The organism is Cytobacillus stercorigallinarum, assembly GCF_014836495.1.
In the GTDB taxonomy this organism is placed as follows: Bacteria; Bacillota; Bacilli; order Bacillales; family Cytobacillaceae; genus Cytobacillus; species Cytobacillus stercorigallinarum.
In genome coordinates this window covers 1-115,343 of record NZ_JACSQT010000001.1, presented here as the reverse complement: position 1 = coordinate 115,343, position 115,343 = coordinate 1, and the positions used below count along the sequence as shown (strand labels likewise).

The following is a 115,343-nucleotide window of genomic DNA, read 5'->3' as shown; positions in this document are numbered from 1 at the left end:
GCTTAATTTTGCACAATCAAGTGTAACCGCTCAAATAAAAGCATTAGAAGCAGAACTGCAACACCCACTTTTTGAAAGGTTGGGAAAAAAACTTGTCTTGACCGCTACCGGTAAAGAATACAAGAAGTATGTTGACCAAATGTTAAGGTTAAATGATGAGGCACTACAAAAAATAAGTGACAAACAGTTTAGAACAGCCTCCTTAACAATTGGCGCACAAGAAAGTCAATGTACTTACCGACTTCCACGAGTTTTACAATTATTTAAATCACAGTTTCCTCATGTAAAATTGACGTTTAAACCTGCCCATTCTGATGATTCAGCAAGAGCACTTTTAGATGATGGTACACTCGACCTTGCTTTTATCATGGATGTGAGAAAAACCCCTGAGACCTTACTGACAGAGACATTAATAATTGAAGAGTTAAAAATGGTGGCAGCGCCAGAGTATGCAATTAAATCAAGCGTTACCCTAAAAGATTTACAAAATGAATCATTTCTCTTAACCGAAATCGGATGTGCCTATCGCACTTTATTGGAGCAGACTTTAGCGGGGGAAAATGTCTTTTTGCATAACAGTATTGAGTTTGTGAGTATAGAGGCCCTTAAACAATGTGTAATAGCTGGACTAGGTGTGGCTTTTCTTCCCGCCATGGTCGTCAATAAAGAGCTTCACAACGGTCAATTAAAAGAAATTATTTGGCCAAACGAACACATTCAACTCTATACTCAAATAGCTTGGCATAAAAACAAACAAATGACACCACCACTACAAGCATTTATTGATTTAACTAGAAACGTATTTAAAGAGGAGAGAAAAAAAGCTATTGGTTCTTATTAATAAGAGTTAATCCTATTATCGATAGCTTGGCAGTTACTATTTAATGATCGTCTCCACTATGATGAAATAATGTCGTGACAAGTTGTAACGCAAACAATCTAAATTTGCGCATGGAAACAAAATTTACTAATGAAAAGGCTAACACCACCATCGCTCGTCTTTCACTTCTGCTTTTTCCACTCTTGTCCATCATTCCCTTATATGAAAAAACCCAATCCGATTTGATCAGATTGGGTTTTACTATCGTCTATTACTCTCATAAAAATATTTGATTGAGCGCTCAATCATCAATCATTTTCATTTATAAGAATGCCACTGTTGTTTCAACACTACATGGTTTTTTTGCATATATTGTAGACTTGCAACAAGCGCAAATCCTATCATAAGAAAAATGACAACCATGCCGATGACTCCATGCCATTCGTAGCGCGACCAGAAGAATCCAGCAACTGTACCACCGACACTAGAGCCGAAATAATAAAGAAATAAATAGAGCGAAGAGGCTTGTGCTTTGTCATGTGTTGCTCGTTGGCCAACCCAACTTGAAGCAATGGCGTGTGCCCCGAAAAAGCCAAATATAAAGATAGATAAACCTAAAAGAATGCCGATGATATGAGGTATAGCCGTACAAACTGTACCTACTATGGCCAAGGTGAAATAACTGACTAACATTTTCTCTTTACCGTAAGAACGAACAAGTTTTGCGTTAATTGTAGAACTAACTACACCGATTAAATAAATAAGAAATAACCAGCCAATCGTTGCATGACTATATGAAAATGGCTCGCTCATTAATAAATAACCAACATAGTTAAACAATGCCACATTGCTACCTAATAGTAAAAAACCGATAAAAAACAAAGCTAACAACATTGGATCTTTAAGATGGTCAATTAAAGAATGGGATAATGAACGAAGGTTTAATAATCTCGGTTTAAAGAATTTTGAATCAGGTAAACTTCGTTGAAAATACATTGTGGCAATAAAGCCAATCAGTCCCACGCCAAGGATAGCAATTTGCCAGCTGAAGTAATCTGTAATAACACCCGTAAACACACGCCCAAAGACAGCGCCTGTGGCATTCCCACTAATATAAAGGCCCATTGCCTTTCCTAAACTTTTCGGATCCATTTCCTCAGATAAATAAGCCATTGCAATAGAAGGCAAGCCTGCAAGTGTCACACCAATGAGCACACGATAAATAAGTAATATCTCAAAAGAAGGACTAAATGCCGTCAAAATACACAGAAATGAGGAAATGAACATGGAATAAACCATAATCGGTTTTCTTCCCCACACCTCTGATATAGAACCAAAAAATAACATACTAATCGCTAAAACTACTGTTGTCAGGGAGAGGGAGAGACTTGCTTCTGCTGGGGTAATAGAAAAAATCTTCGAAAACTCCGGCAGTAATGGTTGCATGCAATAGAGTATGGCAAAAGTATTAAATCCCGCAGCAAAAAATGCGATATTCACTTTTTTAAAAAGGTTGGTACCTTGCTGTATGCCGTTCATCAATTCATGTTCTCTTCTTTCTTTTAGAATAGTTCTTCTAACATATTCTTTAATATTAAACATCGTACCACCTTTGAATCGATATGTATAATGCATTATAATAATAAAAATAATGCATTTTTGTAATGGAAAGAGTGAGTCTATGGATATTCAACAATTGCTTTATTTTCGAACACTTGCCGAAACGGAACATATGACACAATCAGCAGAGAAACTATTGATTTCTCAGTCTGCATTAAGTCGTTCCATTGCAAGGTTAGAGGATGAATTAGGCGTACCATTATTTGAAAGACAGGGGCGTGCTATTCACCTTAATGGATATGGGGTTATTTTTTTGCGAAGAGTAGAGAAAATAATTCAAGAATATGTAGAAGCCAAACAAGAAATTCAAGACCTTATTCAACCGCATACTGGAACGATTTCTCTTGGCTTTCTCCATACATTAAGTACCAATATTATCCCTGATATGATTTCACAATTCCGTGATTCTTACCCTGAAACACATTTCCAACTTAGTCAGGGAGCTTCACATGTCATGTTAGAACAACTTTATAATGGACAAATTGATTTATGTTTTATTGCACCTAATGATAAAGATGATGAGGTAGGGTGGATGAAGTTATGGGAAGAAGAACTTTTTGCCGTCGTACCTAAAAACCATCACCTAGCAAAGAAAAACTCTATTACACTCGAAGAACTAAAATATGAACCCATCATCCATTTAAAGAAAGGTTATTCTTTAAGAGAAACCGTTGAGGGGCTCTTTTTAGATGCAGGGATCACACCAAAAATTACGTTTGAAGGCGATGAGGCAGACACAGTGGCAGGGTTAGTTGCCGCAGAGCTTGGGGTTTCAGTTTTACCAGATTTGAAAGGTATCAACAAAAGTAAGATTATACAAATTCCAATTAGTCGACCACATTGTTTTCGTATGATTGGTATTGCTTGGTTAGAAAGCCGTTATATGTCACCTATCACAAAAACATTTAAAAAATTTGTGTTAGACCAATATATTTCACTGGATGGTGAAAAATAGGCCATCCAGTAAAATATATTTAAAACCGATGTTGATGAAGATTCCCGTCCTGTTCAAACCAAGTTAATGCCTTTTGTTCAACTTTTTTCACATAAGCATTTTTTCCTTCTATATAGGCATGAATATCTGCAGAGTGTTTAATGGCCAATGCTTCTTTTAATGCACCATATTTTTTTGCTTCTAATGGATGAGTCCGTAAATAATCACGAAAGGCAAGATGTCTAATAATCTCTTCATTGTCTCTTGCAAAAAAATGAAGATGATGAGTACGATTATCATGTCCTTTTTGAAAATATCTTCTGCCTCTAATACCATTCTCTCCTCTTGCCTCATACCCTAATGCATTCATTTCAGTGATGTAATCATCAACCTCTGTAATATCTTTGACAACCGGTAATATATCAATAATCGGCTTGGATTTAAGACCTGGCACTGAGGTACTACCGATATGAAATATGGCTATCATTTGCTCTTTGAAGACTCGCTTTAACTTCTGTGCCTCTACTTCAAAAGCCGTAGACCATTGTCGATCATAATCAAGTACTTCTACTTTCCTCATGATTACCTCCATTATCTATGATTGAATAATCCCTCTATCTGTTCGAATAACGATTGGTGCCTCTTTAGCATATTTATTAGAGAAAATCCACCTTCTACCAACAGGAGCAACAATAATATAAACTCCATCTTCATATTCTCCGAAAAAATTTAAATATTTCTCGTGTTTAATAGATTCGTTGTTTCTCACTGGTATTCCTTTATCTTGTAATTGCTGAGCAAGCTCTAGTACATGGTTTGTAGCGATACCCACCTCACTTATATTTAAGAAATGAGCCCTATGAAAATGCGATTCATCAGCTACAGCAGACGTTTTTCTTGCAATGAATTCAACGATATTACCGGATGGATCCTCGAAATAGATCGTTTTTGCTTTTGCTTCCTTAAAGTCTGCCTCATCTTCACCCTCTTCCCTTGCCAATGTCACTCTATTACTTAACCAAACTTTCGCTGATTGAAATAAGTTAGGTGGAATATTAATAGCGAAATGATAAAAAGAGGCCTGTTCATACGCCTCTTGAATGGTTAACAGACTTGTACCGACCTGAAATGTAATCTGTTGTTTAGATTCTTTATATACATGTAACCCCATCACTTCTTCATAAAATTTTTTCGTTTCATTGTAATTACCTACATATATTGTTAGCTCTTTTATTTGCATCATTTCTCCTCCTTACTGTTACTTTCATTATACAAAATGACTGCTTTTTAAAAGTCAGTCTAGAGGTTGAAAAAAGTTACTCTTGCTTGTGTAAAATAGATAATGGTAATGCGTATACCCAGCTTTTTCTTAGACTAAATAAAGTGAAAAAAGCTATAGAATCAATGAGATGATTCCATAGCTTCATTATGATTATATTCAGGATCAAGAATAATCACTTCTACTCTGCGATTTTTCTCCCAATTTTCCGAGCTATTGTTAGCGACAATCGGCCTTGTTTCACCGTATCCTACTGCAGTAAAACGAGACGGTTCTATTTCATTATTCTCCACCAAATAACGAATAACACTACTTGCCCGAGCAGAAGATAATTCCCAATTCGATGGGTAACGATAAGTCTCGATTGGACGATTATCTGTATGACCCTCAACTCGGATAAGATTAGGCATTTCTTTGAGCATAATCCCTAACTTTTCGAGAAAACCAAATGAATCTTCAATAAGATCGGCTTGGCCCGTTTCAAACAATACTTGTTCTTGAAGAACGAGCACAACACCTCTTTCGTTTCGATTGGCTGTAATCACATTTTCCATTCCATTAGATTTTAGATAGCTCTCGACTTCCTGAACAAGTGAATCAAGTGAATGGGGTGTTCCTGTCTCTGTTTCATCTGACACAGATTCACGTCCATCCTCAGGTAATATTGATGAGCTAGATTGGAATATCCCTACTTTATTAAATGAATCTGAGACAGCTTTAAACTTCGTCATGTCCACTTGTGACATCGAAAACAGGAGGATGAAAAAGACGAGAACGAGCGTAACAAGGTCCGAATAGGTCACCATCCAAAGGGGAGCACCCTTTTTATTGTTCCTATTTCTTTTAGATCGGCGATTATTGCGCCTCATGTTCAAAGCCCTCCGTTAGCTCTAGTCGCTCCTCGATCGCTTTTTTCTCGGTTTCGGACAAATAAACACTTAATTTCTCTCGTAAAATCGTTGGATTCTGTCCCGTTTGAACCCCAATTACCCCTTCAATCACAACCTGTTTATAAAAAATTTCATCATCCGTTTGAGATTCAAGTTTCGCAGCTAAAGGATTGAAAAAAAGATTTGCTAGTAAAGTGCCATATAAAGTCGTTAATAGAGCAATTGCCATTCCGGAACCAAGTTCTGAGGGGTCATCCATATTTTTCAACATAAGGACAAGACCAATTAATGTACCAATCATACCCCAAGCAGGTGCATAATCCCCCGCTTTTTCAAAAATATTCCTTCCTTTTCGATGGCGCTCTTCCATTGCATCAATATCTGCATTAAGGATATCTCTAATCATTTCTGGTTCAATTCCATCAACCGCCAACAACACACCTTTACGGATGAATGGATTTGGTTCATTTACGACTTCTAACTCTAAAGATAATATGCCTTCTCTTCTTGCACGGTCTGCTAACTTAACAAAAGTCTCAATCAGACTCTCTATCGACCTCTCTTCTTTAGAAAAGCCTTTTTTCATTACTATAAAAGTTTTTCGTAAATCCTTCATTTGGAAGGATATAAAAAGACCTGCAACTACACCACCAATGACAATAAAGATGGATGAGAAATCAAAGAAAGACTTGATCCCTGTCCACCCACCGGAAGCAACAATTCCAAAGATAATCATGATTACACCGACCATTAAACCAACTGGTGTTAACTTGTCTAGCTTTCTCATTCTCTCTCTCCCAAATTACGAAATTAGAAAACTCGCCTATTGGCGAGTCTGCAAGAGGTGAAGACAAGTTGTGCCTTATTAGCCGTAAAGACACTTATCTTCTCACTTGACCATTTTTTCTTACCTTAACATGTAAAAAGTGAGAATTACCTTGTAAATACGGTAAACTCACTTTTATATGTCTTTTCTCTTTTTCTCATATCGGTCGGATGATTATTTTGTTGAGTTCCGCTGTTCAATTCGGTGCGGAAGTACTACTGTGTGATCTGTGACTTCTTCCTTATTCATATACTTCGTCAATAACCTCATTGCTACTGCACCAATGTCATATAACGGTTGAACAACGGATGTAAGTTGTGGTCTCACCATTAAAGCTAATCTTGTGCTATCAGAACTAATCACTTCCACATCCTGAGGTACGTGATATCCTTTATCTTGTGCACCATGAACGATTCCTAATGCCATTTCGTCTGACCCAGCAAATATAGCAGTTGGCTTGTTATCTAACTCTAACAACCGTTCAAATGCCTCTAAACCTGAGTCATATGTGTAGTCGCCTTCAATTACCCATTCCTCATGATAAGGAATATTCGCATCTTGAAGAGCTTTCTTATAGCCTTTTAATTTTTTTTCTGCATTGATTGGTTCTCTTAACGGACCAATAAGAAAGGCAATTTTTTCGTGACCTTTTTGAATAAAGGCTTCCGTCGCATCATAAGCTGCTTGTTCATAATCGATGTTTACAGAAGGAATGGTTTGCGACTTTTCAATCGAACCAGCAAGTACAATAGGTACAGGGGATTTCTCAAATTCCGCCACATGTGCTTCCTCTATATTACCGCCCATAAAAACAATCCCGTCCACTTGTTTTCCTAACATCGTGTTCAATAGATGTAACTCCTTGTCCATATTTTGATCTGAGTTACTTAAAATAATATTATACTTATACATTGTTGCGATATCTTCAATTCCTCTAGCTAACTCCGCGACTAAGGTGCTCGATACGTCGGGTAATATCACACCTACTGTTGTCGTTTTTTTACTAGCCAGACCCCTTGCGACAGCATTTGGACGGTAACCTAAACGTTCAATTACTTCTAATACTTTTTTCCTTGTTGTTGGTTTGACATTAGGATTCCCATTGACAACCCTTGAAACAGTAGCCATTGAAACATTTGCTTCGCGTGCTACATCATAAATCGTAATATTCATGTCACACACTCCTTTTACTTTTTTCTATATTAATAAAATGTATTTATGTATGTCATTCTTCTACAAACCTTATTTGTTCAGCAAGAATTGTCATTATGTATAATCATACGATACTTTTCTCATCCCTCGCAACTTCATGCTGCAATATTTATGAAAAAGTCAAAAAATAGTTAAAATCTAGCCCAGATCACGAATATCAAATGTTCTTCCCTATTGTTCAACTCCTCACATAATCTTAAAAAAATGATTAGAAAATCACAACCATCCTCACTACAAATGATTTTATAAAGATATAAAAAAAGCCGACTCAAAAGGGACCATTACCATTCCCCTTAAGTCAGCTTTATTATATCATTACACTTGAATTTGTGAAGGAAGTTTTAGTTCATTCATGAATTGATCGAATTGATTTAAATCCATTTGCTGTGCGGAATCAGATAACGCCACTGCAGGATCAGGATGGACTTCTGCCATTACTCCATCAGCACCAATAGCAAGTGCTGCTTTTGCAGCTGGAAGTAATAAATCTTTTCTTCCAGTTGAATGAGTGACATCAACCATAACTGGTAAATGTGTTTCTTGTTTTAAAATTGGAACAGCCGTAATATCTAACGTATTTCTTGTTGCTTTTTCATATGTTCTTATCCCACGTTCACAAAGAATGATTTGGCCATTCCCTTGTGCCATGATGTATTCAGCAGCATTAATGAACTCTTCAATCGTTGCAGACATACCACGCTTTAAGAGCACGGGCTTATTGATTTGTCCTGCTGCTTTTAGCAATTCAAAATTCTGCATATTTCTAGCGCCAATTTGAATAACATCTAAGTACTGCACTGCTGTTTCCATATCATTTGGGCTGACGATTTCTGAAATAACAGCTAAACCGTATTCATCTGCTACACGTTTTAAGATCTTTAAGCCTTCAACACCTAATCCTTGGAAATCATATGGAGAAGTTCTAGGCTTAAATGCGCCGCCACGTAACAACTTCAAGCCTTTAGCCTTCACAGCTTCCGCAACTGATGCCACTTGCTCATATGATTCTACCGCACATGGTCCGAAGACAAGATGCGGCTGTCCGTTACCGATCTGCTCTCCATTTATATCAACAATTGTATTTTCAGATTTTTTCTTACGGGATACTAATAATGCTTTGCGATGGTCATCTTTTTGTAATTCTAAACCAGCTTTAAAAATTTCCTTGAACATATGCTCAATTGTTGAGTTCTCAAATGGTCCATTATTATTCTCTTTAATTAGATCCAACATCGCTCTTTCGCGGACAGGATCATAACGATAGACGCCTTGTGTTTCCTTTACCCTTCCGATTTCTTGGACAAGTTCTGCTCTCTCATTTATTAAAGAAAGCAACTGAAGGTTAATTTCATCCACTCGGTTACGCAATTGCTCTAGTTCTTTACCCATAATAGTCCCATCCTCTCAATTGTTATTACATTAAAGCTCCATCCTAAAAAGCGAAGATGAGTAAGATAACTTTCTTGCTTTATTCAGATATCACTTAATTGTTTTGGTGATAATTATAATACATTTTTTATAATTGTTGTTATTATATATGAAATATATACTTCTGTCACTAATTTTTTCTTTATTAATTAGACGCTTTTAAGTAATAAAGTAAAATGATTCAAAAGGATGTGATTCTTTTGGGTGAGAAGCAACAATTTTTTTCCTTTGATATAGGAACAAGGTCAGTCATGGAACTGATGATGTGAAAGAGCAATGATAGATGGTTCACATTGTATTGTAAAGGTTTATATTATGAATGCTACCATTGTTAATGGCTCTGTTTATTGATCTCTAAACAATCTAAGACTAGTTAAGGATATCGATTTCTCTTGGCAGATTCTTTTTTTTGGATAAATTTTTACTATAGTCAGTATTACGATGAGTTAAGAAAATTACCCTTTATAAACAGCTTTTGCAAATCATCTTAGAAAAAGTGATATTAGTTGAGGAATGGAATAATGGAAGGGGAAGAAGCACAATATTTATTTTTATGGTTTCCTTATCATGGAACTTCAATATACGTTATTTTTAGAGAAGTCCTCTATTGGAGTAAATTCAACAGGGGGGCAATTTAGAATTTCACTGATCAGCTAGAAATTACACACTATAGAGTAAATGGCATGAACAGAAAAAAACATGACTCCTTTACCCCATTGAAATAATGACCCGAACGACCCACGTCCATATTAGACTTAAATCGTTCGGATAAGATATCACCTTAAGCTTGTACAGCCTCATTTAGGCTATCATATGTAATTTTACGATGGGATGTATGCCAAGCCACTTCTTTATTAACGAAAAGAAAAGCTTGGGGAGATTCGTGTTTTACTTCAAATATTTCTGCGATTTCATTTGACAAAGGACGATCTTCTTGCACAACTAAATAATAAGCTTTTACATCATTATTTTCAGTTGTGAATTGTTCATATTGCTCGTACGCATCTGCGCTGATTGGGCAAGTGTTACTGTGCTTAAGTAATAACATCTTCTCATTCGCTTGCAATGCTTGGTCAAATGCTTCTTTTGTATTTAATCTTTCCATTTAAATTACCTCTCTTATTATAATTATGGTATTCCTCACATTATTTTACTAAAAAAGGGTTACCTATGACAAATCGATTTCATAATAAAGCGGTAAAGAATCGAGGGCTCTTTACCGCTTAGTTGAAAGTTATTGATTTACTTTTTCCTCTGTTTGATCAAAGGCTACTTTCGTTTCTTCTAATCTTTTTTGTGCTTCTGCTTCCGATGTTGGCGCACTTTCTTGAGGCACTCCGTCATCTTTCGCAGTCATTTGCTTAATTTTATCTTTCATATCTGCAGACTGCTTTGAGACTGTTTGTTGTAGGTCACTAGATTTTTCTTTTGCTGATTGGACGATTTCATTGCTTTTTTCTTTAGCCACTTGAACCCATTCAGTACCTTTAACTTTAGCAGTATCAGCGAGATGGCTAGATTTTTCCTTTAAATGAGAAGCTTGTGTATTAATATCACTGATTAATTCCTTACCAGATTTAGGTGCAAGTAATAATGCTGTACCAGCACCTACAATACCGCCAATTAGTGCTCCGATGACGAAATCCTTAGTATTAATGCTATCTTCATTTTTGGCCACTTGTTTTGATTCATTTTCTTGACGATCTTGGTTACTCATTATTATCATCCTCCAAATTGAATTTATGACCTTGCTCTTTCTCTTTTCTTGCTAGGGACAGGGATAGGATCCTCAGCTGTATACGTTTGCGATGAGGCTTGCTTACGTTGTTTATATTTCTCTCTTAGTTCTAAGATGACATTCCCCCAGCTAATAGCTTGTGCAACTTTTTCCTTATTCGACTCTAGCTGCTGACTGACTGAAGATGATATATTTTGAATAGAACCATTAAAGGTTCTTACTGAGTCCCCTACTTCTTTTACGGCACCAACAACATGATTCAAGCTTTCAGATTTCTTTTGAATATCTTCTGCTAATGCATTCGTTTTATGTAAGAGTACTGTCGTTTCCTTAGTCACTCCATCTAGCTGTTTTTCTAACCCATCTAATGTCTTAGATACACTTGTTAACGTTACTTGTAACGATGAGAGTGTTTTAGAAAGATAGATGACTAAAACTAAAAAAGCAATGGCAATAATAGCTACACTCAAATACAAGATAATTTCCATTAGGTACACCTCCGTATTTTCAAAATAAAAATGATTCAAAGAAAAGAGCAAAGTATTTAATTTATTATTGCTTTTCCCCATTTATTAGAGAATAAACGCTCTTTCCAAATAATCCTTTTTATTTTATCTGTAAATATTATCATAATATAAACAATTACTTAAATGAAGCGATTAGACCTAAAGGGAAGCTTACATATCTATACTTATCTTAATAAAATCATTTATTCTGTCTTTTTCTCTATTTATTTTCGAACAAACATCCCACTTTAGGTTACAATAAGAAGGTAGTAATCAATTTTTTATTCGGAGGGATATGTAATGAAAGATCCTCGTATTGAACAATTAGCTAAGAACTTAATTAATTATTCAATTGGTTTACAAAAAGGAGAAAAGGTTCTCATTGAGAACTTCGGTTTACAAAAAGAACTTGTAACTGCTCTTGTAAAAGAAGCCTACGCCGCTGGTGGTCATCCTTTTGTCACAATAAAAGATAATACAGTTGATCGCGCGCTCTTATTCGGCGCAAATGAAGAACAATATAATATGATGGCTTCATTTGAAGCAAATGTCATGAGCCAAATGGATGCTTATATTGGCTTACGTTCTGGAAATAATATTAACGAACAAGCAGATGTACCAGATGAGAAAATGCGTATTCATGGATCAACAATCGGGCAGAAGGTACATAGAGAAATTCGCGTTCCAAAAACAAAATGGGTCGTACTCCGCTATCCAAACGCTTCAATGGCTCAATTAGCAAAAATGAGCGTGGAAGCATTCGAAGACTTTTACTTTGATGTATGTAACTTAGACTACAGTAAAATGGATGCAGCGATGGACAATCTCGTTTCATTAATGAATCAAACAGATAAAGTTCGCTTCACAGGACCAGGGACTGATTTAAGTTTTTCAATTAAAGATATTCCCGCTATTAAATGTTCTGGACAAATGAATATACCGGATGGTGAAGTTTATACCGCTCCAGTTCGTGATTCCGTGAATGGAGTTATTTCTTATAACACGCCATCTCCATATAACGGTTTTACGTTCGAAAATGTAAAACTAACTTTCGAGAATGGTAAAATCATTGAAGCCACTGCTAATGATACTGAGCGTATTAATAAAATATTCGATACAGATGAGGGCGCTCGCTTTGTTGGAGAATTTGCTATTGGTGTTAACCCTTATATTCTACACCCAATGCAAGATATCCTTTTTGATGAAAAAATTGACGGTAGCTTCCACTTCACACCAGGACAATGCTATGATGAAGCATATAATGGTAACAAATCAAATATCCATTGGGACTTAGTCAATATCCAACGTCCTGATTATGGTGGTGGAGAAATCTACTTCGATGATCGACTAATCCGCAAAGACGGAAAATTTGTAATTGCAGAATTAGAAGCACTCAATCCAGAAAATTTAAAATAAGCGTCTACCACGAACAAATTTTTGTTCGTGGTTATTTATGTATTCATTTACGAGTTAATGTTGATTCATTTTCCTGTTCCGTTTTGTAACCAAAAGGAACAGTGTGTTAAGTAAAATGAGTCTTCCACTCGACAAAAGATGAACGCTTAATTGATCTGATTATCTTTCTGGAATAACTGGGCAATTTCCTTAACAACAGGCACACCTTGCCTTGTCATCGTATTAAACATCACAAAAGTTTTTTTACATGTTGTCAGTAACTCTGCATCCTCATTATAAATTTCTTGGTATATATAAAAACTTTTATTACCTACGTTAAGCAATTCCGTAAAAATAGTTAGTTCTTCATTCACACGTGCCTCTTTTTTATAAGTAACATCAAAGTTAACCATTACTGTTCCTAAATTTTTTTGATCTAATTGTTCTCTTCCAATGCCAATTTCTTTATACCAGTAAGATACAGCCTTCTCTAAATAGACAAGGTATTTCATATAGTTCATGTGACCTAAATGGTCAATATCATCTTGTTGAACACTTACCTTTAATGTACTTTTTCGCATACTCATCCCCCGTCATTCATTTATTATTATTTTTTATATTATATTTTATCAAAATAGTAAGAAAATGAATACCATCAACTTTCATCATTCAATTGAAGAAATCGTATTTATATTGATGGGTCTTCTTAAAAAAATTCAAAAAATACGAAGATAGTTGTGTCGTTTTTGATAGCCTATGTAAGTGCAACACAATAATTACTCCGCTATCTTTGCCGGTTTCACTTCAGTTGGACGCACAAACTCACTTTGCTCTGCTTTCTTTGTCGATTCGAACTATAATTGTGCGCGCAACAAACCCTTTTCGCTCTGCTACCATTGCCATTTCTACTTCTGATCTACACACCCATTCCCCATTGCTCTAATAGATTTGAACGAAAAATGAATTTATAAAACAAAAAATTAGTCCCTCATTCTTATGAGGAACTAATTTGTTTATAGTTGCATTTCGTATGCTTTCTGGAATTTTTGAATGTCGCCTGCACCCATAAAGATTAAGACACCATCGTGATGATCTTTTAAGATATTGGTATCCTCTTCGTTTAGAATAACAGCTCCATCCACTTTTGCTTGTAAATCTTCAATAGAGAGCTTTCCGTGAATTTCTCTAGCGGATCCAAAGATTTCACATAAATACACTTGGTCAGCCAAGTTTAAACTTGAAGCAAAATCATCTAAGAATGTTTGTGTTCTCGTAAAGGTATGCGGTTGAAAAACACCTATGATTTCTTTATCAGGGTATTTTTGACGCGCTGCTTCAATTGTTGCTTTTATTTCAGTCGGATGGTGAGCGTAATCATCTATAATGACTTGATCACCAATTTGTTTTTCTGTAAATCGTCTCTTTACTCCTCCAAAGGTTAGGAGCTGTTCTTGCACAATCGACGCATCAATATCTTCGTAATGACACACGGCAATAACGCTTAAAGCATTTAAGACGTTATGATCTCCATATGCTTTGATCGTGAACGTATTATAAAAGGTATTCCTTACAAATACATCAAAGGTTGTACCGCTTGTTGACTTGATGACATTTCTTGCTTGAAAGTCATTTTCTTCACCAAAACCATAAAAAACAACAGGTACTTTTGCTTGCACTTTTTGTAATTGCTCATCATCACCACAAGCGAAAATTCCTTTTTTCACTTGTAATGACATTTCTTGAAACGCAGAAAAAACATCATCAAGACTTGCAAAATAATCTGGATGATCAAAATCAATATTAGTCATGATGCAATAATCCGGATGGTATGACAAGAAATGACGACGATATTCACATGCTTCAAAAGCAAAGTATTCAGCCAGTTTATTTCCTCTCCCCGTACCATCACCAATTAGATAAGCAGTAGGATTCGCACCTGTAAGTACATGTGCAAGTAACCCTGTCGTAGAAGTTTTACCATGCGCTCCTGTAACAGCGATACTTGTAAAATTCTTCATGAAATCACCGAGGAACTTGTGATAGCGAATGATTGGTAAACCAAGTCTTGTCGCTTCTTCTATTTCCTCATGTGTATCAGGGAATGCATTACCAGCAATAATTGTTAAGCCGGGTTGTATATTATCTTTATTAAATGGCAAAATTTTTATTCCAGCTTCCTCAAGTGCCACTTGTGTGAAGAAGTGCTTTTCAACGTCTGATCCTTGAACATTATAATTCATATCATGTAGAATTTGTGCAAGTGCACTCATTCCTGACCCTTTAATACCGACGAAATGGTAAATAGTCATATAAAGAAACCTCCAACCATCGTATATCTGTAAAACAGTATATGACATATATCTATTTTTGCTCATAATCGTTTATTTCAAGTTTCCATAATTCTTTTTTATTCACATTTAAACATTATATCATTATTCCCTTTGAAAAACTATGTATCACTCGTCCCGATCATCATAATTTTTTACAACTTATAAAGTATGGGATTTTACCTTACCAACGGCACAGTATAATAGCTTTTTCAGCATTAAAAGGATGTTTGTTTTTAGGTAATAAGAACGATGTCTATTGACTCACTACTTCCCAATATTGTCTTTCTGGTAAAATGTCCAGTGCTCTGTGCTTTAAGAAAGACCTCAAAGTATCATTTTTGCCCATTCTTTGATAGTTTGTACGTAATTCAATAAAAAAATGAACATGTGGACATAGCAGGAAAGGGGTAAAAGCAAAATCATTCTTTATACCAGGAATTCTCCTTAAAAAAACAACCATTCCTTTTTCGATAGTTAAAGAAGAATGCTCCACATTATTTAATGATACAACTTGTTCTTCCTCATTTAAGTCATATCCAATAATAGTCTTTCCATCATAGTCAGTAATTAGCAATGGTTCCATCACGGAAGCCATACATAGGGCAGCTTGAATCATTTCATATTCACGCATCTGATTTCTTTGTCTCTGTAAAAAAAGTTGAAACACACTAACCCCATGAATGGTTTGGTAATCAAAAATTAACCAATCAGTAAATAGCTGGTACAAACTTGATGGAATTTCATCTTCTTCCTTTAATTGGAGATGTAATTTGAAAATATGTTTTGCACGGACCATCTCACGGATATTTAAGTGGCGTGCACTGTACCTTTTAACCTTATCAATTAACTGAAAACTAGCTTCCTCACCTTGCAGTTGCTTTTTTTCACGAAACTTGTGCAAATGAACGATGGGTGTATTATTTTCAACCATCATGTCCCTTCCTTACCTTTCTTCTAACATCATTCACTATTTTGTTGAATTTCATTTAGTTCCATTTCATTAATGAGGACATCTCTTGGCTTACTGCCTCGATTTTCAGATACGAAGCCTTGTTCCTCCATCATATCTATTAAGCGTGCTGCTCTGTTATAACCAATTTTAAACCTTCTTTGTAACATAGAAGCTGATGCCGCCTGATGATCAATCACAAAATAACATGCTTCAAAAAATAATTCATCTGTTTCTTCAGTTACTTTCGCTTTCTTTAATAACTCATCTTGTTCAAATAAATATTGCGGTTTCTGCTCTTTCCTCACATGTGCTACGACATCATCAATTTCTTGATCAGAAACAAAAGTTCCCTGCAAGCGAACTGGTTTTGATGAACCGTTTTCTAAAAAGAGCATATCTCCTCTACCCAACAGCTTTTCAGCACCACTAATATCTATTATTGTCCGTGAATCGACTTGTGAAGAGACAGAAAAGGCAATTCTCGTTGGTACATTTGCCTTAATGAGACCTGTGATAACATCAACTGACGGACGTTGAGTCGCTATAATTAAGTGAATCCCGCAGGCCCTTGCCTTTTGAGCGATACGACAGATGGCTTCCTCAACATCAGCTGGGGCCATCATCATTAAATCGGCTAATTCATCTATGACAATGACAATATACGGCAATTTTTGATTGTATTGCTTATTTATTTCTGCATATTCATTATAACGATTAATATCTCGTACGCCCGAATGAGCAAATAGTTCGTATCTTCTTTCCATCTCTTCTACTGCCCACTTCAGTGAGGCTGTCGCCGCTTTTACATCGGTTATGACCGGACTAACAAGATGTGGTATTTGATTGTATGGTGCTAATTCTACCATTTTAGGATCAATGAGCAAAAGCTTTAACTCATCAGGGTCCGCTTTATATAAAAGACTGATCAGAATAGAATTAATACAAACACTTTTACCAGATCCTGTTGCTCCTGCAATTAAACCATGAGGCATTTTGCGTAAATCTGTGACAATTGGATCACCAGCAATATCTAACCCTAATACAGCAGTTAATGGTGACTCCGATTGCATAAACTCTTCACTATGTATGATTTCGCTAATTTGTACAGGTCTACTTTTTTGGTTAGGCACTTCTATGCCTATCGCATGTTTTCCTGGGATAGGTGCTTCTATTCTAATATCTCTTGCAGCAAGACTGAGTTTTATATCATCAGCTAAATTTGTAATTTTATTTACTTTCACTCCTGGCTCTGGTTGCACTTCAAAACGGGTAACAGCAGGACCTTTCGTTACTTGCATCACATGAGCTCGGACATTGAAGTGATGTAGAGTAGCATTTAATAATTCCTCTTGTTCTAATAACCATTCTTCATCTGTGTCCATATTAACCGGAGGATCTAACAGCCTCATAGAAGGAAAAACATAATTAGGCAGATGTTCTTCTACTTCCTCTTGTCTATAAAAGTCATTTTTTTTTACTTGTGACGATTGATCAAATTCTACCGTCTCATTGACATTTAACCTTTTCTTATCCGATTGCAACATCATTACATTAAAAGGCAGGTGACTCCGCTTCTGTGATTGAAGAGGCGACTTTTCAGTTTCTATCTCTTCTTCCACATTGACTTGAACTTCTTCCATACTATCTATGCTTGTTTGTCCTTCATTCTGCACAACCTCTTCATACATCCGTTTCTCTTCAACTTCTTCAAACTGGTTGGAAATAGGAGCGGTTTTTTCAAGTGCGACAGCAGATTGCTCTTGTGAAACGATTACCTCATCTTCTTCCTGAAATGGTACTATTACTTGTTCAGGCTCATTGTTAGTAACGACTAGCGTTTCTTCTTCCATCCTCACATCCACTTTTTCCGGCTCATCGTATTGAGACAATTGATTGTATTGTTCCTCAAGTGGAGTTGATTCTTTTTTGCCACGAGCAATACCAAGGTCATATTCAATAGGCTCTATACTTTCATATTGCTCAAGTTTCGTTTCCTCTTTTATTTGACTCTTTCTTTGACCAAAACCATATATAGGAGAAGGTATTTCTGATGGTTTAAATGGCCCAGTATTCAGCTTAATCTCCGTTTTTTTTATTTGTTTCTTTTCTAATGGACGATGACTTTCTTGCTGATTTTCAATATTTTCTTTTGTTGCATGACTTCTTCTTTGTCTTGTTTGAAGATTTTTGCTTTCTATTGGCTTTTCGTCTGCTAATTTATTTACACGTTCCCTTGGCTTTCTTCTTTCCCGTGTCTCATCTGGAATGAGAGGAAAACGAAATTCACCTTTTGGATATTGATAAATAACTTTTGCTTCTATCTCTCTATGCGTATCATATGATTCTTTAGCTTGAATTTTTTTATTCGTGTTATTTGTAGGTTTCTCTTCTTGAGTTGTATTCGCTGGATTATATTCCTTGAACTCATCGGCATCATAGCCATTAAAGTAGGCTTTTATTCTTTTAAACCAATTCATTCTATCAACTTCCTTTTCTGTTCTAACTTATATTCTATCAGTAAACCTACTAAGAATGATAGCAATTATATAATCTGAGTTATCTTTGATAAGTTTTTGATATCATTGAAAAAGATGACATACAAATGAAAAATGGACCGCCTATAGCGACCCATTTCCATGGTTATTGTTTCTTTTTATTCTTACCTAAAATAAATATCGGCTCTAACTCGCCGTCTTCATATAAGAATGACAGTGCTGTAATCGGGACATGGCCACTTGCAAAAAAGCTCATCGTCATTTGCGCCAAGATATCGTATCCTGTTTCATTCATGATATCAGCAATAATTAAGACATCTTGATGAGGAACAGCTACAGCCATATTTCCTTTGACCTTTGACGCCATACTTTTTAGAAAAGGCTCGTTTAAAATACGACTAGCGTCATACCCATCTTTTTTATTGAGGAAATAAAAATCGTTGCCAGCAACTTGATCTATTTTCATTTCTGTTGAAAGCGATCGAACATTAAACTGAGCAATTTCTTTTATTCGCTCTTTTTCCCAGCCTTCTTTTTTAAGCATTTTTTCATCAATTAAGCGGTAAGTGCTCCCTAAATCAAGCGCATAAAAAATACGCGTTTCTGCCGTATGCTCATCATATACGAAGGGAACCTCATCACCAGTTTCAAGCGGAAAGGAGGTGGAGCGAATAACGGGATAGATGTTTTTTTCTTTACCAGAAAAATGCTGTTCCCCTGTCATGGCTTCTAAGCCTTCTTCTACATAATAAACAACCTCATCAATCGCTTTTTCCTTTTGCTCTTGATATCTCGCAACAATGCCAGGCAATTCTATCGTAATCCCTTTGCCAGTATGCTTATTTTCTATACGTAATTGATCTTTTTCTCTATCGAAAGTCATTAGTCGATCATCTTTATGAAGACGCTTTTCTAATTCCTCTTTCATACGTTTACTTGTCATTTTATTCTTCATTCTTATCCCTCCTTACAGGGAAGATTTCGGTACTTAGTTTACACTAAAATGAGCAGAAACAAAAGTGTCCCGCTTCCATAACGGTTGATATGGCTATTATCGAGGTAAAACACATACCTCCATCTATCCTATATAAAACAACAGACAATTACGTGTCAATTAAAAGATGTAGCATTGAGAAATAGATCAACTATATGAAATGCAAGGTAAATTCATATGCCATTTAAACAAAAATAATTGATAAAACGTGGTGTGACCAAGAAATAATTGCGATTTTCACCCATGTACAAACTTGGATTGTTAAAATAAAAAAACGGCCCCCTGTAAGGAGCCGTGCAATCTTTAAAGCGCTGAAATAAATTGCTCAATTTCATCCTGTGTTTTACGATCCTTACTGACAAAACGACCAAGCTCTTTACCATTTTCGATCGCTACAAAGCTCGGAATGCCGAAAATATCAAGTTCCACACAAAGATCGATGAACTCATCGCGATCCACATAAATAAATGTAAACTCACTATACTTATCAGCTACTTCAGGCATAAACGGTTCAATAAACCGGCAATCTCCACACCACTGTGCTGAAAACATTAAAATATATTTTCCGTTTTCCTTTAATTGTTCGTATTCTTCGATTGACGCTAATTTTCTCATTATTTTTCATCTCCCATATCAAGCTTCATATCGCCGAATTTAATCCAGCCTTTTTTCCTCATATATTCTGATATTATCAAGCTAATGATTGCAGGTCCAATAAAATGAATTAAAATCACTTTTAATAGTACGGTAAGACTAAATCCCATTGTAGTAAAAGTCATTATTTGGCCAACTAAGCCACTCGTACCCATTCCCGCACCAGCTGCCACATTTTCCATTTTAAATACGACAGTTGATATCGGCCCTAAAATAACTCCAGCGATTGTTGGTGGCAGAAGTATAAGTGGATTTTTCAATATATTAGGCATCTGTAATTTCGATGTACCAATACCTAATGCAACGAGTCCAGCAAATTTATTTTCACGATAGCTACTTGAAGCAAATCCTACCATTTGAGCTGCACAACCAATAGTAGCTGCCCCTGCTGCCAATCCATTTAAGTCTAGCATCATAGCTATTGCAGCAGAGGAAACTGGTCCAGAAATAGCAAAACCCATTAACAACGCTACAATAATCCCCATTAACAAAGGCTGTTGCTCAGTTCCCCACATGATGAGTTGACCGATACCCTTCATTAAAGAGTCAATAAGAGGACCAATAAAAGCAGCTACCGTGTACCCTGAAAAGACGACAACCAGTGGTGTTACAATAATATCTAAACTTGTCTCTTTACTAACTAATTTGCCAATTTCAGTGGATATTAATGCAGCAATAATGGCTCCTGCTGGTCCGCCTAGTTCCGCTCCTGCTAATCCACTAACGGTTGCAGCAAACAAAACTAGCTGAGGAGCTTTTAAGCCATAGGCAACAGCACCACCAATAGCTGGTCCCATCATTCCCATCGCAAGTACACCCATCTCTATGAGAAAAGTAGAAAACGCACCAGCATTTATTTGTTCACCAATTGTTTTAATAATGACACCGACAATAAGTGAAGCAAATAATCCGAGCGCCATATTACTTAACGCATCTATAAAATACACTTTAAAAGATAAGGATACACCTTTTTTCTTTAGAAACTCTCTCATCTCTTTTCCTCCGAACACTTAATTCTAACACTAATAAATCTTACCACATGTAAAGACAGATGTAATAGTATTATTTTTAGACGCTATTGTCGGCGTAGGGAAATAATTCAATCATATTCACATTGCATATTTTTATAAAATCGAATCAATACAAAGGATGTGGTCTTTTGTTACATACATAAGCAGTTCCACCCGGAAAAGAAATAAAAAGAAAGAAGCATCAGACGAATCCTTTCTGATATGAAAATAAGTGTTCAATTTAAGCAAATTGCCAAATCTCAAATCTACTTAGGACAAATGAAATCACCTGATAGAAAAAATTTTAATGCCATACTTTAGATTTAGAGACAGGTGTCATCCCTACAACAACCAATAATTAAATAAGCAAATATTTGGCACAATTAGTTTTAGTATTTTTATTGGCATTATACAATTTCTTCGCGGTTTTTTATTTATTAAGCAATATCTTCAATCCATGCACATTGAATCTATTTAAATTTAATTTTCTTTCTTATTCCAATTGATGATAGAATAAGTAAAAACATAGAGGAGGAAGACAATGGAACTGAATGTATATTTAGCTGGGGAAATTCATTCTAACTGGCGTGAAGAATTGAAGGATAAAGCAAAATCACTACAGCTACCGGTTCATTTTTTCGGGCCTATGGAGAATCATGACCGCAGTGACTTCATTGGAGAAGAGATCCTTGGTAAGCAGCCTAATGCTATTTTCAAAGACGAAGCAGCCTCAAATATCAATAATTTACGCACTGAACTTTTATTGAAAAAATCTGATTTAGTGATTGCCTTATTTGGCGAAAAGTATAAGCAATGGAATACTGCTATGGATGCAAGTGCAGCTATCAACCAAAATAAACCGCTTATCCTCATTCGACCAGAAGAACTTCACCACCCTCTGAAAGAATTATCAAGCAAAGCAAATGTTACAGTGGAAACGGTCAATCAAGCCATTAAGGTACTTTCTTATATTTTTGAGGAAAAATAGAAGATTACTCCCTACCCGCCATTCATGTGGTGGGTATATTTGATTAAGAATTATGCCCAAAACATACATTTGTAACCCATATAAAAAACCAGCCACAAGATAAAACGGGCTGGTTTTAACCATTTATCACCAAGGCTTTATTCACCTCTATTGCGATATTGCCATTGACCATACAATAGCTTCACAAGATGGGTAAACATTTCTTCGCGGTTGATTTCATTTGCTGTAAATACCCCTATTGCCCCTTCTTGGCTACGGATATTATTTTTATTCGTAAAATCATCCATGACTGGTCCCAGTTCCTCTCCTTCAATCAGACGCTGTGCTATAGAATCGGGTAAAAGAATTCTTGCTCCACCTGCAACAATTGGCGTATGTCCTTCTACTGCAAGCGCACCCCAATTACATAGGAATAGACCATAATCTGTCTGCTGCACACCACCTTCTAGGCCGATACCAATCACTCCATCGCCTTCATATAAGGCTCCCTTCGCCCTGTTAATTGCTCCTTGAATCGTTTCTTGATCAGTCATTGGTTGTTTAGCTACATTAGATGCAACATCAACAGCAATAACTTCACTATTCTCAATAAAAATGTTTTTAACTGCCTGTACTTTTGTAGGGTTTTTCGATCCAATATAGATCTTCATGATAGCCCCTCCTAGATATAGATATATTAAAAATCACCCTGTTATACTCATTTGCCATTGTAAAATTGAAAAAGGACCTCTTGTAAAGAAGTCCCATGTTACTTATTTGAAATTCTAACTGTTTTGACGAATGGTTTCAACTGTTGTGCGATCAAGGGATTTAATCAATGTGACAAGTAGTTCTTTCGCAGCAGCATAATCATCCACATGGATAATCGAACCGTGCGTATGAATATATCTTGAACAAATACCAACAACTGCACTTGGGACACCATTATTTGTTAAGTGAACACTGCCTGCATCCGTTCCTCCAGGAGAAACAAAGTATTGATATGGAATTTGATGGCTTTCAGCCGTATCAAGAATAAATTCTCTCATACCACGATGTGTCACCATTGAGCGATCAAGAATTCTCAACAATGTTCCTTCCCCTAGCTGTCCAAACTCATCCTTCTTACCAGTCATATCATTGGCAGGACTCGCATCAAGCGCAAAGAAAAGATCCGGGTTAATCATATTAGCCGCTGTTTTTGCACCTCTTAAGCCTACTTCTTCTTGTACAGTTGCACCAGACCATAAATTAATAGGCAGTTTCTCATCTTTTATCTCCTCAAGCAATTCGATGGCAAGACCACAACCATAGCGATTATCCCAAGCTTTCGCTAAAATTTTCTTCGGATTCGCCATTGGTGTAAATGGACAAATCGGAACAATTTGTTGTCCTGGTTTAATGCCGATTGCCCTCGCATCTTCTTTATTGTCAGCCCCGATATCGATCAACATATTTTTTATATCCATTGGCTTATTTTTTGCCGCATCATCTAAAAGATGAGGTGGAATGGAACCGATCACTCCAATTACTGGTCCATTGTCAGTCATAATCTGTACCCTTTGTGCTAATAATACCTGGCTCCACCAGCCACCTAATGTCTGAAATCTAATCATACCATTGTCTGTAATAGCTGTTACCATAAAACCAACTTCATCCATATGACCTGCAACCATTATCGTAGGATCTGTTTCTGCGCCTTTTCTCACGCCAAAAATACTTCCTAAATGATCCTGAACAATTTCATCTGAATATTTACTTAGCTCTTCTCTCATAAAATTCCTAACTAAGTGTTCGTTACCAGCTGCACCGGGAAGTTCTGTTAATGTTTTAAATAGTTCTAAGGTCTTCTCATTCATTATTTCCCACTCCTATTATTTTGAGCATATTGTATCCTATGTATATTACCATTCTACATAACTTTTATGACGCGTGCCACCTAGGAATGTTATTGGTTTTTAAATATTCAAATCTTTGCTAAGATAAAAGTGAAGCAATTAGCACTAGCAAAAAACATCTAAAAAATTATGTAGTTACTTTTTACTAATGGAGGTTTAATTATGAGCTGGAAATCATTTGTTTTGGGTGTAGGTGTCGGCATTGTTGGCGGATATATCACGCGCGAAGTAATGACAGAGAAAATAGCAGCGTCACCTGAGAAGGCATTACAAAATGCAAAAGATGCTTTCAAAGAAAATGGAGAAATAAGTGGTTCATGGATTCATATGGAAAAAGAACCTTATCAAAAAGAAGAATTAAGTTATGAAGTGTATAAAGGAGGCATCTCCAGATATACTGGCGAAGATGTGAAGCAATATGAATTTGTTGCCGATGCAAAAACAGGTGTCATTATTGATGCTTACCCTATTTAATTTGTTCTATAATGAGCGCCTAAGCCTCATCGACGCAGATGCGTTGATGGGCACAGGCATTCATTCTTTATTTTTCCCTTTTAATTTCTGAAATGATTTCTTTTCCTGCTTGATTCCATTTAACCGCTCGATAAAAGGCATCATGATAAAAACTAAACCAGGCTTCTTTTTCCAATCCAATCTTCATCCACTCTTGTTTGGCAGAGATAGAATCCATCGGATAATCATCAAACGCCAATACCCATAGCACATTTTGGTGCGCATGTGTTGGCATAATATCGGCCATATGTATAAGCAACTCTTCTTTCCCCTCAATGATAATGATGCTATGTCCATCGCTATGGCCGCCTGTATGAATCATTTGAAGCGGTCCCATACGCCATTCTTTATCAAATGTTACTACTTGTTGTTGTATACTTTGCCAATTTTCCTTCCAATACGTATTTCGTGAGCGAATATTCGGATTCCTCATTTCATTCCATTCGGTTTGCGAACAAATAATCTTCGCATTCGGAAATACAGAATGATAGGATTCTCCTTCTAATTTAGTCAAACCACAAGCATGATCAAAATGCATATGTGTCATGAGAACATAATCAATATCAGACGTTGTAAACCCTAGTTGGCGTAAGTCTTCTTCAATAAATGATTCTTCCCATGCACCGAAATTCCGCTTTTGTTTATCTGTAAACTTACCATTTCCTAAACCGCTTTCAATTAACAGTAATTGATTATTCCATTGTATGAGGATTGGATCTGTTCGTAACTCAATTTGATTATTTTCATTACTGGGGTACTTTTTTGACCATAACGGTTTCGGCACTACACCAAACATCGCTCCCCCATCTAGATGATTAACACCACCACGGAGCCAAGTTAATTTTATATCGTCTATTTGTAAAGTATCCATTCTTTCCCCTCCCTTTCACACCATTAGTCTACCATATATACGCAATATTAAGAAATTTAATTATATACAGTATTTCATTTTAAAAATAAGAAAAAACAAGTCCAATTAAGCCAATTGGTATAGTCACTAAAAAGCTGTGAAGCAAGGATGAGAATAGCTGATTCATCGCTACTTAGAAGCTCTCTTATCCGTTGACTTCCGTTAAAGGTTTGTATGCCAGAGACCTAACTTAAACCTTGGACCCAATTCATCCATTTTCACCTTTGCTTGTGTACGTATATTCTCAAAGAATCATGATTATAGAAGTGAAAAAGGTCTTTATCATCCATAAAACATGACGATAAAGACCTTTATCTATTTCTGAGTGGCATTCTTACATTAACGATATTGCACTTCGCATCGGAAAATACGGCTACCTTTATTAGAGAACTTTTCCTCGTACTCTGTCATTATATTTCCTTCATAATCACTTTGGTGAAGGTCTAAGCTGACATATTTCAATATCATACCGTATTGGGAGAAACTCATTAAAGAATATTCGAATAGACCTTGGTTATCTGTTTTAAAATGAATCTCTCCATGTGGAGGTAGAATATCTTCATAAAGAGATAAGAATGTTTGATAAGTTAATCTTCTTTTTGCATGCCGTTTTTTAGGCCACGGATCTGAGAAGTTTAAATAAATACGATCAACTTCACCTTTCTCAAATACCTCACGTAACTCTGCTGCATCGATATTCATCAATTTTACATTCGGTAGCTCTTCTTCAATAATATGATCAAGCGCACTTACGATGACGCTCTCAGCTAATTCAATCCCAATATAATTAATCTCAGGATTCTGTTTTGCCATTCCAGTAATAAAACGACCTTTTCCCGTGCCAATTTCGATATGAAGTGGACGATTATTTCCAAAGCACGCTTGCCACTGTCCTTTTTGTTCTTTTGGCTCTTGGATAATGTATTGTGGATAACTGGCAAGTTTTTCTCTCGCCCACGGTTTATTTCTTTGTCGCATAATTACACCTCTATATTCAATTCATCTTTCAAAAGATAACATGCAATGTAAAAGTGTGCAAGCTCCTTTAAAAGGAGTATCATACTATGCAGTCTTGAAAGGACACACATCACCTGATGAAAAGACTCACTTCAAACCTCCCCTGATAATTACACGTTTTTGTATGTATAAAAAACGAAAGGAATCACAATCTAGTTGTGATTCCATAAAAAGAAAAAGGGTGAGTAAAATGCCGATTAGTCAAAAAGACCAATTAACATTGCTGCAGGATCTATTAAGGAACCATCACACAGATGCCTGTGGCTCCAAATCAGAATGTGAACAAATTGCTAGGCTTGTACAATCCCTACAAAACCAAGAAAATGTCCATCAAGATTTACTTCCTTTATTAAACGATGTCGATCAATATAGTAAAAACGGTATTGAATCATCTAATCTAAACGAGCATATTTCTTCTAGCAAAGAGGATCTCTCACAATGGGTCGATACAATGAATCAACTTATATAATCTAAATGAAGCCTTCTTTCCAACCCTTGGATTAGATTATTCATTTCTTGAAAACGGAATTTACTTTTATGCCATTGAATACTATCCAAGGCTTGGAACAATGCATACCACTTCATTCGCAATCGCAAATCTTCCGTCAACACCATGCCATATAACTGAAGCCATTCATTCCATTGCTCATATGGAATATAGGCATATAATAATGTGCCAATATCTATGGCCGGGTCACCGATCATTGCTCCATCCCAATCTATTAAAAACAATTGATTATCCTCGGATAATAGCCAATTATTATGATTCACATCACAATGACACACAGTTGCTACATCCGTTTCAATCGCGTTCACTGTGTCTTTTAAAAATGTTAGTGACTCAGCTACTAATGGAATTTCCAATAAGTCTTGATCCAATTCCGTTAATAGTGATTGTAATACTGTTTCTGGATGAATGGCCGATTTTCCTAACCTAGTTAACATGGCAAGCAATGGTCTTGATGAGTGAATTTTCTTTAACAGCTTGGCTACGCGCTCGCTATTCATTTGCGATTGCCTAAGCTCACTCCCACTCATCCATTGCTGAGCAGTAAATACATCTCCATTCTCCATCCTTTTCGTCCAAACAAGCTTCGGGACAATTCCTTCAGCAGAAAGCACGGCTAGAAAAGGAGAAGAATTCCTTTTTAAAAATAATCGCTGTTCATCATGTTGTGCATAATAGGCTTCTCCAGTTGCACCACCAGCCGGGATAATCCGCCAGTCATCCCCGAAAAAATTTTCCAAAATAGTTCACCTGCAATTTACTACGCCATTTATGAATAGCTGTATTAAACAATTTCTCACTTAAAATTTCATCTGAAAATAAAAATAGCTATTGATACAAATTCAACAATAGCTATCTTTATAAATTTTATCTCTTTCAAGAGTTTTTAGCAAGTTACTTTTTCCTGAACAAAACAATAGCAGGAAAATGGAGGCAAAGTCATATTAGAATAGTTACCTAACGAATGAGGAGAAGCTTGATTTTGAGTGACATAAAGCTGCCACTCCCCATTTGGTAAGGTAATCTTATATTCCTTTTCAGTTGGATTAAAATAACATAATACGTCATCATTAAATTTATGATGTGAAAGTAAATACGCCAGCAGTGGCTTTTCGATATCTAGAAAACTTACAGCTTCATTAATCAGCTTCGTACTAGATAAGCGTAAAATCGCATATTTTTTTCTAAAAGCAATTAACCCTTTTACATATTCCACATTCTCTTTATATTTACTCCTAGCCATCCAATCCAATTGATTCACACAATCTGGTGAACGGTAACTATTCCCTTCCCCTTTTTTTGTTCGAAAGAACTCTTGACCACTATGCAAGAAAGGGATTCCTTGTGCCAGAAGAACCATCGCTGTTGCTAATCGGTGTCTTAGTCGTTTACTTTCATCTGTATCTTCAGGAAAACATATATGGATTTTATCCCATAAAGTATGATTATCATGTACTTCTACATAATTTACCGTCTGAAATGGCTCGTTAAATATCCCTTGTTGACCAACGCTCCCCTTTAATACCGTTTTAGCTGTTTGATAGTAATAGTGATTACCAAGCGCATATCCACAATCGTATAGATTAAATGTATTCCCTTTTATTCCATCTCTAAACTGATCATTGAATTGTGCAATGGCACCAAGCCTATCTTGATTATGAATATTCGCTTTCTCTTCTTTAGCGAGAGGAGTATTTAAGTCCCAACCTTCACCAATCATAAGGATTGTCGAATCAATACTATCTAACGTTTCCCTAATAAGTTTCATCGTCTTCACATCTAAAATACCCATTAAGTCAAATCGAAAACCATCAACCTTAAAAGTGTTGGTCCAATAAGTAATCGAATCAACAATAAACTTTCTTACCATCTGCCTATCAGATGCGATATCATTTCCGACACCTGTTCCATTTGATGGTGTCCCATTTAGATCATGTCTAAAATAATAGCCTGGAACAAATTTTTCAAAAGAGGAAGTTTCTCTTTCATACACATGATTATAAACAACATCTAAAATGACCCTCATCCCATTTTGATGAATGACATCAATGAGTTCGATTAATTCATTGATTCTTGTATAGGGAGCGGCAGGATTAGAGGCATAACTTCCTTGTGGCACATTAAAATGAAGAGGGTTATATCCCCAATTGTAACGATCATCTGGTCTTGTTTCGTCAACTCCCGCAAAATGATTCAATGGTAAAAATTCTATATGTGTTACACCTAATTCTTTCATATAATTGAGCGCTGTAGAATCTCCTTTTATGTTAGAAGTGTTCGCATCAGTTAAGCCTTTATATAAGCCTTTGTGGTGGACACCGCTATTTGGATGAATGGTCATATCACGAATATGCGTTTCGTAAATAATGGCATCTGTCATTATTGAGAAGGGTGGGCGGGCTGTTTTTGGATGTTTATATCGATTCTCATCAATAATGACACCTAAATGCCCATTCGGAGTAATTGCTTTTACATATGGGTCTACAGCTTCTCTCCAAACCCCGTTCACACATATGTGGTAGCAATAACGCCATTCATGCACATCCATTGAAACAGTAACCTGCCAAACGCCTTTTTGTTTCCTAATTAGATCAATCATTTCCGTTTCATCGCCATGCTGTAACTCTAATTGTAGGGCAGTTGCTGTTGGTGCCCATACTTTAAAAGTCGTAGCATGTGGCTGATATTCATATCCAAGAGATCCTTCGTATTTGAAGAGCTCATCAAATTCAGGTGTTCGTGTCACCGACCCAATATCAACCTCAATTACATCTCCATGCTCACTTTCTATATAACATATCACCCCAAATGGAAAAGGATGAGGAAAAGAACAATAGTATTTACGAAAATCATTAATTTCTTCTATTCCTTCTATCACAAGCTCGAATCTTTCATCACGATGGATATAAGTAAAACACTTTGACTGGCCTTGGTGATAATCATAAGGAAGTAATAAAGTGATTAAATCTACTCGATCTAAATACGCATAGAACGCTTTCTTACTATCATTCATATTACTCCCCCATCCCTTCATTTAATGGTTATGCTCTTTGCTAGTTCGGAAGTATCTTTTAGGTGTAGCTTCAAACGAGAAGCGCGAATGGAGATAGAAAGTCATGAAGTGTCGTCACTTCCTATACTCATGACGTTTGCGGAAATACATATGTAACGCCATCAAAAGTCTCAGGTTCGATTGTCGTTGGTTATAAACCGATTCACTTTATAGGTAACTTGGACAACAAATCATTAGCCCATATTATTTTTACAATCACAAATTGTGTGATTTAGTCCGCATACTTTTCTTGTATCAAACTCTCCTCCATTATCATCTATATTATTCAACAGTGATTTAAGTGCTTGTTTAGCCTAATAGACTTTCAAAATGTCACCCTTCTCCTATGTCACTCCATTCCGATCTTTCAAATGATATACTTTCCGCATAAGTCAATAAAGCTTGTGCTGCTAATAACTGCTGACTTTTTAGCGGTGCTTTTGTTTGTCTTTTATTTATGAACCAAGACTGATACGCTTTCCGATCAATTAAAGTAACATCAAATGGAACTGTAGGGTAATCAATATAGCCATCTCGGCAAAGAACGACCTTTTGAACAGGTAAAGTGACTACATGTTTGTCCAAAATTTTCTTGACTACTGCAGCTGTTCGGTTCAATGAGATCAATGGGTTTAAAATTTTCTGCTCATTTTCTTTTTTAGCTAACCAAAATCGACCACCACTTCCGGTATAAGCCGTTAATTCATCACCGTCTAAAAAATGAAGACAGATTACTTCTGTCGGTGTGAGAACTATTGTATCAAGAGAAACCGGTGCTTGACCTAGTTTTAGTATCGGCATAAAAAGGATAAGGAATGTATCAGGAAACCTTTGTAACAAGTATTTTAACTGTTCATTATAATAGTAACTTCTTGGTAAAGACGATTCAGAAAACAAGGTCGAGCTTGCCCACTTTAATTGTGTGCGAAATAATTGATCGAGGTACATTTGCTTAAGTTCTTTTGTTGAGGTAGGTCTCACATGATAGTCCGCGGTAAACGAAAAAGACTCTTCATTATGATTCGGTTCCTCTTCAGCCATCTCTTCTTCTATCATTGTCTCCTTGTTTCTTTTGACAATATTGAGCAACTTATCCTTCAAGCCTGGTTTATGATATTGAGATGGTTCTTCCTCTAAGAGTTGGGACTCTTTTCCTTCTTCTTCAAAACGAGTTAACAACAGTTCCCATTGTTGCTTTTTTAATTTTACAAATCTAGAGGGATATAAATAAATATTCTGCTCATATCGTGAAATACAATCGATAATTTTTATTAACTGCCCCACCCTACTACCCCCTTAACTTTTTAATGAGAATGTTGCTATTCTCTTATATTTTGGTTTTTCCTCTGTATTTACTTCATAAAGACCCACTTCAGTAGCTTCAAATGATAATGGTGTTTCCATAATAGATGGAAGATGTGTAAACTGATTTTCACCTTGCCACTTCTTAGCTAATGTAATATGTGGCGTAAAATTTCTTCTATCCCGTGGGAATCCATACTTTTCACAGACTTGAGTAACAATTGCTTGAATCTCATGTAATTGCTTTTCTTTATGTATATCACACCAGAGAATACGAGGGCGTTCCTTAAGCCCAAAAGTTTGCACACCTTCAAGATACAAGTTAAACGAGGAAATATTTTTTAGATCATTAACTAACAATCGGTTCATCTCGTCCAACACTTCTGAGGGAGCACTCCCTAAAAAAGCAAGAGTAATGTGATAATCACGTTCATGTACCCAATCTTTAAATGGGTAATTAGCCTCTATTTCTAGACATTTTTGCTTTATGATTAATTGTATATTTCTTGGTATACTAATCGCATAAAAGTAATGAGGACTTCTCTCTTTCTTCATCTCTATCCTCCCAATTCCTAATTGATCTATATCTATTTTATCAGAACAGATAAGAATTTCAGTATTTTTCCGTAGGTATGATGTCATGTTTGCCTTTAAGCAAATTCCTTTATAACGGATAGGTTAAATATGATATAACTATAATAAAGAGTAAAGCATTGAAGAAAGGATGCGACTTGAATGAAGGTTGTTGAAAACTTAGCGCAACTCATAGGCGACACCCCCCTATTGAAATTAAATAAAATTGGACCTGAAAATGGGGCTACTATTTATGGGAAACTAGAGTTTTTTAATCCTAGCAAAAGTGTAAAGGACCGAGCAGCATATAATATGATTCTACAAGCTGAACAAGCAGGGGTATTAAAACCAGGGGCTACCATTATTGAACCAACGAGCGGAAATACAGGCATAGGTCTAGCAATGAATGCGGCCGCTAAAGGATATAAAAGCATACTAGTAATGCCCGATACGATGACGAAAGAAAGAATCAATTTATTAAAGGCGTACGGTGCAGAAGTGGTTCTCACACCTGGTGATGAAAAAATGCCTGGGTCAATCAGAAAAGCAAAAGAATTAGCTAAACAAATTCCTAATAGCTTTATCCCTATGCAATTTGAAAATAATGCTAACCCTGATGCCCATAGGCATTCAACCGCTATTGAAATTATTGACGGGATGAAACAAATAGGTAAGAGTTTGTCTGCTTTCGTTGCTACTGCAGGGACAGGGGGAACCATTACAGGCACAGGGGAAGTATTGAAAGATTATTATGAGGGGCTCCAAATCCACGTTGTAGAGCCAAAAGGTTCGCCTGTGCTTTCCGGTGGAGAACCAGGTAAACATAAATTAGTAGGGACAAGTCCTGGCTTTATACCAGATATCTTAAATACAAATGTCTATGATGAAATACATCAAATCACAGACGAAGACGCGTATCAAACAACAAGAGAACTCGCACGAAAAGAGGGAATTCTTGTTGGCCCATCTTCAGGGGCAGCCTGTTTTGCAGCGATTCAAGTCGCAAAAAGGTTATCACCAGAAGATGTCGTTGTATTCATTGTTTGTGACACAGGTGAACGATATTTATCAAGTGATTTATTTAAAAATTAAGCTATGTTAAATGATAATTTTGATATTATAAAATATACAAGGGAACTCCATATTTATCTCGGAGTTCCCTTTAAGTTCAAGAAGATTAAATAAATAAGTAATCGACTTTCTAAGCAGAATGTAAATTATATTACTTTTACAGACTGATAATATTGTTAAGAAATGTATGTAAAGTTTTAGTATATAAATCTGGTTGTTCCCTATGTACCAAGTGACCAGAAAAAGGAATAACAGATATATTAATATTATCATTTAATTGCTTGTAGGTTATAGCGGCGGAAACTTCTATTTCTTGCTTTTCGCCAACAATACATAATGTTGGGATTTTGATATCAGATACATCACCTGTTTTATCAAAGGGGTAGAAATCTTCACCATTGAAGGATTGAAGTAACAATTTCCAATCATTTTCTCCGTGAATTTCGTTTAAGAATGATACGGCTTCTTCGTTATTAAACAATTGTTCATAGGATGCAGCTTCTTCTCTTGAAAGTTCTGTCCAATTATCAGGTTCTACTGGAAATATCCCAGAAAAGCTGAGAGACTTAACCTTATTAGGATATACTTTAGCAAAAAGCAAAGCAGCGACTCCACCTATTGAAACTCCTGCAATATGACATTGTTCAATATTCAGAAATTCCAAGGTGTCATTTAAATCTTTCACACAACGACTAAAGTAATTATCGATTTCTCCAACAGACTTTCCGTGTCCTCTTAAATCAGGTCTAATTACTTTAAAGTTCCTAGCTGAAAAGTATTCACTTTGTTCCTGATACTCGGTCAAGCCAGTCATTCCTCCAGAGTGAATGAGAACTAAGGGTTCGCCTTCACCTGTAATATTTGTATGTAAAATCATATAATCCCCCCACCTCTTTGTTTAATTAATATTTCCTATAACGAAATAAGCTTCGGTACTCATTTGGAAAATTCTGATATCCAAAGTTTATCATAGGTAGCATCCGTTGAAAACAGACAACCTTCAACAATCATCTTGCTAACCGTCGTGTCGTCATTTCGATGTTTAATTGGTCTAGAAATTGAAACCAACTCAAATAATGGTCAAGGTATTTCGTTGCCACGCCATTAAACCGATCTATCCAGCCCTTCGAACGACTGTGATAACTATTCACATTTTGGATATGATAAACGCCTCGGACACGTCTTTTCTTTTACGTAAGTCATACATGCCCGCCAAGCATCGGTAGATTTTGCAGGAGACAGTTTAGTGCCAATTGCCTCTTCCAGTCGGGATTTTACAATTCGACCCTGACCAACGACCTTCGAATACGTTTCCTTCTGACGGTCTCTTACAATCAATATACAAACTTGTTCTTTACTAATACCTCGTTTACGAGCCTTTCGACCATCAATTTTGCGTTTCCCTTTTTCCAAGTACAGAAAATAAGTCTCATCCATTTCCACGATACCTGCAAAATCTGTCAAAACCCATTTGTTTAATGGCTATTTACCTTTTAGCAATGTTCTATAGTCTTTCATTGAATACCTTGTTGTTTCCTTAGGAATTGAACACAATATTGTACCAACTTAGCCATGGTAGAAGTTCGATTAATATTGAATTTTATCCAAATCCAGTATTTAAAAAAGGCCACTCGATTTCGAATGGCCTTTCTCTTATACTTCTGCACTCACTGGTTTTGAATGTCTATTGTCTTCCTCTTCTTCTAACTTACGTACCGCTTCCTCACTTGTATCCACTCGTTTGATAAAAAATACGAGTATAAGTGCAACGATATTAATAACTAGTGATACATAGAAGGCATATTGGATACCTGCTAGTAACGCTTGTTGAGTAACTGCAGCAGTAGTTGCTTCAGTCATTGTTGTAGGGTCTACCCCTGTCATTAAGCTTTCTGCTTTTGATTGTGTGACGCTATTCATAATCGTTACTAATATAGCTGTACCAATTGAACCCGAAACTTGTTGAGCTGTGTTATTTATTGCTGTTCCATGTGGATTTAAGCGATTTGGAATTTGGTTCATACCATTTGTCATAATTGGCATCATAACCATTGACATACCAAACATTCTCAACGCATAGATAATGACAATATGACTATAGGATGTGTCAATTTGTAAATTAGCTAACATATAAGTTGAAATAGCTGTGACTATTAAACCAACAGCAGCTAATATACGTGGTCCAAATTTATCAAATAACTTACCAGTGATTGGTGACATAATTCCCATCACAATCGCTCCTGGAAGCATTAACAGTCCAGAATCAAGCGGCGATATGCCACGAACACTCTGAACATACGCAGGCGTTAAGATCATACCTGAAAACATTGCTACCGCATTGACAATTGCAATCACTGACCCTAGTGCAAACATCGGATATTTATATACACGTAAATCCAATAACGGTTTTTCCATTGTCAGTTGGCGAATAATAAAGAGAATCAATGAAATGCCACCAACAATTAAAGTCGTTAGTACCCATGTATCTGTCCAACCATCAGCACTAGCAGAACTAAACCCGTAAAGCAAGCCACCGAAACCTAAACAAGATAGCACGACTGATAAATAATCAAGTTGCACATTTTTATTTTGAGGCATAACGTTCTCTAACTTCCAAATAGAAAGTAATAAGCTGATGATTGCTAATGGTAAGATCATCTCAAAAAGAACACGCCAATCATAATATTGAACAATATATCCAGATAAAGTCGGACCAATGGCTGGTGCAGTAATCATAACTAACCCGAACACACCCATTGCAGTACCGCGTTTCTCACGAGGAAAACTAACTAGCATGACGTTCATTAATAAAGGCCCCATAACTGATGCACCTGCAGCCTGAACCATACGGCCTGCTAGTAACATAGCAAAGTTTGGTGCAAAAGCAGCCATCGCTGTACCAATTGTAAAGACAGACATACAGAAAATAAATAAGCTACGATTTTTAAAACGTGTCAGTAAGAATGCTGAAGCAGGAACAAGCACGCCACTAACTAGCATATACCCAGTTGCCAGCCACTGTACTGTAGAATAATCATCTACATTTAAGTCGACCATAATACTTGGCAATGCCACATTTAATAATGAATTATTTAAGAAAGACACAAACGCACCGACAAATAATACAGCAAGCATTAAATACGGGGGTTTTTGAGGTTGTAAACTTGAATCCATACTTTCTCATCCTTTTTATTTTTTTTATTTCGAGTACTGAACCATTTTAAACCCAAAGTATAAATTGGTCAACATATTTATACTTTGGGTTTAATTACGTTGTATTTCTCCTCTTAAGAATTTATAATGAAAGCCATAAGGGTGGGGGAATACACGATGAATAACAAGAAGAAGAAAGTGGCAGATGCAGCGTTGAAATTGTTTCAAGAAAAGGGGATTCAACAAACATCTGTACAAGACATTATTGATTCAGCAAATATTTCCAAAGGGACATTTTACAATTATTTCGCCACAAAAAATGATTGTATCGCTGAGATATTAGAGGATTTGCGCTATGAAGCAAGCCAAAGGAGAATTGCTCTACAAGTGGGGAAAGATGCACAAGATAGAGACGTTTTTATTGATCAAATCTCTCTTTTATACACATTTCAAGAAGCCAGTAATCTTCATCGATTATTTGAAGCGATATTGCATTCCAATGAAAAGGATTTAAAAAAACTCGTATTACAACATAGAGTGTACGATATGGAATGGTTAACTTCTAGAGTGATTGAGGTATTTGGAGAAGACACTAGAGATTATGCGTTTGAAGGAGTGGTCTTATTCACTGGAATGCTCCAACACCTTCTCTTTGTGAAAAGAATTACGAATAATGTCTATGACTTAAAACAACTGATTGATGTGACACTCTCTTATTTAGAGATGCTTTTACAAACGATGAAATCTAGTGGCGTTTCTCTTCTCAATTATTCAGCCATTGATCAGCTAAGAACCCATATAAATAAACGGATCATCAAAATTGAGGAAATTTTTGAGTTTGCTCAGCAATTGCAAGAACAGCACCAATTTGATGAAGATCAACAAGATTTATTTGATGCGATATTAACAGAATTAAGAGCTGACCGAATTCGCAAGCCTGTTCTGTTACCTTTACTCAAACCGTTCCAAACCTCACTAGACAAGACGGAAATCGAATTACAAGCTCATACATTTATAAATTTAATTTGGTACTATTTACAAACAAAATAAACATAGCTTGGACAGTTTTGCTTTTGTCTAAAATAACCACGAGCCAAATGAATTTTGGTCCGTGGTTATTCATTTGCCATTAGCTATTTGTTTTTGCTAACTTTGGCCAGAAGACAATCGGTACTAAAACGAATGAAATCAATCCACCCACTATACTTAAAGTAGCGTAACTAGAATGAGCAACAACCATGCCCGAAAGCAATCCACCTGTCGCACCTGATAGGGCAATAAATACATCTACTTTTCCTTGAATATGCGCTCTGTTGTCATTGGTTGTTCCATCAACAATTAAAGTCGTTCCGCTAATTAAACCGAAGTTCCAGCCTAACCCTAATAAAGCTAAAGCTAAGATTAATCCAAATAAAGAATCTTCAGGCAGACTAGCAGCGGTAATTCCGGATAACAACAATGTCACACCTGCGGCGATAGCCATAAAATATCTACCTAATCGATCAACTAGTACACCTGTAAATAGAGATGGTAAATACATCGCACCAATATGAACGCCAATCACCACTCCGATCGCTTGTAGTGTATGACCATGATGGAGCATATGAACAGGGGTCATCGTCATAATCGCTACCATAATTAACTGTGTTAGAATCATTACTGTTGCTCCAACAACAATATGATAGTTATTTACTCTATTGGTGGCAATAACAGCACTACTCTTTTGTTTTTCTTCTTCAGCTACCCATTGCTTCGCTAAAATAAAAGGGTCTGGGCGCAATAAAATAAACAACACTATCCCGGCCACTATGTATGCCAGAGCAGATAATAAAAACGGGCCAGCTAAAGGAGGAATCGTTAATCGACTTGCCACCTCTCCCATAGTGTTAACTAAATTGGGCCCTAATACTGCTCCAAATGTGGTCATCACCATGGTCAAACTAACTGCTTTTCCCCTTTGATTCTCATTAGCCAAATCACTGCCGGCATACCTCGCTTGTAAATTGGTTGCCGTACCTGCACCATAAAGAAATAAAAAAAAGAATAATAGATAAATATTCTGTAATATAGCTGCCAACACAACCCCTAATGCTCCTAATCCACCAACAATAAAACCTATAGTCAGTCCAATTCTTCTGCCGTAATGTTGAGATGTTTTCCCTACTATAAACGCAGTCACTGCTGATCCAATCGTAAATAAAGCTGTTGGCAAGCCTGCATATGAAGCCGTACCTAGAATATCCTCTGCTAATAACGCTCCTACCGTAATCCCTGCAGCCAAACCTGCTCCACCAAACAACTGAGAAATACTAACAACCGTTAATGTTCTTTTATATAATCTATCTCTCTCACTCTCATTATAACTCGATTGAATCGCTTCTCCCATTTCTTCCCCTCACTTTGTTGGACCTTATATTTCTTGATTTTGAAGTTTTCTTTGTACTGCATCCTTAATAAACTGTTGACAGCTTTCAGATAAAAGTGACTTATTCGGATGAATCATATCACCATATATGTTATTCCCTAGAACTCTTACTTCTCCTGCAAATGGTTGATCGGTTTGTGCATCGAACCCTTGTAGGACAATATAAATAGATTGTCCCCTCCTTGCAAAATCAATGATAGACATTTGATGTTCACTCAATTTTATTCCCATCCCCTCTTGTATTAATCATTAATGATTAGTTTACTCTATTTCTGACACATAGGATTAATTATTTGATTAATCATTCAGCTAGTAAATGCTTTACTCACATCTTATTTTAAGCATAAAAAGTTATACATCCGTTTATTTTAATAGAAGTATTTTCAAGTTACTATCTAGACTGTATCTAATAGATAAGAAAAGATATAAGAACAGAATAGAGTGGACACTATTTCAAAAACAACACCGTATTATAGCAAAGATGATGCCTATAGATAGATTTACTATTCATAGCTCACAAAAAAACAGAGACACCATTAAATGACATCTCTGTTTTCCTTCTTATCTCATTATACTTGCGAACGATTCCAAAATCTGTGAGCTGACAAAGCATCAACGATTTGTTTTGCAAAATCATTACCTGCTTGTTCCTCTAGTAAAATCCCTTCTTCACTAGGATAATCTAAATCTTTAATCCAATAGATAGCATCTCCAGTTGCAGCGATTGGTTTGAAGTGTTGGTAGGCTTCATCTATAAACAGCAAGGCATCATGCTTAAATGTTGCATCAACCTTATCACTACCAATGAGATACACACCATCAAATACGACTGAGCTGTCACTAGCAAATGTATGTTTTGCTTGTACCTCAACTCCCCCACTACCTCTAATAGTGCCAAGACGGTCACTTACAATACATGGGTTCACACCAGCTTCTTGCAAATCATTGAGGATTGACTTTACTTTTTCTCCATCAAACCCATCTGTTACAATGATAGCTAATTTACGTGTAGCGGCTGAAAAGATTGTGTTTTGTTGACTTAGTGCAGGCGAGGATTTCGTTGTCATTGTTTCATTATTTCCAACTGCATCTACACCCACTTTTTCAGCAATGCGATTAGCAAGATTACTATTTACGTGACTAAACATTTCAACTACTCGCTCTTTCACACCTTGACTTTCCACTTTACTCAATTCGAATTGGAAAGCACTTATCGTATGTTCTTTTTCAATATCACTCAAGCTATTCCAGTACAGTGTAGCTTGACTAAAGTGATCTTTAAAGCTGTCACTTCGTTCTCTAATTTTTCGACCTTCTACTTTTTCTTGATAGTGAGCATAACCGCCTTCAGATTCTTCAACCGTATTTGGTGAACCATTTGCTAGTCTATTATTATGATAAGCAACTTGTCCTGTATTAATCGTTTGGCGGCCATACCCGTCTCTTTGATTATTGTGGAAAGGGCAAACTGGTCTATTAATAGGTAGCTCATGAAAATTCGGACCACCTAAACGAATTAATTGGGTATCTGTATAGGAAAATAATCTTGCTTGTAATAAAGGATCATTCGTAAAGTCAATACCAGGTACAACATTTCCAACCTGGAAGGCAACTTGTTCTGTTTCAGCAAACACATTGTCTACATTGCGATTCAGTGTCATTTTACCAATTTTACGAACAGGAATCTCTTCCTCTGGCCAAATTTTCGTTGGATCCAGAATGTCGAAATCAAAAGAAAATTCATCCTTCTCTTCTAAAATTTGTACACCAAGTTCGTATTCAGCATAGTCGCCTGCTTCGATAGATTCCCATAAATCACGACGATTGAAATCAGGGTCTTTTCCTCCTAATTTTTGTGCTTCATCCCAAACGAGTGAATGTGTACCTAATACTGGTTTCCAGTGAAACTTAACAAAGTGACCTTCGCCTTTATCATTAACCAATCTAAATGTATGAACGCCGAACCCTTCCATTGTACGATAACTTCGTGGAATACCACGGTCACTCATCACCCACATAACCATATGGGCAGATTCCTGATTTTGTGAGACCCAATCCCAAAATGTATCATGTGCAGACGCAGCTTGTGGCATTTCATTATGCGGTTCAGGTTTGACCGCATGAATTAAGTCAGGAAATTTAATTCCATCTTGAATAAAAAACACAGGAATATTATTACCTACTAAATCATAATTTCCTTCTTCTGTATAAAATTTCGTTGCAAATCCCCTGGCATCTCTTGGCGTATCAAGTGAACCACGCGAACCAACAACTGTTGAAAACCGGACAAAAACAGGCGTGGTCGTATGAGGATTCGTTAGAAATTTCGCTTTCGTGAATGCCTTCATAGAATCATCATAGACTTGAAATTCACCGTGAGCACCAAATCCCCTGGCATGAACGACACGCTCTGGAATCCTTTCATGGTCAAAATGTGTTAACTTCTCACGTAAATGAAAATCCTCTAATAATGTTGGACCCCTTGTACCAGCTTTTAAAGAATGATCATCTTCTGAAAGTTTTACTCCTCCGTTTGTTGTTAAATCTTTATCCTCATTATCATTACTTCTAAAATGTTCAAGTTGTTGGTCTTTATCATTTTTAGACATAGCGATTCTCTCCTTTTATTATGTAATTATTTTTAAGGAATGGTTGTTTCTATTTACCCTCCATATTCTTTCTAAAACAAAAACAATCATTTTTTTAATAATAATTACAAAAAAAGATGGAATCGATATACAAACATACTAGCGTTTTATCATTCAAAAAAGCACCCTATGATGGATGCTTTTCTTCGTGCATTTGTAATGATTTTTGAAGATGAATCATGTCATTTTTCAAGTTAGACAAACCTTCCATTTTAGGAAAGGAGAAATTTGCTGGGGCATGTTCTCGGTACGCTGCGTTAGCTAAAGATTCATAAGAATACAAGAGTCGCGCTAAAGCTTCATCAGATAATTTCACCTGCTTATCTTTCTCTTCTGCTGTTTTTTCAAGAAAATAGGTGATTTGTTCTAACCAAAAGACAACTGGCCAATAATAGGTTAACGCGCCGCGATCGATGGGGATTTCACCTGCTGCTGTATTGTATACTGTCTTTAAGCCTTGAATGTTTGTTTTCAATTTAGACAGTTCTCTTTCTGATTCATGGCTATCTTTTGTATGGTTCGAAAACATTGTAAACATGAGCTGGGCTTGACTACGAATTGTTTTTGAAATGAAATGGGGTAGCCTACTAGAGGCTGAGCTCCTCCCAATAATTAAAACACCTAATAACCCAATGATACTACCTATAAAAACATCAATTATTCTTGCTTGAGCGAAATAAGTAAACGCAAAATCACCTGGGGTTACTGTTTCTGCCATTAACAATGCATTAGGTGTAAAAAAGATTGCTGCCAATCCATAGTTTTTCACAATAAATAATTCTGTAATAAAGGTAAGTAAAAAGATTAATATGGCGATGACAAGTCCTGTAGGATGAAAACTAAGTATAAGACTAGCGATTAAGATTCCAACTATTGTACCAATTCCACGTTGAATTGCACGATGATAAGTGGCAACAACTGTTGCTCCAGACATAACAGCTACACAAGAGAGAGGGACCCAGAATGAACGTTCAAAATGAAATTGATAAGCGATAATTCCTGCAATAATCGTCATAATTCCAATTCTAATCGCAGAGAGTAAGACAATCGAGTTCTTATCAAATGAATGAAGTAAAGCTTTTCTGACAGTGGGTTTAGAAAGTTCTATTTCTTCTTTCACATGAGAAGAAATATCTTCCGTATCCCAATCGATACGTTTAATAATTGCGTATAATTGTTTATATTTCGCGTGCCAGCCTCTTACTTCATCTTCTTCGATTTCTATTATATTCAATCTACTTTTATCAACTGAATTCGTTAAAACTTGAAGCTGTTCTATTAATTGTTGCGGTGGCGCTGTTTTTTCATTGGAAAAGTTTTTAATCACCTCTAGAAAAATGTGATTCAAATGATCATTTAACACATATAAACGATCATATCTCTTCTGCCTTCTAAGAGGTAAATAGCCAGCAATTAAGATATCCTCGACATCATTTAAGGAGGACATCACTTTATACCTTTGTTCATCAAACTGCTCTGTAGCAATACTTTTTATCAAAATGGTTAATTCATTATAAGCTCTCTTAACGACATCCGTTTCAGGTCCAAAAGGATTCACAAACCAGCCTGCCATCGCAATTAACCACGAAAATGCTCCGCCCAAAAACACCAATCCAGCACGTTGAAACGCTAATTCAGGCGCTACAGGCATACCAGAAGTCATGGCAAAAATTAATACAAAAAAGATCGCACTTGGTCCCGTAAACCGTAACGCACCAAAGACAAACGTAGCTATTGCAGCAATTATACCCATAATAATCGCAACAGCAAGCGGAAACGGCGCAGCAATTGTACCTAAGAACGAAGATAACGTAATACCTATCACAACGAAAAATAGTTTTTTCGCTCTTTGGGCATATGGAATATTAAATACATAAAGATAGGTAAACCCGCCCATACCTGTTAATAAGCCATACTCTAGCTCTCCAAAAAGGATACCAATAATCACCGGAAGCCCTGCAGCTAACCCAGCTAGAAAAGCCTTTACCCATGGAAAAGGTTTTTTGTTCACCTTTAGAGCTTGTTGAAAAAGCGATACATTCTCCCTATCTGTATTTCCACTCATTTACAAAACCTCACTTACAACCTTAAAATAAAAACAATAAAGAGCATCTATTCATACTAGATGCCCATGTTCTATAGAACATAAATAAATTCCTATAAAAAGGAATTTTTCCGCCTAAATATTAGTATACCATATTGCCAAAATACTTATGTGGCAATCGTACGGGTGCTATTCACTTTGCAATTTATGAGAATATTTCGTATAATTTCATTGATTGTATCAAAAGTAAGGAGTGTGGTAGTTGTTGAAAGTACATCAAGCGTTGTTAGCTGATCTAGATGATATACTTACTTTGGAGAAAAGTATCGTTGAAGAAAATCGATTTTTCATTACTACGAACGAAGAATTTTCAGCAAATATAGATGAAGAAAGAAAGAAATTATCTGCCATCCTTACACAAAGTGAAAAAAATGCGGTTGCCTTTGTCGCTAAATCAGATAACAGTGTCGTTGGATGTATTATATTTCGCTCATCATCCATTGCACGACTAGCTCACCATGGTAGTTTTAGTATATATGTTGACTCAAGCTATCGTAAAAAGGGCATTGGTGTACAATTATTGCAAACACTGATCAAATGGGCTGAAGAACACCCGGTCATTGAAAAATTATGCTTAGGAGTGTTTTCGACTAATCAACCGGCTATCCATCTCTATCAAAAGATGGGATTTGTGGAAGAAGGACGAAAAATAAAAGATATTAAGCTTAGTGATGATGAGTATGTGGACGATGTTTTAATGTATAAGATGGTTTAACGAATATTACGAGGTGATTCTGTTGATAAAACGTCATACTATTCTTTTTAATCAATTACACACGTATCGTGAGGAAGTACTAGCAATCGTCAAAGATGTATCTGCAGAACAAGCAGAAATCATTCCTTCCGGTTTTCGCAATAACATCAGATGGCATATGGGGCATATTTATCTTGATCAATTTTTATGGATACAATCGTTAACTAAGGAAGCCATCATAGACTTATCAACGTTTCAATCTTTCTTTGGTTTCGGTACAACACCAGCTGATTTCAACGAACACACACCATCTTATGAAAATCTTATCGGATTACTTCGTGAGCAGCCGACTGTAATTGAACATCATTATGGTGACATCTTAAATCGCGAATATCAGCCAATCGATATGGGTATGTGCACAATTGAGGATGTTCTCATCAGAACGATCTTTCATGAGGGAATCCATATGCAATCAATCAATATAATTAACCGTTTAATTAAGGAAGGTTCCTATGATGAATATCCGAAAAATTAAGCAGGAAGATAACTTAAAGGTTGCAGCAATAATAAAAGAAGCATTAGAGTCAGCTAATTTAGCTATTCCAGGAACGGCTTACTATGATCCTCAATTAGATTCACTCCATCAATACTATAAAGAAACCCCAGGCTCATCTTATTGGATTGTTGAAATGGAAAAAGAAATCATTGGAGGTATCGGCATTGCTCCTTTTGACTTAGACGAAGGAATATGTGAATTACAAAAACTATATGTATCACCAAAAGCTAAAGGACTCGGCTTATCGAAAAAGCTAATGGATACAGCACTCACCTTCGCAAAACAACATTATCAATATTGTTATTTAGAAACACACCATACACTAACAATTGCAGATCGCCTTTATCAATCATATGGTTTTGAATTACTTCATGAACCACTAAAAGGGTCTGAACATTCAGCCATGAATCGTTGGTACATAAAATCACTGTAAATGAAAAAACGAACAAAATTGTTCGTTTTTTCTATTTCACCAGCCTAACCAGCTTTTTCATTCTTAAACCCATCTCTTATAAAGTAATAAATACTATGTGTAATCTTTATATCGTGAAGAATGATAAGTAAAACAAGTGTTACTGGACCAATAAATAAGCCAAATGCTCCAAATAATTGAAGACCGACAAAAAGAGAGATTAACACAGCAACCGGATTTAAATCCATGCTGCTCGATAAAACTTTGGGCTCTAATAATTGTCTTACGACTAATGTCACGCCATAAACAATGGCAATGCCAATCCCAAGTCTAACATCTCCTGTAATGAAAAGATAAACACTCCAAGGAATGAGGATGGTCCCTGTGCCTAAATATGGTAGAAGTTCTGCGATTCCTATAATGACCGCGAGTGTAAATATATTTTCTACTCGCAAAATAGCAAGACCAATGAAGACAATGATTCCTGTTGCAATCATTAAAATAAACTGCGCTCGTATAAAACCAAACAGTCGGTTTCTTATGGCCACGTTAAATTCTTTTGCCTTTACTCTCATACGAAATGGAAGAATTTTTCTAAAAAAGCTTCTGTATTGTCCCCAATCTTTCCCCATAAAGTAAATGCTTAATAAGAAAAAAATAAAGGCAACAAAAAATGTGGGCAAGCTGAGTAGCAATTGAGATAACCGATCAACAATCCCTTGCCCAGCATCACCTAAAATAGAACCCAGCTGTGAACCAAGTTCCATAATCCCCTGCTTCATTGCCTGATTATTACCCGAACCAATTGAGTTAAATAACCCTGACGCATCTTGCCAAAAAGGTAAAACAACCGTATTAAAAAAGTGTTGCACATTAATAGAAGCGCCCTCAATCCAGTCAGGGATTTGCAAGAAAAAGTTTTTAAAATTGGCGATTAGTAAGAACAATATGCCAGTAATCATACCGCATATGACAAGAACACCGCCTAACAAGCCAACGAAGCTTGCCCATCCTGAAGAAAAGCGTAATTTACTTTGTAATAACCGGACGACGGGCTGTAAAAACCAGGCAAATAAGGCAGCCAACCAGAAAGGATAGGTAAGGGTGAATGTTTTTATGATGAACCACCCGAGCAACACCAAAGTAAGTATAAGCATGCCAGCTCGTACAATCATCCAAGCATGACTTTTTTTCATAAAACATCCTCTTTTCATTCAATTCTACTGTTTACTCTATGTCATAATTATATACTAGTCCACTGAAAGAACAAAAAGTCTACACTCGAAAATCATGAAAAATTTGGTATAATTTTTCAAAAAATCTGTTGAGAAATAAATAGTTGAAATAAAAAGAATCTACGTTTTAGTGAATTGATTTATTTTAATGATGTGGCCGCAAACTCACGGTGCCCGTATGTTGGGGGAGATTCGTTAGGGGTCAATATGATTATTTTGTTTACACACGATTTTTCACTAGAATTAAATCGGGTTTTCTCGCTTCTGACGTGTTTTGATGTAACCCCATCATTTTCACTTTTTGTCCACACTGTCTTCATACTCAGGGGGTGCGATTGATGAGTGTGTGTGCAATCAAGGAAGGTTTCATTTATAGCTGGACTTTATTCATGAAAAGGTCCTGTTAGTAATAAAAAAAGCACCTCACTTGTTAGATACTGTCTAACAAATGGGGTGCCTTCACCATAGCTTGTTTGATTTTACTTATTAGAAAGAATTCTATCCTATCTTTTTATTGATAGCCATTACACTGTTGTTGCTAAGCTTCCGCATTCGCTTTCAATCGCTGCATCAAATAATCCTTGAATTCTCTTCGTTAATACGCCAGGTACACCTTCACCTACTTGTTTTTCGTTAATTTGAACGATAGGTGTAATTTCTGAAGTTGTACTAGATAAAAATACTTCATCCGCTGTATTTAAATCATTTAATGAGAACGGCTCTTCCACTACCGGAATACCATCCTTTTCACAAACCTCAATCATTTTACGACGAGTGATGCCATTTAAAATCAGATTGGAAGCAGGATGCGTGTAGAGCGTTCCATCTTTAATAATAGAAATGTTGGATGAACTACCTTCTGTTACAACTTCCCCACGATGTTGAATCGCTTCATAACAGCCTTGTGATACAGCCTCTTGTTTAGCCATTACATTACCGAGTAAATTTAAGCTTTTAATATCACAAAGTAGCCAACGAATATCTTCTTTTAAAATGGCTTTGACACCATTTTCTAAATTCGCAAGCGGACGTGCTACTTCCTTCGTATAGGCAACAAATGAATGAGCCACATCAGAAGGAGGATATGGATGATTACGTGGAGCTACTCCTCTTGAGAATTGCATATAAATCGTTCCATGCTCTAATGAATTTTTTGTTATTAATTGTGTTAACAACTCTTTCATTTCATTAACAGTATAAGTTAACTCCATGCCAATTTTTTTAGCGCTTAAAATAATTCGCTCCAAATGTTCTGTCGCTGTAAACATTTTGCTATTATAGACGCGAATGACTTCATACACTCCGTCACCAAATTGGTAACCACGGTCTTCAATATCAACATTTGCTTCCGATCTTTCAATGATATTGCCATTAAAAATGACATAATTCATGATAGAGCATCTCCTTCAACGATTTCAATTTTCCTTTAAAGTGCTAAACTTCAACGCTATCTTACCAAGGAAAACAGCATTTATCAATAGATTATTTTGTCAATTCGTAGATTGCTTCTGCATAGATGGCCGTTGCTTTCAATAAATCTTCAATATACATATATTCATCTTTTTGATGGGCTACATCTTCTCTCCCAGGGAATAACGCACCAAAAGCTACGCCAGCTTTTAATGAACGCGCATAGGTTCCTCCACCTATCGAAAGCAACTCAGCTTCTTCCCCAGTCTGTTCTGTATACACTTTTTTTAATGTTTGAATAAGGAAAGAGTCGCCATCTACATGATGCGGTCTTGAATCATCTAGGTTTTCAAATAGCATCCCTAATGTTTTAGCCTTTTGTTCAATTTTCTGCAATGTAGATTCAATATCAGTCGTAACTGGATATCTCATATTTAAACCTAATCTGCCGCCAGTTTGTTGCTTGTAATAGATTTTACCTACATTGATTGTTAAGTCTCCGGTGATTTCGTCTGAGAAGGCAATACCTAACTGATTACCTCTAGAATCATTAGCAAAGTGTTTCGCTATGAAACCGATAAATTGGTCTGCTTGCTGATCTAGCTTTAAACTTGAAAGGAAATCTGCTAATAATAGTCCGGCGTTTTTACCCAAATTCGGCTCCATACCATGTGCAGATACCCCTTCAAGCTCAAGAATCAGTTCGCCATTATCCATATAATATTTACCTTGAAGTTCTTTTTCCTTTAAGAAGTCTACATACATTTGTACAACTTCAGTTGGCTCATATTGAACCATCAGTGACGCCTTAGCAAAATCAGGAACCATATTATATCTTTTACCTGACTGAAGTGAGAGCACTTTTACTTGGGAGGAAGCGACACCGCGAATAATTTCTTTTTGCACAAGATCAAAGTCAGCAATGCCCTTCTCTGCATAAATAATCGGAAAATCTGCATCTGGGGCAAAACCTAAAGTCGGCATTTCCTCTACTTCAAAGTATCGGTCCACACAACGCCAATCACTCTCTTCATCTGTACCAATAATCATCCTTACACGTTTGTTCATATCTACGCCGAGCTCTTTGACAATTTTCATTGCATAATAGGCAGCCATTGTTGGTCCTTTATCATCAATCGCCCCACGAGCAAAGATTTTACCATCTCTTATATCCGCCGCATAAGGATCACTGGACCAGCCATCTCCCTCAGGAACAACATCGACATGACAAAGAATGCCGAGTAACTCTTCACCTTGCCCAAATTCTAGATGACCAGCAAGATTCTCAACATTTTTTGCTATAAATCCATCGGTTTCTCCTAAATTTAATAAATAGGTTAACGCTTCTTTTACCCCTTTACCGAGCGGTGCATCAGATGTTGCATTTTCCTCATCTAGTACACTTTTAATTTGCAATAACTTTTGTGTATCTTTAATTAAGTCATCCTTTCTTTTCATGACTTCTTCTTGCCAATTAATATTACCCAATGTAAAAACCTCCTGCTATATGTAATCAACATCCTTCGTTTAAAAGGATTAATAAAGTAAGTGCTTTCATGGTTATTATAACACTACCCTCAAAAATATAACGATATGAACGGTATGTTTCTATTTCAAGGTCCACTCCACATGAAAAGTCCGAACAATTCATTCCATTGTTCGGACTTTCTTATCTTTCTTGTTTACTACTGGATAAGACCTTTCTCTTTTAAATATTTTTCTGCTACTTCTTTGGCACTTTCCCCATCAACATTCACTGCATAATTCATTTTTCGCATCTCATCGTCCGTTATCCTTCCTGCCAATTGATTGAGAGGATCAACAATTTCTGGATATTTTTCAATTGTTTCTTGTCTCAATAACGGTGCACCTTGATAAGGAGGAAAAAGTGATTGATCATCTTCTAGAACGGTTAGTCCATACTCTTCTAACTCAGAATCAGTTGAGTAGGCATCAACAAGATTGATTTCACCATTTTCCAAAGCGGTATACCTTAATTTAGGCTCCATTGTCACCACTTCAGAAAAACTTAGGCCATATAACTCCTGAATGCCGAGGTAACCATCTTCACGATCAGAGAATTCGAGTGTAAATCCTGGTTTCATCATGCGGTCAATTGCTTTTAAGTCGGATATTGTTTGAAGTTCATGTTCTTCGGCAAAGTCATTAAGAACAGCTAATGCATAGGTATTATTATAATCCATTGGTTCTAATAGAGCTAAATCGAATTCCTCTTGAATTCCTTCTTTTGCTTGTTCATAGACCGCTGTTTGGTCTGTGCTCACTGCTTCTTCCTTTAAAAACTCAGCAATCACTGTACCAGTGAACTCAGGATAAATATCAATACTACCGGAAGTTAACGCTTTAAAAACAAAAGAAGTCTTACCCAGTCCTGGCTGAAGCTCAACCGTTAAGTCTGTTTCTTCTTCAATCAATAATTTATACATATTGATAAGGATCTCAGGTTCTGACCCAAGTTTTCCGGCAATCTTCAAATCTTTCTCTTGTTGAAAGATATAAGGAAAAACCGCTATAAATAAGGCCATTATAGCGCCAATACTGACACCCACCATTACTTTCTTAAATGATAATCTCTGAAACCTTCTTAAAATAAAATCAAATAAAATAGCTAAAAGAGCCGCTGGAATAGCGCCAATCACAATCAATGTAGAGTCATTGCGGTCAATCCCTAGTAAAATAATCTCTCCTAGGCCCCCGGCACCTATAAGTGCTGCTAGAGTTGCCGTTCCTATAATTAGAACCATACCGGTACGGATTCCAGCCATAATGACAGGTATAGCTAGAGGGAGTTCAACTTTCATCAACCGTTGTGTAGATTTCATTCCCATCGCACTAGCCGCCTCTTTTAAGGCTGGATCAACTTCTTTAATTCCTGTATATGTATTTCTTAAAATTGGTAAAAGAGCATAAGCAACCAAAGCAATAATAGCTGGAATTTTACCAATTCCTAATAAGGGAATGAGTAAGCCAAGTAAAGCTAATGAAGGGATTGTTTGAATAACTGCCGTAACGCCAAGAATTGGTTCTGCAACTTTTTCATTTCTCGTTAAGATAACCCCTAATGGAATTGCAATAATTACCGCAAATAATAGACTAATAAACGAAATTTGCATATGCTCAATTAATGCACTGAACAATTGATCTTGTCTCTCTGATAAAACGTTAAAAAATTCATTCATACTCTCCCACCCACATCTTTCGCTTGAGTGGCTAAAAATTGAATCACACTCTCCCTTGTAATCATCCCAACGAGAGCACCATTTTCTTGGACCGCAATTTTTTCATGTGTGACCAGTTGGTTTAGCACTTGCTCTTTACTTATATTTGTCGTTACTGTTTCAGAAATTGATCCATCGCCCGTATCAAAAGGAATCATCACATGTTTAATGTCAAATGGATCAACAGTTTGATCAGTTGAACTAATGAATTCTTCAACAAATTGACTTTCAGGTTGATTCCTCAGTTCTTCGGGTGTACCAATTTGCACCACTCCTCCTTCATTCATCACAGCGATACGATCACCTAGCTTTAGCGCTTCTGTCATATCATGTGTCACAAAAACAATTGTTTTATTTATATTTCTCTTCATTAACAGTAAATCATCTTGTAACTTCACTCTCGTAATCGGATCAAGCGCACTAAATGGTTCATCCATTAATATCACTTCAGGATTGGCAGCTAATGCACGCGCGACACCCACTCTTTGTTGTTGACCCCCAGATAGCTCAGCAGGTTTTCTATTCCGATACGTACCTGGTTCTAATCCCACTAGCTCCAATAATTCTGTCACACGTTGATGAATTTTACTTTTATCCCATCTTTTTAATTCAGGTACAATGGCTATATTCTCTTCTACTGTCATATGTGGAAAGAGAGCGATCTGTTGCAGCACATAGCCGATGTCATAACGTAAATCATGAAGAGCATAATCACGAATATTCCTTTCATTTATTGTAATTGATCCACCGCTCGTTTCTTCTAAACGGTTAATCATCTTTAGTGTAGTTGTTTTACCACAGCCGCTTGGACCTATTAACACAAATAGTTCTCCTTTTTCTATGGAAAAATCCAAAGAATTGACGACTTCTTTTTCTCCAAAAGCCTTAGACACACCAGCAAATGTTATCATAAGTTTCCTCCAACTCAATCATTTCAATCTATACTAACTTCCCTAACATTTCATTCTGTAAACCAATAAATTATTTTTTTAATATTCAGAACATAAAACAGGCTCCTTTAGCCATATATATGATGTTAAAAAGAATGGAGGATGCTTTTGTATATTTAGAAGGAAAAAGAGAAAAATAATGTAAAATCATGCAAGTGACTAGAAATTGTCTGAAAATAGGTTTACAATATTAAATAAATAGTATGACATCTTGATTATTTCTTCTGTTAAACCAAAAAAGGAGTTGTCTCGGGAAAAAGAAGACTACATATAACTGAAAGGACATGTTTCTTGACTGAAACTGTCGGTTGCAGGCACTTGCCATGGGTTTATAAATTGGATAGGGAGTGGTTTTTTGAAACCTTCGACTAACCGGATGTTAAACCGTATCAAATCCGTTTATATGTTTATTCGGAAAAACGGAACTGTAACAACTCAGGAGCTTGTAGAGGAATTCGGTATCACTCCTCGTACGATACAGCGAGATTTAAATGTTTTAGCTTATAATGACTTGGTGAAAAGTCCAAGCCGAGGAAAATGGACGATTACACAAAAGAAAGTGAAGATGTCATCATAAGAAAATGACAAGCGAAAAGAAAGAAGCTCTTAAATTCGGGCTTCTTTCTTGTTACAAAGGTATAACTAGTCCTTACATTTCGTTACTTGGATCATAAGATAATAATTCTTCTAATTCTTCATCCGTTAATTCTCGATATTCTCCTAACGCAAGAGAATCATCAAGTTGAAGCGGACCCATTGTAAGCCTTTTTAAATAAATTACCTTTTTATCTACTGCCTCAAACATGCGTTTGACTTGATGAAATTTCCCTTCTGTAATCGTTAAATGAATTTCAGAGTTTGCCCCACTTTTTAATATTTCTAGTTTTGCTGGCTTCGTTTCATAACCATCATCAAGCTTCACACCTTTTGAAAAGGTATGAATATCAGCCTCTGTTACTCTATCATTAATAATGGCATAATATGTTTTTGGCACATGTTTTTTTGGCGACAATAACTGATGACTAAGCTTACCATCATTCGTTATTAGCAATAGGCCCTCTGTATCTTTATCCAGTCTACCTACAGGAAATGGGGAATAAACGATATCTTCCATCTCTAATAAATCAATGACGGTTTGATGCATCGTATCTTCCGTGGCAGAAATTACCCCGTCAGGCTTATTCATCATTAAATATATGTATTCTTTATACTCAATGATCTCACCATGAATATCCACTTCGTCCTGTTTTGGATCAATATGTTGTTTAGCATCTTTAATCTGCGAACCGTTAACCTTTACTGCTCCTTGCTTTAATAATTGCTTCACTTCTTTTCTACTTCCATAACCTAAGTTTGCTAACATTTTATCTATTCGCATCTTACTTACTCCTTTTATATCATCGTTCCTACGCACATATTGCCCATATCAACATAGACTAACATCATAGATTATTGATAAAGGAGTGCATGAAACATGTATTACTATCGTCAACAACCAACATTTTTCCCTATTCCAGGCTTCCCACCAAGCAATAACAGTACCAACCGTAGAATTGAACGTTTAGAAAATCAAGTACAGCGCTTAGAGCAACAATTTGATCGTTTAGAAAGAAGATTAGAAAGAGTGGAACGGCGCATTGGTATTAATCATCCATCACCGTCTCCACGCCCTTATTGAAGAATAGGGAAAGCTTAAAGAGGAATTTTTTTCCTCTTTCTACATATCCGCATATTCTCATTATGTCAGTCATAGTTAACCCTAGTATATCATCTACCTAACATAATGTAACTTACACATACATTGCTATTTGTTAGAGGACCCTCCACTATTTCTTTGTAATCTCCATTGATTCTGTCTGTTTTCATTTAAATGACAAAGGGAACCTAATTTCTGTTGCCCATAGTGATGAGACGAGTGTTTTTTTCTATTAACCAACATTTTCCACACCTCTTCATTCAGTTATATTAAATATTCTATGTAAGTCCTTTAATAAGTGATTAATAAACAATAGAAAATGAAAAACAAGACTGCATGATTCAATCATGTAATCTTATGTTTACTTCTTCACTTCTTCCAAATAAATAATCATATCTTCTTTATCAACAGAAGGTGAGTCCTTTAAGGTCTTAAAAGCGATCGATCCATCTTTTTTACGAACACATAAAGGATACCCATCCACTTGTGCTTGTTCTAATTTTTCATAACTGTCGTTTGCTTGTTTACTTTCTATCGAATAGGTTGTATTAATTTTCTTATTTAACTCTGTGAACACATGCTCTTCGTCAAAAAGGATATGCGCTTTCACAGTCGTTGGAAACCTTTCATCCTTTTCTTCATCCATTCGCTCAGTCGCTATGGTAAACGTTTTATTATAGCCGAATTCCGGAAGAAATGACTGCGTAACCAATGCATTATAATTAGGATCATCAGACATTACCAGGATGAATTCGTAAGGTGTTAAATCGATTTCGAATTGACTATGCTCATCTAGTATTTGTCCCGAGTAAGTTTCAATCCCCTTTTTTCGGATGAGCTTTAACTTGCCACTTGATGTGTCACTAATCAGTACGGGATTTCCCAACTCTTTTAGCTTGTATGCTAAAGCAATGGAAAAACTACTTGCTCCAACGATTAGTACACCAGGCTCTGTTTCAGATGCTAAGTTCAATTTTTTTGCCAGCGGCGCTAATGTAAAACCATGAGCACAAACCGTTATAAAAACGAGAGCAAAAGTTAATGTTGTAAGTAATCCTGCTTCTTGATAACCATCATCCATTAATGTCGTTGCGAAATAACCAGATACTGTTAATGCCACGATTCCTCTTGGAGCAATCCATCCAATTAATGTTTTCTCTCGATTGGTTAGTTCTGTCCCTATTGTTGATATCCAAATCGATAGTGGACGAACAACAAATAACATCACGATTACAAATCCAATTATTTGGATACTAAAGACTTCTGCAATCGTCTCTCTTGTTAAGGAAGCTGTTAATAAAATGAATATTGTAGATGTTAAGATAACAGAGACATTTTCAATGAAGTGACTTATATTCCCTAGGGCAGATACTTTTTTCTTCTCTCTAGCTAATACAAGTCCCATCACTGTCACAGCAAGCATCCCTGTTTCATGCATAATAAGTTCACTTATGCCGAAACAAATGAACACAAGTGATAGTGTAATAGGGGATTTCAAGTATTCTGGAAACATCCCTCCGTTAGCCATCCAGCTCAAAATCTTTGCAAATATGTAACCAATCACAATCGCTAATAATGAAGCTAGTAGGAATTTTCCGAGCTCCATCATGCCTAATGTATCACTTACTAATACTTTAATAACCTCATAAGCAAATAAGGCGAGTAGCGGCCCTGCTGGGTCAACAATAATACCTTCCCATTTTAACAAAGCACCTACTCGAGGTTTAAGTTTGGACTGCCTTAATAGAGGGATTATAACAGTTGGCCCTGTAACGATAAATAAGCCACCGATGATAAAAGCCACCTCTAAGCTCAAGCCTGCGATATAGTGAGCTGCCAAAGATCCAAGAATCCAAGCAAGAAACGCCCCAACTGTAACTACCCGAAAAACGGATTTAGAAATACTACGAACTTCACGAATATCAAGCGTTGTACTACCTTCAAATAATATGACAGCTACAGCTAACGAAATAATAGGGCTATAAAGACTGCCTAAATCTTGTTCAGGATTCATTAGCCCAAATACTGGACCGATTATTAATCCAGCAATCGACATAATCACAATTGAAGGCCATTGAATCTTCCATGATAACCACTGCGAAAAGACCCCTAAAGCAATAACGAGAATAATTCCTAATAATCCAAATGACTCCATTCTATTCACTTCTTTCAACGAAATACGCGAAGGATTCACTTCTCTTCCTTTTTAGTAATTACCAATTCATTTTCACATTATCAATAAAAAGTAGGGAGAATGTTTTAGTTTGAATATATAAAATATACTGAAAATTTACTGTTGACAGTATACATTAAAATTTTTATGATAAGTACATATTGAATACGCTTACATTTTTTGTTGAAAGGAGTGGTTTGCTTGATTTCCATTATGAGAGAAACATTGACGGTACAAGTATATCAGCATTTAAAAAAGAGATTATTAGACGGATATTATCCTGGAGGGGAAAGATTAATAGAAGTAAAAATCGCTGAAGAATTTAACGTTAGCCGAGGGCCAGTACGTGAAGCTTTAAAAATGCTCATCCAAGAAGAATTAGTTGTACAAAACGGAAACACCCTTAAAGTATTTAGTCCCTCCCTAACAGATATGATTCAAATTTATCAAATTAGACAGCAATTGGAGTCGTTCGCAGCAAAGCTGTCTGCTAAAAACATTGAAAATTCCGACTTAGAATTATTAGAAAGCATTATTGATAAAACGAAACAAGCATGGTTATCGCAGGCGAAAGAGGATGTCGTAAGACTTAGTATACAGTTTCATGAAATCATCTTAAGCTCATCTGGAAATGATCATTTAGTTTCATTAACTAATACCATTCGTGACAAAGTAACCTATTTCCGAAATAGTGGGATTAAAATCGGCATACGAGACGAGAGTTGTATCGAAGAACACGCTCAAATTCTATCCGCACTTAAAGAACGAGATAGCTTAAAAGCAGCGAAGGAAATGTACAAGCATATCGAACAAGATTTACTCTCTTTACAAGCAATCTATCAGTAATTTTATTGATTAATAGAGGTGAAGAAAATGTCCAATAAAGCGTTATCTGGTTTAAAAGTTCTTGAACTGGGACAGTTAATCGCTGGACCCTTCGCATCGAAATTATTAGCTGAATTCGGTGCAGATGTCATTAAAGTTGAACCGCCTGCAAAAGGAGACCCACTAAGAACTTGGAGAGTAATAGAAGATGCAACTAGTCTTTGGTGGTATGTGCAATCTAGAAATAAGAAATCCATCACACTGGATTTAAAAAAAGAAGAAGGTCAAAAAGTTCTCCGAGCATTAGTGAAGGAAATTGATATTTTAATTGAGAACTTTCGTCCAGGTACCCTAGAGAAATGGGGTATTGGATATGAGGAATTAAAGAAAATTAATCCACGGTTGGTAATGGTACGAGTGTCTGGATACGGACAAGATGGACCTTACAAAGATAAGCCAGGGTTTGGATCAATTGGAGAAGCAATGGGTGGGCTCCGCTTTTTAACAGGCTATCCCGACCTCCCGCCAGTGAGGGTAGGCATAAGTATAGGTGATTCTCTATCTGCTCTATATGCAGTAATTGGTGCATTAATGGCAATTTATCACCGTGACGTAAATCATTCGAAAGAAGGACAAGTCATTGATGTTGCCCTTTATGAATCGGTGTTTAGTTTAATGGAAAGCATCCTCCCTGAATACGGAAGAAATGGTGTAATCAGAGAACGTACGGGTAGCACATTACCAGGTATCACTCCTTCAAATACATACCTTTGTTCTGATGGTAAATATATCGTCATTGGTGCGAATGGAGATACAATTTTCAAACGGTTAATGAAAACCATTGGCAGAGAAGAGCTTGCAAAAGATTCTCGTTTTGAAAATAATATCGGTCGATCTAAACATGCAAAGTATTTAGATCAGCTGATTGAAGATTGGACAAGTCAGCACCCACTACTTGTAGTCAAAGAGCTCTTAGATGAGGCAGGTGTACCAGCAGGATCGATTTATTCAATTGAAGATATTGTAAATGATCCACATTATCAAGAAAGAAATATGATACAAGAAGTACCTATTGAAGGAATCGGAACTTTGAAAATGCCAGGAATCGTACCAAAATTGAGTAAAACACCAGGTGAAATTAAATGGGCAGGTCCAAACTTAGGGTCACATACAGAAGATGTTTTAATGTCAGAATTATCCCTTACAAAAGAGCAAATTGCAAAGTTAAGAGAAAAAGGGATTATATAAAAGAAAAAAACATAACAGCTAATTAATAAAAAGGAGTGAATGTAAACTTGCTATCTCTATTAGGCTTCTGCATGATGATATCTTTTCTTCTTTTAGTACTAACTAAAAAACTTTCACCTGTTGTTGCTTTTGTCTTTGTTGCAGTAGCTTTTGCCATTATCGGTGGATTCAGCAATGAAATGGGACAACTGATGATGGATGGGATTATCCAAGTAACCCCTACAGCGATCATGATTGTTTTTGCGATCCTGTATTTTGGTTTAATGATTGATGTAGGGCTATTTGACCCGATGATTTCACGTATTTTAATGTATGTCAAAGGGGACCCATTAAAAATAGTGATGGCTACAGCTCTTATTACAATGATTGTTGGTTTAGACGGGGATGGTTCATCAACTTTTATGATTACCATATCAGCGATGCTACCTCTTTATAAGAAATTAGGAATGAACCGCCTTATTTTATCATGTGTAGTTGCCTTAGCTGCAGGAGTAATGAATATGATACCTTGGGGAGGCCCTTTAGTCAGAGCCACTGCTAGTTTAAATGTTGAAATAAGTGATTTGTTTATCCCTCTTATCCCAGCAATGATCGGTGGACTACTCTGGACATTTTTCTCTGCTTATATCCTAGGTAAGAAGGAAAGAGAAAGAATCGGTGTGATTCAAATATACACTGAGAGTTTCACAGAACAATCGAGTACAATAGAACAGAAAAAAACATCACCCACATTATTCTGGTTTAATTTACTTTTAACAATCGTATTAATGATCATGCTTATTATGGACGTATTGCCACTACAAATTTTATTTGCAATTGCTTTTTCTATCGCACTTTTTGTCAATTTCCGGGATCCAAAAGCGCAACAAGAGCAAATTTTAAGTCATGCAAATAACTTTGTATTAATCAGTACATTAATCTTTGCTGCAGGGATATTTTTAGGTGTCCTAAATGGAACGCAAATGATGGACGCGATGGCTGTTTCCATTGTTTCTATCATACCTGAAGGCCTTGGCCCTTACCTCCCTGTCTTCGTTGCGATAACTAGTTTACCGTTAGTATTTGTTTTCCCACCTGATGCTTACTACTTTGGTATTTTACCAATTATAAGTGAAACAGCAGCAAACTTTGGCATTGACCCAGTGGAAATAGGTAGAGCAGCTTTATTAGGCCATTCAACAACAGGCTTCCCTTTGTCTCCTTTAGTTCCTGCGACCTTTATTCTCATCGGGCTATCTGGTGTAGATTTTGGCGAGCATCAGAAGTTCCTATTTAAGTGGGCGTTTGGAACAACGATTGTGATGACCATTATTTCGATACTTACGGGTGCCATTTCCTTTTAGCAACGAATTTTTAAGTTTATACCACCCCCAATGAAACTTCCAGCTCATCATTCCGTCTACTCATAAAAAGGGGAATCCACTTGATAAAAAAAACATCTTATCTACTGCTATTTCTGTTCCTACTCTTTTTAAGTAGCTGTTCGACAGCACCAGAACCTAAAATTTCCGAACAACAAGCCAAGTCCATCGTTATTGAAAAAAATACAAGAACAATTGGGAAGGTAACTATCGTTTCAATTGAACAGAAAGGCAATAAATATATAATCAAATGGGAGAATCCAGAGAACTGTGAAAGTGGCGTTGAACATATGAACCACCAAAGCGGGGAAATCATTACAAGTGAAGTAACCATCTGTTAACATAAGCGATCAAAAAAAATGGCTAGGGATATATTTATTGGACTCTCTTGAGAGCTGCAACAAATATTTCCCTGGCCATTACTAGTTTCCTTGTAGGACAACATTTCATTAAGACGATACAGTAAAAAAAATGGCACCCAGCATAGATAAGCTGGGCGCCTAAAGACTAGATACTATTTCTTCAACTTCAGTTTAATTAAAATCCGATCGATTCTATCTCCAAATAATAGTGGTAATAGACGAATCTTATTTGCAAGATAGAAGTATACACTTGCACCTACTCCTCCACAAACAAACACAATGATAATTGCATGCCATCCAGAAGCTGGATTTAAGAAAATCATTAATATTTGATAAAGGACCCACGTAATAACAGTCATAACCAATGTAAGAATAATAATTAATAAACTGCGTCGAAATACAAATCTAAATTGGTAGCCTGAGAATATTTTAATGACAATCAAGTTGATTAAAATAGCCACAGCATAACCAAGTGCAGTTGCTAGAACTGCTCCCTCTGTTTCTAACCACTTAATTAGGGGTATATTTAATGCAAGCTTTACTAAAATCCCTACTAATAAACTAAGGATCGTAAAGCGCTGCTCATTGATCCCTTGTAGAATCGCAGCTGTCACTGCATAAAGGGCAAATAACATCGCCACTGGTGCATAAGCCCGCAGTACATCAGTGCCTAACTCACTATGCTCATAAAACAATGTGTATACTGGTTCAGCTAATAAAGCAAGGCCGACAACCGCTGGCAAAATTAAAAATAAAATCACTTGAAATGTTTGATTTAATTGACGGTTCATCGTTATACGATCATTTTTTATAAAAGAATTTGTAATAGTCGGTACGAGTGTTAATGAAAATGCAGTTGCTAAAGTAACAGGAATCATCACTAATTTATGGGTTTGATAGTTAAGTACCGAAAGTGCTGCGCCTGCTTCTGAACCAGTGTAGCCAATCGATTGCATTGCTTTATTAAACGTAGATAAATCAATCATTTGGAATAACGGATTAACCAATGCGACAAGTACAAAGGGAATAGAGTAAAGAATGATTTCCTTATACATGTCTGTAAGAGAAATATCCATTGTACCTTTATCTTTAACCAATAATTGATCTAAATAAGGCTTTCTTTTGTACCAATAAATAAACAAAACAGCTAAACTACCGATACCACCTATAAAGGCTGCAAAAGTAGCGACACTGACTGCTGTAACAAGATCGCCATCCATTACATAAATAACGACAAATGCCCCTGCAAGTAGAAAGGCAATTCGTACAATTTGTTCAACGACCTGAGATACGGCTGAAGGTCCCATTGATTGATGACCTTGGAAGAATCCGCGAATTAAGCTCATAAACGGGATAATGATTAAGGCAAAGCTGACCGCTCGAATAACGGAGACAATGTCTTGTAGCATTGCTACATCTTCTGGGTCCACAAAAATCTTCGCTAGCGTAGGCGCTCCCATATACATGATTAAGAAGCATGCAAACCCACTACAAAGCATAATAATTAAACCGGACTTAAACAGCTTCCTTCCGACTGCATATTCTTCTAATGCGTTATACTTTGAAATAAACTTTGAGACGGCAAGCGGTACACCCGCAGTCGCCACACTAATAAAGATTGTGTATGGTACATAAGAATAGTTATAAAGGATTGTTCCTTCGTTTCCAACGATTTGATAAAATGGAATCACATAAAATAATCCAAGAAACTTAGATATGAATGTACCAAGAGTTAAAATAAATGTTCCTCGTAAAAGCTTAGACGACATATAATCCCATCCTCTATTGTCCAAGCGCTACCAAAAGCGTGGTGTTTTCTATCATTCACAAAATTAAACTATACAACTTCTCATTCTACCATATGTTACGACAATAATAGACATATTTTTATCTCAGACGACTCTTTTCATTCTTAATGATTTTTTAAGAAGATGTTTAGATGTTGTATCTTTTGCTTTATAATAGCAAAGGTATGCTATTTTCATTGAAAGAGAAAAAGTTGGTGAAGAAAATGAAACAAACACAATATGATGTCATTGTCATTGGCGGTGGGCCATCTGGTCTAATGGCTGCCATTGGTGCTGCAGAGAATAAAGCAAAAGTATTACTTATTGATAAAGGCAATAAATTAGGTAGAAAACTGGCGATTTCAGGTGGTGGCCGTTGTAACGTGACTAATCGGCTCCCAATCGATGAAATCATTAAACATATTCCTGGTAACGGACGCTTTCTTCATAGCGCCTTCTCCATTTTTAGTAATGAAGATATTATCCGTTTTTTTGAGAAGCTTGGTATCGCCTTAAAAGAGGAAGACCACGGTAGGATGTTCCCTGTAAGTAATAAAGCACAATCTGTTGTTGATGCGCTACTTACAAGGCTAGACGAATTGAAAGTAACAATAAAAACAAATAGTCCTGTTGCTGATATTCAATTCCAACCAGAGAGAAGCCATACAGTCCAATTACATTCCGGTGAACAGTTTCACGGAAAAGCTGTTGTGCTAGCAGTGGGAGGCAAATCTGTACCCCATACAGGATCTACAGGAGATGGCTACGGTTGGGCAGAGAAAGCTGGACATACGATTACAGATTTATTCCCGACAGAAGTTCCGTTAACATCTAGCGAATCATTTATAAAGAACAAAGCGCTACAAGGACTCTCTTTGCGCGATGTGGATGTAAGTGTATTGAACCCTAAAGATAAGCCATTAATTACACATCGAATGGACATGATTTTCACCCATTTCGGGCTAAGCGGACCTGCGATTTTAAGATGCAGTCAATTCGTCGTTAAAGCGATGAAGAAGTGGAAACTAAACAAAGTAAACGTACGCATTAATTCCCTACCCGAGCAAAATGCTGAGAAGACTTTCCAAGAGATCGTAACACTTAAAAAAAATGAACCGAAAAAGAGTATTAAAAACTTGCTAAAAGGGATCGTTCCTGAAAGGTATCTTCTCTTCCACTTAGAAGAAGTAGGCATTGACCCAACCACACAGGCAGCAAGTATCACAAATGAACTGCTTCGTTTATTCGTTAATCGACTACACGATTTCCGCATTGAAATAGATGGTACATTACCATTAGAAAAGGCCTTTGTAACAGGTGGGGGCGTTTCTGTCAAAGAAATTGAACCACAAACAATGGCATCGAAAAAAATGGATGGATTATTTTTTTGCGGAGAAATCCTTGATATCCATGGCTATACAGGCGGCTACAACATTACCTCCGCTCTTGTCACAGGACGCCTAGCAGGGAGTAATGCTGCTCTAAGGAAAAGCGTAACTACTTGATTTTAAAGTAGTTACGCTCTATATATAACCATCGCCGAAAAACAATAAATTTGCTCCTCATCTTCTTCTTGCATCGCAGCAATATTATATTTAATATCAACAAGCTTTTGTTCTTCAACCTTTTCTAAAAAACGGTTCATCGCAACCTCTAGATCTTTTTCATGTTCTTGGTCAAATAACTTTACCTTGATCATTTGATGAAAACCCCCTCCATGGGAATGAGTATTTTCATTTATTATTAACAGAAAATTCGTAATATATACACGAGTATAAGGTGATGAAATGAGGAGGCTTAAACGTATTCTTTTAACCACCATTTGCCTATCTTTCTTGTGGGTGATGGGAGATATCAGTAAATCAATCACTCATTCGAATGCTACTTGATGTCTTGACAATCCTTTACTTTGGTTTTTTTAGTTGAATATAACCATCCCTCTGCAATCTCAGCTGCTTCTAACGCTCTTTCATATGCCTTGCTTACACGTAGTGAATGTTTTTCAGCCTGTTCATATGCTTTCAGAAATTGTTTCTGACCACTTTGCGCACAACCTCTCTTGCACTGTTACGGATATTTCCTTGAATAATTTCACATCGAAAAGCTAACCTCGCTATTTTCAATTGGAAGAGGTGTATTTCATCATATTGTCTATATCCATTAACAGCACGAGGAGCAGGAGAAAGATATCCCCACTCCTCGTAAACTCTCATTGTATTAGGATGAACGCCCATACTATCAGCGATTTCTTTAGTTAAATAAACCAACATATCCCACTACTTCCATCTAAAATATTTAATTGAAAGGAAGCTACTAATTAATACACATGCCGTCATTGCTACAATTGGATAAATCATGTCGCTTAGAACTCCGCCTAAGCTTACTTCCTTAAGCAACTGAATACCTTGTGATAAAGGCAGGAACGCAAAGACATTCTGTAAAATTTCCGGAAAAATTTCAAAAGGTATGGTTGCACCTGAAAATAGAAGCATTCCGAAATAGGCTAACGACCCCCATAAATTCGCTGCTTTTTGATCAGGAACTACACTTCCGATGAGTATACCAATGCTATACATTGCAATTAAAACAAACAAATAACTGCAAAGAAACAAACCAAAGGAGCCAGCCATTTCATAATTGAAAACAAAAAGATAAACCGCTGTCACACCTAGGAAGGACAATATTGAAGCAATAAATTGAACGAATGCCTGTGCACAAAGCAAAGTTAAAGGCGAAGCAGGGGTCACCTGAAATCTTTTTAAAATATGGCGATGACGGTAATCAGCAATGGTAAGTGGTAGTCCCATTACACCTGTAGCTAATATACTAATTGTGACAACTGCTGGATAAGATTGCAGGAACATTGTATTTCCTTGGGTAAACAGTTCATTATTCATAATATAACCAAATAAAAAGGCAACAATGATTGGAAAAATGATACCGAAGATCAGGATATCTAGACCTCTCCAAACGAGTTTCGCTTCTATTTTTGTTAAAGTATAAAATGTCATTATCTTTCCCCCTCTTCATCTGTTAAAGCTAAATAGGCATCCTCCAGTGAAGCTTGCCCTGAATAAGTGATCACTTCTGCTATCGTTCCTTCACATATGATATGTCCTTTCTTTAAAATCATAATGCGGTCGCAAAGTGCTTCTACTTCATCCATATAGTGAGAGGTAAGGACAATAGATAATCCTTCACGCTTATAATCTCTTAACGTTTGCCACAATTTTTTTCTTGCTTTCGTATCTAAGCCCGTAGTTAATTCGTCTAGAAAGACCAATTCCGGGTTGGGTAACAATGCCAATAACACAGCTAGTCTTTGTTTTTCACCGCCTGACAATGATTTAACTAATGAATTCTCTTTATCTTGTAAGCCAAATTTGGTCAATAAAGATTGATATGGCTCAGTGTGCTTATATAACACACTCCATTGCTGACAGCTTTCAGCGACGGTCATTTTGTCTGGAAAGTGAGATTCTTGAAATTGCACACCCACTTTCTCAAAAACTTGCTTTCTATTATGAATAGGAGATTGTCCTAATATAGAGACTTCCTGATAAATAGCAGGCCTAATTCCTAGCACAGCTTCTATCAACGATGTCTTTCCTGCACCGTTTTCTCCTAGTATTCCCAGTACCTCTCCTTTTTGAATGGAGAAACTAATCTTATCAACCACCGTTTTCTCCCCATAACTAACGGACAATTCTTTTACCTTCAGTACCATCAACTCACTCCCTTTTCTAAGAATAGATTCACATCATAGCAAAAGAAATGTAGGGTGGTGGTATATTGGAGGGTTTTTAAATTGTTGCTCATTATTTTTTTGAAGTCAGTGTATCAATAATGCTTGTGAGCGCTTCTTTATTTAAGACTTTATAGTAAGTAGGCTTTTTGTTTTTGAAATGAAGTGCGATTATTTCATGATCATAGACGATAATCTCCCTCGCATTTTCTGCTGTCTTCGTTTGAAAGCCTATTCTATGTTCTGATACTGTTTTATGGTATTTTTTCACTTCAAGGTCTCGCAAAAATTTGATTGGCTCAGGCAGGGATCGCGTCAAAAATCGGGAGAAGCGTGAAAATTTGATTGGATCAAACGGGGATTGAGTCAAAAAACAGGAAAAGCGTGAAAATTTGATTGGATCAGGCGGGGATCGCGTCAAAAATCGGGAGAAGCGCGAAATTTTGATTGGATCAAACGGGGATTGAGTCAAAAAACAGGAAAAGCACAAAAATTTGATTGGATCAAGCAGTGATTTCCCCTTCAAAAATCTGGGGGAGCGTGAGATTGGGCCAATAACCTGTGAATCAGACCTATCTCTTCGGGAATGACAAAAGATTGGGCCGATAACTAGAGAATCGGACAATCTTTTAGTGAATACCTTCACCTATTCGCTTTGCTTTACTTTTATGCTGCTCATACTTCTTGTGAAAAGCAAAAGATTGGACAAACCCTTTCGTAAAAAGCGACAGAGCTGATTAACTCTACTTCCGACCTGCCCTTGAGTATTAATTCTTCTGAGCTTCGGAAACTCTTTGTAAACACATTTTTTAGTATGTGAGAAATGAAGTTTTCGTTTGTTCTCATCATACTAAAGAGCTTCATGCTATACCGATGCGGTAACAATCTCAGTTTGTTCCGCACTGCTGGACAGGTTTTCTGCGTTTGTTTGATTATTGATTCTAAATAATATTCATATTCCTTTAGCCCTTTATCAACTCAAAAAAAAGAAGACCTCCTAAAAAAGAGGCCTTCTTCATACGTACCAATTATTTTGTTTCGCCTTCCCACTCAAGCATACCGCCGACCATATTTGTCACTTGATAGCCTTGTTCTTGCATAAAGCGACAAACTTGTCCACTACGATTCCCTGAACGGCAAATCATAATATATTCTTTGTCTTTATCAAACTTATCAAGGTTTTCAGGAATTGTCCCCATCCTAATATGCTTTGCACCAGGAATGATGCCTTGAGCTACTTCGTCATCTTCCCTTACATCTACAAGTTCAAGTTGTTCTCCTGCTTCTAACTTTTTCTGTAATTCTTCTGTTGTGATTTCTTTCATACCAGTCATCTACTACCACCCTTTCCATTATCGTTATCTCTATTTTAAAGAAGTGTTTATCAAAATGCGAATATTACATTCGCATAGGGAAAAGGGTAGCTCTTTTCATAAGCTACCTCTTTTTCCGAAAGAAACTTAATTAGCGACAATATTTACTAGCTTCCCAGGAACAGCAATTACTTTTCTTACTGTTTTGCCATCAATTTGTTCTTTGATTTTATCATCATCCATGGCAATTTGCTCTAGAACATCCTTTTGTGCATCAACAGGTACCATTAATTTTGCCTTCACTTTACCGTTGATTTGGATAACGATCTCTACTTCATCATCTGTCATTTTCGCTTCATCGTATGCTGGCCAAGCTTCATAAGAAATGGTTCCTGTGTGACCAAGGATTTCCCATAGTTCTTCTGCAATATGTGGAGCAATTGGGGCCAACATTTTTACAAACCCTTCTGCATAAGCCTTTGGAAGAATATCGGCTTTGTAGGCTTCATTGACGAAAACCATCATTTGCGAAATAGCGGTATTGAAGCGTAATCCTTCAAAGTCCTCTGTTACTTTTTTCACTGTCTGATGATACACTTTTTCTAGTTGAGATACTTCTACATCCTGCACTTTGCTACTTAAGCTATGATCTTCTTCAGCAAGCAAACGCCAAATTCGGTCCAAAAAGCGCCTAGAGCCATCTAATCCATTTGTAGACCAAGCAATTGAGGCATCAAGTGGACCCATAAACATTTCATATAGACGAAGTGTATCTGCTCCATGACTTTCTACAACGGCATCAGGATTAACAACATTCCCTTTTGACTTACTCATTTTTTCATTATTTTCTCCAAGAATCATGCCTTGGTTAAATAATTTTTGGAATGGTTCTTTCGTATCCACTACACCGATATCGTATAATACTTTATGCCAGAAACGAGCATATAATAAATGAAGAACAGCATGTTCAGCTCCACCAATATAAATATCAACTGGTAACCATTCTTTTAATTTTTCCGCATCAGCTAATGCTTCACTGTTTTTCGGATCAATATAACGTAAATAGTACCAGCAGCTACCTGCCCATTGTGGCATTGTGTTCGTTTCACGGCGACCTTTTTTACCTGTTACAGGGTCGATAACATTTACCCACTCTTCAATATTAGCTAACGGTGATTCACCTGTACCAGATGGCTTAATCTCCGTTGTTGTTGGCAAAATTAAAGGTAACTCTTCGTAAGGAACTCCCGTCATTGTACCATCTTCCCAATGGATAACAGGAATGGGTTCACCCCAATATCTTTGACGACTAAATAACCAATCACGTAAGCGATATGTCACTTTTTTCGTCCCAATCTCTTTCTCTTCTAGCCAAGCGATCATTTTTGTAATCGCTTCTTCTTTACCTAAGCCATTTAAGAAATCAGAATTAATATGTTCGCCTTCACCAGCATAGGCTTCTTTATATATATATCCACCAGCTACGACTTCTTTAATAGGCAAGTTAAATTCTTTGGCGAAATCATAATCACGCTCGTCATGAGCTGGAACAGCCATAATCGCACCTGTACCATATGAAGCAAGCACATAATCAGCAATCCAGATCGGCATTTTTTCACCGTTAGCAGGGTTAATTGCATAAGCGCCTGTGAATACACCTGTTTTTTCTTTCGCTAAATCTGTTCTTTCTAAATCACTCTTTGTTTTAACTTTTTCAATATAAGCATTAACTGCATGACGTTGCTCTTCTGTTGTAATCACATCAACTAGTTTATGTTCTGGTGCAAGAACAGCATATGTGGCACCAAATAATGTATCTGGACGTGTCGTAAACACTTCAAACGTACCTTTGTCACCTTCGATATGGAAAGTCACTTCAGCACCTTCAGAACGGCCAATCCAGTTGCGCTGCATATCCTTCAAACTTTCTGGCCAATCAAGTAAATCAAGATCCTCTAGTAAACGGTCAGCATATGCAGTTATTTTTAGCATCCATTGGCGCATTGGTCTTCTTTCTACCGGATGATCACCACGTTCACTTTTCCCATCAATTACCTCTTCATTAGCAAGCACAGTTCCAAGTGCAGGACACCAGTTCACTGCTACTTCATCGATATAAGCAAGACCTTTTTCATAAAGCTTTAGGAAAATCCATTGTGTCCATTTATAATATTCCGGGTCTGTTGTATTAATTTCACGATCCCAGTCATAAGAAAATCCTAATGATTTAATTTGACGGCGGAATGTGTTAATGTTTTTCTCGGTAAATTCAGCTGGGTCATTCCCTGTATCAAGGGCATATTGTTCAGCAGGTAAACCAAATGCATCCCACCCCATTGGATGAAGGACATTATACCCTTGCATTCTTTTCATGCGTGCAAGTATATCTGTTGCTGTATATCCTTCAGGGTGTCCCACGTGTAAACCTACACCAGACGGATAAGGGAACATATCTAACGCATAGAACTTTCTCTTCCCTTTTTCTTCACCTGTTTTAAATGTTTTTTGTTCTTCCCAGTAGTGCTGCCACTTACCTTCAATTTGCTGATGATTAAAGCTCATCTTCTTTCCTCCTAAAAAATGCTACGTTTTTAAGTATAAAAAAACCCCTCATCCCTCAAAAAGGGACGAGAGGATTATGTATATCTCCCGCGGTACCACCCACATTAACAGTTTACAGTTAACTGTTCACTTCATTCATCCTTAACGCGGAGTACGGCAAGTATTACTGTTATTTTCACACTTGCTGCTCAGTAGGCGAGTTCATGAAAGGACCTGACTAGCTTACACCAACCGCTAGCTCTCTAATATCAGGCTTCCTAGCATTACTATTCCTCATCATTGCAGTTATAAAATATTCATATTGACATTGTAATCAATTTCAATGGTTGATGCAAGTAGGCTTTCACAAGTTACTATAGATAAGTATAAGCTATTCAAGAAAAGCGAAATCGTGACAATTTTTTTATCCATGTATTTCTCTTCCTTATTTTGCCCATAACTATAGTAAAAAATAAGGAAAGGTGATTTCATATTATGAAAGGTATCGCTTTTATTAATGAAAAGTGGATTATGAATGATTATAAAACTTTAGATGAAAGCCTTGAAGTTCAGAAGCAATCCATCCAGACGTTCATTGAAAATAACCAAATGAAAACCATTAAATTAAATCCTTATCAATTACATGATTACTACACCATTCCACATGCCTTATATTATGATTTAAAACAAACCAAACCGAAGTTAGATTGCCTGATACTCTATTCTGAAAAAGTCATTGAAAGTTTTATCGAGGCTTATCCCGCTCGTTGGTTGATCTTGAAAAGTTTCTTTCATAAAGTCATTTTTCTAGATGAAGTTCAATCACATCATTACCAAGATATTATCTGAATGGTTGAGTAAAGAGCCCCTAGAATTTTTATCTACGGGGCTCTCTTTTTATGAAGATATAGCTGGCATGACTTTTTTCTTTTTAAGCTTTTTATCATAAACAATGGTTGTATATACGGAGATGAGCAGTAATGCCATTAGAATACCGAAAAGCATCTTTACACCATATACATCGACAAGTACGCCTCCAAGTAACGGCCCGATCATTCTGCCTCCTGTAGAGACACTATTAACAATCCCTTGATAGAACCCTTCTTTACCTTTTGGTGCTAAGTCATTTGCAATAGTAGGTACCGCAGGCCATACAAGCATTTCGCCAATGGTTAAAATAATCATTGCGGTGACAAAACCAGAAAAGGCAACTGCATTTCCTACAACAGCAAAAGAGATAGCAAAAATAAAAATGCCAATAATAATTTGTACTTTTAATGATTTTATTCTTTTAACTAAAAGACTAATTAATGGTTGTGCAAGCACGATCATGGCGCCATTTATTGTCCATAACATACTGTATTGTTTTAAAGAAATCCCAATTTGTTGAGTATATGCTGAGATAGTCGATTGCCATTGCACATAGCCAATACAACATAATAGATAACCGATTAACAGAATGAATAGTGCGTTTAATTTAGGATTACCGCGCCATTTTTGTTCTGTTTTTATTTCATTTGGTTGATTAACAGGTTTTACTTCCATTTTTCGATAGCTAGTGACTGCTATCAAAAAGAACAAAATATACATTAGACAATTAGCGATAAAAATATAATTGAAAGAAAATGAAGCAATATACCCTGCCATTGCTGCACCTAATGCGACACCTAGATTTGTCGCTACATACATCGCATTAAACGCTTTTCTCCCGCCCTCTTTCCATACACTTCCTGCCAATGCATACATAGAAGGAAACACGATTCCTGAGCCAAAACCTAAAATCGTCAATAATACAATGTATTCCGGCCATCCGTGTTTAAAGACCATAATAATGAGTGAAGCTAACGAAATGACTACGCCTAATAAAATCGAGCGATAGCCACCTAATTTATCAAACAGCACACCACCAACGAGATTGCCTATGACTGTTGCTGCTGAATTGATCATTAAAACAATACCGGCCATCGATAAAGACTTTCCTAATTCTTCATGCATATAAATCGTGTTTAAAGGCCATAAAAAAGAGGAACCTGTTACATTAACAGCCATCCCAATAACTAATAACCACAAAGCTCGAGGCATCATCCATACCCCTTTCACATTCTATTCATTTCATTCCATTTCGAATTCCAAAATAAATTCTATTCGTTTTTGATGATGGATTCAATACTAATTTTGTGACAGATTTAGACATCTACCTTATCTATACATATAAATGAATAAATACTCTTAAAATTAAGCATAAACGGAAGAAATGGATGCCATTATGTATGATATATACAGTAATCGTTTTATTAACTTTTTCAAAAACCGTACACAAGCAAACTCCATGAAATTCGCTTGATGTACGGGATTATTTGACTTACACATATGATTTATTCTGGATGAAATTTTGATTTCACAGGTTGCCCACCTGTTTCCTCATACTTCTTTTTAGACCGTGGGATCACATTCGCACTACCGAATTCAACCTCTTGGTTATTGAGACCATTTCTTGTTTTTTGCTCTGGATTGTTTTGGTTTGATTTTTTTCTAACCATTTATTATTCACCTCTTAATGGGGAGTAATGATCATTTGATTTTGTAATTGCTGTAATTGTAATCTCATTCGATGAAGCTCTTCCCTTTGTGCATCTGTAGCACTATGAGACATCGTCATTAAATCATTGTAGGCTTGTTCAATATGAGCAAGCGCTTTAGCATAGTCTTGGTCGTTATAATGTTCTTGCATTTGTCCATCTTTAAACTGCATATTAGCAAATTGTATTACTTCTTCACATTGTTGCATTAATTGTTGTACGGATTCACGGGTTGCCATAAAAGCCTTCCCCCTCTTTTTAATGAAGTGTACGAAGCAAATGCGCCTCATAGATAGTATTTACCGAGTGTTCCATTTCTACTAATTGAAATGTTATCAATGTGTAATTGAGTTGATGATTTCTTTCATGATAATATTGAATTTGTCACAGTGGTGACTTTAGGAGGGCTAACTTTGGATTTACTCACTCAATTTCCATATACAATTGATCAAAAACGTTATCATACATGGAACTTTCATTTAAAAAAACATTTCGGACATAAGGTCTTTAAAGTAGCTTTGGATGGGGGCTTTGATTGTCCTAATCGTGATGGTACTGTCGCTCATGGTGGCTGTACATTTTGCAGTGCAGCAGGTTCAGGTGATTTTGCCGGTAATCGGGCAGAACCATTAGACGTACAATTTATTAAAATCAAGGATAGCATGCATAAGAAATGGAAAAATGGAAAATACATCGCTTATTTCCAAGCATTCACAAATACCCATGCACCTGTTGAAGTACTTAAAGAAAAGTATGAATTTGTCTTAAAACAAGAAGGAGTTGTTGGCTTATCTATTGCCACAAGGCCTGATTGTTTACCAGATGATGTCATAGACTATTTAGCTGACCTTAATAAAAGAACATACTTATGGGTTGAATTAGGCCTACAAACCGTTCATGAAAAAACAGCCCAACTAATTAATCGTGCACATGATTATGATTGCTATAAAGAAGGCGTAAAGAAACTTCGGCAACATCATATACGTGTCTGTTCTCATATCATTAATGGTTTACCTGAAGAGTCACCTGAAATGATGATGGAAACAGCACAGGAGGTGGCAAAATTAGATGTGCAGGGAATTAAAATACACTTGTTACATCTTTTAAAAGGCACGCCGATGGTTAAGCAATATGAAAAGGGAATGGTTTCATTCCTTAGCCGTGATGACTACATTCAGTTAGTTTGTGACCAATTAGAAATTTTACCAAAAGAGATGATTGTTCATCGCATTACTGGCGATGGGCCTATCGATCTTATGATAGGTCCTATGTGGAGTGTGAATAAATGGGATGTCCTAAATGGCATTGATCAGGAACTAAAGCGAAGAGATAGCTGGCAAGGTAAATATCATCAATCATTTACCGAGGAGGTGAGCTCTTGAAGATAGAACGTATTTTACCATTTGCGAGAGAACTACTACAGAAAGCAATTGCACCAGGAGATGTCGTCGTTGATGCCACACTTGGAAATGGACATGACACATTATTTTTAGCTCAACTCGTTGGCGAACATGGCAGAGTATATGGATTCGATATCCAAGAAGAGGCCATACAGTCTACCCAAATTAAACTTGATGAACACGAACTTTCTAATCGTACAGTTCTATTCAATCGTGGTCATGAGCATGTAACTGCTTGCATTCCACCCATTCATTTCGGTCGTATCACTGGCGCCATTTTTAACCTCGGGTACTTACCTGGTGGAGACAAAACGATTGTCACAAGACCGAGAACAACTATTTCCGCGATTGAACAATTAATCGATATGATGGCACCTGAAGGCATCATTATTTTGGTGATTTATCATGGCCATCCAGAAGGTGCTGTTGAGCGTGACTATATTTTGCGTTACTTGAAAACCATTGATCAACATACTGCTCATATTTTGCAGTATCAATTCATTAACCAAGCTAACCGTCCACCTTTTATTGTTGCGATTGAGAAAAGGTAAGACGAAGATCAATTACGTACAGACAAGAACAAATTTGTTCTTGTTTTTTTATTTTATGTACATTTTAGCGTCTGAACCGATTCTAAGCTATTCAAGTCAGCATGTCTTTTCTTGATGGCTTGCTTGCGAGTCAGACATGCATGCTTTTACCTTGTGTGATTCGATGCAGACCTATGGCGACAGAAACCCCTCATTACCTAATGTTCCAAGATAATGACAGTAGGCAGAATTTTATTCTGCAAATTTTATCGTTTTAAGACAGACATTAAGCTTTCAAATCATGAACTCACAACTGCCTTCCTGCTTTTTAATGCGCGATAGGCACGACCATTAATATAAAAAAAGAGGCTTGAAAATCCACCAGATTTAATCATCTTTCTTGCTAGTTTTTTCATTTGCTGTCTTTTTCCAACTTTTTCATCTGATAAGTATAGCCCTAATAACCCCCGGTTAATTAAAAGGTGAAATCGTTTATGTGGAAGCTTATCCGTCTGCTCATCTGCACACTTTACAAAATAACGCATGCGCTCAAATAACTCTTTTTCATCTTCATAATAAAAGCAAAAGTTTAAATCCCCTGCTTCCTTATCTTCCTCTTGATCAATGTAATAGTCTAATAAAATGTGTAAGCCTTGAATGTATGGAAAATACCCATTACGTATAATCTCACCATAGCTTTCCTTATAGTCCCTTCTCGTTGCATAAGCAACTAAACAAAAAATACCGAGTGTAGAACCCGAACAAGCAGAAAATTCATACCAGCTCATAGATGGGATGATATCTTGATGTTCTTTATACCAATTTTGCAAGCGAGGAACTCTTTGTTCTATTGCCACATGTTTATGTATTTGTAAATCACAATAATAACGACAAAGCTCTGTTAAGTAAGATTTGATCATCGGATAATTTTCCATAGAAGCTAAAACTTTACGGCAAGTCATCACTAATGCTAATAGATACCCACCATCTTCTTGGTCATCCCGATAACGATAATAGTTCACCTTAGGTAACTGATCATCGATTAACAATGAATGACGCATCGCTTCATGTATTGCCGTAAAATCTTTAGGGTCCATCGATGTACTTCTATCACATAAATTATCTAAGTAATCACTAATGGTTTGATAGGCAACAATAAACGTTATGACTTGACGATAATCATCAACGGCCAAAAGTGACATGATGGCCCCACCCTCACAATGAAAGGTTTTATCTTTTATGCTAGAAAGAGCTTGCGACTTTAATTCCTCATTGGGGATTGATTCCGCCAATTTGCGCCATTTATTTAACTCTTCATTCACAGCAGGCATCACTTTTCTATATGCATTTGTCATTAAGCTGATCGGCATTGTTGGTACATTCATTACATGGACTCCCCTTACGCTTTACTAAATGATATACCCGATAGAACGCAAACTGCTCATTACAAAATCCTTTGCATAATCAAATACATCTTCCCTCTCTGGCTCATTAAAGATTTCATGATAGCATTTTGGCCATTCTTTAAAACGTTTCTCAGTAAACGGAGCTTTATTGAACCATTGTTTAACGGGAACCTTATTAACAATTTTGTCATCTCCACCTTGCATAACCAGTAAAGGCACATCTTGCACCTTTTTTATATCTTCAAATGCGAGATTGATCGTTTGCTGTAGTTCACGAAACCACCTTATAGACACTTTGGTAATATATAATGTATCGTTTACATCCATTTCTCTTACATCAGCATTCCTTGTTGCCATATCAATAGTTAATCCGGAATTGACTCTTAATGTAGGAGCAATTTTATTTAAAGGATACGATGCAAGCTCGAGTAGCTTTGGTGGGTTTTTCATAAGTCCTAAACATGGAGATGAAAGAATGACGCCCGCTAGCTTTAATCTTTCTTCTTGTAACAAGCGTATTGTTATTAAACCACCCATGCTATGACCTAAAAGAAAAACAGGTAAATCAAAGGTGTAAGCAGCTTGTATCCAATCCTTTACCTCAATAAGATACTCTTGAAAAGAATCTATATGCCCTCTTCTTGATCTCGTCGTCATTCCTTGGCCCGGAAGGTCACCCATAATGACGTGAAATCCTGATACTCTCCACATTTCTATTAACCAACCATACCTGCCGTGATGTTCCATTGCCCCATGAACCATCACAATCACACCTTTTGCCTCACCCTCAGCTTCCCATTTCCACATCGTCTGATCCTCCTAAAAACAATTCTGTTTCGTTCAAGTTTGTTATCCTTTATTATATCCTACCTTTAAAAAATCTTCACGATTTCTCATGATTTCTCCATGATATAATATTAAAAAAGAGCTGAATGGCTAGAAAACAGCCCTTATAAATTGACTAAGATAAAAAGGAGCTATGATATCAATGATTTATCCTTTTCATGACAAACAACCAAAAATTGCTGATGATGTATTTATTGCTGATTATACAACTATTACGGGTGATGTAGAAATTGGCGAAGGATCAAGCGTTTGGTTCAATACTGTCATCCGCGGCGATGTTGCACCCACTTATATTGGAAAAAGGGTGAATATACAAGACAATTCTGTTCTTCACCAAAGCCCTCAAAACCCACTCATCCTTGAAGATGAAGTGACAATTGGACACCAAGTGATCTTACATAGTTGTAAAATAAGAAAAAGAGCATTAATTGGCATGGGTTCCATCGTCTTAGATGGTGCAGAAATTGGTGAAGGTGCATTTATCGGAGCAGGTAGTCTTGTGCCTCAAGGGAAGATCATCCCCCCAAACACTTTAGCATTTGGTCGTCCAGCAAAAGTAGTACGTGAATTAAATGACGATGATAAAAAAGATATGGAGCGGATTGTACGAGAATATGCTGAGAAAGGGCAGTACTACAAAGCAATCAAAAAAGAGCAGCAATAACTTCTGATAAATTTTGCTCTATCGCCGATAATAAGTGGAAGACATTTTTTCAGGTGGTGTAATTGTTGAAATTTATTATTGGATTGACACTGATTTTGTTAGCTTATTTATTGATAAAACTGCTAAAAAATGGTGCTAAACAACTGCTTATCCTTCTTCTTATTTTAATTTTCCTTCTTCCTTCTCCGAGAGTAACAACGGAACACGCTGATGCGGCTCCTTTCCGAGAGAACAAAAGGGCGGAAGGTACAAACAATGAAGAATTTATCGTAAAAATAAAACAACAAGTATTATTGGACATTCCGGTCATACCACAATTTCCAGAACTCCCTCGCGGATGTGAAGTAACAAGCCTGGCGATGTTACTCAACCATGCAGGTGTAACTGTTGATAAAATGACTTTAGCTAAAGAAATCAGGAAAAACCCTGCAACGTTTCAAAAAAAAGAGGGCAAGATTTATTATGGTCACCCCAATGACGGTTTTGTTGGCGATATGTACTCTTTTAACAATCGAGGACTCGGGGTTTACCATACGCCGATTAAAGAGCTGGCAGAAACCTATTTACCAGATAAGATTCATGATTTTACTGGTGATGACTTTTCGTCAATCAAAACACATCTCTCTAATGAGAAACCTGTCTGGGTGATTATTAATACGAAATACAATGAACTGCCTGATGCTTATTTTCAGACATGGCACACACCAAGTGGCGTGATTGATATTACGTATAAAGAACATTCCGTGTTAGTCACTGGATACGATGACCAATATATATACTTTAATGATCCCTTTTCAAATATAAAAAATAAGAAAGCACCTATCAAAGAGTTCCAAGCAGGTTGGGAACAAATGGGCAGGCAAGCCATTACTTATTTAAATTAGAAATAAGGCAGTTAAGAAAATCAACATATCAAATAACAAGAAAAAAACCCGGACTATTGTTCGGGTTTTAATTTGATTAATGTTTTTTCTCAGCTTAAAAGTTAGCAGTTGTAGCTGAAACCAATTGGTTTTCGAAATCATACTTCTTCTCAATAAAAACATCATGCCACACAATAAACATAAGGACCGTCCAGATTTTCCTACTGTAATCTGCTTTTCCTTGTGCATGCCATTCAAGTAAATTTACTACATACTCTTTATTAATTAAATAGTCTGTATGGCTCTCTTTAATTAGTGTCTTAGCCCAATCATACATCTCATCCTTTAACCAATGACGGATAGGAACCGGGAATCCTAACTTTTTACGGTTCAACACATGTTCTGGCACAATACCTTCTGCTGCCTTACGAAGGATATATTTCGTTGTTTGATGAGATGTTTTTAAATGGGTTGGAATGGTGGAAGCCACATTAAAGACCTCTTTATCAAGGAATGGTACCCTTAATTCCAATGAATGTGCCATCGTCATTTTATCTGCTTTTAAAAGAATATCTCCGCGCATCCAAGTATGAATATCAATATACTGCATTTGATTAACCGCATCATAGGCTGCACTTTCAGCATATAATGGACGGGTAATATCTTTAAAATCATTCTTCTCGTTATAAACCTGCAATAATTCTCTTTTTTCATGTTCTAAGAACATTTTCGCATTACCAATATAGCGTTCTTCCATTGGAGTCGTTCCTCGTTCAATAAAGCTCTTACCTCTCATCCCCTCTGGCATGATTCGAGAAAGGGTACGCAATAACTTTCTTCCTGCTGAAGGCATTTTATTAAAAATTTCTAAGTCCTGTGGTTCACGATAAATATTATATCCACCAAACAGTTCATCGGCGCCTTCGCCTGATAGCACCACCGTTACATGTTTTCTTGCTTCTCTTGCGACAAAGTAAAGTGGAACGCAAGCAGGGTCCGCTAATGGGTCATCTGTGTGCCACATAATTTTAGGTACTTCTTGCATATATTCTTCTGGAGAGATGATATAGCTTATATTTTCAACACCTAGTTTTTCAGCTGTTTCTTTAGCCACATCCACTTCACTAAAACCGTCCCTTTCAAAACCTACTGAAAACGTTTTAATATTTGGGTGAAACTGTTTTGCTATGGATGCAATAATAGAAGAATCAATCCCACCGGATAAAAACGAGCCTACAGGTACATCACTACGCATATGCATTTTAACTGAATCCGTTAAAACATCTTGAATCTCTTTAATAAACTGAGATTCTTCTTTTTGTACAGGTTGGAAATGTGCTTTCCAATAACGCTGAATATGCATAGAGCCACCGATTTTCTTCTTGAAATAATGACCTGGCTCAAGTTTCTTTATACCAACCGACATGGTCATCGGTTCAGGTACAAATTGATAAGTCATATAATACTGCAAAGCATCATAATTAATGACATCGTTTTTCAATGCCAGTAGAATACTTTTCTTTTCAGAGGCAAAGTAAGTGGTCTCATCATCTTCAAGATAATAAAAAGGTTTAATGCCAAAAGGATCTCTCGCACCAAATACTTCTTGCTTCTCTTTATCCCAAATAACGAAGGAAAACATACCTCTTAACTTTTCTGCCGCCTTCTCTTTATAATAACTATACAAAGCAATAATCACTTCAGTATCCGAATGGGTTTCAAAAGTTAATCCTTTATTGATTAATTCCTCGCGTAGTTCAACATAATTATAAACTTCACCATTAAAAATAATCCAATATTTACCATTATCAAATGTAAGTGGTTGATGACCACTTTCAATGTCTATAATACTTAATCGGCGGAATCCAAATTGGATATGATCAGATCGATAATATCCGGCATCATCTGGCCCACGATGAGTAATAATGTTATTCATATTCTCAAATTGTTTATCTGCTTCTTGTACTTTTTGTGCTTGATCATGTATACAACCAATAAAACCACACATTATGTACGTCACCTTCTTTTTATTTCATCTAGTTTGTTGTATTTTCCCATACCTTGTATAGACGTTAAGTTATTTTAAAAAGTTTCACCTTTCGAAAAAAAATGGAAGATTTATGCTAGGCAGTATGTTCATGTTTTCTCCTTCGTATACTTAAGAACATTTATTCTATACCCACCTTCTAAGACGAAAAGATGACATTAATTTTAATTTTTTATGAAATCGTTTCGATTTCCCTTTATGTCGATTATTGGGGATCTGTAATATCTAAAAAAACGAATTTTGTTCTATTACTTTAATCAAATTCTTTTTGATGTACGAGCAAATCGTTTTGGACGTATTAATTTTATGATAGCCCCTTTTTTTCCAAAAAAAAAAGACTGTAGAAAACTCATTAAAGGCGTTTTCTACAGCCATAACTTTTCTAATTTATTTTAAAGCTTCCTTGCGCAAGTCTTCTGCTTTATCTGTGCGCTCCCAAGGTAAATCGATATCTGTACGGCCGAAATGTCCATAAGCAGCTGTCTGCTTGTAGATTGGACGACGTAAATCAAGCATTTTAATAATACCAGCAGGACGGAGGTCAAAATTGTTTCTAACAACTTCAACTAAAACATCCTCAGATACTGCTCCAGTTCCAAATGTATCAATACTGATGGATACAGGCTGAGCAACACCGATTGCATAGGCTAATTGAACTTCCGCTTTATCAGCTAGTTCTGCAGCAACAATATTCTTTGCTACATATCGAGCCGCGTAAGCAGCTGAACGGTCAACTTTCGTTGCATCCTTACCAGAGAATGCACCACCACCGTGACGAGCATAACCGCCGTAAGTGTCAACAATAATTTTTCTACCAGTTAAGCCAGCATCTCCTTGAGGTCCACCAATAACGAAGCGTCCTGTTGGATTAATAAAGTATTTTGTGTTTTCATCAATTAATTCAGTAGGAACAACCGGATTGATTACATGCTCTTTTAAATTGCGTTGGATTTGTTCTAAACTGATTTCTGGATGATGCTGTGTAGAGATAACAATTGTATCAATACGTACAGGTTGGTTGTTTTCATCATATTCTACAGTTACTTGCGTTTTACCATCTGGGCGAAGATAAGGTAAGATTTCCTCTTTTCTTACTTCAGCTAAACGGCGAGAAAGTTTATGCGCTAATGAAATAGGTAATGGCATAAGCTCTTTTGTTTCATTACATGCAAAACCAAACATTAAACCTTGGTCTCCAGCACCAATGGCTTCAATTTCAGCATCAGTCATCTGTCCTTCACGCGCTTCTAATGCTTGGTCTACACCCATAGCAATATCTGCTGACTGCTCATCAATAGAAGTTAATACTGCACATGTTTCAGAATCAAAGCCATATTTTGCACGTGTATAACCAATTTCCTTAATGGTTTCACGAACGATTTTTGGAATATCTACATATGTGGATGTAGTGATTTCACCTGCAACCAATACAAGACCTGTAGTAACAGACGTTTCCGCAGCAACCCTCGCATTCGGGTCCTTTGATAAAATAGCATCTAGTATTGCATCAGAAATTTGGTCACTGATCTTATCCGGATGACCTTCAGTAACTGATTCAGAAGTAAACAATCTACGTTTTGTTGACATCTGACTTCCTCCTTATTTATCGAATCAATAAGACTTTATATTAGCCTTTAATTTTGATACGGAACTCATTCCCTTATTTGAATCTTCATTATTTATGGGCCAATGTTTATCTCATACCCTTAATAACCTATGCGTTAACTTGGAATATTGAGAATAAAATGGTTGGATCTTTTCCCCATGCATAAATAGTACATTCCAAAAGCCGCTCCTCGTATTCGCCAACATCATGTTAAAAAGCATGAAAAAAAACCTCTTCTCTGATTTAGTGAAAAGGTTGAAGTAAAATGATTCGCGCCTTTCACTCTTATCGTTCAAGGATAGTGAGTAATAAATCCTTGCATCAGGTTAGCACCTTTGCTCATAAAAATGTAGTTGGCAGGTTGCTGGGTTTCATAGGGCCTGTCCCTCCACCAGCTCGGGATAAGAGAGTATCCGTTCAAGGATTCATCATAACTTACACAAGGAATATAGTCAATTGTTTTTCCTCAACTATTCAATGTAAAAATTGTCATATGCTTACTCGATACGCTGAGTTTTGATAGCGAACAAAGGGATGCTTAGATGATACCGTTATTTTTCCTTAATATATATAAAAATTACATTAAATTTGCTGATTATCCTTTTTAAATTTGCAAAAGCTATTTATAATGAATACTGCCTGTATTTGTGACAATTTCATTAATTATATAAAAATGATTTATATAGTATAGACTGAATGAATAAATGTGTTATACTATTTTTGAAGAAATAATCACAAATAGCGACTGAGATGCATATCTCTTAAATAATATTATATAAAGGAAGGTATTCATCAGATGAATTCTGTATCGATAACTGAGTTAAATGATTTACTAAAAGGCGAAAACATCCAAGTTCAATTATCTGTGCCGCAACTAGTTGAGAAAGTATTAAACCGTAATGAAGGTGTACTTACATCTACTGGTGCCATTCGCGCGACAACAGGTAAGTATACAGGTCGTTCACCTAAAGACAAATATACAGTTGAAGAAGCAAGCTCTAAAGATAAAATTGATTGGGGAAGTGTGAACCAACCAATTTCTGAAGCAGTCTTCAATAACTTATACAACAAGGTGATTGCTTTCTTAAAAGAGAAAGAAGAAGTTTTCGTATTCAAAGGATTTGCTGGTGCGGATAAGAAACACCGTATGCCAATCCAAGTAATTAATGAATATGCTTGGCATAACCTTTTTGCACACCAATTATTTATTCGACCTACAGAAGAAGACTTATTAGATCACGAATCTGAGTTTACAGTTATTTCAGCACCTAATTTCAAAGCAGACCCAGCAGTTGACGGTACAGCTTCAGAAACCTTTATTATCGTTTCATTCGAACGCCGTATTGTTCTTATTGGTGGTACTGAGTATGCTGGTGAAATGAAAAAATCTATTTTCTCTGTTATGAACTATATGCTTCCTGAAAATGGTATCCTCCCTATGCACTGTTCAGCCAATGTTGGCCGCGAAGGCGATGTGGCTTTATTCTTTGGTCTTTCCGGCACTGGTAAAACAACATTATCAGCTGATCCAAACCGTCGTTTAATCGGTGATGATGAGCATGGCTGGTCTCCAAATGGTGTATTCAACATTGAAGGTGGTTGCTATGCGAAGTGTATCGATCTTACACGCGAGAAAGAACCACAAATTTTCGATGCCATCCGTTTTGGCGCAGTACTGGAGAATGTTGTATTAGACAAAGAAACTCGTGTAGCTGATTATGCGGACAATACGCTAACAGAAAACACGCGTGCTGCTTACCAATTACAAGCAATTGACAATATCGTTGACCCAAGTATTGCAGGTCACCCGAACACAATCATCTTCTTAACAGCTGATGCTTCTGGTGTATTACCTCCAATCTCAAAATTGAATAAAGAACAAGCAATGTATCACTTCCTAAGTGGATACACTTCTAAGTTGGCTGGTACTGAGCGTGGCATTACTTCACCACAAGCGACTTTCTCAACTTGCTTTGGCTCACCGTTCCTACCATTACCTGCACAACAATATGCTGAAATGCTTGGTAAAAAAATTGACGAGCATAACGCAAAAGTATTCCTTGTAAACACTGGTTGGACTGGTGGCGAATATGGCGTAGGTAGCCGTATGAAGCTTGCATATACACGTGCAATGGTTGAAGCTGCTCTAGAAGGCGAACTTAATTCTGTTGAGACAGTAACCGATCAAGTATTCGGCTTAGAAATTCCGCAACATGTAACAGGTGTTCCTGATGAAGTACTATTACCTAACAAAACTTGGCCAGATCAAGATGCCTATAATGTAAAAGCAAAAGAACTTGCCAATGAATTCCGTGAAAACTTCAAGAAATTCGGTAATATTTCTAGTGATATCGCTGAAAAAGGCGGTCCTATCGCTTAATAGTCAAAACCTTCGAGCTTTGTGCCCGAAGGTTTTTTGTTACAGCATTTTGAGGGTACATCAATTTCGTTCTCTTTATTTAGCGGAGGGCGGTTATTGGATACTTAGAACTGAGTGAGAATGTGGGTCTACAAAGGATTAGTTTCTACTTAAGAAACAATGACCTATCTGCGGACCGTCGTCGCTTAACAGACACTTGTATTATACGAAAGCAAATGAGAAGAAGCCCGACACGGCAATGGCCGTGTCGGGCTTTTTTTTAGTTTGTTGATTTTAGCGATATGAGTTGATAAAAAATTTTCGTACAATCATTTTCCATTTCTAATTTTTGGATGCTTCCCATACCACTGATTTCACCGTCTCTTGTTTTCTTTACTTCAAGTGGAATATTTAGTGGGTAGAGGCGGTATCCTTCTTTTGTTAATGTAAAAAGATTTTCATTTAACCGCTCTTCTCTTCCTTTCGTAACGATCATTGTATTTAATTCTAAAGGCATACCCATAATTGTTTTGCTCCTTGCTCATCGAGTTTTATATAACTATTGTATCTTACAATCTCAATACAATAAAGCTTATTGTTCTTTCATCCACCGCCCAAGATCACGAACAATTTGTCTATTGATAGCTGGTGGAAAATAGTGCGTATACTCTTTGAAATACCATGTATCTACAGGCTTACCCAACTCTTTTAACCGCTTCTCTAAGCGGAAGGCATGTTCGGCAGAAACATTATGATCTAGGATTCCATGAATAATTAATACATTTGCTTGCAGTTGGTCAAGTTCATATAATGGCGTGCGATATTCATATCGTTCCGGGTATTTATGAGGCGTTCCACCGATGACTCGTTTCATCATTTTACGCAAGTCCACTCTTTCTTCATATGTTAGGAACATATCGCTCACACCACCCCACGTAACTACTGACGCCGCTTCAGGCATATGTAAAGCCGTTAATAATGCCATTACCCCTCCTCTAGAAAACCCAAAGACATGGACCCTTTTTACCCGAGGGTGTTCTGCTAATAGTTGAAATGCTGAAAAGGCATCATAACGGTCATCGCCTGCAAAGTCTTCATTTCCCTCCCCTCCTTGATTGCCCTGATAAAAAGGCGCAAATACAATGAAACCTTGGAGGGCAAACTGCACAATTCGACTAGGGCGCACTTTGCCGACGTTCTTAATCCCCCCTCTTAAATATAGAAAACCTTCTGATACGTTTTCATTTTCTGGTTCAGCTAATAGACCTTTGATTTTTAGACCATTAGATAAATATGTAATCATTGATAACTTTACTTGAGGGTGCGGAGATGGAAACCGCCATTTATCGATTATCAATGCTTTTCCCTCCTTTACATATAGTAAAAATTTCACATGGGCAATCACACAAATTTGTCACCCTCATAAGATAGTTTAGATGCAAAAATCTAAGAAACATTGAATGAGGAGGTTCTAAAATGAAAAAATGGCTTAAATGGAGCTTCATGCTTCTTTGTATTTCTGTTCTACTCATTCCTATAGCTGCCTGCGGAAAAGAGGATGTGACAAAAATACGTATCGGCGAGGTCACAAGATCTCTTTTTTATGCTCCCCAATATGTCGCAATTGAAAAAGGTTTTTTTAAAGAGGAAGGATTGGATGTTACGTTAACCACCACAGCCGGTGGCGATAAAACGATGACAGCTCTCTTATCTGATAGTATTGACATCGCTCTTGTTGGCTCTGAAACATCCATCTATGTACAGGCGCAAGGGGCAAATGATCCCGTGATTAACTTTGCCCAACTGACGCAAACAGATGGTACCTTCCTTGTTGCAAGGGAAGATATCCAAGATTTCTCTTGGGATATGGTAAAGAAGAGTACTTTCCTCGGACAAAGAAAAGGTGGCATGCCGCAGATGGCTGGTGAGTATACGTTAAAAAAACATGACATTGATCCACATACTGACTTAGAGCTTATTCAAAATATTGATTTTGCCAATATTGCCCCTGCTTTTTCATCCGGTACTGGTGAGTTTGTACAATTATTCGAACCAACTGCGAGTGTCTTTGAAAAAGAAGGCATTGGACATATCGTTGCTTCCTTCGCTGAAGAATCTGGTCAGCTTCCTTATACAGCATATATGACAAAGGATAGCTTCATCAATGAAAACGAAGAAACAGTAGAGAAATTCACACGGGCCATCTATAAAGCGCAACAATGGGTAGATGAACATTCAGCAGAAGAAACAGCGAAAATCATTACAAAATACTTTGATAATACCGATTTAGAAATCTTAACGATGTCAATCGACCGTTATAAAAGTCAAGGCTCCTTTGCAACCGATCCTATTTTAGAAAAAGACGAATGGGAGAACTTGCAAAACATTATGGATGAAGCAGGTGAACTTCCTGCTCGAGTGGATTATGAAACACTTGTCAACACAACCATTGCCGAAAAAGTAGTTAAATAATCGTGCAAGATGGAGCGGATAGAAGTGAGTCTGTTCGCTCAACCATCCAGAAAAAAAAGGAGACGGCAAGATGACATTCTTAAACGTGCAAGATATTCATCATACTTACTTTACGAAATCAAATGCAGTGACGGCCCTCTCTAATATCTCACTTCAAGTGGAAGAAGGAGAATTCATATCATTTTTAGGACCGAGCGGATGTGGTAAAACGACTTTGTTATCTATCATTGCAGGTCTTTTCCAACCAACAGAGGGCCGAGTAGAATTAGAAGGAAAACAGGTTGCTACATTAAAAAGTGAAATAGGGTATATGTTGCAACAAGATTATCTATTCCCTTGGAAAACCATTGAGGAAAATATTCTATTGGGTTTAAAGATTAATCATCACTTAGATGAAGAAAAAAAAGCTTATGCAAAAGATTTATTACTGCAAATGGGATTATCAGATGTGGAGTCATTGTATCCTAAACAGTTATCAGGCGGCATGCGACAAAGGGTAGCACTTGTTAGGACACTGGCAACAGAACCTAAACTTCTCATGTTAGATGAACCATTTTCTGCTCTCGATTATCAAACAAAATTACATTTAGAAAATCTTGTATCTGACACATTAAAATCATTTGGAAAAACAGCTATTCTTGTGACACATGATATCGGCGAAGCGATTGCGATGAGCGACCGCATCTATTTATTCTCACCGAGCCCTGGTAAGGTTCATAAAGTATTTGAAGTACCTGAGGAATTAAGAGAATGCTCTCCATTTGATACAAGAAACCACCCACTGAATGCGGAAATTTTTCAAACGATTTGGAAGGAGATGGAGTCCCTTGGATCACAAGAGTCACACAAAAGCACTCCATAATGCGTATATCCGCTCCCTTAAGAAAGAAAAGTATTGGGTACGATTTTATCAACTCGTTATTTTTCTCATTTTTTTCGCGGGCTGGGAGATTGCCAGTAAAAACCAGTGGATTGATCCGCTCATTTTCAGTTCGCCTTCGAAAGTATGGGAGCTCTTTTTAATTAAAGTGCAAGATGGTACGCTGTTCTATGACTTAGGTTTCACTTTATCAGAAACCATTCTCGGTTTTATATTAGGGACATTGTTGGGAACGATTTTGGCGGCGATTCTATGGTGGTCACCGTTTCTTTCTAAGATTCTAGACCCTTATCTCGTTATTTTAAACAGTATGCCGAAAGTGGCTTTAGGACCGATTTTAATTGTCGCTCTTGGGCCTAGTTTCACCTCGATTGTAGCAATGGGAACGATTATTTCCGTTATTATCACAACCATCGTCGTTTATACTTCTTTTAGAGAGGTAGACCCTAATTATATAAAGGTGCTTCAAACTTTTGGTGGAACCCGTTTCCAAATATTTAAGGAAGCCATTCTTCCATCATCATTTCCCGTAATTATTTCCACATTGAAAGTCAATGTAGGCTTATCTTGGGTCGGGGTAATCGTCGGAGAGTTTCTCGTCGCCTCTAAAGGCTTGGGCTATATGATCATTTACGGTTTCCAAGTATTTAACTTTACTTTAGTTATGCTCTCACTACTGGTCATTGCTGTATTAGCTACTATTATGTATCAAGCAGTAGAATTTTTAGAGAAGAAATTAATAAAAAACAACTAAGGGCTTGCATGAGTGTGCAGCCCTTTATTTTATGCGACTTTGGAGATAAGCTACACTTCTCTTGACTACTTGATCTTTCATGATAAAGCTATAATTAGGTTGATGAATTTCCCTCATGAGCCGATTAATCGCAACCCATTTTGGGCCATCCGTTTCGAAATAATGGTCTACTTTTTGCAAATAATCAACCTCTGCAAACATGATAGCCTTCATAAATGAACGATCTTTTTCCATAACTTGATATGTACCAATATGTTCAATAGAAGACAAGACAGCTCCAGTTTCTTCTTTTACTTCTCTCTTTGCAGCAGTATATATATCTTCGCCTTCCTCCGCCTTTCCACCTGGAAACTCCCATCCTCTTTCTTTATGCCTCGTTAATAACCAGTCATCACCTTTTTTACATAACACCAACACATGACGCGGCTCCATTACAAATCCATCTACATTAAATGAGAGTGCTACACGATTCCCGTTCTGATCGATAAAATATTCCATTTAATCCTCTCACTTTACATATACTTATTGGTATATTTTACTTTGAAAGAAACGTAACGTACAGGAAAAGGTGAAAACACCGTCAATATTCATAACGGTGTTTTGAGCACAGCTTTATTGTTGTTCAGGGGGAAGAATCCCCATATTGCCAATATGATTTTTAGCCTCTTCATCTCCTAATCGATAAATGGCACGATATATTTGCGTTAAACCCTCATCATATTTATCATTTTGCCTGTCAAAATGATACTGTAAATAGGGGACATGAGCCCGGTAAAAACCTTCCCATTCTGTTGAGTAATTTTGATCAAACAACTCTCTTAATTCGATAATTTCATCATCTGTCGCCTCTATTTTAAAATTCCATGGTGAAGAAGTAGAACTTTGTGAGATTTCCCCATCATTCACCGTAATATAATAAGTTTTCTTTTGATCCACACTTTCAGCCCCTTTCTTCTTATTATTTGTTTCCCTCAATATGAATGAATTTATACGAAAAAAATGAGCAAAACCATGAACTTAACATATACTAACGTAAAATAAGAAGAAAATGGGCAGGTGCAAACAATGAAAATTATTGATGAACTGTACGACTATTATCGTAATAAGCTTACAGGTGACGAAGAAGATATTGATATGCTCACCTTTGCTTTTTTAGAAGAAATGTCTCGAGAGGATATCCTTACATTAATTGAAGAACTTGATAACCAAGAACTTTATAATCTAATGGGCCTTTATGTGATTGAATCCCTTAAAGGGAAATTTTCAGAAAGTGATTTTACGAAGCCTCAAAACTATCATTGAGTGTACATAGTACCGGTACAAGAAAAATGATGGCGGAGTTGCATGTGCAAAAAAAAGACTTGTATTGATGAAAAGGTGACAAGATTAAAAGAGTCAATAAAAGGATAGGCGAATCATGATTTGTGTATAGCTCACGCAACTTCTTGATAGATGACTTAAGATCATTAGACTTATCCTTTTTCTCTTCATGTCTGACGCATTTTCTACTGAGCCTTCTCCCCTATGTAATACAATTCTAGTTTACTCACTTTTCACTGTATCGTCCTGTACTTCAATCCATCTCTCCTAATATAAAAACACCCCGAAAGTTTTTTAGTCTAACTTTCGGGGTGCACATCAAAAGAGATTTTCTTACATTTATCCAAGAAATGCTTTAAGCATCCAGTTATGTTTTTTTACACTCTGTTTAACGGCAATAAGCATATCACCAGTGGCTTCATCCTTAGCCTCATCAGCTAGTTCAATGCCTTCTTGCAGTTCACCTAACATTTTATCAAAGTCATTCCAAACAGATTGTACCATGTCTCTTGCATCCTCTTTACCTGTTGCTTCTTCAATTGAAGCCGTATCTAAGCATTCCTTCATTGTTGCTACAGGATTTCCACCTAAAGCAAGTATTCTTTCTGCTAATTCATCAATATGGTCATTTGCTTCGTTATATAGTTCTTCAAATTTTTCATGTAATACGAAAAAGTTGCTTCCTTTAACATACCAATGGTAGTTATGTAACTTTACATACATTACTGTCCAGTTTGCTACTTGTTTGTTTACTGATTGAATTAATTTTTCGCTCATATTTATCAACCTCCACTTATAAGATACCCGCTTATCCAATTTTCAAACACATAACTATCGGATAAGGAAAGATATTTTAGTTCAGATTAAAAGAGAGAAATGGTAAAATAGCTTTTGTAAAGGGGGAGACTATTTATGACTTATATTATTGTCATTATGATATCAATTCTTATTGTCTTTACAATCCTTATTTTAAGTGTAATGACAACATCCAAAGCTTACACATTTAAACATACCGTTGATCCTCTACCTAAATCTCTTACAGAAGAAGAGAAAGCACCTAACCAAGAGGACAAGGAGACAAAATAATACTAAAACTTTTTGAGAGGAATCTGCACTTCTATGGATATTTACTCCATATTTATTGGACTCATTTACCTTTTAAATATGATCCTTGCCATTGTCGTTATTTTTCTTGAACGGAAAGATGCCGCATCCACTTGGGCATGGTTACTAGTTTTGTTCTTTATCCCATTACTAGGGTTTGCCATTTACTTATTATTCGGACAAAACTTCTCCAAAAAGAAGAAAATGTTTCAATGGGAAGATCGTAAGAAAATAGGCATTGATGAAATGCTTAAAATGCAAATATCTGCTCTTCACAACCGCAGTTTGCCTGCAGAAAATGAGCAAGTTCAAAATCATTATGACCTCATTCATATGCAATTAGTAAATAATGATGCTGTACTCACCCAAGATAATGATATTCAAATGTATACTGATGGCAAAGACAAGTTCGATGCGTTATTTAAAGATATAGAAAGCGCTACCGACCATATCCATCTTCAATACTATATCTTGAGAAGGGACGCATTAAGCAAAAGTTTAATCACACTTCTGAACAAAAAAGCCCGTGAAGGTGTAAAGGTCCGAATTTTATATGATGATCTAGGGTCAAGAAGTTTAACCAAGCGGTTTTTTAAGAGCTTACGTGAAGCTGGGGGAGAGGTTGAGGCGTTCTTTCCGTCTAAATTCCACTTTATTAATTTACGGTTAAATTACCGCAATCATCGTAAGCTAGTGATTATTGATGGCAAAATTGGCTATGTTGGTGGCTTTAATGTTGGAGATGAATACTTAGGTTTAAATAAAAAATTCGGTTATTGGCGAGATACGCATTTAAGAATAGAAGGAAGCGCAGTTTATGCGATACAAACACGCTTTATTCTTGACTGGAATCAAGCTTCTCATCGTCATGACATTCATTATTTACCGGAGTATTATCCCCCAATGACTACAAAGGGACGTATCCCTATGCAAATAGTAGCAAGCGGACCTGATAACGAACTCGAACAAATCAAACTTGGTTATATCAAAATGATTATGTCTGCAAAAGAAACCATTCTTATTCAAACTCCCTATTTTATCCCTGATGCGAGTGTGGTTGATGCGCTTAGAATAGCTGTTTTGTCGGGTGTTAATGTGAAAATCATGATTCCTAACAAGCCTGACCATATGTTTGTTTATTGGGCTACTTATTCGTACATTGGTGAATTATTAAAACTCGGGGCAAAAGTGCTGATTTATGATAATGGTTTTATTCATGCGAAAACAATCGTAATTGATGATGAAATTGCATCTGTTGGGACAGCCAATATTGATGTTCGAAGCTTTAAACTCAACTTTGAGGTCAATGCCTTTATTTATGACCGCAAGATAGCTGAGGAAGTGGCAGCTAGTTTCTATAATGATGTAAGAGTATCACGTAACCTTACATTAGATGATTACAATAACCGTTCCTTATATATTAAGTTCAAGGAATCTATATCACGCCTACTATCACCGATTCTGTGAGTCGGTGATTTTTGTATAGATTTATGGTGATCAATAACATAAAATAGGAATATATGGATAAAAAAGGAGTCATGTTGATGAAGAAAAAGTTTTGGACCATTTTCCTCATTACCTTTGCCATCGAAACAGGTATCACATATTTTCTCTCTTCTCAGTTTACTGTGCGCTTTATTGAAGTCATGTTCTTTACGGGCATTGTATTCCTTATTACAAGCATTTATTTTTCTGGAGGGCTTTCTTACATCAAGGAACAACAAGATGCTAGAACTCGGGCTGAAACGGGCTTCACACCCTTTGTAGAACCACCGACTATATTTAGACGAGGACCATTCTTTATCGCTTCCCTCACCTTTTTTCTTATCGGGCTTATCTTTTTCATCTTGCTACTAACTGAAATTATTCCTCCAGTACCTTTATAAATATAGGTTTGTTTTCAATACATAATTGAGTTTCTAATTAGTTCTGTTATTCATTTTTTTAATAATCAAAAACAAGAGGTAAATGTAAGAAGTTGGGTGGGCTTTATTTGTAGCGGACAGATTTTTACTCAATCTTCGTCCTTTAGATTAAAAATGTTCTTGATTCAGAGAAAGTTTATCTTTCTGTTTGCGTTGTGGTAAAGTAATAATCTTTTCATTTCTTATAACCGTTAAAAATAAAAAACCTTCCATCAAATATGATGGAAGGAGAACCACTTAAGCAAATACTTGCTTTAATTCTTCTTTTGATTGAGAAAGCCAATATTTCATTAACTTCTTTGCACCTTCTAGGTCGTGTAGCTTCGCTTGACCACATTGTTTTTCATTTGCTGCTGGTATTTCTACAATTTCAACAGCATCTTTCATTGTTGCATCTAAAAGGTCGATAATTTCTTCCACTGTTGGCTCACCACTTACGACTAAATAGTAGCCTGTTTGACAACCCATTGGCGAGATATCAATAATATCAAAATGATCATATTTCTCTGCGTGTGTTCGAATGTTAAACGCAAGTAAATGTTCAAGTGTGTGAATAGAATCTGGCTTCATAGCCGCTTTGTTTGGCTGACAGAAACGAATATCATATTTGTTGATCTTTCCGTCTGTTCCTACTTTATGCACGCCACAATGTCTCACATATGGAGCCTTGACAGCGTTATGGTCTAATTCAAAACTTTCAACTGATGGCATAAAATACACTCCTTTATCATCATTGCCTTTATTATACTATAATATCCGACTAATTTCATCAACTTTAAATATATAGTCAATGATTTGGACTTTTCACCCTATTATATGATATCTTGGTGCTAAAAGAGCAACTTTTTTCAAAGGAAGGTCCATATGTTACAAAAAATCATGCTTGGATTTTTTAAATTCTATCAAGTCGCCATTTCACCCATCAAGCCACCTACTTGTCGTTTTTACCCTACTTGTTCCAATTACGGATTAGAGGCCGTTAAACGATTTGGTGCAATAAAGGGTGGATATTTAACTATTAAAAGAATCTTAAAATGTCACCCATTCCATCCTGGTGGAGTTGATTTCGTGCCGGAAGAATGGCCAAATCGGAAACAAAGCAAATAACTTATTTCTTCTCATATCCATCCACTACTAAGTCCAGTTTGCCCGTACTAGGATCGATGACAAGACCATGTACTGGTACTGCTGGAATCAGCGGGTGGTTCTTAATCATATCGACACTATGCGCGACACTGTCCTCTACTTGATCAAAGCCTTCTAACCAGCTCTCAATATTAATACCAGAATAATTCAAAGTAGAAATCGTTTCTTCTGAAATGCCTCTTTCCTTCATATTTTCAATCATAGCATTGGCATTCATTCCACTCATCCCACAATCATGGTGGCCAATCACTAAGACTTCATCTGCTTTTAATTGATACAGAGCAACGAGAATACTTCTCATAATACTACCGAACGGATGACTCACAAGGGCCCCTGCTGTTTTGACGATTTTTATATCACCATTTTTCACATTCAATGCTTTCGGTAATAGTTCCACTAATCTTGTATCCATACAAGTCAAAATAACCATTCGTTTGTTTGGATATTTCGTTGTGGCATAATCACGATATTGCTCTGTTTCAACAAACTCCTTATTAAATGCTAATACCTCTTGTAAAAGACTCATTATTTTCATCTCCACTACGTATATTGGTAAATATGTGTTAAATCGCTTGCTCTTCTTTTATGATACAAAATAGTATCCATTTTAACAAATTTTATACTTGATTTTTGGGTTTAGGTTTTGTATGATTACATATGTGAATCGTAATGATTACGGATTAAAACGAAAAATAAATCGTAATAAATACGATTTGATACATTGAGGGGAGAAACATATGAAGAAATTATCTATTTTACTTATTCCTTTTATTTTCATCCTTGCTGCATGTTCAAATTCAACTGCCAGCGACAAAGGAACAGCACAATCATCAGAAGATGTTTTATCTGTTTATACTACAGTCTACCCATTACAGTACTTCACAGAAAGAATCGGTGGAGACCTTGTTGATGTAAAAACTGTTTATCCTCCTGGCTCTGATGAACATACTTTCGAACCTTCGCAAAAGGACATGATTAAAATGGCGGATTCTGATTTATTTATCTATATGGGCCTTGGTTTAGAAGGATTTGTTGATCAAGCGAAAGATATCTTAAATAATGAAGGCGTCAAAATGATTGCCGCTGGTGAAAATCTTGCAATAGAAAACACAGAGCAACACAATCACGATGATCATGAACATGAACATGATCACGACCATGATGGTCATAGTCATGATGGGCACGATCATGGCGATGTTGACCCACATGTTTGGATTGATCCAGTTTACGGACAGCAATTAGCAGAGGAAATTAAAGCACAATTAATTACTGCCCTTCCAGAGCATGAAGAAGAATTCACAGCAAACTTTAATAAACTAAATGAAGAACTAAATGAATTAAATAATACATTTACTTCAATGGTTGAAAATGCAAATAAAAACAAATTCATCGTTTCTCATGCAGCCTATGGTTATTGGGAATCGCGTTATGGGTTAGAACAAATAAGTGTAGCTGGGCTTAGCACATCTAGTGAGCCTTCCCAAAAGCAGTTGCAGAATATTATTCAAACAGCAAATGAAAATGAATTAGATACGATTTATTTCGAGCAAAATGTTAGCTCTAAATTAACTGAGATCGTTCAATCTGAAATCGGGGCCGAGAGCTTACAGCTTCATAACCTTGCTGTCTTAACTGAAGCAGACATTAATGATGGAGAAAACTATTTTACCTTAATGGAAAAAAATATCAAAAACCTGGAAAAAGGTTTAAACTAACTTTTAGTGGGACCAGAGCAAATGAATGCTTTGGTTCTAATTTTTTTAAGAAATCATATATAGGGTATAAAGCATTTAACTACCCACATCGTAAGAATCAGAGATATAGTTAGCGATAATTAGTTTCCTCTTCCTTTTTTTGAAAAAACTTATGATTATATCATAAGCCAATTATGGTAAGAATAGTGATGATGGCGAAATCCATCTGAAGATTTTTTCTAAAGGAAGTGAAAATGATGGCAAAAGATGTATTGTGTGAAGTCAATAATTGTACTTTCTGGGAAAAAGGCAATCTATGTGGTGCTGATCAAATTTATGTAGTCAGCCATCGAGACCAGGCATCTACGAGCAAGGAAACTGACTGTAAAACGTTTGAACCTCAATAAGAAATAGCCTATAGACGCTTTTATATGTAATTTCCGTACATATAAAGGCGTCTTCCTTTTTCTAAAAAAAATAATTATTGCTATTTTTCAAATAAAATTATATACTGAAGCTACTAAATATTGAAAGTGGGTGAGCATGATGAATCTAATTAACTTTTTCATACCGAAGCAATTAAAGTTTTCATATTTATCATGCTCATTGGAAATAGGTTAATACCCTATTACTCATTTCTTTCATTTATGTGCGGATAAACCTTATGATCCTTTAATTGCGGGTCATAAGGTTTTTTATATATCACAAAAATGGAGGAAATGAATTTGAAAAACATGCATGAAAAACAACTCATCGGGCGAATTGCTATCGCCTATAACCATATGTACAAAATATTGACAAAAGAGCAAAAATTATTACCAGCTACCCTACCTGGCAACTATCACTATCATGTACAAAATGAGACAGACTATCCAACTGTTGGTGATTGGGTGGTCTTTCACCAATTACCAAATGAAGATAAAGCGATTATCCAAGAAATTTTACCACGAACGAGCAAGTTTTCAAGGAAAACTGCCGGTGTTGCAATGAAGGAACAAATCATCGCCACCAACATAGATTATCTATTTATTGTTACAAGCATGAACGAAGATTTTAATATAGCAAGAATCGAGCGCTATTTAGTAGCCGTACAACATTCTGGAGCTTTACCTATTATTGTGTTAACGAAAGCTGATCTTTGTGAAGATAAAGGATGGATTTTAGATCAATTATTACTACTTGGCGTCGATTTCACAATGGTTAGTATGTTTCAACCTGAATCTGTAGAGGTCATCAAAGATTACTTATCCGGAGGCAAAACTGGGGCATTTGTGGGATCATCTGGTGTCGGGAAATCTACACTTATTAACTTACTAACGAATGAGGATCGAATGAAGGTGGGCAATATTCGTGAAGATGATCAAAAAGGTCGCCACACCACAACCCATAGAGAATTAATTCTATTAGGTGATGGTTATATCATCGATACACCAGGTATGCGTGAATTTCAACTTTGGGAAGATGATATAAATATAGGCGAGAGCTTTACAGACATTCAGGCACTAAGTGAGCAATGTAAATTTAGAAACTGCTCTCATCATAAAGAAGTAGGATGTGCCGTACAACAAGCAATCGTTGAAGGTGAAATTACTGAGAAGAGACTTAGTAACTACTTTAAACTAGAACGAGAATTAATCATGCTCGAGAAACGTCGTGTCAAACAAGAAAAGAAACGTATGAAAACAACGAATAAGAAAAAGAGTGCACGTTATGAGTGACATTCATTTAACTGCAATCAAGAAAGAGAATTGGTATAGTGGATATTTTAAAACGGTTGGCTTCATTGATAGCGGAAATCATTTTGGCAGAGAAACCGCTTATCTATTCCCTATAACCGATTACTTGCTTCAATGTGAAATTTGCTTAAAGGGAAAATTCATTAGGAGGAAGGGTAATGGCTGAAGCTAGAGAAGTATTATGCAATCAGTTAGCTGCAAATGCAGATGATCCTAGTTGGTATACACCCTTCTTGCAAACTGTTGATGAAATAAGTGAAGAAGAAGCGTTCATGAAGCTAAACAGTAAAATTCATAGCATAGCCGAAATAACACAACATCTCATTTACTGGAATGAAGTTTGGCATGTTCGTTTTAAAGATAATGATGTTGGGGCAATTAAGCGAATAGAAAATAATGATTTGAGCTTTGTCGTTCCTAAAGGAAAAACCTTTTCAGATTTAAAAGCTTCACTCTTGGTCAAGTTACAACACTGGCAAAAAACCCTAACAACCAATGAATTATTAGATCAACATGTCAAAGGATTTCCTGTCACAGCCCATTGGTGGGCAATCATTGCCAATGTCACTTCACACAATGCATACCATATAGGACAGATAGCTTATTTGAAGAAAATAATAAAGTCATCATATTAGAAAATCCGAACAAATGTTCGGATTTTCTTTCTTTAAAATACTTGTACCATTTTTCTTAGTTCTCTTCGCAGGATTTTTTTAGCTGCGTTTCTTGGAATTTGATCGACAATAAAAAATCTCTTCGGAATTTTGTACTTCGCTAATTTTTCTTGGCAAAATTCCTCAAGCTCTTTATGAGAAACTTCTGCGTTTTTCTTGATTACAACAAATGCTACCGGCACTTCTCCCCATGTGGAATCTTTCATACCAATCACACCTGTATCATCTACAGCTGGATGAGCAGCAACAATTCCTTCTACTTCAGCAGGATACACATTTTCTCCTCCTGAAATAATCAAATCAGAGCGACGGTCAAGCACATAAAGAAAGCCATCCTCATCAAGAAGGCCTATATCCCCCGTTGCTAGCCAACCTTGTTGAATTTTTTCAGCAGTTGCCTCATCTTTACCTAAATAACCACTTGTTACATTTGGCCCTTTAACAAAAATTTCACCAGATTCATTTGCCTCTGCCTCTTCACCCGTCTCTCTACATATCTTTACTTGAGAAGGGAATAAGGCTTTACCAGCAGAACCTAGCTTTTTCATACTATCCTCAGGTGATAATGTCACGATTTGTGAAGAAGTCTCTGTCATCCCGTATGTTTGATAAACCGGAATACCACAAGAAACGGAATCCTCTAATAGTGCACGAGATGCCGGTCCTCCTCCAAGCAACAAACAGCGAAATGAAACGTGCAACGGCTGCTGTTGCAAACGTTCTACCATTTTCTTCAACATCGTACTGACTGCAGACATAATTGTCACTTGTTGCTCACGGATCAGTGTAATCGTTTTATCCGCATCGAAACTATCTAATAGTACAATCTTATGTCCATAAATGAGTCCTCTCATAAGAATAGAGAAACCGCTTATATGAAATAATGGAACAGCACATAACCATACATCATTATCTCTTAGTCCAAGGTTTAAACTTGAGCCAACTGCACTCCATAAGTGGTTACCGTAAGTTTGCATTACACCTTTTGGATGACCTGTCGTTCCTGATGTGTACATAATTGTGCAAATATCATCTAACCGGACTTCACTTACAATGGAAGGCTCCTCGTAATCATCATCTACGATTTCCTCCTTAACAAGTAAACGAAGGGATGGTACTTCCATTTCCACATCAGTTCGAACTTTTTTAAACGCTTCTTCCGTAATAAAAAAGACAGACTCTGAATCCTGTAATTGCCAAATAATTTCTTTACTCGTTAGCCTACTGTTTAATATTACCGCTTTAACGCCAAGAAGTTGCAAAGCGAATAAAATGAAAACCGAATGAAGATTATTCTTAAGCAGTACGCCAACGAATTGTGTTTGCTTTACTCCTTTTGCTGATAAGATACCCGCCCACCGATATGCCTCATTATAAACGTTTTCAAAAGTATAACTCTTTCCTTCATAATAAAACGCTTCTCTTTTCGGAGTAGATAAAAACCTTTTATAAATAAAATTTTGCATCTCTTGATTAGACAAAACAGACACCTTCTTTAATATAGTCACAACGAATCCTAAAAAACAATGGCAAAACAGCTTGATGGTCATCCCATCAAGCTGCTCATTGTATCATTTCATTAAGGGAAACGTGGGAATTGTCCAAAGTCAGGATCACGTTTTTCTTTAAATGCGTCTCTACCTTCTTTTGCTTCATCAGAAGTATAGTAAAGAAGTGTTGCATCTCCAGCAAACTGCTGAAGGCCTGCTAGACCATCTGTATCTGCATTAAATGCAGCTTTTAAGAAACGAATCGCAGTTGGACTTTTTGATAGAATTTCTTCACACCATTGAATCGTTTCCTCTTCTACTTTTTCAAGTGGTACTACTGTATTAACTAATCCCATGTCTAAAGCTTCTTGTGCGTTATATTGACGGCATAAGAACCAAATTTCACGCGCTTTCTTATGTCCTACAAGACGCGCCAAGTATCCAGAACCATAACCAGCGTCAAAGCTACCGACTTTCGGGCCTGTTTGACCAAATACAGCATTATCTGCAGCAATTGTTAAATCACAAACAACGTGAAGAACATGACCACCACCAATAGCATAACCTTTTACCATTGCAATGACAGGTTTAGGAATGACACGAATCAATCGTTGTAAGTCTAGTACGTTCAAACGAGGAATTTGGTCATCTCCAACATATCCGCCGTGTCCACGGACTTTTTGGTCCCCACCAGAACAGAAAGCTTTATCTCCTGCTCCTGTAAGAACGATTACACCTACATTAGAATCATCTCGTGCGTATGCAAATGCATCCATTAATTCCATTACAGTTTTAGGTGTGAATGCATTATGTACGTGCGGACGGTTAATTGTAATTTTGGCAATACCGTTATATGTTTCATATAGAATTTCTTCATACTTACGGCCTGCTACCCATTCTACTGCTGACATTTCAAAGTCCTCCTTCTAAATTACTAACTCAATTTGTAGTTTTAATAGTGCTTCCTATCATATTTTAGCAATAATTGACGAAAAACACACCTTTTTTCATGATTTTCTTCTAACAGGTTGATGTTTCCAATAAAAACTTCTCTATTTCAGCCACATACTGTAAAGGTTTTTCAAGGTGAACGGTATGGCCCGATTCTTCAATCGTATGATGTGTAGCATGCTGAATACGCTTAGACATTTCTTCACCAATCATGCAAAACTTTTGATCGATTGAACCTGTTAAAATAAGGACTGGCATCTGAAGCTCCGCGATCGCTGTCCACCAACTAGGTTGCGCACCCGTCCCCATCCCAATAAGACTGTTTATTAACCCTTGAGGGTTATTTCTCAGTCGTTGCCTCCGTACCTGCTCTCTCTTACGTGCTGTTAATCTCTTTTGACTTGCAAACAAAGGGATGTTTTCCCAATAATTCACAAATCCCTCTATTTCTTTATCTTTAATCATTTGACAAATTTTCATATCATTTTTTATGCGTAATGCTCTATCTTCACTAGAGTCGATTCCTGGTGTGGTACTCTCAAGGATCAGGCGATGGACTTTTTCTGGAAAAAGCAGAGCAAAGGTAATGGCTAATCGCCCGCCCATTGAATAGCCCACTACATCAACTTTATTTAACTTCATAATGTCTATTAAATGGGCAAGCATAGCCGCTTGTTCTTCTATTTGATAATGAGAAATATCTTCCGGTGAATCTGACTGCCCGTGACCAATAATATCCGGTGCAATGATGGTTCGATCAGATATTTCTTCTGAATAAAATCGCCAACTATTGCCATACCCTGTAAATCCATGAAGCGCCATGATCGGCTCTCCATTACCGAAAGTTTCGACATGATATTTCACATTTTTGAAGAAAAAGTCCATTAGTCTTCGTCCTTTATTCTCTTATCTATTTCCCGGGAAACAGATTCCCACAAATTCCGATGTTCTCTTACATTATTTTCTCTATTGGTCATAACCTCAATTACCTTTAAATGAGATGTCTCCGTTTCAATTGCTTCCGAGAACTGCTGCCAATCTTCCACCTTTATATAATCTCCACCAAACATTGTTACACTGTGTGAGAAATCAATGTTCAAAGGCGTTCCAAACAATAATTCAAAATGCTTCGGGTGTTCTGACTGTGGTAGGAAAGAGAAGATCCCTCCACCGTTATTATTTATAACAATCACTGTAATAGGAATATGGTAGAGTTTACTAGCAATCAATCCATTCAAGTCGTGGAAGAAAGTCAAATCTCCAACGATTAGGTATAGCGGTTGTGCATGCATAGCCACACCAAGAGCTGTGGAAATCGTACCGTCAATACCATTTGCTCCTCTATTACCTAAAATCCTCATCGATTTGTTATTGCCAAAATAAAAGCTATCTAAATCCCGAATGGGCATGCTATTCCCAACGAAAATCGTAGCCTCTTCAGGCAGTAACTGACCTAACTGCGCAAAAATCTTTCCCTCATTGAGTTGTTCTATTTCCAACACTTTTACCATTTCACTTTTTGCCACATCATTAACGTCCTGCCATAAAGTTAGATAGTCATTCTCTTGTCTAGCATTGGCACGGAGAGTCAGTTCTTCACAAAATTGTTTCTCATCACAATAAATCATATCTGTTGATAACAATGAAGGGTCTCTGAAACCGCCGCCACCATCAACAATTAATTGCCGCGTTTCCGGATACTGCTTCATAAACAGTAGCAACGGTTTCGATACGGGCATCGCTCCAAAACGAATGATTAACTCAGGTTGCAACTCAACTTTCGCTGTCTCACTTTTTAAAATGGCATCATATGCATCAATGATTTGGCTCTGTTCATGGCGTCCACTGCGTAATTGTGAAAGTGGATCAGCAATAATTGGAAATTGTAACACCTTTCCAAGTTCAACAATCTTATGCGAAAGGTCAGCATCATCCATCGGCCCGCAGATAATCAAACCTTTTTTATATGTTGAGACCGTTTGCGCCATCGTATCAAACCTGGCATCATCTACTGTTAAAAAAGATGATGACACTGTCATATACTTTTCTTCTCTAGAAGAACTATGGAAAATCTCCGGATCATTTAGATCGGGAATAAGCGGTTCCCTAAACGGAAAATTCAAATGAACAGGGCCTGCTGGGTTCCTTTTCGCAGTAGCAACTGCTCTCACAGCAGTTGTACGGACATAATTAATCATCGAAGCAGCATTCTCAGGTGGTGCCATTTCTGCAAACCATTTGACATTTTTTCCGTACATTTGAATTTGGTCGATCGCTTGTGGCGCACCTATATCTCTTAGTTCATGAGGACGGTCTGCAGTAAAGACAAGTAGAGGTACTCGAGAGTAAAACGCTTCAATTATCGCAGGATAGTAATTTGCCGCAGCTGTACCCGAAGTACATAAAATGGCAACTGGACGTTTTGTACCTTTGGCCATGCCAAGAGCAAAAAAAGCGGCCGAACGTTCATCAACATGGATATGAACTTGAAGATCTGGGTGCTCTGCCATTACCATAGCCATGGGCGTAGAGCGGGATCCAGGACTGACAACCACATCTTCTACGCCATTTTTTACTAGCTCAGTAATGAAAGCTGCAATGTATTTTGTTAAAGCCTGTTGATGGCTCATTTTATTTCCCCTCCAAGCGCTGATAACATTGGTCTAAACTTAATTTTCGTTTCCTGAAATTCACTTTCAACTTCAGAATCTTTCACAATGCCACAGCCAGCAAATATCGAAGCCTCATTATCTTGAATTAATCCCGATCGCAAAGCAACTGCAAAATCGCCATTGCCTTGATAATCCAGCCAGCCAATTGGACTGCCATATAAACCTCTGTCTAATATCTCCAAATTCCTAATGGCTTCCACAGCTTTTTCTGTCGGAACGCCACCAAGAGCTGGTGTTGGGTGCAGTTTTTCTATAATTGCAAAGAGCGAACCTTCCTTACTAGTTTCTGCAATAACTGGAGTATAAAGGTGTTGAATATCTCTTAATTTTAAAAGCTGAGGGCCGTCAGGTATGTCGACTTCTGTACCTACCATTTCCATCGCTTGACGAATCATATCTACAACATATTGATGCTCTTGGAGATTTTTTTCGTCTTGTAATAATTCTTTCCCGAGAACTTCATCCTCTTCCTTCGTCTCTCCTCTTTTTATTGAGCCTGCTAAACAAGTTGTATAAAGCGTATGGCCTTGTTTTTTCACTAACCGTTCTGGTGTCGCTCCAATAAAACAATCGGATCCTGACTCAAAGGCAAAAATAAAGCTGTTTTTTTGCTTGTCTAAAAGGTTTTGTAGGACGCTTTCAATTTGTACAGTATTAGCAAAAGTAAGCCTCGTTTCTCTTGCTAAAACAACTTTTTGTATAACGTCGTTTCTCATCTCATCTACTACTTTTGCGACAGCTTTCTTCCATTCTCTAGGCGCTACCTCTTGTTGGGCAATCACCTTGTTATTTTTAATAGTAGGAAATATTTTCGCATTTTGTAACAATTGCCTACGTTCCTCTAACATATCTTCTATACGATCTTCTCTATCGTTTGGATGAACAAGCATATTCGTTGTTAAAAAAGTACGGCCACCAGTCATGGTGCACATATACTGCGGTAGATGAAAATCTGTATGCTTATATTGGCTCCATAATTCGGTCTTCTCTTTCAAAGGATCGAAAGTGAATCCACCAAATATTGTTGGGCCAATCGCATCGATAGAGTAAGAATTATGGATTATTGCCTCATCAAGCAATGACTGCCACCTTTTTTGCACATAAAAAAAGCGGTCAGTAGTCTGATCCGATTGAAATAAATAGTTAATACCAACACCAATTATTACAACCTCATTATCAGAACCTGTCCAAAAAAACCGATCACCTAGTTCTGTCATTTTTCCTGCTCCAAAAAAAGCTAAAGGATCTATGCAATCTATCTCACAAACCTTACTAAATAAAATATCATGGTTCGTTCGTTGTGCTTTCGATAACGCTTCAATAAACCCTTCTTTAAATTCTGTGTGCTGTAAAGTAAACAAAAAAATCCCTCCAATAACAGCTACAATCAGCTGCTATTCTTCATTCCTTAAAGATACACCTCTTGCTTAAAAGCTGTCAATCATTCCAATCAATACACTTCCTTATTATATATTATTTAGAGTAAAATAAGCACTGTTCGTACTTTAGTAGGAAATATCCTCCTTCGCTTCTTGCAAAATTCAATTGACACTCAATAGGACTTTACCTAAACTTAAGGAAGTGATTTGTTTTATTTGATTTAATTGGAGGTACTAAAAAGTGCAAACACAACCTAATATAAACACGCCACCTTCCACGAAGAAGAAATGGAAAATCTGGTGGCAATTAACGCGTCCACATACATTAACCGCTGCCTTTGTTCCTGTACTACTAGGTACCGCATTGGCTATTTATGAAACGTCGATAAATATTGGCCTTTTCATCGCCATGATGGTTGCTAGTCTTTTCCTTCAAATTGCAACGAATATGTTCAATGAATATTATGACTTTAAACGTGGCAATGACACAGCTGAGTCTGTAGGGATTGGTGGAGCCATTGTTAGAGAAGGAATTAAACCACATGTTGTACTTAACTCCGCTCTAGGGTTATACGGCGCATCCATCTTAATTGGTATTTACATTTGCATGAATAGCAGCTGGTGGTTAGCTGCTGTTGGACTTCTAGGTATGGCTATTGGCTATTTATACACAGGAGGGCCATTCCCCATTGCCTATACACCTTTTGGTGAGATTATTTCTGGTTTTGTTATGGGTATGTTACTTATTTTAATCTCATTTTTTATTCAAACAGGCACCGTAACTACGACAAGTGTTCTTGTCGCCATTCCTAGTCTGTTATTAGTTGGTGGTATTATGCTCTCTAATAATATTCGAGACTTAGATGGAGACAAAGAATTTGGTCGAAAAACGTTAGCTATTTTAATCGGACGTCCAAAAGCCGTAAAATTATTAGCGGGCATGTTTATTGTTTCTTATATATGGGTATTTATTTTAATTGTAATGCAAATTGTTTCACCGTGGCTTGCACTCGTTGTGCTAAGTGCCTCGAAACCAATCAATGCTATTAAAGGATTTAAAGGCAAGACGATCGCATATGAGATGGTCCCAGCAATGAAAAATACTGCCCAAACAAACACTGTATTTGGATTACTACTTTCTATAGGATTATTAATGGGATATATTCTATAAAATCAGTAGCACTTTGCTAAGCGCCTTTTATAATATAAGGCGCTTTTTTATTACTTTTTTAGCAATCAACCTCTGTTTAGCGTAACATAAAATGATAAAATAAATGGATAATTATCGCAATTTTTCACTTATTGTAGTCACCAACGGCACATCTAGAAACCGACTAAAGTATTTGAACTAGGTCATATTATAAGAAAAGCAGCAGTTAAACCTACCTATTAAACATTTTAAGACGACAAGTACTTAATACATCCTGCATTCACCCATAATAAGATGCTAAACAGAATAGATACAAAGGATGTTATTTCACAAAAGGTTGTAAGGAGGATGAAAGATGCTGGATAGTCAATATAAAGCACAATGTAGTACAGAGTACGATCGATTAAAAACGGTCATATTATGCGAACCAACTTACATGAATATTGAAAATCAAATCAATGAAACCCAAAGAAGGTATTCTGATAAAGGCTTTAATGTAGAGCAAGCCATCATTCAGCATCAAAAATTTGTAGCAGAATTAGAAGGTTTAGGGATTGAGGTCGTGCTTTTACCACCAGGTCAAAACTATCCTGAACAAGTGTTTACCCGTGACATTGGTTTCACCCTTGGGCACACCGTATTTATTGCTGCGATGGCAACGAAAATCAGGCATGGTGAGGAAGATATTTTACATGAGTGGTTAGAATCCCACCATGTATCTTATAACAATATAAAGCATGGTCATGTCGAAGGTGGAGATGTCATTATCGATCAAGATACCGTATATATTGGACAAAGTGATCGTTCAGATACGGTTGGTATTCACTATTTACAATCTAAATTACCACATATGAAAGTATTACCAGTCCCATTCACTAAATCCTTTTTACATTTAGACTGCATTTTTAACGTACTGTCTCCTACAGAAGCACTCCTCTATCCAGGACAAATGGATGAAAAAGTAGAAGAATATTTATATTCAAGATATGACATTATTGAGGTTTCGAAAGAAGAACAGTTCACGCTAGGAACAAATGTCCTTTCTGTAGGTAATAGACAAGTATTCTCACAACCAATCAATACACAAGTAAATCGAGCCCTCAGTCAAAGAGGCTTTGAAGTAATCGAAGTAAATATTTCTGAAATCATAAAATCCGGTGGTGCATTCCGCTGTTGCACGATGCCCCTACTACGATTAACAGACCCAAACTATTTTGATTGAAGAACAAATGAGGTTAGATGAATAAGAAGGTTAGACATTTTTTCAGCATTTATACTTTTTTTAAAAGTGTAGATGTAGGTCAATATAAATAAAGAGCAGTAGTGTGAATAATGAAGCACACCACTGCTTTTTCTATTTAATCCCCCATATCCCTTGAGCATATTCATTAATTGTTCGGTCGCTAGAAAAGTAACCCGATTTAGCGATATTGTTTAGGCTCATCTTCCGCCATTTCTCCTGTTTTTCATAAGCGTATCCCGCTTTTTCCTGAATATGAACATAGCTAGAGAAATCACGCAAAACAAAATACTGGTCATTTTCCATAATGAGTGAATCATAAATCGGTTCAAATTCATCAAATACATCAGGGAAGAAACCGTTTTTCAGCTGGTCCATGACTTGTCGGATTCGATGATCATGATGATAATATTCAGTCGCTTGATAGCCACCATGTGCATAATAATGATTGACCTCATCAGAGCGCATGCCGAAAATAAAAATATTCTCGTCACCAACGCGTTCATAAATTTCAACATTAGCACCATCCATCGTTCCAACAGTAATCGCACCATTCATCATGAATTTCATATTTCCCGTTCCCGATGCCTCTTTACTTGCCGTCGAAATTTGCTCACTAATGTCTGCTGCAGGAAAAACATCTTCTGCTAGTGATACCCGATAGTTCTCTAGGAAGATCACCTTAAGAAATTCATTTGTTTTAGGATCATTATTTACCTTTTTCGCAACAGTATTAATGAGCTTTATTACTTTCTTGGCAAAATAATAGCCTGGAGAAGCTTTCGCACCAAAAATGAAGGTACGGGGGTGCATGCTAAAACTCTCATCTTCTTTGAGTCGATTATATAAATACATGACATGAAAAATATTTAATAGTTGTCTCTTATAAGCATGTAGTCTCTTAACTTGAATATCGAATATGGAATGTGTATCTATTTTTATCCCTGTTTGCGTAAAAATACGATCGGCAAGATTTTCTTTATTCGCATGTTTAATATCAGCGAGTCTCGTTAACAAGTCTCGATCATTTTCATATTTTAATAATAGGGCTAATTGCTCTGGATCACGAATCCACTCCGCTCCTAATCTTTCTGTTATCAAATCAGCAAGCGACTGATTAGATTTAAGTAACCAGCTACGATGCGTAATGCCGTTTGTCTTATTATTAAACTTCTTAGGAAAAAATTGATAAAATGAATGCATTTCCCGATATTTTAATATCTCGGTATGAAGCGCAGCCACTCCATTTACACTATGGCTACCTACAATAGCCAGATGAGCCATTTTTACTTGGTCATGGGCAATAATCGCCATGTTTTCGATATGCTGCCATTCGCCAGGATACTTTTCCCAAAGCTTTGCACAGAACCGTTCATTGATTTCATTTACAATCATATAAATTCTTGGTAATAACGGTTGGAAAATGCGAACTGGCCATTTTTCTAGTGCTTCAGATAAGGTCGTATGATTCGTGTAAGAGATCGTTTTTGTAGTTACTTCCCAAGCATCATCCCAACCAAGCTTCTCTTCATCAATGAATATCCTCATTAATTCTGGAATCGCTAATACTGGATGCGTATCATTAATATGAATACTAATATATTGATGGAACACCTTCATATTCTTATGCTGTCGTTTAAATGAGCGTATGATCGACTGAAGACTGGCACGAACTAAAAAATATTGTTGTTTTAACCTCAGTATCTTGCCTTCATCTTGCGTATCATCAGGATATAAAAACTCAGATATTGCTTCTGTCTCTTTTTTATATTTTAAAACATCTTGATTGGTAGGATAACGGACTGGCTCTGCACTCCATAATCTCAGTGTATTAATCGTTTCAGTATGATACCCGACGACTGGCATATCATATGGTACTGCAGTTACTCTTTCAGCATCGATGTGTTGAAACACTTGTCTGCCATTTTCTTCACGTATATCTACTTCTCCCCAAAACGGAATTTCAACTGATAGATCTGCCTTTCTCACTTCCCAGACATGACCATTTCTTAACCATTGATCGGGTAGTTCGACTTGATATCCATCAACCACTTTTTGTTCAAATAACCCGTGCTTGTATCTAATCCCACAACCATGGCCAGGCAAATTAAGAGAAGCTAATGAGTCCAGGAAACAGGCTGCTAATCGGCCTAAACCTCCATTACCCAATCCTGCATCTGATTCTACTTCCTCTAAAGAACTTAATTCGATACCTAAATCTTGCAACCCAGCAGATACCACTTGCTCTATCCCTAAATTTAATAAGTTGTTTCGAAGGAGTCGGCCTAATAAAAACTCTATCGACAAATAATAAACTTGCTTTACTTGGTCTATCCTGTAACGCTCATTGGTATTAATCCATTCCGTACTTACATACTCACGAATTAATAACCCTAATGTATAGTAATGATCTTTTTCTGTACTATCGGCAAAGCTCTTTCCGCATGTCATCTCTAGCTTCTTTAAAAACGCCTCTTTAAAATCCTCCGTATTAGAAAACATGGCTCTCACTCCTAGAGATCACATCTGAATATAATTGATTATATTTAAAAGCAGATTGTGCCCAACTATAATCTTTTTCCATAGCAGTTATAACCAATTGGCTCCACAGTGGTTGATTCCGATAGTACGCTAGTGCTCGACGATAAGTATAGAGCATATCATGTGCGTTAAAATTTTTAAAACTGAAGCCCCAGCCCTCACCTGTCTGTTCATTATAAGACTGTACGGTATCATTCAACCCACCTGTTTCCCTAACTATAGGAATGGCACCATACTTCATCGCAATGAGCTGACCTAATCCACAAGGCTCGAACTTAGACGGCATCAAAAATAAATCAGCACCCGCATATACTTGATGGGCAACTTCTTCATTGAAGCCAATATAACATTTACATTTTTCCCCGTAATTTGCTTCCATTCTTCTGAAGAAATCTTCAAACGCTCCATCGCCTGTACCAATAAGAATAAACTGTACATTTTCTTGCATCATTTCATCGAATACTCTCTCTACTAAGTCCATACCTTTTTGTTTTGTTAACCTTGTGACCATAGCTACAATGGGGGTATCCCGCTCTATCTTTAAACCGAATATTTTTTGTAAATATGCCTTATTTTCCTTCTTTAATAGCCATTGCTCTGAATGAAATGCTTGATAAATCGTCGCATCTTTCTCTGGGTGATAGACGTCTTCATCAATTCCATTCAATATCCCAATTAAACGGTCATTTCTTTCCTGTAACAAACCATTTAATCCCTCACCAAAATAATCTGTTAAAATCTCATCTCTATACGTAGGACTTACAGTTGTGATTTGATCAGCTGCTACTATGGCACCTTTCATAAAATTAATACAATCATAATACTTTAATTGGTCTTCACGATAATACTCAAAGTCCAACCCTAACAAATCATAAATGGCATCTTTAGGAAAGACTCCTTGAAAGTGTAGATTATGAATCGTAAAAACTGTTTTTATCAATTCATATCTACTTCTTTTTTGATAATGTACTCTTAATAAAAAAGGAATCATGCCTGTATGCCAATCATGGCAATGGATAATATCAGGATAATAGTCGAGCTGTGCCAGTGTTTCTAATACAGCTCTATTAAAATAAGCAAATCGTTCACCATCATCATCGTATCCATATAATTGTTCTCTCTTAAAATAGTATTCATTATCTACAAAATAAAAAGTAATATCATTTAACTCTAGCACTTCAATTCCACAATATTGCTTGCGCCAGCCTACAGCGACTACGAATTCTGCTATCTTTTTTGTCTTATTCTTATATAAATCGGGGAGTTTTCCATACTTCGGTAAAATTACTCTTACTTCCGTCCCTTGTTTAGTTAATTCCTTCGGTAACGAACCTGCGACATCTGCTAATCCACCTGATTTAATAAAAGGGACACATTCTGAGACGGCAAATAATACTTTCACGAATTCATCAACGCTCCTTGAATTGACCCTTTTTTAACAACAAAAGGGACCGATTGTGTGCCTGTTAAGCAGGTTCCGGTTTCTATTTTCACATCTTTATCTAAAATAACAGAATCTAATACACACCCCTCTTGAATCTCACATTTCTGCATAATCACAGAGTTTCTTACTATCGTATTTTTACCAACTTTTACACCCCTAGCAATAATACTGTTTTCTACTTTACCTTCTATTTGGCAACCGTTTGCCACAATAGCATTCTTTACTTCACAACCATTTAGATATCTTGTTGGTGGTTCATCTTTTACTTTTGTATAGATTGGAAAATCTCTAGAAAATAAATTTTTCCAGACATCAGGGGTTAGCAGTTCCATGCTCGCTTGAAAATAAGAATGGACAGAATCGATCGTTACTGCCTCACCCTTATATTCATAATGACATATTGTGTAAGGTTGATGAATATCAGCCATAATATCGCTAATGCATGTATACCCTGTTTGTCTTCGGGTTTGAATCATCTCTATTAAAAGATCTTTCTTGACCAAATACATTTCTAAAGGTTGATTCAGCTGTTGAATAGAAGTAATATCGCAGCCAGATTGAATATGCCGCTGTAAAACTGGTGAGAAATCAATATTACAAACGGTATAGCAATTGGCAATTAACGCATAATCTTGTGAACTACGATAAAAATAATCAATGTTTGCAGCAAAATGATTAAATGAACCAATCCCACTATTAGAACTATCAATCATCGGTGATGGGAAGAAAAAAAGGCCATCCCTTTTTCTATCTAGATCCCAGTTCTTCCCCGACCCTAGATGATCCATCAAAGATCGGTATTGATATTTCGGAAAAATCGCCACACTCTCTATTCCCGAGTTGACCATATTAGAGAGAATGAAATCTATTAGTCTATATCTTCCAGCAAAAGGAACAGCAGCTAACGAACGATGAAGGGTTAACTCATCCAATCCCTTATGATAAGTTGTCGCATCAATGACTCCTAATAAACGATTATTCAATCATATCCCCCCAGTAAAAATCATACGGTTCTACATTTATGCATAATGACAAATACTATCTGGCGTGATTAACAATGCTTCACTTGTTTCTTTTCTTTCTTTAATTACTGTCCCATCTGGTATAACCATATTTGAAGGGACAATGACTTTTTCTAATATGACATTCTTACCAATCCTTGTATTTGGCATAACTACTGACTCTTTGATAACAGAACCTTTATCAATCGCTACACCTTGAAAGAGAACTGATTTGATTACTTTGCCTTCTATCGTACAGCCTTCATTTACTAAAGATTGTTTTACTTTTGCTTGTGGAGAAATATATTGTGGAGGATGGTTAGGGTTAACTGAGTAAATTCTCCAGTTTTGATCAAAAAGATTTAACTCACAATTTTCATCTAATAAATCCATATTCGCTTCCCATAGGCTTTGAACGGTGCCGACGTCTTTCCAATAACCACTAAAAGGATAGGCATAAAGTTTCTTATTTAACTTCAACATCTCAGGAATAATATCTTTGCCAAAATCATGGCTTGAATCCTTATTTTGATTATCCTTTTGTAAAAACTCATTTAATACCGACCATTTAAAAATATAAATACCCATTGATGCTAAATTATTCTTTGCTTGCTCAGGTTTTTCTTCAAATTCTTCTATTCTCATATCTACAGAAGTATTCATAATACCAAAACGATTGGTTTCATGCCATGGGACCTCAATAACGGAGATTGTCGCATCAGCCTCTTTATTAATATGGTAATCTAGCATTAAATCATAATTCATTTTGTAAATATGATCACCTGATAAAATTAATACATATTCGGGGTTATGTTGCTCTAAATAATTGATGTTTTGATAAATGGCACTTGCCGTACCTGTATACCATTTAACTTCAGAAGATTCACTGTAAGGGGGAAGTACTGTCACACCGCCATTTCTTCTATCCAAATCCCATGCACTTCCAATGCCAATATATGAATTAAGAATAAGCGGTTGGTATTGAGTTAGTACACCAACTGTATCGATACCTGAATTTGTGCAATTACTAAGTGTAAAATCGATGATGCGGTATTTACCTCCAAAAGGGACAGCTGGTTTAGCAAGATCCTTCGTCAAAGAATTGAGGCGGCTTCCTTTGCCTCCAGCAAGCAGCATCGCTACACATTTCTTATTAGTCATTCACAACATCACTCCTTTTTCTTTTTCTAACAGGACGTAAAACAGAAATACCGAATGGTGGTATCGTCATTTCGATACTGTATGGCTTTCCATGGTAGGATAGGTTTTTTGTTTTTAATACTCGCTTATTAATACAATGAGAGCCACCAAATTCATTATTATCACTATTAAACACTTCTCTATAACTCCCATTTTTAGGAACACCGATTCGATAATTCATATATACTTGAGGGGAAAAGTTACATACAACAATTAATATTTCTTGTTCTTCTACTCCTTTACGAATAAATGAAAAAATGGATTGCTGATGGTTATTAGCATCAATCCACTCAAAACCTTCTGATTTGTGGTCCCATTCATATAATGATTTAGACCTCTTATATAACTTTATTAACTTCTTCACATAATGATTCGTTTTTGCATGCATTTCATACTGAAGTAAGTGCCAATCCAACTCTTCTTCATCTTTCCACTCGGCAAATTGTCCTAGTTCAAACCCCATAAATAACAGCTTTTTACCTGGATGGGTCATCATAAAACCTAAGAGCAAACGATATTGGGCAAATTTTTGCCAATAATCTCCTGGCATCTTGTCTAACAGTGATTTCTTCCCATGGACAACTTCATCATGTGATAACGGTAATATAAAATTTTCTGAGTTGGCATACATTAATGAAAAAGTCATTTTATTATGGTGGTATTGCCTCTCTTGTGGAGGTTTCTCCATATAAGATAATACATCATTCATCCAACCCATATTCCATTTATAACTGAAACCTAATCCGCCATAGTGAACAGGAGCAGTTACTTGGGGCCAATCTGTAGAATCCTCAGCCATCATCAAAATAGAGGGATCATAAGCAAACACAGCTTTATTTAATTTCTGTAAAAATTGAATACCAAATGGATTTTCTCTATTCTCGTTATTAGGCCAAAAAATGATATTGGATACTGCATCAATTCTAAAACCATCGACATGATATTTTTCCATCCAAAAAATAGCATTGGATATGAGGAAACTATGAACCTCTGTTTTACTTAAATTAAAATTAGCTGTACCCCAAACAAAATTTTCCCGATCGCCTTCTGTTTCGTATTCATAAACATATTCACCATCTAAACAATATAGCCCATGTTGATCTTTACAGAAATGCCCTGGTACCCAATCTAAAATAACACCGATATTATTTTGATGACATTGATCGATAAAAAGCATTAAATCTTTTGGCTCACCATATCTACTAGTAGCCGAGTAATAGCCTGTTCCTTGATAGCCCCAAGAACGATCATATGGGTGTTCAATTATAGGCATCAATTCAATATGTGTAAAACCATGCTCCTTGACGTAAGGAATGATTTCTTTTGCTAGTTCATTGTATGTCAATAAAAGGCCATTCCTCTTTTTCCATGTACCTAGATGCATCTCATATATTATCATAGGTTCTGTAAATGCTTTCCTATGTTGTTTTTCCTTTTGCCATTGTAGATCATTCCATTTGTAATCTTCTAAAGTATAAACAATTGAAGCAGTTCTAGGTCGTAATTCTGAATAAAAAGCAAAGGGATCAGCCTTTAAGGAAATTTGTCCATCCTTGTTCTTAATTGAATATTTATAAATTTCTCCTGTTAAATCTCCTTCTAGCTGAATTCTCCATATCCCCTCATTATTTACTTTTTTCAATGAAAAACCTTCGGCGTTCCAATGATTAAAAGAACCCACTAATGATATTGAGGAGGCATGTGGCGCATAGATAGTAAAACAAGTAACCCAATGATCTCCTTCTTTATGACGGTGTGATCCAAACAATTCGTATGCCTTAAATAAATTTCCTTCATGAAACAAGTGCATTTCGAATTCAGTTGGGTATGCAGTTGTATTCATTTTAATTCATTCCACTCCTTGTATTACATTACTCTTTCTTAAATAATTCGTCTTAAGTATAAAAATCCCTTGTTATTTTTCAAATTATTTTGACATTTAATGATAGAAAATGTAACATCTGAAAAGTGTTAGCAACATAAAAAAGAAGCTGTCAACATAAGTTGACAGCTTCTTTTTTATGACCCCTACGGGATTCGAACCCGTGTTACCGCCGTGAAAGGGCGGTGTCTTAACCGCTTGACCAAGGGGCCAAATGGCGGAGAAGGAGGGATTTGAACCCTCGCGCCGGTTGCCCGACCTACACCCTTAGCAGGGGCGCCTCTTCAGCCACTTGAGTACTTCTCCATATGGCTCCGCAGGTAGGATTCGAACCTACGACCGTTCGGTTAACAGCCGAATGCTCTACCACTGAGCTACTGCGGAATAATATAAATGGTGGGCCTAAATGGACTCGAACCATCGACCTCACGCTTATCAGGCGTGCGCTCTAACCAGCTGAGCTATAGGCCCCTATTTAAGCGGGTGAAGGGAATCGAACCCTCATCATCAGCTTGGAAGGCTGAGGTTTTACCACTAAACTACACCCGCAATGGGGCGGCTGATGGGAATCGAACCCACGAATGTCGGAACCACAATCCGATGCGTTAACCACTTCGCCACAACCGCCATAAAAGATGGCTCAGGACGGAATCGAACCGCCGACACAAGGATTTTCAGTCCTTTGCTCTACCGACTGAGCTACTGAGCCAAAATAATGAATATGTAAATGGCGGTCCGGACGGGACTCGAACCCGCGACCTCCTGCGTGACAGGCAGGCATTCTAACCAACTGAACTACCGGACCAGATTGCGGGGGCAGGATTTGAACCTGCGACCTTCGGGTTATGAGCCCGACGAGCTACCGGACTGCTCCACCCCGCGATAATAAATATTAATGGCGGAGGAAGAGGGATTCGAACCCCCGCGGGCTTTAACACCCCTGTCGGTTTTCAAGACCGATCCCTTCAGCCAGACTTGGGTATTCCTCCATTAATAGAAAAGCAATAGCGGCGGAGGGGATCGAACCCCCGACCTCACGGGTATGAACCGTACGCTCTAGCCAGCTGAGCTACACCGCCATAGTATATATTGTATAAAAATTGAATTGGTGGAGCCTAGCGGGATCGAACCGCTGACCTCCTGCGTGCAAAGCAGGCGCTCTCCCAGCTGAGCTAAGGCCCCTAGAAAGTATTCGTGGTCGGGAAGACAGGATTCGAACCTGCGACCCCTTGGTCCCAAACCAAGTGCTCTACCAAGCTGAGCTACTTCCCGAAACAAAACGCGCCCGAGAGGAGTCGAACCCCTAACCTTTTGATCCGTAGTCAAACGCTCTATCCAATTGAGCTACGGGCGCATATGGAGCGGAAGACGGGATTCGAACCCGCGACCCTCACCTTGGCAAGGTGATGTTCTACCACTGAACTACTTCCGCAAATATTAAAATGAAAATGGTGCGGGTGAAGGGAGTCGAACCCCCACGCCTTGCGGCGCCAGATCCTAAGTCTGGTGCGTCTGCCAATTCCGCCACACCCGCATATATAAATGGTGAGCCATGAAGGACTCGAACCTTCGACCCTCTGATTAAAAGTCAGATGCTCTACCAACTGAGCTAATGGC

110 protein-coding genes, 16 tRNA genes, 1 pseudogene, 1 riboswitch and 1 other annotated feature (1 of these 129 running past the window's edge) are annotated in these 115,343 nt (G+C 36.8%); of the genes and pseudogenes, 39 read left to right on the top strand and 88 right to left on the bottom strand.

The window, feature by feature from the left end; translation table 11 throughout:
• Positions 1-841, top strand: partial view of a LysR family transcriptional regulator gene (locus H9655_RS00630; RefSeq protein ID WP_191809907.1) — the 3' portion only. 71 nt of this gene lie to the left of the window's left edge; only the last 841 of its 912 coding nucleotides appear in the window; its start codon lies beyond the left edge, outside the window; the stop codon is at positions 839-841.
• A gap of 40 nt (positions 842-881) precedes the next feature.
• Here H9655_RS00630 and H9655_RS22295 read toward each other — a convergent pair whose 3' ends face one another.
• Together H9655_RS22295 and H9655_RS00625 are read right to left on the bottom strand one after the other, a co-directional pair.
• A complete protein-coding gene (locus H9655_RS22295) occupies positions 882-1,031 on the bottom strand; it encodes a hypothetical protein (RefSeq protein WP_225230354.1) in 150 nt (49 codons plus the stop codon).
• 107 nt (positions 1,032-1,138) lie between these two features.
• A complete protein-coding gene (locus H9655_RS00625) occupies positions 1,139-2,359 on the bottom strand; it encodes an MFS transporter (RefSeq protein ID WP_191811301.1) in 1,221 nt (406 codons plus the stop codon).
• A gap of 142 nt (positions 2,360-2,501) precedes the next feature.
• Here H9655_RS00625 and H9655_RS00620 point away from each other — a divergent pair, with 142 nt between their 5' ends.
• Positions 2,502-3,395, top strand: coding sequence for a LysR family transcriptional regulator (locus H9655_RS00620; protein ID WP_191809905.1), 894 nt, complete (start codon positions 2,502-2,504; stop codon positions 3,393-3,395).
• A gap of 19 nt (positions 3,396-3,414) precedes the next feature.
• Here H9655_RS00620 and H9655_RS00615 read toward each other — a convergent pair whose 3' ends face one another.
• From H9655_RS00615 to H9655_RS00575, 9 genes are all read right to left on the bottom strand, one after another.
• Positions 3,415-3,954, bottom strand: coding sequence for a GrpB family protein (locus H9655_RS00615; RefSeq protein ID WP_191809903.1), 540 nt, complete (start codon positions 3,952-3,954; stop codon positions 3,415-3,417).
• A gap of 15 nt (positions 3,955-3,969) precedes the next feature.
• Complete coding sequence (locus H9655_RS00610) at positions 3,970-4,614, bottom strand: VOC family protein (protein ID WP_191809900.1); 645 nt, start codon at positions 4,612-4,614, stop codon at positions 3,970-3,972.
• 161 nt (positions 4,615-4,775) lie between these two features.
• Entirely contained in the window at positions 4,776-5,522 is a 747-nt protein-coding gene (gene motS / locus H9655_RS00605; RefSeq protein WP_191809898.1) for a flagellar motor protein MotS, read from the bottom strand.
• Positions 5,509-6,330, bottom strand: coding sequence for a flagellar motor protein MotP (motP, locus tag H9655_RS00600; RefSeq protein WP_191809896.1), 822 nt, complete (start codon positions 6,328-6,330; stop codon positions 5,509-5,511). Before motP ends, motS begins: the two co-directional genes overlap by 14 nt.
• A 213-nt stretch (positions 6,331-6,543) precedes the next feature.
• Positions 6,544-7,542 (bottom strand): catabolite control protein A, encoded by a 999-nt coding sequence (ccpA, locus tag H9655_RS00595; protein ID WP_191809895.1) that lies wholly within the window; start codon positions 7,540-7,542, stop codon positions 6,544-6,546.
• A 354-nt stretch (positions 7,543-7,896) separates the two neighbouring features.
• Complete coding sequence (locus tag H9655_RS00590) at positions 7,897-8,970, bottom strand: bifunctional 3-deoxy-7-phosphoheptulonate synthase/chorismate mutase (protein WP_225230353.1); 1,074 nt, start codon at positions 8,968-8,970, stop codon at positions 7,897-7,899.
• An 820-nt stretch (positions 8,971-9,790) separates the two neighbouring features.
• Positions 9,791-10,114, bottom strand: a complete 324-nt coding sequence (gene ytxJ, locus H9655_RS00585; protein ID WP_191809893.1) for a bacillithiol system redox-active protein YtxJ — start codon at positions 10,112-10,114, stop codon at positions 9,791-9,793.
• Between the two features lie 129 nt (positions 10,115-10,243).
• Positions 10,244-10,726, bottom strand: coding sequence for a YtxH domain-containing protein (locus H9655_RS00580; RefSeq protein ID WP_191809891.1), 483 nt, complete (start codon positions 10,724-10,726; stop codon positions 10,244-10,246).
• Between the two features lie 23 nt (positions 10,727-10,749).
• Entirely contained in the window at positions 10,750-11,235 is a 486-nt protein-coding gene (locus H9655_RS00575; RefSeq protein WP_191809889.1) for a DUF948 domain-containing protein, read from the bottom strand.
• A gap of 318 nt (positions 11,236-11,553) precedes the next feature.
• Between H9655_RS00575 and H9655_RS00570 the strand changes: the two genes are divergently transcribed.
• Entirely contained in the window at positions 11,554-12,669 is a 1,116-nt protein-coding gene (locus tag H9655_RS00570) for an aminopeptidase (protein WP_191809887.1), read from the top strand.
• A gap of 146 nt (positions 12,670-12,815) precedes the next feature.
• Here H9655_RS00570 and H9655_RS00565 read toward each other — a convergent pair whose 3' ends face one another.
• From H9655_RS00565 to H9655_RS00535, 7 genes are all read right to left on the bottom strand, one after another.
• Positions 12,816-13,229, bottom strand: a complete 414-nt coding sequence (locus H9655_RS00565) for an acyl-CoA thioesterase (RefSeq protein ID WP_191809885.1) — start codon at positions 13,227-13,229, stop codon at positions 12,816-12,818.
• 432 nt (positions 13,230-13,661) lie between these two features.
• Positions 13,662-14,957, bottom strand: a complete 1,296-nt coding sequence (gene murC, locus H9655_RS00560) for a UDP-N-acetylmuramate--L-alanine ligase (RefSeq protein WP_191809883.1) — start codon at positions 14,955-14,957, stop codon at positions 13,662-13,664.
• Positions 14,958-15,231: 274 nt separating this feature from the next.
• Entirely contained in the window at positions 15,232-15,909 is a 678-nt protein-coding gene (locus H9655_RS00555) for a hypothetical protein (RefSeq protein ID WP_191809882.1), read from the bottom strand.
• Between the two features lie 29 nt (positions 15,910-15,938).
• A complete protein-coding gene (locus tag H9655_RS00550) occupies positions 15,939-18,407 on the bottom strand; it encodes a DNA translocase FtsK (protein ID WP_191809880.1) in 2,469 nt (822 codons plus the stop codon).
• 163 nt (positions 18,408-18,570) lie between these two features.
• Positions 18,571-19,380 (bottom strand): DUF1444 domain-containing protein, encoded by an 810-nt coding sequence (locus H9655_RS00545; RefSeq protein WP_225230352.1) that lies wholly within the window; start codon positions 19,378-19,380, stop codon positions 18,571-18,573.
• A gap of 342 nt (positions 19,381-19,722) precedes the next feature.
• A complete protein-coding gene (locus H9655_RS00540; RefSeq protein WP_191809878.1) occupies positions 19,723-20,034 on the bottom strand; it encodes a thioredoxin family protein in 312 nt (103 codons plus the stop codon).
• Positions 20,034-21,065, bottom strand: a complete 1,032-nt coding sequence (locus tag H9655_RS00535) for a PTS transporter subunit IIC (protein WP_191809876.1) — start codon at positions 21,063-21,065, stop codon at positions 20,034-20,036. Before H9655_RS00535 ends, H9655_RS00540 begins: the two co-directional genes overlap by 1 nt.
• A 559-nt stretch (positions 21,066-21,624) precedes the next feature.
• Here H9655_RS00535 and H9655_RS00530 point away from each other — a divergent pair.
• On the top strand, positions 21,625-22,071 hold the full coding sequence (locus H9655_RS00530; protein WP_095372218.1) for a YtoQ family protein: 447 nt from the start codon (positions 21,625-21,627) through the stop codon (positions 22,069-22,071).
• A gap of 137 nt (positions 22,072-22,208) precedes the next feature.
• Here H9655_RS00530 and H9655_RS00525 read toward each other — a convergent pair whose 3' ends face one another.
• Positions 22,209-22,721 carry a DUF84 family protein gene (locus H9655_RS00525; protein ID WP_191809874.1) on the bottom strand — a complete coding sequence of 171 codons (513 nt, stop codon included), beginning with the start codon at positions 22,719-22,721 and terminating at the stop codon, positions 22,209-22,211.
• 114 nt (positions 22,722-22,835) lie between these two features.
• Positions 22,836-23,909 (bottom strand): M42 family metallopeptidase, encoded by a 1,074-nt coding sequence (locus tag H9655_RS00520; RefSeq protein ID WP_191809872.1) that lies wholly within the window; start codon positions 23,907-23,909, stop codon positions 22,836-22,838.
• Positions 23,910-24,110: 201 nt separating this feature from the next.
• Here H9655_RS00520 and H9655_RS00515 point away from each other — a divergent pair, with 201 nt between their 5' ends.
• Entirely contained in the window at positions 24,111-24,422 is a 312-nt protein-coding gene (locus H9655_RS00515) for a PepSY domain-containing protein (protein ID WP_191809870.1), read from the top strand.
• A 67-nt stretch (positions 24,423-24,489) separates the two neighbouring features.
• Here the strand turns inward: H9655_RS00515 and H9655_RS00510 are convergent, their stop codons facing one another.
• Together H9655_RS00510 and trmB are read right to left on the bottom strand one after the other, a co-directional pair.
• Complete coding sequence (locus H9655_RS00510; RefSeq protein ID WP_191809868.1) at positions 24,490-25,332, bottom strand: YtnP family quorum-quenching lactonase; 843 nt, start codon at positions 25,330-25,332, stop codon at positions 24,490-24,492.
• Between the two features lie 378 nt (positions 25,333-25,710).
• On the bottom strand, positions 25,711-26,349 hold the full coding sequence (gene trmB / locus H9655_RS00505; RefSeq protein WP_191809866.1) for a tRNA (guanosine(46)-N7)-methyltransferase TrmB: 639 nt from the start codon (positions 26,347-26,349) through the stop codon (positions 25,711-25,713).
• A gap of 163 nt (positions 26,350-26,512) precedes the next feature.
• On the opposite strand from trmB, the gene H9655_RS00500 reads away from it, so the two are divergent.
• Complete coding sequence (locus tag H9655_RS00500; protein ID WP_225230351.1) at positions 26,513-26,857, top strand: YtzH-like family protein; 345 nt, start codon at positions 26,513-26,515, stop codon at positions 26,855-26,857.
• Here the strand turns inward: H9655_RS00500 and H9655_RS00495 are convergent.
• The 4 genes from H9655_RS00495 to thpR all read right to left on the bottom strand — a co-directional run bounded on the left by H9655_RS00495 (position 26,845) and on the right by thpR (position 31,805).
• Positions 26,845-27,636, bottom strand: a complete 792-nt coding sequence (locus H9655_RS00495) for a phosphotransferase family protein (protein ID WP_191809862.1) — start codon at positions 27,634-27,636, stop codon at positions 26,845-26,847. The two genes, H9655_RS00500 and H9655_RS00495, sit on opposite strands and share 13 nt — an antisense overlap.
• 146 nt (positions 27,637-27,782) lie before the next feature.
• A complete protein-coding gene (pulA, locus tag H9655_RS00490; RefSeq protein ID WP_191809860.1) occupies positions 27,783-29,909 on the bottom strand; it encodes a type I pullulanase in 2,127 nt (708 codons plus the stop codon).
• 372 nt (positions 29,910-30,281) lie between these two features.
• Positions 30,282-31,232, bottom strand: coding sequence for an NERD domain-containing protein (locus tag H9655_RS00485; protein ID WP_191809857.1), 951 nt, complete (start codon positions 31,230-31,232; stop codon positions 30,282-30,284).
• 12 nt (positions 31,233-31,244) lie between these two features.
• Complete coding sequence (gene thpR, locus H9655_RS00480) at positions 31,245-31,805, bottom strand: RNA 2',3'-cyclic phosphodiesterase (protein WP_191809855.1); 561 nt, start codon at positions 31,803-31,805, stop codon at positions 31,245-31,247.
• 180 nt (positions 31,806-31,985) lie between these two features.
• On the opposite strand from thpR, the gene cysK reads away from it, so the two are divergent.
• Complete coding sequence (gene cysK / locus H9655_RS00475; protein WP_191809853.1) at positions 31,986-32,915, top strand: cysteine synthase A; 930 nt, start codon at positions 31,986-31,988, stop codon at positions 32,913-32,915.
• Positions 32,916-33,051: 136 nt separating this feature from the next.
• On the opposite strand, the gene H9655_RS00470 is transcribed toward cysK, so the two are convergent.
• From H9655_RS00470 to H9655_RS00460, 3 genes and pseudogenes are all read right to left on the bottom strand, one after another.
• The gene (locus H9655_RS00470; RefSeq protein ID WP_191809851.1) at positions 33,052-33,771 is read right to left on the bottom strand and encodes an alpha/beta fold hydrolase; all 720 of its coding nucleotides are present in this window, start codon (positions 33,769-33,771) and stop codon (positions 33,052-33,054) included.
• A gap of 59 nt (positions 33,772-33,830) precedes the next feature.
• Positions 33,831-34,377: pseudogene (locus tag H9655_RS00465) on the bottom strand (IS1595 family transposase); the annotation flags it as partial.
• Positions 34,378-34,547: 170 nt separating this feature from the next.
• A complete protein-coding gene (locus H9655_RS00460; RefSeq protein WP_191809849.1) occupies positions 34,548-36,068 on the bottom strand; it encodes an MDR family MFS transporter in 1,521 nt (506 codons plus the stop codon).
• Positions 36,069-36,224: 156 nt separating this feature from the next.
• On the opposite strand from H9655_RS00460, the gene H9655_RS00455 reads away from it, so the two are divergent.
• Complete coding sequence (locus tag H9655_RS00455; protein WP_191809847.1) at positions 36,225-37,097, top strand: TetR/AcrR family transcriptional regulator; 873 nt, start codon at positions 36,225-36,227, stop codon at positions 37,095-37,097.
• A 79-nt stretch (positions 37,098-37,176) separates the two neighbouring features.
• Here H9655_RS00455 and H9655_RS00450 read toward each other — a convergent pair whose 3' ends face one another.
• The 4 genes from H9655_RS00450 to H9655_RS00435 form a co-directional block, all read right to left on the bottom strand.
• The gene (locus tag H9655_RS00450) at positions 37,177-38,433 is read right to left on the bottom strand and encodes an MFS transporter (protein ID WP_191809844.1); all 1,257 of its coding nucleotides are present in this window, start codon (positions 38,431-38,433) and stop codon (positions 37,177-37,179) included.
• A 24-nt stretch (positions 38,434-38,457) separates the two neighbouring features.
• Positions 38,458-38,691 carry a hypothetical protein gene (locus tag H9655_RS00445; RefSeq protein WP_191809842.1) on the bottom strand — a complete coding sequence of 78 codons (234 nt, stop codon included), beginning with the start codon at positions 38,689-38,691 and terminating at the stop codon, positions 38,458-38,460.
• 350 nt (positions 38,692-39,041) lie between these two features.
• On the bottom strand, positions 39,042-41,081 hold the full coding sequence (locus tag H9655_RS00440; RefSeq protein WP_191809840.1) for a catalase: 2,040 nt from the start codon (positions 41,079-41,081) through the stop codon (positions 39,042-39,044).
• 166 nt (positions 41,082-41,247) lie between these two features.
• A complete protein-coding gene (locus H9655_RS00435) occupies positions 41,248-43,185 on the bottom strand; it encodes an FUSC family protein (protein ID WP_191809837.1) in 1,938 nt (645 codons plus the stop codon).
• Positions 43,186-43,426: 241 nt separating this feature from the next.
• On the opposite strand from H9655_RS00435, the gene H9655_RS00430 reads away from it, so the two are divergent.
• From H9655_RS00430 to H9655_RS00420, 3 genes are read left to right on the top strand one after another with little or no spacing between them, the layout of a single operon-like run.
• Positions 43,427-43,939, top strand: a complete 513-nt coding sequence (locus H9655_RS00430; RefSeq protein WP_191809834.1) for a GNAT family N-acetyltransferase — start codon at positions 43,427-43,429, stop codon at positions 43,937-43,939.
• A gap of 22 nt (positions 43,940-43,961) precedes the next feature.
• Complete coding sequence (locus H9655_RS00425) at positions 43,962-44,453, top strand: DinB family protein (RefSeq protein ID WP_191809832.1); 492 nt, start codon at positions 43,962-43,964, stop codon at positions 44,451-44,453.
• On the top strand, positions 44,434-44,907 hold the full coding sequence (locus tag H9655_RS00420; RefSeq protein WP_191809830.1) for a GNAT family N-acetyltransferase: 474 nt from the start codon (positions 44,434-44,436) through the stop codon (positions 44,905-44,907). The genes H9655_RS00425 and H9655_RS00420 overlap by 20 nt, the downstream gene beginning before the upstream one ends.
• Positions 44,908-44,951: 44 nt before the next feature.
• Here the strand turns inward: H9655_RS00420 and ytvI are convergent, their stop codons facing one another.
• The 5 genes from ytvI to H9655_RS00395 all read right to left on the bottom strand — a co-directional run bounded on the left by ytvI (position 44,952) and on the right by H9655_RS00395 (position 51,681).
• Positions 44,952-46,082 carry a sporulation integral membrane protein YtvI gene (ytvI, locus tag H9655_RS00415; protein WP_191809828.1) on the bottom strand — a complete coding sequence of 377 codons (1,131 nt, stop codon included), beginning with the start codon at positions 46,080-46,082 and terminating at the stop codon, positions 44,952-44,954.
• Positions 46,083-46,645: 563 nt separating this feature from the next.
• On the bottom strand, positions 46,646-47,512 hold the full coding sequence (dat, locus tag H9655_RS00410) for a D-amino-acid transaminase (protein ID WP_191809826.1): 867 nt from the start codon (positions 47,510-47,512) through the stop codon (positions 46,646-46,648).
• Between the two features lie 91 nt (positions 47,513-47,603).
• Positions 47,604-49,019, bottom strand: a complete 1,416-nt coding sequence (gene pepV / locus H9655_RS00405; RefSeq protein WP_191809824.1) for a dipeptidase PepV — start codon at positions 49,017-49,019, stop codon at positions 47,604-47,606.
• Positions 49,020-49,216: 197 nt separating this feature from the next.
• Positions 49,217-50,731 (bottom strand): osmoprotectant update ABC transporter permease/substrate-binding subunit OpuFB, encoded by a 1,515-nt coding sequence (opuFB, locus tag H9655_RS00400; RefSeq protein WP_191809822.1) that lies wholly within the window; start codon positions 50,729-50,731, stop codon positions 49,217-49,219.
• Complete coding sequence (locus H9655_RS00395; protein WP_191809819.1) at positions 50,728-51,681, bottom strand: ABC transporter ATP-binding protein; 954 nt, start codon at positions 51,679-51,681, stop codon at positions 50,728-50,730. The genes opuFB and H9655_RS00395 overlap by 4 nt, the downstream gene beginning before the upstream one ends.
• A 394-nt stretch (positions 51,682-52,075) precedes the next feature.
• On the opposite strand from H9655_RS00395, the gene H9655_RS00390 reads away from it, so the two are divergent.
• Entirely contained in the window at positions 52,076-52,297 is a 222-nt protein-coding gene (locus H9655_RS00390) for a DeoR family transcriptional regulator (RefSeq protein ID WP_095372193.1), read from the top strand.
• Between the two features lie 72 nt (positions 52,298-52,369).
• On the opposite strand, the gene H9655_RS00385 is transcribed toward H9655_RS00390, so the two are convergent.
• A complete protein-coding gene (locus tag H9655_RS00385) occupies positions 52,370-53,098 on the bottom strand; it encodes a pseudouridine synthase (RefSeq protein ID WP_191809817.1) in 729 nt (242 codons plus the stop codon).
• A gap of 96 nt (positions 53,099-53,194) precedes the next feature.
• Here H9655_RS00385 and H9655_RS00380 point away from each other — a divergent pair, with 96 nt between their 5' ends.
• Positions 53,195-53,398, top strand: a complete 204-nt coding sequence (locus H9655_RS00380; RefSeq protein WP_191809815.1) for a hypothetical protein — start codon at positions 53,195-53,197, stop codon at positions 53,396-53,398.
• A 379-nt stretch (positions 53,399-53,777) separates the two neighbouring features.
• Here the strand turns inward: H9655_RS00380 and H9655_RS00375 are convergent, their stop codons facing one another.
• The gene (locus H9655_RS00375) at positions 53,778-55,571 is read right to left on the bottom strand and encodes a cation:proton antiporter (protein WP_191809813.1); all 1,794 of its coding nucleotides are present in this window, start codon (positions 55,569-55,571) and stop codon (positions 53,778-53,780) included.
• Positions 55,572-55,790: 219 nt separating this feature from the next.
• Here H9655_RS00375 and H9655_RS00370 point away from each other — a divergent pair, with 219 nt between their 5' ends.
• The 4 genes from H9655_RS00370 to H9655_RS00355 all read left to right on the top strand — a co-directional run bounded on the left by H9655_RS00370 (position 55,791) and on the right by H9655_RS00355 (position 59,364).
• Positions 55,791-56,435, top strand: coding sequence for a GntR family transcriptional regulator (locus tag H9655_RS00370; RefSeq protein ID WP_191809811.1), 645 nt, complete (start codon positions 55,791-55,793; stop codon positions 56,433-56,435).
• A 27-nt stretch (positions 56,436-56,462) separates the two neighbouring features.
• Complete coding sequence (locus H9655_RS00365; protein ID WP_225230350.1) at positions 56,463-57,662, top strand: CaiB/BaiF CoA transferase family protein; 1,200 nt, start codon at positions 56,463-56,465, stop codon at positions 57,660-57,662.
• Positions 57,663-57,709: 47 nt separating this feature from the next.
• Positions 57,710-59,005: a CitMHS family transporter gene (locus H9655_RS00360; RefSeq protein WP_191809807.1), complete on the top strand. Its 1,296-nt coding sequence runs from the start codon at positions 57,710-57,712 to the stop codon at positions 59,003-59,005.
• An 80-nt stretch (positions 59,006-59,085) separates the two neighbouring features.
• Entirely contained in the window at positions 59,086-59,364 is a 279-nt protein-coding gene (locus H9655_RS00355; RefSeq protein WP_191809805.1) for a hypothetical protein, read from the top strand.
• A gap of 173 nt (positions 59,365-59,537) precedes the next feature.
• On the opposite strand, the gene H9655_RS00350 is transcribed toward H9655_RS00355, so the two are convergent.
• Positions 59,538-61,154 (bottom strand): putative polysaccharide biosynthesis protein, encoded by a 1,617-nt coding sequence (locus H9655_RS00350; protein ID WP_191809803.1) that lies wholly within the window; start codon positions 61,152-61,154, stop codon positions 59,538-59,540.
• 242 nt (positions 61,155-61,396) lie between these two features.
• Here H9655_RS00350 and H9655_RS00345 point away from each other — a divergent pair, with 242 nt between their 5' ends.
• Positions 61,397-62,677 carry a BaiN/RdsA family NAD(P)/FAD-dependent oxidoreductase gene (locus H9655_RS00345; RefSeq protein WP_191811295.1) on the top strand — a complete coding sequence of 427 codons (1,281 nt, stop codon included), beginning with the start codon at positions 61,397-61,399 and terminating at the stop codon, positions 62,675-62,677.
• Between the two features lie 11 nt (positions 62,678-62,688).
• On the opposite strand, the gene H9655_RS00340 is transcribed toward H9655_RS00345, so the two are convergent.
• The 7 genes from H9655_RS00340 to leuS form a co-directional block, all read right to left on the bottom strand.
• Positions 62,689-62,871, bottom strand: coding sequence for a sporulation protein Cse60 (locus H9655_RS00340; protein ID WP_095372184.1), 183 nt, complete (start codon positions 62,869-62,871; stop codon positions 62,689-62,691).
• Positions 62,872-63,193: 322 nt separating this feature from the next.
• Positions 63,194-63,442, bottom strand: a complete 249-nt coding sequence (locus H9655_RS22290) for a MerR family transcriptional regulator (protein WP_225230349.1) — start codon at positions 63,440-63,442, stop codon at positions 63,194-63,196.
• A 6-nt stretch (positions 63,443-63,448) separates the two neighbouring features.
• Positions 63,449-64,183, bottom strand: coding sequence for an ABC transporter permease (locus tag H9655_RS00330; RefSeq protein WP_225230348.1), 735 nt, complete (start codon positions 64,181-64,183; stop codon positions 63,449-63,451).
• The gene (locus H9655_RS00325; protein WP_191809801.1) at positions 64,183-64,899 is read right to left on the bottom strand and encodes an ABC transporter ATP-binding protein; all 717 of its coding nucleotides are present in this window, start codon (positions 64,897-64,899) and stop codon (positions 64,183-64,185) included. Before H9655_RS00325 ends, H9655_RS00330 begins: the two co-directional genes overlap by 1 nt.
• 91 nt (positions 64,900-64,990) lie before the next feature.
• Complete coding sequence (locus H9655_RS00320; protein ID WP_191809799.1) at positions 64,991-65,188, bottom strand: hypothetical protein; 198 nt, start codon at positions 65,186-65,188, stop codon at positions 64,991-64,993.
• A gap of 757 nt (positions 65,189-65,945) precedes the next feature.
• The gene (locus H9655_RS00315; RefSeq protein ID WP_191809797.1) at positions 65,946-66,251 is read right to left on the bottom strand and encodes a rhodanese-like domain-containing protein; all 306 of its coding nucleotides are present in this window, start codon (positions 66,249-66,251) and stop codon (positions 65,946-65,948) included.
• A 126-nt stretch (positions 66,252-66,377) separates the two neighbouring features.
• On the bottom strand, positions 66,378-68,792 hold the full coding sequence (gene leuS, locus H9655_RS00310) for a leucine--tRNA ligase (protein ID WP_191809794.1): 2,415 nt from the start codon (positions 68,790-68,792) through the stop codon (positions 66,378-66,380).
• 58 nt (positions 68,793-68,850) lie between these two features.
• Positions 68,851-69,081: a binding site (T-box leader), on the bottom strand.
• Positions 69,082-69,266: 185 nt separating this feature from the next.
• On the opposite strand from leuS, the gene H9655_RS00305 reads away from it, so the two are divergent.
• Positions 69,267-69,620: a hypothetical protein gene (locus H9655_RS00305; protein ID WP_191809793.1), complete on the top strand. Its 354-nt coding sequence runs from the start codon at positions 69,267-69,269 to the stop codon at positions 69,618-69,620.
• A 48-nt stretch (positions 69,621-69,668) separates the two neighbouring features.
• Here the strand turns inward: H9655_RS00305 and H9655_RS00300 are convergent, their stop codons facing one another.
• The 3 genes from H9655_RS00300 to H9655_RS00290 form a co-directional block, all read right to left on the bottom strand.
• The gene (locus H9655_RS00300) at positions 69,669-70,853 is read right to left on the bottom strand and encodes an MDR family MFS transporter (protein ID WP_191809791.1); all 1,185 of its coding nucleotides are present in this window, start codon (positions 70,851-70,853) and stop codon (positions 69,669-69,671) included.
• Between the two features lie 293 nt (positions 70,854-71,146).
• Complete coding sequence (locus H9655_RS00295; RefSeq protein WP_191809790.1) at positions 71,147-71,311, bottom strand: glycogen biosynthesis protein GlgD; 165 nt, start codon at positions 71,309-71,311, stop codon at positions 71,147-71,149.
• Between the two features lie 14 nt (positions 71,312-71,325).
• Positions 71,326-71,589: a YtzC family protein gene (locus H9655_RS00290; RefSeq protein ID WP_191809788.1), complete on the bottom strand. Its 264-nt coding sequence runs from the start codon at positions 71,587-71,589 to the stop codon at positions 71,326-71,328.
• A gap of 174 nt (positions 71,590-71,763) precedes the next feature.
• Here H9655_RS00290 and H9655_RS00285 point away from each other — a divergent pair, with 174 nt between their 5' ends.
• Entirely contained in the window at positions 71,764-72,732 is a 969-nt protein-coding gene (locus H9655_RS00285) for a TIGR01212 family radical SAM protein (protein WP_191809786.1), read from the top strand.
• A complete protein-coding gene (locus tag H9655_RS00280) occupies positions 72,729-73,301 on the top strand; it encodes a class I SAM-dependent methyltransferase (protein ID WP_191809784.1) in 573 nt (190 codons plus the stop codon). Before H9655_RS00285 ends, H9655_RS00280 begins: the two co-directional genes overlap by 4 nt.
• A gap of 278 nt (positions 73,302-73,579) precedes the next feature.
• On the opposite strand, the gene H9655_RS00275 is transcribed toward H9655_RS00280, so the two are convergent.
• A complete protein-coding gene (locus H9655_RS00275; RefSeq protein ID WP_191809782.1) occupies positions 73,580-74,665 on the bottom strand; it encodes a tetraprenyl-beta-curcumene synthase family protein in 1,086 nt (361 codons plus the stop codon).
• 24 nt (positions 74,666-74,689) lie between these two features.
• Entirely contained in the window at positions 74,690-75,493 is an 804-nt protein-coding gene (locus H9655_RS00270; RefSeq protein ID WP_191809780.1) for an alpha/beta hydrolase, read from the bottom strand.
• A gap of 181 nt (positions 75,494-75,674) precedes the next feature.
• On the opposite strand from H9655_RS00270, the gene H9655_RS00265 reads away from it, so the two are divergent.
• Positions 75,675-76,196 carry a gamma carbonic anhydrase gene (locus H9655_RS00265; RefSeq protein ID WP_191809779.1) on the top strand — a complete coding sequence of 174 codons (522 nt, stop codon included), beginning with the start codon at positions 75,675-75,677 and terminating at the stop codon, positions 76,194-76,196.
• Positions 76,197-76,258: 62 nt separating this feature from the next.
• Positions 76,259-77,080: a C39 family peptidase gene (locus H9655_RS00260; RefSeq protein ID WP_191809777.1), complete on the top strand. Its 822-nt coding sequence runs from the start codon at positions 76,259-76,261 to the stop codon at positions 77,078-77,080.
• 94 nt (positions 77,081-77,174) lie between these two features.
• Here the strand turns inward: H9655_RS00260 and asnB are convergent, their stop codons facing one another.
• Together asnB and metK are read right to left on the bottom strand one after the other, a co-directional pair.
• Positions 77,175-79,067, bottom strand: a complete 1,893-nt coding sequence (asnB, locus tag H9655_RS00255; RefSeq protein ID WP_191809775.1) for an asparagine synthase (glutamine-hydrolyzing) — start codon at positions 79,065-79,067, stop codon at positions 77,175-77,177.
• Positions 79,068-79,493: 426 nt separating this feature from the next.
• Entirely contained in the window at positions 79,494-80,693 is a 1,200-nt protein-coding gene (gene metK, locus H9655_RS00250) for a methionine adenosyltransferase (protein ID WP_191809773.1), read from the bottom strand.
• Between the two features lie 301 nt (positions 80,694-80,994).
• Positions 80,995-81,120: riboswitch (SAM riboswitch) on the bottom strand.
• Between the two features lie 388 nt (positions 81,121-81,508).
• Between metK and pckA the strand changes: the two genes are divergently transcribed.
• On the top strand, positions 81,509-83,092 hold the full coding sequence (gene pckA / locus H9655_RS00245; protein WP_191809770.1) for a phosphoenolpyruvate carboxykinase (ATP): 1,584 nt from the start codon (positions 81,509-81,511) through the stop codon (positions 83,090-83,092).
• Between the two features lie 259 nt (positions 83,093-83,351).
• Here the strand turns inward: pckA and H9655_RS00240 are convergent, their stop codons facing one another.
• The gene (locus tag H9655_RS00240; protein ID WP_191809768.1) at positions 83,352-83,594 is read right to left on the bottom strand and encodes a DUF2584 domain-containing protein; all 243 of its coding nucleotides are present in this window, start codon (positions 83,592-83,594) and stop codon (positions 83,352-83,354) included.
• Between the two features lie 69 nt (positions 83,595-83,663).
• On the bottom strand, positions 83,664-84,374 hold the full coding sequence (locus H9655_RS00235; protein ID WP_191811291.1) for an alpha/beta hydrolase family protein: 711 nt from the start codon (positions 84,372-84,374) through the stop codon (positions 83,664-83,666).
• A gap of 173 nt (positions 84,375-84,547) precedes the next feature.
• Between H9655_RS00235 and H9655_RS00230 the strand changes: the two genes are divergently transcribed.
• From H9655_RS00230 to H9655_RS00220, 3 genes are all read left to right on the top strand, one after another.
• Entirely contained in the window at positions 84,548-85,543 is a 996-nt protein-coding gene (locus H9655_RS00230; RefSeq protein ID WP_191809766.1) for an ABC transporter substrate-binding protein, read from the top strand.
• Between the two features lie 70 nt (positions 85,544-85,613).
• Positions 85,614-86,405, top strand: a complete 792-nt coding sequence (locus H9655_RS00225) for an ABC transporter ATP-binding protein (protein WP_191809764.1) — start codon at positions 85,614-85,616, stop codon at positions 86,403-86,405.
• On the top strand, positions 86,371-87,177 hold the full coding sequence (locus H9655_RS00220; protein WP_225230347.1) for an ABC transporter permease: 807 nt from the start codon (positions 86,371-86,373) through the stop codon (positions 87,175-87,177). Before H9655_RS00225 ends, H9655_RS00220 begins: the two co-directional genes overlap by 35 nt.
• A 24-nt stretch (positions 87,178-87,201) precedes the next feature.
• On the opposite strand, the gene ytkD is transcribed toward H9655_RS00220, so the two are convergent.
• A complete protein-coding gene (gene ytkD / locus H9655_RS00215) occupies positions 87,202-87,675 on the bottom strand; it encodes an RNA deprotection pyrophosphohydrolase (RefSeq protein ID WP_191809759.1) in 474 nt (157 codons plus the stop codon).
• Positions 87,676-87,789: 114 nt separating this feature from the next.
• Positions 87,790-88,113, bottom strand: a complete 324-nt coding sequence (locus H9655_RS00210; RefSeq protein WP_318245428.1) for a hydrolase — start codon at positions 88,111-88,113, stop codon at positions 87,790-87,792.
• Positions 88,114-88,242: 129 nt separating this feature from the next.
• Between H9655_RS00210 and H9655_RS00205 the strand changes: the two genes are divergently transcribed.
• Positions 88,243-88,479: a DUF6154 family protein gene (locus tag H9655_RS00205; RefSeq protein WP_191809755.1), complete on the top strand. Its 237-nt coding sequence runs from the start codon at positions 88,243-88,245 to the stop codon at positions 88,477-88,479.
• A 357-nt stretch (positions 88,480-88,836) separates the two neighbouring features.
• Here H9655_RS00205 and H9655_RS00200 read toward each other — a convergent pair whose 3' ends face one another.
• Positions 88,837-89,274: a Dps family protein gene (locus H9655_RS00200; protein WP_191809753.1), complete on the bottom strand. Its 438-nt coding sequence runs from the start codon at positions 89,272-89,274 to the stop codon at positions 88,837-88,839.
• 135 nt (positions 89,275-89,409) lie between these two features.
• On the opposite strand from H9655_RS00200, the gene ytzI reads away from it, so the two are divergent.
• The 3 genes from ytzI to H9655_RS00185 all read left to right on the top strand — a co-directional run bounded on the left by ytzI (position 89,410) and on the right by H9655_RS00185 (position 91,487).
• Entirely contained in the window at positions 89,410-89,583 is a 174-nt protein-coding gene (gene ytzI, locus H9655_RS00195) for a YtzI protein (protein ID WP_191809751.1), read from the top strand.
• Between the two features lie 33 nt (positions 89,584-89,616).
• A complete protein-coding gene (gene cls / locus H9655_RS00190) occupies positions 89,617-91,068 on the top strand; it encodes a cardiolipin synthase (protein ID WP_191809749.1) in 1,452 nt (483 codons plus the stop codon).
• Between the two features lie 77 nt (positions 91,069-91,145).
• The gene (locus tag H9655_RS00185; protein WP_191809747.1) at positions 91,146-91,487 is read left to right on the top strand and encodes a hypothetical protein; all 342 of its coding nucleotides are present in this window, start codon (positions 91,146-91,148) and stop codon (positions 91,485-91,487) included.
• A 276-nt stretch (positions 91,488-91,763) separates the two neighbouring features.
• Here the strand turns inward: H9655_RS00185 and H9655_RS00180 are convergent, their stop codons facing one another.
• A complete protein-coding gene (locus H9655_RS00180; RefSeq protein WP_095372153.1) occupies positions 91,764-92,237 on the bottom strand; it encodes an S-ribosylhomocysteine lyase in 474 nt (157 codons plus the stop codon).
• A gap of 153 nt (positions 92,238-92,390) precedes the next feature.
• On the opposite strand from H9655_RS00180, the gene yidD reads away from it, so the two are divergent.
• Positions 92,391-92,633 (top strand): membrane protein insertion efficiency factor YidD, encoded by a 243-nt coding sequence (gene yidD / locus H9655_RS00175; RefSeq protein WP_191809744.1) that lies wholly within the window; start codon positions 92,391-92,393, stop codon positions 92,631-92,633.
• Position 92,634: 1 nt separating this feature from the next.
• Here the strand turns inward: yidD and H9655_RS00170 are convergent, their stop codons facing one another.
• Complete coding sequence (locus tag H9655_RS00170) at positions 92,635-93,198, bottom strand: beta-class carbonic anhydrase (RefSeq protein ID WP_191809742.1); 564 nt, start codon at positions 93,196-93,198, stop codon at positions 92,635-92,637.
• A gap of 211 nt (positions 93,199-93,409) precedes the next feature.
• Between H9655_RS00170 and H9655_RS00165 the strand changes: the two genes are divergently transcribed.
• The 5 genes from H9655_RS00165 to H9655_RS00145 all read left to right on the top strand — a co-directional run bounded on the left by H9655_RS00165 (position 93,410) and on the right by H9655_RS00145 (position 96,737).
• Positions 93,410-94,387, top strand: coding sequence for a metal ABC transporter solute-binding protein, Zn/Mn family (locus H9655_RS00165; RefSeq protein ID WP_191809740.1), 978 nt, complete (start codon positions 93,410-93,412; stop codon positions 94,385-94,387).
• Between the two features lie 236 nt (positions 94,388-94,623).
• Entirely contained in the window at positions 94,624-94,773 is a 150-nt protein-coding gene (locus H9655_RS00160; protein ID WP_095372149.1) for a DUF1540 domain-containing protein, read from the top strand.
• A gap of 327 nt (positions 94,774-95,100) precedes the next feature.
• Complete coding sequence (gene rsgA / locus H9655_RS00155; protein ID WP_225230409.1) at positions 95,101-96,084, top strand: ribosome small subunit-dependent GTPase A; 984 nt, start codon at positions 95,101-95,103, stop codon at positions 96,082-96,084.
• Positions 96,077-96,268 (top strand): hypothetical protein, encoded by a 192-nt coding sequence (locus H9655_RS00150; RefSeq protein ID WP_191809733.1) that lies wholly within the window; start codon positions 96,077-96,079, stop codon positions 96,266-96,268. The genes rsgA and H9655_RS00150 overlap by 8 nt, the downstream gene beginning before the upstream one ends.
• On the top strand, positions 96,261-96,737 hold the full coding sequence (locus H9655_RS00145) for a DinB family protein (protein ID WP_191809731.1): 477 nt from the start codon (positions 96,261-96,263) through the stop codon (positions 96,735-96,737). Before H9655_RS00150 ends, H9655_RS00145 begins: the two co-directional genes overlap by 8 nt.
• Before the next feature lie 32 nt (positions 96,738-96,769).
• On the opposite strand, the gene H9655_RS00140 is transcribed toward H9655_RS00145, so the two are convergent.
• From H9655_RS00140 to H9655_RS00120, 5 genes are all read right to left on the bottom strand, one after another.
• Positions 96,770-98,257 carry an o-succinylbenzoate--CoA ligase gene (locus H9655_RS00140; RefSeq protein ID WP_191809729.1) on the bottom strand — a complete coding sequence of 496 codons (1,488 nt, stop codon included), beginning with the start codon at positions 98,255-98,257 and terminating at the stop codon, positions 96,770-96,772.
• Positions 98,258-98,355: 98 nt separating this feature from the next.
• Positions 98,356-99,177 carry a 1,4-dihydroxy-2-naphthoyl-CoA synthase gene (gene menB / locus H9655_RS00135; RefSeq protein WP_095372144.1) on the bottom strand — a complete coding sequence of 274 codons (822 nt, stop codon included), beginning with the start codon at positions 99,175-99,177 and terminating at the stop codon, positions 98,356-98,358.
• Between the two features lie 109 nt (positions 99,178-99,286).
• Entirely contained in the window at positions 99,287-100,102 is an 816-nt protein-coding gene (menH, locus tag H9655_RS00130; protein ID WP_191809726.1) for a 2-succinyl-6-hydroxy-2,4-cyclohexadiene-1-carboxylate synthase, read from the bottom strand.
• Entirely contained in the window at positions 100,102-101,847 is a 1,746-nt protein-coding gene (menD, locus tag H9655_RS00125; RefSeq protein ID WP_191809724.1) for a 2-succinyl-5-enolpyruvyl-6-hydroxy-3-cyclohexene-1-carboxylic-acid synthase, read from the bottom strand. Before menD ends, menH begins: the two co-directional genes overlap by 1 nt.
• The gene (locus H9655_RS00120) at positions 101,844-103,250 is read right to left on the bottom strand and encodes an isochorismate synthase (protein WP_191809722.1); all 1,407 of its coding nucleotides are present in this window, start codon (positions 103,248-103,250) and stop codon (positions 101,844-101,846) included. Before H9655_RS00120 ends, menD begins: the two co-directional genes overlap by 4 nt.
• A gap of 259 nt (positions 103,251-103,509) precedes the next feature.
• On the opposite strand from H9655_RS00120, the gene H9655_RS00115 reads away from it, so the two are divergent.
• Both H9655_RS00115 and H9655_RS00110 read left to right on the top strand, forming a co-directional pair.
• Positions 103,510-104,439: a 1,4-dihydroxy-2-naphthoate polyprenyltransferase gene (locus tag H9655_RS00115; protein WP_191809720.1), complete on the top strand. Its 930-nt coding sequence runs from the start codon at positions 103,510-103,512 to the stop codon at positions 104,437-104,439.
• Between the two features lie 334 nt (positions 104,440-104,773).
• The gene (locus H9655_RS00110; protein ID WP_191809718.1) at positions 104,774-105,640 is read left to right on the top strand and encodes a dimethylarginine dimethylaminohydrolase family protein; all 867 of its coding nucleotides are present in this window, start codon (positions 104,774-104,776) and stop codon (positions 105,638-105,640) included.
• Between the two features lie 132 nt (positions 105,641-105,772).
• Here H9655_RS00110 and H9655_RS00105 read toward each other — a convergent pair whose 3' ends face one another.
• The 21 genes from H9655_RS00105 to H9655_RS00005 all read right to left on the bottom strand — a co-directional run bounded on the left by H9655_RS00105 (position 105,773) and on the right by H9655_RS00005 (position 115,260).
• Positions 105,773-108,160: a glycogen/starch/alpha-glucan phosphorylase gene (locus H9655_RS00105; protein WP_191809716.1), complete on the bottom strand. Its 2,388-nt coding sequence runs from the start codon at positions 108,158-108,160 to the stop codon at positions 105,773-105,775.
• The gene (gene glgA / locus H9655_RS00100; RefSeq protein WP_191809713.1) at positions 108,150-109,601 is read right to left on the bottom strand and encodes a glycogen synthase GlgA; all 1,452 of its coding nucleotides are present in this window, start codon (positions 109,599-109,601) and stop codon (positions 108,150-108,152) included. Before glgA ends, H9655_RS00105 begins: the two co-directional genes overlap by 11 nt.
• Positions 109,598-110,626 (bottom strand): GlgC family sugar phosphate nucleotidyltransferase, encoded by a 1,029-nt coding sequence (locus tag H9655_RS00095; RefSeq protein ID WP_191809711.1) that lies wholly within the window; start codon positions 110,624-110,626, stop codon positions 109,598-109,600. The genes glgA and H9655_RS00095 overlap by 4 nt, the downstream gene beginning before the upstream one ends.
• Positions 110,627-110,662: 36 nt before the next feature.
• Positions 110,663-111,805 carry a glucose-1-phosphate adenylyltransferase gene (locus H9655_RS00090; protein ID WP_191809694.1) on the bottom strand — a complete coding sequence of 381 codons (1,143 nt, stop codon included), beginning with the start codon at positions 111,803-111,805 and terminating at the stop codon, positions 110,663-110,665.
• The gene (gene glgB / locus H9655_RS00085; RefSeq protein ID WP_191809693.1) at positions 111,798-113,687 is read right to left on the bottom strand and encodes a 1,4-alpha-glucan branching enzyme; all 1,890 of its coding nucleotides are present in this window, start codon (positions 113,685-113,687) and stop codon (positions 111,798-111,800) included. Before glgB ends, H9655_RS00090 begins: the two co-directional genes overlap by 8 nt.
• 179 nt (positions 113,688-113,866) lie before the next feature.
• Positions 113,867-113,938, bottom strand: a tRNA-Glu gene (locus H9655_RS00080).
• A 3-nt stretch (positions 113,939-113,941) separates the two neighbouring features.
• Positions 113,942-114,032: transfer RNA gene (locus H9655_RS00075), tRNA-Ser, on the bottom strand.
• Positions 114,033-114,035: 3 nt separating this feature from the next.
• Positions 114,036-114,110, bottom strand: a tRNA-Asn gene (locus H9655_RS00070).
• Between the two features lie 10 nt (positions 114,111-114,120).
• Positions 114,121-114,197, bottom strand: a tRNA-Ile gene (locus tag H9655_RS00065).
• A 7-nt stretch (positions 114,198-114,204) separates the two neighbouring features.
• Positions 114,205-114,275 (bottom strand) — tRNA-Gly (locus H9655_RS00060).
• Between the two features lie 2 nt (positions 114,276-114,277).
• A tRNA-His gene (locus tag H9655_RS00055) sits at positions 114,278-114,353 on the bottom strand.
• A 9-nt stretch (positions 114,354-114,362) separates the two neighbouring features.
• Positions 114,363-114,435, bottom strand: a tRNA-Phe gene (locus H9655_RS00050).
• Positions 114,436-114,454: 19 nt separating this feature from the next.
• A tRNA-Asp gene (locus H9655_RS00045) sits at positions 114,455-114,531 on the bottom strand.
• 3 nt (positions 114,532-114,534) lie between these two features.
• Positions 114,535-114,608: transfer RNA gene (locus tag H9655_RS00040), tRNA-Met, on the bottom strand.
• 14 nt (positions 114,609-114,622) lie between these two features.
• Positions 114,623-114,715: transfer RNA gene (locus tag H9655_RS00035), tRNA-Ser, on the bottom strand.
• Positions 114,716-114,731: 16 nt separating this feature from the next.
• Positions 114,732-114,805: transfer RNA gene (locus H9655_RS00030), tRNA-Met, on the bottom strand.
• A 27-nt stretch (positions 114,806-114,832) separates the two neighbouring features.
• Positions 114,833-114,908: transfer RNA gene (locus H9655_RS00025), tRNA-Ala, on the bottom strand.
• Positions 114,909-114,921: 13 nt separating this feature from the next.
• Positions 114,922-114,998, bottom strand: a tRNA-Pro gene (locus H9655_RS00020).
• Positions 114,999-115,006: 8 nt separating this feature from the next.
• A tRNA-Arg gene (locus H9655_RS00015) sits at positions 115,007-115,080 on the bottom strand.
• Between the two features lie 3 nt (positions 115,081-115,083).
• Positions 115,084-115,158, bottom strand: a tRNA-Gly gene (locus tag H9655_RS00010).
• 17 nt (positions 115,159-115,175) lie between these two features.
• A tRNA-Leu gene (locus tag H9655_RS00005) sits at positions 115,176-115,260 on the bottom strand.
• Positions 115,261-115,343 lie beyond the last annotated feature (83 nt).

Excerpts from the sequence above, each read along its gene's own strand:
- pulA (WP_191809860.1), bottom strand. The coding sequence starts at position 29,909 with ATGAATGATAGTAAGAAAGCGTTCTATGCGTATTTAGATCGAGTAGAT.
- H9655_RS00235 (WP_191811291.1), bottom strand. The coding sequence starts at position 84,374 with ATGATTACATATTTATCTAATGGTCTAAAAATCAAAGGTCTATTAGCT.
- leuS (WP_191809794.1), bottom strand. The coding sequence starts at position 68,792 with ATGAGCTTTAATCATCAGCAAATTGAAGGTAAGTGGCAGCACTACTGG.
- H9655_RS00570 (WP_191809887.1), top strand. The coding sequence starts at position 11,554 with ATGAAAGATCCTCGTATTGAACAATTAGCTAAGAACTTAATTAATTAT.
- cls (WP_191809749.1), top strand. The coding sequence starts at position 89,617 with ATGGATATTTACTCCATATTTATTGGACTCATTTACCTTTTAAATATG.
- H9655_RS00515 (WP_191809870.1), top strand. The coding sequence starts at position 24,111 with ATGAGCTGGAAATCATTTGTTTTGGGTGTAGGTGTCGGCATTGTTGGC.
- H9655_RS00290 (WP_191809788.1), bottom strand. The coding sequence starts at position 71,589 with ATGGCAACCCGTGAATCCGTACAACAATTAATGCAACAATGTGAAGAA.
- H9655_RS00145 (WP_191809731.1), top strand. The coding sequence starts at position 96,261 with ATGGCTGAAGCTAGAGAAGTATTATGCAATCAGTTAGCTGCAAATGCA.
- H9655_RS00230 (WP_191809766.1), top strand. The coding sequence starts at position 84,548 with ATGAAAAAATGGCTTAAATGGAGCTTCATGCTTCTTTGTATTTCTGTT.
- H9655_RS00270 (WP_191809780.1), bottom strand. The coding sequence starts at position 75,493 with ATGTGGAAATGGGAAGCTGAGGGTGAGGCAAAAGGTGTGATTGTGATG.
- H9655_RS00565 (WP_191809885.1), bottom strand. The coding sequence starts at position 13,229 with ATGCGAAAAAGTACATTAAAGGTAAGTGTTCAACAAGATGATATTGAC.
- H9655_RS22290 (WP_225230349.1), bottom strand. The coding sequence starts at position 63,442 with ATGTTGGTTTATTTAACTAAAGAAATCGCTGATAGTATGGGCGTTCAT.
- rsgA (WP_225230409.1), top strand. The coding sequence starts at position 95,101 with ATGCATGAAAAACAACTCATCGGGCGAATTGCTATCGCCTATAACCAT.
- H9655_RS00300 (WP_191809791.1), bottom strand. The coding sequence starts at position 70,853 with ATGCCTCGAGCTTTGTGGTTATTAGTTATTGGGATGGCTGTTAATGTA.
- H9655_RS00180 (WP_095372153.1), bottom strand. The coding sequence starts at position 92,237 with ATGCCATCAGTTGAAAGTTTTGAATTAGACCATAACGCTGTCAAGGCT.
- H9655_RS00420 (WP_191809830.1), top strand. The coding sequence starts at position 44,434 with ATGAATATCCGAAAAATTAAGCAGGAAGATAACTTAAAGGTTGCAGCA.
- thpR (WP_191809855.1), bottom strand. The coding sequence starts at position 31,805 with ATGAAGAAAGAGAGAAGTCCTCATTACTTTTATGCGATTAGTATACCA.
- H9655_RS00520 (WP_191809872.1), bottom strand. The coding sequence starts at position 23,909 with ATGAATGAGAAGACCTTAGAACTATTTAAAACATTAACAGAACTTCCC.
- H9655_RS00350 (WP_191809803.1), bottom strand. The coding sequence starts at position 61,154 with ATGTCGTCTAAGCTTTTACGAGGAACATTTATTTTAACTCTTGGTACA.
- motP (WP_191809896.1), bottom strand. The coding sequence starts at position 6,330 with ATGAGAAAGCTAGACAAGTTAACACCAGTTGGTTTAATGGTCGGTGTA.
- H9655_RS22295 (WP_225230354.1), bottom strand. The coding sequence starts at position 1,031 with ATGGACAAGAGTGGAAAAAGCAGAAGTGAAAGACGAGCGATGGTGGTG.
- H9655_RS00460 (WP_191809849.1), bottom strand. The coding sequence starts at position 36,068 with ATGGATTCAAGTTTACAACCTCAAAAACCCCCGTATTTAATGCTTGCT.
- H9655_RS00440 (WP_191809840.1), bottom strand. The coding sequence starts at position 41,081 with ATGTCTAAAAATGATAAAGACCAACAACTTGAACATTTTAGAAGTAAT.
- H9655_RS00435 (WP_191809837.1), bottom strand. The coding sequence starts at position 43,185 with ATGAGTGGAAATACAGATAGGGAGAATGTATCGCTTTTTCAACAAGCT.
- H9655_RS00240 (WP_191809768.1), bottom strand. The coding sequence starts at position 83,594 with ATGGGTATGCCTTTAGAATTAAATACAATGATCGTTACGAAAGGAAGA.
- H9655_RS00610 (WP_191809900.1), bottom strand. The coding sequence starts at position 4,614 with ATGCAAATAAAAGAGCTAACAATATATGTAGGTAATTACAATGAAACG.
- opuFB (WP_191809822.1), bottom strand. The coding sequence starts at position 50,731 with ATGAATGAATTTTTTAACGTTTTATCAGAGAGACAAGATCAATTGTTC.
- H9655_RS00105 (WP_191809716.1), bottom strand. The coding sequence starts at position 108,160 with ATGTTTTCTAATACGGAGGATTTTAAAGAGGCGTTTTTAAAGAAGCTA.
- metK (WP_191809773.1), bottom strand. The coding sequence starts at position 80,693 with ATGTCAACAAAACGTAGATTGTTTACTTCTGAATCAGTTACTGAAGGT.
- H9655_RS00500 (WP_225230351.1), top strand. The coding sequence starts at position 26,513 with ATGTATAAAAAACGAAAGGAATCACAATCTAGTTGTGATTCCATAAAA.
- H9655_RS00385 (WP_191809817.1), bottom strand. The coding sequence starts at position 53,098 with ATGCGAATAGATAAAATGTTAGCAAACTTAGGTTATGGAAGTAGAAAA.
- H9655_RS00315 (WP_191809797.1), bottom strand. The coding sequence starts at position 66,251 with ATGACTGGTATGAAAGAAATCACAACAGAAGAATTACAGAAAAAGTTA.
- H9655_RS00150 (WP_191809733.1), top strand. The coding sequence starts at position 96,077 with ATGAGTGACATTCATTTAACTGCAATCAAGAAAGAGAATTGGTATAGT.
- H9655_RS00295 (WP_191809790.1), bottom strand. The coding sequence starts at position 71,311 with ATGGTTAGAAAAAAATCAAACCAAAACAATCCAGAGCAAAAAACAAGA.
- pckA (WP_191809770.1), top strand. The coding sequence starts at position 81,509 with ATGAATTCTGTATCGATAACTGAGTTAAATGATTTACTAAAAGGCGAA.
- yidD (WP_191809744.1), top strand. The coding sequence starts at position 92,391 with ATGTTACAAAAAATCATGCTTGGATTTTTTAAATTCTATCAAGTCGCC.
- H9655_RS00160 (WP_095372149.1), top strand. The coding sequence starts at position 94,624 with ATGGCAAAAGATGTATTGTGTGAAGTCAATAATTGTACTTTCTGGGAA.
- H9655_RS00205 (WP_191809755.1), top strand. The coding sequence starts at position 88,243 with ATGAAAATTATTGATGAACTGTACGACTATTATCGTAATAAGCTTACA.
- H9655_RS00530 (WP_095372218.1), top strand. The coding sequence starts at position 21,625 with ATGGAACTGAATGTATATTTAGCTGGGGAAATTCATTCTAACTGGCGT.
- menB (WP_095372144.1), bottom strand. The coding sequence starts at position 99,177 with ATGTCAGCAGTAGAATGGGTAGCAGGCCGTAAGTATGAAGAAATTCTA.
- H9655_RS00090 (WP_191809694.1), bottom strand. The coding sequence starts at position 111,805 with ATGACTAATAAGAAATGTGTAGCGATGCTGCTTGCTGGAGGCAAAGGA.
- ytzI (WP_191809751.1), top strand. The coding sequence starts at position 89,410 with ATGACTTATATTATTGTCATTATGATATCAATTCTTATTGTCTTTACA.
- H9655_RS00165 (WP_191809740.1), top strand. The coding sequence starts at position 93,410 with ATGAAGAAATTATCTATTTTACTTATTCCTTTTATTTTCATCCTTGCT.
- H9655_RS00325 (WP_191809801.1), bottom strand. The coding sequence starts at position 64,899 with ATGGTACTGAAGGTAAAAGAATTGTCCGTTAGTTATGGGGAGAAAACG.
- H9655_RS00580 (WP_191809891.1), bottom strand. The coding sequence starts at position 10,726 with ATGAGTAACCAAGATCGTCAAGAAAATGAATCAAAACAAGTGGCCAAA.
- murC (WP_191809883.1), bottom strand. The coding sequence starts at position 14,957 with ATGACTATTTACCATTTCGTCGGTATTAAAGGGTCAGGAATGAGTGCA.
- H9655_RS00265 (WP_191809779.1), top strand. The coding sequence starts at position 75,675 with ATGATTTATCCTTTTCATGACAAACAACCAAAAATTGCTGATGATGTA.
- H9655_RS00305 (WP_191809793.1), top strand. The coding sequence starts at position 69,267 with ATGAAAGGTATCGCTTTTATTAATGAAAAGTGGATTATGAATGATTAT.
- H9655_RS00225 (WP_191809764.1), top strand. The coding sequence starts at position 85,614 with ATGACATTCTTAAACGTGCAAGATATTCATCATACTTACTTTACGAAA.
- H9655_RS00510 (WP_191809868.1), bottom strand. The coding sequence starts at position 25,332 with ATGGATACTTTACAAATAGACGATATAAAATTAACTTGGCTCCGTGGT.
- H9655_RS00525 (WP_191809874.1), bottom strand. The coding sequence starts at position 22,721 with ATGAAGATCTATATTGGATCGAAAAACCCTACAAAAGTACAGGCAGTT.
- H9655_RS00550 (WP_191809880.1), bottom strand. The coding sequence starts at position 18,407 with ATGAATTGGTTTAAAAGAATAAAAGCCTACTTTAATGGCTATGATGCC.
- H9655_RS00380 (WP_191809815.1), top strand. The coding sequence starts at position 53,195 with ATGTATTACTATCGTCAACAACCAACATTTTTCCCTATTCCAGGCTTC.
- H9655_RS00170 (WP_191809742.1), bottom strand. The coding sequence starts at position 93,198 with ATGAGTCTTTTACAAGAGGTATTAGCATTTAATAAGGAGTTTGTTGAA.
- H9655_RS00535 (WP_191809876.1), bottom strand. The coding sequence starts at position 21,065 with ATGAGAGAGTTTCTAAAGAAAAAAGGTGTATCCTTATCTTTTAAAGTG.
- H9655_RS00470 (WP_191809851.1), bottom strand. The coding sequence starts at position 33,771 with ATGATTTTACATACAAATATTACAGGTGAAGGCGAACCCTTAGTTCTC.
- H9655_RS00395 (WP_191809819.1), bottom strand. The coding sequence starts at position 51,681 with ATGATAACATTTGCTGGTGTGTCTAAGGCTTTTGGAGAAAAAGAAGTC.
- H9655_RS00575 (WP_191809889.1), bottom strand. The coding sequence starts at position 11,235 with ATGGAAATTATCTTGTATTTGAGTGTAGCTATTATTGCCATTGCTTTT.
- menH (WP_191809726.1), bottom strand. The coding sequence starts at position 100,102 with ATGGACTTTTTCTTCAAAAATGTGAAATATCATGTCGAAACTTTCGGT.
- H9655_RS00330 (WP_225230348.1), bottom strand. The coding sequence starts at position 64,183 with ATGACATTTTATACTTTAACAAAAATAGAAGCGAAACTCGTTTGGAGA.
- H9655_RS00540 (WP_191809878.1), bottom strand. The coding sequence starts at position 20,034 with ATGAGAAAATTAGCGTCAATCGAAGAATACGAACAATTAAAGGAAAAC.
- glgB (WP_191809693.1), bottom strand. The coding sequence starts at position 113,687 with ATGAATACAACTGCATACCCAACTGAATTCGAAATGCACTTGTTTCAT.
- H9655_RS00275 (WP_191809782.1), bottom strand. The coding sequence starts at position 74,665 with ATGAATGTACCAACAATGCCGATCAGCTTAATGACAAATGCATATAGA.
- asnB (WP_191809775.1), bottom strand. The coding sequence starts at position 79,067 with ATGTGTGGTTTTATTGGTTGTATACATGATCAAGCACAAAAAGTACAA.
- menD (WP_191809724.1), bottom strand. The coding sequence starts at position 101,847 with ATGAGCCATCAACAGGCTTTAACAAAATACATTGCAGCTTTCATTACT.
- H9655_RS00545 (WP_225230352.1), bottom strand. The coding sequence starts at position 19,380 with ATGAAGAATAAAATGACAAGTAAACGTATGAAAGAGGAATTAGAAAAG.
- H9655_RS00450 (WP_191809844.1), bottom strand. The coding sequence starts at position 38,433 with ATGGGAGAAGCGATTCAATCGAGTTATAATGAGAGTGAGAGAGATAGA.
- motS (WP_191809898.1), bottom strand. The coding sequence starts at position 5,522 with ATGAGGCGCAATAATCGCCGATCTAAAAGAAATAGGAACAATAAAAAG.
- cysK (WP_191809853.1), top strand. The coding sequence starts at position 31,986 with ATGAAGGTTGTTGAAAACTTAGCGCAACTCATAGGCGACACCCCCCTA.
- H9655_RS00375 (WP_191809813.1), bottom strand. The coding sequence starts at position 55,571 with ATGGAGTCATTTGGATTATTAGGAATTATTCTCGTTATTGCTTTAGGG.
- H9655_RS00365 (WP_225230350.1), top strand. The coding sequence starts at position 56,463 with ATGTCCAATAAAGCGTTATCTGGTTTAAAAGTTCTTGAACTGGGACAG.
- H9655_RS00590 (WP_225230353.1), bottom strand. The coding sequence starts at position 8,970 with ATGGGTAAAGAACTAGAGCAATTGCGTAACCGAGTGGATGAAATTAAC.
- trmB (WP_191809866.1), bottom strand. The coding sequence starts at position 26,349 with ATGCGACAAAGAAATAAACCGTGGGCGAGAGAAAAACTTGCCAGTTAT.
- H9655_RS00340 (WP_095372184.1), bottom strand. The coding sequence starts at position 62,871 with ATGATCAAGGTAAAGTTATTTGACCAAGAACATGAAAAAGATCTAGAG.
- H9655_RS00455 (WP_191809847.1), top strand. The coding sequence starts at position 36,225 with ATGAATAACAAGAAGAAGAAAGTGGCAGATGCAGCGTTGAAATTGTTT.
- H9655_RS00185 (WP_191809747.1), top strand. The coding sequence starts at position 91,146 with ATGAAGAAAAAGTTTTGGACCATTTTCCTCATTACCTTTGCCATCGAA.
- ytxJ (WP_191809893.1), bottom strand. The coding sequence starts at position 10,114 with ATGGAAAGATTAAATACAAAAGAAGCATTTGACCAAGCATTGCAAGCG.
- H9655_RS00345 (WP_191811295.1), top strand. The coding sequence starts at position 61,397 with ATGAAACAAACACAATATGATGTCATTGTCATTGGCGGTGGGCCATCT.
- H9655_RS00200 (WP_191809753.1), bottom strand. The coding sequence starts at position 89,274 with ATGAGCGAAAAATTAATTCAATCAGTAAACAAACAAGTAGCAAACTGG.
- H9655_RS00555 (WP_191809882.1), bottom strand. The coding sequence starts at position 15,909 with ATGGTTGAAAATAATACACCCATCGTTCATTTGCACAAGTTTCGTGAA.
- ccpA (WP_191809895.1), bottom strand. The coding sequence starts at position 7,542 with ATGAATATTACGATTTATGATGTAGCACGCGAAGCAAATGTTTCAATG.
- H9655_RS00625 (WP_191811301.1), bottom strand. The coding sequence starts at position 2,359 with ATGAACGGCATACAGCAAGGTACCAACCTTTTTAAAAAAGTGAATATC.
- dat (WP_191809826.1), bottom strand. The coding sequence starts at position 47,512 with ATGAATTATGTCATTTTTAATGGCAATATCATTGAAAGATCGGAAGCA.
- H9655_RS00615 (WP_191809903.1), bottom strand. The coding sequence starts at position 3,954 with ATGAGGAAAGTAGAAGTACTTGATTATGATCGACAATGGTCTACGGCT.
- H9655_RS00110 (WP_191809718.1), top strand. The coding sequence starts at position 104,774 with ATGCTGGATAGTCAATATAAAGCACAATGTAGTACAGAGTACGATCGA.
- H9655_RS00620 (WP_191809905.1), top strand. The coding sequence starts at position 2,502 with ATGGATATTCAACAATTGCTTTATTTTCGAACACTTGCCGAAACGGAA.
- ytkD (WP_191809759.1), bottom strand. The coding sequence starts at position 87,675 with ATGGAATATTTTATCGATCAGAACGGGAATCGTGTAGCACTCTCATTT.
- ytvI (WP_191809828.1), bottom strand. The coding sequence starts at position 46,082 with ATGAAAAAAAGTCATGCTTGGATGATTGTACGAGCTGGCATGCTTATA.